The organism is Nostoc sp. C96 (assembly GCF_059384975.1).
Genome location: NZ_CM182020.1, coordinates 2,249,043 through 2,364,385, shown reverse-complemented (window position 1 = coordinate 2,364,385; position 115,343 = coordinate 2,249,043). Strand labels below are relative to the sequence as shown.

The following is a 115,343-nucleotide window of genomic DNA, read 5'->3' as shown; positions in this document are numbered from 1 at the left end:
ATTTACTTTTTACTTTTCAAAGCTTTCTGCCTTATAGTAGATGCCTAATAGCTTTATAAAATTGAGACTTAGCTAAAATAACCTCTTGCTTTGTTTGATGATGACACTCATCCAAAAAGTTCATGAATCAGAAAATCAGCAAAATCTTCCAGCAGTCGGGAGTCATTCCTTATAGAGTGCAGAACGACAACATCGAAATCTTACTGATTACAACCCGCGATTGCAATAACTGGGTAATTCCTAAAGGCGGAATTGCCAAAGGGATGAGTCCACCTGCTTCTGCTGCTAAAGAAGCGTGGGAAGAAGCAGGTATCATTGGGCAAGTAGATGTCAATCCAGTAGGTAGTTATAGATATCGCAAACGCGGCAAAATCTACCAAGTGCAGATGTATTTATTATTAGTTGAAGTGTTAACTGAAGATTATCCCGAAGCCGGACAAAGACAACGAGAATGGTTAGATGTAAATATTGCCATTCAAATGGTGAAGCAAAATTCCCTCAAAAAGATTTTGCATGAATTTCTCCAATTAAAATCAAACTCTTGCTTGCCATTTGTAAATACACAAATTTCCCTATAAAGGCCAGAGAAATCGCCAAAGTCTAGAAAATGATTTTTTAACAGTAACAGCCCTAGATTTATCTGTGAAATCAATCGAAAATCTTAAATTGATCTATAGATTATTCCCAAATCCAAAATCCGTCTTGAAAAGTTTGCTCAATGGGGGAATCTCCCGAACTTTGCTCAACGCGGGGAACCCGCGCACGCAAGTTCTCCCCGCACGCAACGCCAGTTGCTTCTCCTAATCGGAGACGCTACGCGTAGCTTGCTTCCCCATAGGGGTACAAGCCGGGGAACCCGTCCAACGCACTGGCTCAACTTTTCGCAAAATCTAAAATCCAAAATTGTCGGGCGCTTTTTTTGATACCATAAAAGTCCTGACTCGTTAAATAACGATTGACCTATGAGCAAAGGCACCCTGTTTGATAAAGTTTGGGACTTACACACCGTTGGTACACTTCCTTCAGGGCTGACACAGCTATTTATCGGCCTGCATCTAATTCATGAAGTTACCAGTCCTCAAGCCTTTGCGATGTTACGCGAACGAGGTCTCAAGGTATTGTTTCCTCAGCGCACTGTAGCTACAGTAGATCACATTGTTCCCACAGATAATCAGGCGCGTCCTTTTGCCGATAGTGTGGCAGAAGCAATGATTCAAGCCCTGGAACAAAACTGTCAAGAAAATAACTTAACTTTTTATAATATTGGTTCTGGCAATCAAGGTATAGTCCATGTCATCGCCCCAGAAATAGGATTAACCCAGCCAGGAATGACGATCGCTTGTGGTGATAGCCACACATCGAGTCATGGTGCATTCGGTGCGATCGCCTTTGGGATTGGTACCAGCCAAGTCCGCGACGTTCTCGCCTCCCAAACCCTCGCCCTCGCTAAACTCAAAGTCCGTAAAATTGAAGTTAACGGCACTCTTAACCCTGGTGTTTATGCCAAAGATGTGATTCTGCATGTTATCCGCACACTCGGCGTGAAAGGTGGTGTCGGTTACGCCTACGAATTTGCCGGGACTACCTTTGAACAGATGAACATGGAAGAACGCATGACAGTCTGTAATATGGCGATCGAAGGTGGTGCAAGATGCGGTTACGTCAATCCTGATCAAGTTACCTACGATTACCTCAAAGATAGAGACTTTGCCCCCAAAGGTGCAGATTGGGATCAAGCAGTAACTTGGTGGGAATCGATTAAGAGTGATGCTAATGCAGAATATGATGATGTAATTGTATTCAATGCAGCCGAGATTCCCCCTACTGTCACCTGGGGAATTACCCCCGGTCAAGGTATCGGTATTCATCAGTTCATCCCCAAGCCCGAAGAACTGGCGGAAGAAGACCGCTTCGTAGCTGAAGAAGCTTATCGCTACATGGATTTGTTACCTGGTCAACCCATTAAAGGTACAAAAATTGATGTCTGCTTTATTGGTAGCTGCACCAATGGTAGAATCAGCGACCTCAGAGAAGCCGCAAAAATTGCCCAAGGTCGCCGCGTTGCTGAAGGAGTCAAGGCATTTGTTGTTCCAGGTTCCGAAAGAGTCAAACAAGCCGCCGAAGCCGAAGGATTAGACAAAATTTTTGAAGCAGCGGGTTTTGAATGGCGTGAACCAGGATGTTCTATGTGTTTAGCCATGAACCCCGACAAACTCCAAGGTAGACAAATTAGTGCTTCTTCTTCTAACCGCAACTTTAAAGGAAGACAAGGTTCATCCTCTGGTCGCACATTACTGATGAGTCCGGCTATGGTAGCAACTGCGGCCATTAAAGGCGAAGTTTCTGATGTACGTGACTTGCTGTAGATATCAAACTCCGCGTTTACCTCAGCGACACTCTGCGTTTGCAAACCACATCTTTTTTATCTCGCGCAAAGGCGCAAAGGCGCAAAGAAAATTATGGTAAGTGAAGTTAAACAAGTATCTGGACAAGCTATACCTTTAGTTGGTGATGATATTGATACAGACAGGATTATTCCTGCTCGTTTTTTAAAGGCTATTACTTTCGACGGTTTGGGAGAAAATGCCTTTATCGATGACCGCACAGCTTTAAAAGGTGAACATCCCTTTGATCAACCCCAATATCAGGATGCCAGTGTGTTAATTGTTAACCGTAACTTTGGCTGCGGTTCATCACGAGAACACGCACCGCAAGCGATCGCAAAATGGGGTATTAAAGCTTTAATTGGTGAAAGCTTTGCGGAAATCTTCTTGGGTAACTGCGTGGCTATTGGTGTACCTTGTGTCACGGCTGAGGCAGCGACTGTAAAAAAACTCCAAGAACTAGTAACAGCTAATCCCCAAGCAACAGTAACGGTAAATTTAGAAACTTTACAAGTGCAACTGGGTGACTTTACAGCACCAGTTTTCATGGGTGAAGGTTCCAGAAATATGTTTGTTTCTGGTAGTTGGGATGCTTGTGGTCAGTTAGTCGCTAATGCAGAGAAAATTCGCGCTACGGCTGGTAAACTGCCTTATGTCGCTTGGGGTTAATTTTTGGGTTGTGATAGCGATCGCCCATAATTTATTTTTCCTGACATCAGCGGTAGCGCTTAAACAAGACTAAGGCAACGTTAACGTGGATCGATGGCAGGTTTGCTGTCAACTAAACGTTTATGTTTACTTTTAATATATAGCGGTAGTCAGATATGTTAGGACAGTTTGAAAGCTTGAATGCAAGGTATAGTAAGACTTTTTCTCCTGCCTTCTGCCTCCTGCCTCCTGCCTTCTGCTATACAAAATGGATTCAGTTAGGGCTAAGTAATTGCTACAGACGGTGGTAGTTTTAAAACGCTGGTAACTACGTTAATTAAATTCTCAGGGTCAATCGGTTTAGTTAAGTAATGTTGAAATCCGGCTGCGAGAATTTTTAAGCGGTCTTCTTCGCGGGAAAATGCAGTTAGAGCGATCGCCGGAATGCTACCACCATTTTCGGGTGCTAAAGCGCGGATTGTTTGGATTAAATTATAACTATCTTGGCCTGATATACTGATGTCGCTAACCAGAATATCAGGTTTTGTTTGTTCGATGATTGCCAATGCTGTATCAACTGATGCCACAGCTATAGCATTTGCACCATACTCTTCAAACATAAATGCTAAAAAATTTCGGCTATCGGTTTCATCATCTACAACCAATACTTTCAATCCAGCTAAGGGTGTAGTAGCGGCTGTACAAGAAGGAGAATTTTCGGCTTTACCATCAAGACTGTTGCTTGGCATTAATGGGAGTCTCAAGGTAAAAGTTGCGCCCTGACCTTTACCTGGGCTGTCTGCGAGAATTATCCCGTTGTGCAGTTCTACCAAATGTCGGACAATTGCTAGTCCCAAGCCTAATCCATTGTGCGATCGCGTGGTGGTACTGTCTGCCTGGCGAAATCTTTCAAATACTTTGGGTAAAAAATTTGGTTCGATACCAATACCTGTATCAATTACTTGAATTTGAGCATAAGCAGAGGTAAAAAATCGTATGGGAGACAAGCCAGAAGAAATGACAATTTCCTCTGAAGGGAATTCTCCACCAGGCTCTTTATCTCTGTGCTGTATCAATTCTAGATGGACTGTAACATTACCATCTTTAGGTGTAAACTTAATTGCATTAGTTAAAAGATTCCAGACTACTTGCTGCAACCGTACTGGATCACCGCAAACTGAACCAATAGAAGAATCGAGAATTGTGTTGATTTGAATATGTTTAGCTTCTGCTAAGGGGCGCACTGCTTCTAGGGCTGCTTCCATCACAGCACTTAAGTTCACCGCACATAAATTCAGTTTTAGCTGACCGCGAATGATCCTTGATACATCTAAAATATCTTCAATTAATTGCACTTGAGATGTAGCATTGCGTTCAATTGCTTCTAAAGCCTTAGCTGTCGCTTTGTCATCCAGTTTTTTAGAACGCAGAATTTTTGACCAGCCTAACATCGAAGTCAAAGGCGTGCGGAGTTCATGAGACAGCACCGCCAGAAACTCATCCTTCATCCGATTTGCGGCTTCTGCTTCTTGTCTGGCTGTTTGTTCTCGAATGATTTGAGCGCGAACTTCTTCAGCTTGCTTGCGTTCGGTGATGTCTTCGAGAGTTCCGACATAACCAAGTAATTTCCCTTGAGCCGAAACCATACGTGATGAACGCACCTGTACCCAGCGGTGTCCACCACTAGCTGTGAGAAATTGAAAATCTTCCGAATAGTTTTGGCTACCTATATCAAGATATTTATTCCAACTAGCGATCGCGCGTTCTTGGTCATCTGGATGGACAAATTCTAGCCATTGTTTTTCTAAACTTTCTACTGTATTTAAACCACAAATTGCCTGATAGTGAGGATTACTATATCTACATTTGCCCTCTGTATCCATTTCAAAAATCCCTACAGGAGAACAAGTGCTAAGGGAGCGAAATCGCTCTTCACTTTGCCGTAGTTCTGCATTAACAGCTGCTAGTTGAGTTGCTTGTTCTTTAATGGCTTGAGTTTTTTTAAATAGCTCAACAAAGACTGTAACTTTCGATATTAATATATTCGTATCTATGGGTTTAAGCAAATAATCAACAGCGCCCAGAGCATAGCCTTTAAATAGCATTTGATCACTAGTGCTAAAGGCTGTCAGAAAAATAATTGGAGTTTGCAGCGATCGCTCTCGACTACGAATCAGGTTGGCAGTTTCAAAGCCATCCATTCCCGGCATTTGCACATCCAGCAAAATTACCGCAAAATCTTGATGCAGCAGACACCGCAAAGCTTCGGCTCCAGAAGTGGCTTTTACTAACTTTTCTCCCAGTCTTTCTAAAATTGCTTCTAATGCCAACAAATTTTCTAGTTTGTCATCTACCAAAAGGATGTTGACTTGCGGTTCAGGCTGCATGATTTTATCGCACGTAGTTCTTTTCTGTTCTAGGTTTCAATCTCTTTAAAGGGGATTGCTTGAATTATTATGACACGACAAAGTTTCTGTCATTTGTCATTTGTCAATGGTCAATAGTCAAAAGCCTGAAGCATGAAATTTCGGCGTTGCTGAATGAAGGGATGAATCGATTTATGTAGGTACAGTTTGATACTTCAAATAATGAAGTAATAATTTAACCGAGTATCTCAGCATTTCTTCTGTCTTGGAATAGCATAAAGTTTTTCGGTGAAGGCGTGCTAAATAATGTCTAAGCCTAGTGTTTTCATTTTCAACTCGTGTCATATATGTTTTACTGACAATTTGGTCTCCATCTGGAATAAAGCTTGGGTAAACTTTCCAGCCATCTGTCACATAAAAATAGCTTTTCCATTGTTTAGCAATTTTCCACAATGGCTCAAAAGTTTCGGCACTATGGTCTCCCAAAACCCAGGCTAAAATACCTTGAGTAAAGTGATTTACTGCTGTCCATAACCAAATTTTGTTTTTTTTGAACCAACAAATGTCTCTAATTCATCAAGTTCTCCAACTTCTGGAATTACATCTTCTTTCGGTACGTCCGGAAGTTTCTCTCCCAATTGTTTGACCCAATAAATAATAGTAGTATGATGTACTCCTTTGACTCGTTCAATCCCACGAAAACCCATACCGTTAAGGTACATTTTTAAGCATTCTTGTTTCAATTCCTCAGAATATCCTTTTGGTGGCTCGTACAAATCAATAAATTGGCGAGCGCATGATACGCAAATGTGATTTTGTTTACTTCTTCGCTTTCCGTTCTTACGAATTTTCGTAGATCCGCAGTATGGACATTGCACAGTAGATACCCTCAAGTCATCCCTCTATTATGCAACGCCGAAATTTCATACTTCAGACTTGACACTTTATACTTCAGACTTCACACTTCCCCTTATCTTTGTAAACTGCGGGGATCTAGAGCATCTCTTAAGCCATCACCTAGTAAATTAAATGCTAATACTGTCAAAATAATTAGTACGGCTGGCGGCCAGATTAACCAAGGTTGTAATACCAAAATTGAAGCATTGCTGGCGAGGGTAAGCATATTACCCCAAGAAGGATCTGGCTGTTGAATTCCTAACCCAATCAAACTTAAAACTGCTTCAGCACTAATAAAACTAGGAACTGATAAGGTTGCAGAAATAATTACATAAGTAGCAGTTTGCGGCAGAACGTGACGAACAATAATGTAAAGTGGATTTCCACCCATTGCGCGTGCAGCTTGAACAAATTCCCGTTCTTTAATAGAAAGTACTTGTCCTCGAATTACCCTAGCTAAACCAGCCCAACTAATAACAGAAGTAATAATAACAATTAATAAAAAGCGCTGGGTACTACTTAAGCCAGGTGGTAAAACTGCACCTAATGTCACCAACAGATAAATACTGGGGAAAGTCATCAGAACTTCTGCAAAACGCATAATGACACTATCGAGCCAACCACCAAAATAGCCCGAAATCCCACCCAGCAGTAGACCAAGAGGGAAAGTAAAAACTACGCCGATAATCCCAATAAACAAACTAATGCGGCCGCCATGTAGCAATCGACTAAATTGGTCGCGTCCTTGATCATCAGTGCCAAAAATGTTTAATCTTACGCCATTATCTGCACCAAATAAATGCCAATTTAAGGGAATTCCCGGAAAAATGGTGACTTCATCCCATTTTGGTGGTAGTGGTAAACTCAGCTGTAATAGATGGTATTGCGGCCCAGATACAAATAAACGTAAAGGAGAGGGCTTAGTAAAATCTACAATTAATTGGCGATCGCCTGTATTTATATCAGTATTACCTTGAGTTGTGGGGTAAATATGCGGGCCGATAAATTTCTTAGAAGACTGGGAAACCCAATAAATTTTTGTTGGTGGTAGCAGTGAACCATTTGGCTGTGAAATATATGGGTCGTAAGGAGCAACGAAATCTGCTGCAATCACCGCTACATAGAAAATTAACAGCAAAATTGCTCCAAATCGCGCCAAAGGATTTTTCTTCAGTCTTTGCCACCAATTCATAGTTTTTAGTCAATAGTCAAGAGTCAATAGTCAATAGTCAAGGGTTAAATGTGATTAGTCAATAGTTAAAGGTCAAACTTTATTTATTTTGACTTTGGACTTTGGACTGTTGACCCTTGACTAAGCATGTAACTGTTCAATCATGTACAGATTTTCTTCTTGACTTTTTTCGTGTTCCACAACAAATACATTCGAGTAGAGATTCGCCATCACTTGTTTGCCTTGTTGGGTGAGCGATAAGTAGCGCAGACTATCCTTAATATAAGGATGCACACCATTCCAGTAAAATTTGGCGTAATTTTTGCGTAAATCGGCTGGGGTTTCATAGCCTAAGACTTTATTCATCCCAGTTTCTTCAAATTCGTAGAACAACGAGGTAATTTTCTTCAGGTAACGGGGGTCACTCAATTGTCCAATTAAATCAGCAGCCCGTACTAAGCCAGCAAAGTTAACAGTATCTTGATGATCTTCTGCTTTAGGTACGGGAAAGCGAGTCCATTCAATATTACTTTTAATAACTTCACCATCTATGAGCTTGTGACCACCGAAACGCTCATCAATGAACAGCTTGGCTCGATCAACATGATAAGGTGTCAGACTGGCATCAGAAGCACCAGGATGCAGGGAAATCATTCTGCCATTTTTACCTGTAGCATATAAGCCTGATGCTTCTTGGTCTTGGCGGCAAACTCCTTTGACATAACCAATATCATGACAGACCAAGGAGATAATAAAGTGCAACCAATCTTCACTAGAAACACCACCTTCGCGGATGTGTTTGCCACGGAGAATTTCTTGCCCTACTAAGGTAACTAAAATAGAGTGTTCGACATTATGGTACAAGGCATCGCTATTGGCAATATTTTCCAACGCCATACTTCCAGCCCAGGCTATGATGTCTTGATAATCATTTTTTAGGCAGCCGTATGTGCGACTGTAGCCTTCTCGAATTTGCTTGACAAAAGCATCAATTAAAATTTCAGTGGCGTTGAACATATTTGGTTGCTCAGTTCAGATAAAAATATCTCTTGTTTGTTATTAAGAATGCCAACATCAAGGCTTAAGTAAGTGTTTGCAGGTATTTTGATCCTTTTTAACTTAAATAAGGGTGTGAATGCTACTTGCCTTGAAATCTTGATCACATGATAGGCTATGGTTTCTTAGTTCACTGCCAACAGATGCAATTTGGCGTATCCTACGTTCATTAGTTTTCCATATTTATACTCACAATGAAGTGATCTGCATACAAAGGATGTGTGACACTAACAAGAGTTATTGAGTGAGATAAATATCCTGTCATATTGATGAACAATATTTACGTATAATCACTTATTTTTATTTTTATTTTTAATAAAAAACATGACTTGTGTCATGGTTATCATATTGGGGATTATTACAGTCAAATTTTGAGATGTAAGTCAGATTTAATATATGGTAATTAGTCTCAAACTTTCTTAAAAATAACCAGTAGTTGTGTGTTTCCAGAGTGGAGGTGCGTCTCGTGAGTGACGAAAGTATGCCAGAACTAAGGCGAGAAGAAAATCTAGCGGATGAACAACAGGCAAAGCCGCAAACCCGCCCGTGGCTAACACCGATGTTTGTAGGTATTGGCTTAGGCATAGCGAGCGCCCTAGGCGGTCTGGGGGTGTTAACTCAATTGCCACCACGTCAACAAAAAGCTGTGGCAGATAAAGTCCCGCCTCAAGCTAATCCAGTAATGACGGTGACTGTCGCCCCAGTAGAAGCTACGCGTGTGTCTCGCACATTCAATACGACAGGCACAATCGCCGCCCGCGATTTAATTCCAGTGCTACCCCAAGCCAATGGTTTGCAAGTCAAAATCATTCCTGAAGATATTAAAGAAGGTACTTATGTCAAAAAAGGTCAAGTTCTGGCAATTTTAGATGATTCTATGCTGCAAGCTCAAATGAGTGGAGCCAGAGCCGAGATAGAATCTAAACAAGCTGATGTTGGTTCTAGACAGGCAAGTATGGTCTCTCAGGAAGCCACTGTAGAATCTTATCAGGCAATAGTGCGGCAAAAAAAAGCCGATTTAGCACAAGCCAAGGCTAAGTTAGAAGAAGCTCAAAAGAATTATCTGCGTTATCGCAAATTGGCAATTGCTGGGGCAATTAGTCTGCAAGAACTCGATACTCGCGCCTACACAGTTAAAACAGCCGTCGAAGTTGTACGTGTTGCCGAAGAAAACATTCGTGGCGCTCAAGCTAATGTTCTCAGCGCCCAAGCTAATACAGGTAGTGCAGAAGCAAATATTTACAAAGCTAAGGCTGATGTGCGTAGCAGCGTAGCTAAGGCCATACAATTACAAACACAGTTAAAACAAACTGTAGTTCGCGCTCCAATTTCGGGAATTGTGGCGGAGAAATTAGCCAGAATTGGTGATGTGACAGGTATACCGCCACAAACCCAAGTTGGCACTGTGATTGGGGGAACACAAAAACTATTTTCGATTATTCGGGATGGCAGATTAGAACTTCAGGCAGATGTTCCAGAAATTCAATTACCACAAGTAGAAATAGGCGCGGCTGTGGAAATTTCCTCAGATATTGATAGTCGCGTGCAGTTGCAAGGCAGAGTAAGAGAAATACAACCGCTAGTGAACGATAAACGGCGAGAAGCAACTGTCAAAATTGACTTACCATTAACCAATTTACTCAGACCAGGGATGTTTGCCCGCGCGGCGATTACGACAAATACAGCGATCGCAATGGTAATACCACGAAAAGCAGTGCAACCCCAAGCTGATGGTAGTGCAATGATATTCACCCTCTCCGGCGATGATCTAGTTCGTAGTCAGAAAATTGAGGTCGGCGAACCAATTAACAGCGAACTCGTAGAAATTAAAAATGGTTTGCAATTAGGCGATCGCGTCATCATTGATGGTGCAGGTTATCTCAAAGATGGCGATCGGGTGAGAGTTAGTCAATAGTTATTTGTCCAGGAGGCAGAAGGCAAGAGGCAGGAGGATGAAATTTCATAGTTCATACTTCATAGTTCACACTTCATAGTTCATACTTCACACTTTATACTTCAGATGTCTTTTAATATCTCGGCTTGGTCAATTAAAAAACCAGTTCCCACTATAGTTTTATTTTTAATTTTGACAGTTGTTGGTTGGTTATCTTTCATATCTTTGGGAATTGACACCAACCCCAACATTGATGTGCCAGCGGTTTCTGTGACTGTTACCCAACCGGGTGCAGGGCCAGCAGAACTGGAATCGCAAGTGACGAAAAAAATTGAAGATGCTGTCGCTGGGTTGGGCAACATCGATAATATGATTTCTACGGTGAGTGATGGCAAATCTGCAACCACGATAAATTTTATTTTAGGCACAAATAGCGATCGCGCCACCAATGATGTCAGAAATGCGATCGCTCAAATCCGCCAAAATCTTCCCCAAGATGTTAACGACCCGATTGTCCAACGCTTAGAATTCGCTGGTGGGCCAATTATTTTTTATGCCGTCAAATCAGATCAACGTTCTGTCGAAGAACTCAGCAACATTGTCGACCAAACTATTAGCCGCGCTTTATTAGCGGTTAAAGGTGTGGCACAAGTTAAACGTATCGGTGGCGTTGACCGCGAAATCCGCATTAACCTCGACCCTGGACGCTTACAATCTTTAGGCATCACCGCTACCCAGGTCAACGACCAAATTCGGGCTTTAAATATCAATTTACCCGGTGGACGCGCCGAAGTTGGCGGTAGTGAACAAACAATTCGTACCCTTGGTAGTGCAGCTAGTGTGAATTTGCTGCAAACTTATGAAATTCTCCTGCCTAATGGGGGTTCCGTACCTTTATCTAGTTTGGGGAGTGTAGAAGATAAATATGCAGATGTGCGACAAACTGCCCGTTTAGATAATCAACCTGTGGTAGCTTTTCAAGTATTGCGAAGTACTGGCAGTGTGGTTGTGAGTGTAGAACAAGGGGTGAAAGCCGCAATTGCCGAACTACAAAAAACTTTGCCCCCAGATGTCAAGGTAGATTTAATTTTTACCAGAGCCGATATTATTCGCCAGTCTTATCAAAGCACCATTGATGAGTTGATTCAAGCCTCGGTGTTGGCAGTAATTGTGATTTTAATCTTTTTGCGAGACTGGCGAGCTACTTTAATTACTGCCGTTGCCCTACCTTTATCGATGATTCCGACTTTTGCAGTGCAGCAAGCGTTGGGATATACCCTCAATAATATGACTTTGTTGGCTTTGGCTTTGGCTGTAGGCAATTTAGTCGATGATGCCGTGGTGGAAATTGAAAATATGGAACGGCATATAGCGATGGGGAAATCGCCTTGGGAAGCAGCTTTTGACTCTTCTGACGAAGTGGGATTAGCTGTGATGGCAAGTTCGGCAACGATTATTGCAGTGTTTCTGCCTGTGGCGTTTATGGGTGGTGTTCCTGGGCAGTTTTTCCAACCCTTTGGTCTGACTGTTGCCGTGTCGACAATTTTTTCCACAATGGTAGCGCGGATGATTACGCCGATGATGGGGGCGTATCTATTAAAAGAGAAGGCGCATTCCCAACCTAGTGCCACCCACGCCAAAAACAGATTAAGTCAAATCTTTTATCGTCAAACCACAAATCAAGCAACAAAAAATCAGTTTCAGCCTTATAAATCTTTATTACAAACGGCATTACGCCATAGATTAACTACAATTGCGATCGCTATTGCATTTTTCATCGCTAGTCTGATGTTGGTTCCCTTGATTCCCAAGGGTTTTGTCGATGATAGTGATGTAGGGATTTCTAACGTGACGATTGAAGTTCCCCCTGGTTCTACTTTGGCTGATGTGAATAAAGTAGTTACCCAAACAACGGACATTATTAAACAAAATCCAATTGTAGAAAAGGTTTTAGCCACAGAAGAAATCAATTCAGCTACCTTGTCAATTCAGCTAAAACCCAAGGAAGAACGCCATATTTCGCAAAAACAGTTTGAAGAACAAATCCGCCCATTATTTCAAGAAATACCAGGGGCGAGAATTAGCTTTCAAAGTCAAGGGCCGGGAGATAGTCGCAAAGGTTTATCGATTGTATTGCGGAGTGAAAATCCCCAAGCGTTAAATCAAGCTGCGGATGACTTAGAAAAACAAATGCGTAACTTACCTGGATTAGTGGAAGTCTCTTCTACTGCCAGTTTAGTTAAACCAGAAATTTTAGTTATACCTAATCCTCAACGCGCCGCCGATTTGGGCGTAACAGTACAAGCGATCGCCAGAACTGCTTCTTTAGCTACTATTGGTGATAATGATGCTAACTTGGCTAAGTTTAACTTGAGCGATCGGCAAATCCCTATCCGTGTGCAAATCGACCCCACAGCCCGCGCAGACATCAATACGATTAAAAATCTCCAAATCCCTAGCCAAAACGGTAGTTTAATTCCTCTCGTCGCTGTGGCAGATATCCGCTTTGGTAGTGGCCCCGCCACCATCAACCGCTACGACCGCGCCCGCCAAGTGGCGGTAGAAGCCAACTTACAAGGTATTTCTTTAGGAGAAGCCGTCAAAGCAGTTAGTCAATTACCGGCGATGCAAAACCTCCCACCAGGAGTTGTGCAGCAACCTTCTGGTAGTGCCAAAATTATGCAGGAAATTTTTGGTCGTTTCGGCGGTGCATTAGCCCTCGCTGTGATGTGCATCTATGCAATTCTGGTGCTGCTATATAACAACTTTCTACATCCTTTATCAATTATGGCAGCCTTGCCGTTTTGCTTAGGTGGTGCATTAGTCGCCTTGATGGTTGCCCAAAAACCTTTGGGAATTTACGCCTTGATTGGTATCGTTTTACTTTTAGGAATTGTTACCAAAAACTCGATTCTGTTAGTAGATTACACAATCATCAATATGCAGGAAGGCAAGAAGCAACGCCAAGCCTTGATAGAAGCTGGAGTTTCGCGCTTGCGTCCCATTATGATGACTTCCTTAGCCACAATTGCTGGGACGCTTCCGTTAGCGTTGGGTATTGGTGCAGGTTCAGAAGTGCGCCAACCAATGGGAATTGCTATTATGGGCGGTTTTACAACTTCTACGTTGCTGACGTTGGTAGTAGTGCCAGTAATATTTAGCTATATTGACAACTTCCAGACTTGGTTTTTAAACACACTGCGTTACGGTTTTGGCAAAAAACCACCTGTGGAAGAAAGAGAAGTTAGGGGTGTGCGATCGCCAAACAACACATCTGTCTCGGAAATCCAAAACTAATCAATATGGTATAATATCTGTTAGCTCTAACTTAGCTAACAGTAACTATTTGCGGGTGTAATTCAGTGGTAGAATGTCACCTTCCCAAGGTGAACGTCGTGGGTTCGAGTCCCATCGCCCGCTTTGTCAAATAACTAATTATTTGTGGTCATTAATTAACAAGTTTTGGCTACTTCATAATCGTTTACGAACAGCCTCATAGGTATGAAATTTACTATCTTTCCATTTGCTGTGGTTAAAATTATTCACCAGTTTCTTCGTTCTATCTGGCGAGTTCCTCTTTTGATCGTGATCTTAAGCGTCAGCCTCATCTTTTTATCGAGTTGTCAAGCAAAAGAATCACAAAATAACCAAGTTACGCACATAACACTATGGCAGGGAATCAATCCACCAGTAAATCGAGATGTATTTCAAAAGTTAGTAGATAAATTTAATCAGACTCATGTTGATGTCCAAGTAGAATCTATTTATGCTGGTCAACTGGATCAACAATTACCAAAAATTCTTACAGCAGTTGTTGCTCAAGTACCTCCAGATATTCTCTCCTTTTATCCGCAAGTTACTGGTCAGTTTGTTGAACTTGGAGCAATTGTGCCTTTAGAAGAATGGCTAGATAAATTGCCTCTAAAGTCAGAAATTAGCCCTAACCTTTTAGAAGAATTAACATTAGATGGTCATTTGTGGTCAATACCACTCTACACAAGTAATATAGGTATTTTTTTCCGTCCCACCCTATTTCAAGCTGCGGGTATTACCAACACACCTAAAACTTGGCAAGAATTGCGAGAAGTTGCCAAAAAATTAACTGTAGACCGCAATGGTGACAACCAACCAGAACAATATGGTATGTTGCTGCCTATGGGTAAGGGAGAATGGACTGTGTTTAGTTGGTTTCCCTTTTTATTTAGTGGTGGCGGTGAAGTTATCAATAATGGGTTGCCTAATTTAAATAATCCTGGAGCAATTCATGCTCTACAGTTTTGGCAAGACTTATTAAAAGATGGTTCAGCGATTCTTTCTCCTCCAGAACGAGGTTATGAAGAAGATGCTTTTCTTCAGGGACGTGTAGCTATGCAAATTACTGGGCCTTGGACTTATATCACCAAATCTAAGACAGATTATCAAGTCTTTCCCATACCTAGTGATGTTGATCAAGCAACTGTCACAGGTACAGGTAATTTTTATTTGATGAAGACTACACCAGAGAAAAAGAAAGCTGCATTGCAATTTTTAGAATATGTTTTAAGTGAAGAATTTCAAACAGAATGGGCAATTGGTACAGGTTTTTTGCCAGTTAATCTTAAAACTGCTCAAAGCAAAGCTTATCAACAATATATTAACCAAAGACCTTGGATGAAAGTTTTTTTAGAGCAAATGGTTGTGGCACGCGCTCGACCTACTTTAGCTGGATATAATCGTCTATCGGAAAGTCTTGGTCGAGCAATTGAGGCTTCATTGATGGGTGAATCTCCCCAAGCAGCACTCAAAAAAGCTCAAGAACGTTTAGATTTAATTTGGGGAAAATAAAATAATGGGGGACACGCGCTGGAATTACATAATATGTTGAAATATAATTTTCATCAAATCCCCTTGGGTAAAAGGTTTGGTTAAATAGCCGGAAGCTCTGACTATTTTAGCTTTTGCTCTATCGATGAGGCTAACTTTTTCAGTCACCATAATGATGGGTGTATTTTTAAAATATGCGTGCTTGCGTAACAAACTGCATAACTCATAACCATCTAAATCAGGCATATCTACGTTTAATAAAATAATGTCTGGTTTAGTGCGGAGAATTTCCATTAAAGCTTTTAAAGAATCTGTAACTCCCAGTACAGAAAATATTTGCTCATCTAAAGAATTTTTAATTACATTTAATAAAGCAGGGCTATTATCAATACAAAATATAGTGTAGATTTTTTTCTCTGTTGATGGAGAAGAATTAGTTTGATAATTATGATGGCCAGGGTTAGCAGGCTGTGATGGATAGCGGTTAATTTTAGGTAATTGTGGTTCCGGTTTGGGTTGAGCTTTTGGCTTGGTGTGCAAAAATGACGAATGCAACTCTTGGTAATTTACCCCAGCCGAGCTACTTTCTGTATATGGCGAACTATCTTGATAAACTCCATCTCTTCCTCGCTTTTGACATCGTTCGACTAATAAACGGAGATTGAGATGGCAGAATTTAGGCATATCATCCAAAAAGCTTTCGGGGATGAATTCATAACTCCCCTCTTCTAAGTTCAAGAATGAGTCTAGAACTTCTAAGGCTAATTGTTCTATCAGTAAGGCTGCTTCTGTTGGACTAATATATTTTTGATTAACTAACCAGCAAATTGCTAAATAATCTGGGTTGGGAATGGTTTGACTACCAGCGCCTGTTTCAAATATGGCTCTAAGTTGAGCGTCAATACCACAAGGTAAAGTCGAAATTTGCTCACTCAAACGCTGCAAATTCCGGTAAAGTGGCTCGAACATTTTTTCGGAGTAGCACGCATAAATTAACTTACCTTCGTCTATATATATTGACCAAGCACCTGATGTGCTAAACACTTGTAAACAACCAGTCACAGATTTACTGGTGATTTTTTTCAACAGAGATAACGGCTGGATTTTTTGAAAGAATCTATATCTACTAATAGGGAGGGTTTTCATCGGAATAGTTTTAAATATAAGTACATATTGGCAAGTCAAATTGGTGAATTCCTTAGTCGGCATTCACAGTAAAATATTTTAGAGATGCTATTCCGCTAAATATAGCGGCCACATTTTAGTTAGTACAGAGATTCTTTACCCCTAACTCTAAAGTAGTCAATCTCTGATAAGATATTGCCACCCTAACTACACCTAACTAAGAAATACCAAACTAAGCTATTGCTCAATAGCAAAATAACTGAATTGGTTGTCTGTAAACAGTATCCAAACGTCAATTTTGCTTTCTTCGCTGGCAATAATTTGGCTAGTTTAACAGTACAGCATATTTTGCATTTAGAAGTATTGGCTCCAACCCATCAGTAGCAAAATTGTCATTGCTTTACGTATAAATTAACTGAAAAGATAGCTTTTTAATGGGAAATGACTTAATTTAGGTATATACTTACTCAGTCAAAGTTTTACACCCAACAGTATGAACCAATACTCCGTAGTAAAAAGCACCTCAGTGAAAAGTTGAAAATTTACTCTAGACAACACTTGCAGCAGATAATTGTGGCATCAGCACTAAAAACAAATTTTGCTTTTATATGTCGATCAATATTGACTCAGCACTAGATCTGAGTTCCATAAACCAAAGCTTGTGGAAAAACTCAAAAAGTGTAGTTAATACAAGCACAGTATCTAAATTTAGCTTAATGCTTGATGGTAGTTTAATCTAATTTTCTACTCCCAGATTAAAATATATTAGCTTTATGATAAACAAACTATGAAGATATGAATGTAATTCTTATTTAAAGATTTCAACTGTCTAAAATTAAGCAGAGTATCCGGAGAGATAAAAGAAGTACAGTAATTAATCATGTTACGCAGGCTGGAGATAATTTAAAACATTTTAAATGTGGCAATCTATCTGAGTGAAGAAATATGCAAAGTAAAATCTCCCAATTTAACAGCACAAAGTTATAAATTTTGACTATTGAACTATTAAGTTAAAATTAACTATGCCACTTGTGTAAATTGGACTTACGCTTATGGTGACTCAGCTACCTTCTTCTACCAAACATGACATCATCTACCCGGAAACTGTATGAAGTATGAAGTGTGAAATATGTAGACGCGTAGCGGCTTGCCGCAGGCTAGTCTGAGGTTTGAGCTTACCAAGTCATCATCCTTCAGTATCCCTACTCTCTACACCCTTATTCTCGATGCAGACAGAATTTAATTTACAAGTTTCAGAAAATAGTGAACGTTTAGACCGTTATCTTGCGGAAGAGTTACCAGATATTTCTCGTTCTCGCATTCAGCAGTTCATCGAACAGGGTAATGTGCAAGTTAACGATAAAGTCTGCACATCTAAGAAGGTGAATGTGAAAGCAGGCGATCGCATCACACTACAAATACCAGAAGCGCAACCCCTAGAGCTACAAGCAGAACAGATTCCCCTAGATATTCTTTACGAAGATGACCAGTTACTGATCCTTAACAAACCTGCGGGTTTAGTTGTCCATCCCGCACCGGGACATCCTGATGGCACACTAGTAAATGCTTTGTTGGCGCACTGTCCTAACCTTCCTGGTATTGGCGGAGTTCAGCGTCCGGGAATTGTGCATCGATTAGATAAAGATACAACAGGTGCGATCGCTATTGTCAAAACTGACATTGCTTATCAACATTTGCAAGCGCAACTCCAAGCAAAAACCGCACGACGAGAATATTTAGGCGTAGTTTATGGTGCGCCTAAAACGGAAAGTGGTAAGATAGATTTCCCCATTGGTCGCCATCCCCAAGACCGTAAGAAAATGGCCGTTGTACCTGTAGAAGAAGGTGGCCGCGCAGCAGTTACGCACTGGCAAGTATTAGAGCGCTTGGGTAACTACACATTAATTCACTTTCAATTAGAAACAGGACGCACTCATCAAATTCGGGTTCATAGCGCCAAAATCGGACATCCCATTGTTGGTGATCCTGTTTATGGTTCTGGTCGTTCTGTAGGCGTAAATCTTCCCGGACAAGCATTACATGCTTGGCGACTAAAATTGCAGCACCCCATTTCTGAAGATTGGATTGAGGTGACAGCAACACTTCCGGCGACTTTGACAACTTTATTAGAAGTTCTCCGCCGCAGAGCCGCAATCTCTTCTTAAAAAAGAATATAAAGAATTGTCCGACTTTCTTTCAATTAGCTTTACAAAAGCTTACACAGAAGTTTTTTACCAAAATGGCAGTAAGTGGTGAGAATACGGCATGAAACCCTTGTAAACCAAAAGTTATAAGGAAATTAAGAATATATGTGGGATGAAAAATCTAAATTATTTTTATTAGCTAAATAAAAATAAAACATTGTGACATAAGTAACAAAATTTCTCTAACAAATTTTAAACAAACTACTCACACTACACAGAAGTCAAAAAGCAAAAGTTAAAAGTTAAAAAGCTTTAATGTTCAACTTTTAGTTTGTATTCAACAGTAGCTTGATTCCTGCTGTGTTATATACTTCCGCACGCCATACTGTCAGAGAGTCTTGATATATAAGTTGTATTTGTTACTCAGATCAAAAAAAATGAGAGACTATATGAAGTAAGATGTCTAAAAATGTTTAATTGTAAAGCAAATATTTCGTCAGTATTAGCAAAAGCTTTGTAGGGCAACACTTTAGCTAAAAAGCTGTATGGAGTAACACTATTTTACAAAACTTAAGAATAAACGAACTCAACCAATATATAAAATACGAACAAGGTTTTAAAAGCAATTAAAAACCCAGCAAAATTAGCTGTTTTTTAAAATATTTGATTGCCGCCAAATATTGTTATTTCAAATCACTAAGTTGAAATAGCTATTGTGTGATGCAATAAATTTTTTTCAATTGATTAATTGCTATAAAACGCATTGATAATCTGCAATGAATGACCTTTAGGAGGAATAGAAAATGCTTGACGCTTTTTCCAAAGTAGTTGAACAAGCCGATAGAAAAGGTTCATATCTAAGCGGTGATGAAATCAACGCATTATCAGCAATGGTTGCTGATAGTAATAAGCGGTTAGATATAGTGAACAGACTTAATGGTAACGCTTCATCAATTGTGGCTAATGCCTATCGTGCTTTAGTTGCTGAACGTCCCCAAATTTTTAATGCTGGTGGTGCTTGTTTCCATAATCGCAATCAAGCTGCTTGTATCCGTGACTTAGGATTTGTTCTACGTTATGTCACCTATTCTGTATTAGCAGGTGACGCTAGTGTCATGGACGATCGCTGCTTGAATGGTTTGCGTGAAACCTATCAAGCTCTGGGTACTCCTGGTGATGCTGTAGCTTCAGGAATTCAGAAAATGAAAGATGCTGCTATTGCAATTGCTAATGATCCCAATGGTATTACCAGAGGTGATTGTAATCAACTGATTGCTGAAGTAGCCAACTATTTTGATCGCGCTGCAAGTGCTGTTGTTTAATAAATTTGTTGGTTCAAACTTTCTCAAACTGGTTGTTAATCATTAGTCAAAAATCGAGGAGATTAGGAGAATTATGAAAACGCCTTTAACTGAAGCGATCGCAGCTGCTGATCTGCGTGGTTCTTATCTCAGCAATACTGAAATGCAAGCAGTATTTGGTCGTTTCAACCGCGCTCGTGCTGGTTTAGAAGCTGCTAAAGCATTTACAAATAATGGCAAAAAATGGTCAGAAGCAGCAGCAAATCATGTTTATCAAAAATTCCCCTACACCACTCAAATGAGTGGCCCTCAATATGCTTCTACACCCGAAGGGAAATCTAAGTGTGTACGCGATATTGACCACTATCTCCGCACCATCAGCTATTGCTGTGTTGTTGGCGGTACTGGCCCTTTAGATGAATATGTAGTTGCTGGCTTAAGCGAACTCAACAGCGCTCTGGGTTTATCTCCTAGTTGGTATATAGCTGCTCTCGAATTCGTCCGCGATAATCATGGTTTAAATGGTGATGTCGCCGGTGAAGCAAACATTTATCTCAACTATGCAATTAACGCCTTAAGCTAATACAAAACTTCTGGGTCTTTGGAAATAGATAATTGCCCAATAAGTAGAAAAAATTTCTACTTTCATGCGGTAATTTTCTACTACCAAAGACCCAATTTTATGGCAAACAGAGATTTAAAAAGGAGTGATTGTCAAAATGAGTGCTTCAGTTGCAGAACGGCTAGGCATTAGAGACGAAATCGGTATTAAAGTAGAGCTACGCCAAAATTGGAGTGAAGACGAATTACAAAAAGTATTTCGGGCTGCTTATCAACAAATTTTTGGTCGTCAAGGATTATATGCCAGCCAAAAATTTACTAGTGCCGAAGCTTTATTGCGTAATGGCAAAATTAGTGTAAAACAATTTGTCGAGACTTTAGCAAAATCTGAATTTTACAAAGAATGCTTTTTTTATCAAAACTCCCAAGTGCGGTTTATTGAATTAAACTATAAGCACTTATTGGGACGTGCGCCCTATGATCAATCAGAGATTGCTTACCATGTAGATTTATATGCTGGTCGTGGATACGATGCAGATATTGAATCTTACATTTATAGCTCAGAATATGACAATGCTTTTGGGAATTCTGTTGTTCCTTATCATCGAGGATTTCAATCAATTCCTGGAATGAAAACCGTAGGTTTTAATCGGATCTTAGAACTTTATCGCGGTTGTGGTAATAGTGATAATGCTCAGATGGGGCGAAGAAATTCTCGCTTGCGGACTAAAGTTTCATTGAATTTGGCTAATGGAATTTTGCCACCAACTTCCGCAGGTACGGGTTTTGTTTCAGAAGCACCAACTTTAATTAGTTCGGCTGCCAAAGGAGATAGCCGGATGTTTGTTGTTGAAGCGATCGCTGGTAAAGTCGGTTCTCAAGCCGCAGTCCGCCGCAGCCGTCAGACTTACACCGTACCTTATGAACGTCTCTCAGCTATATATCAAGAAATTCACAAGCGTGGCGGTAAAATAGTCAGCATTTCGCAAGTGTAAAAAGTGCTGAATAATTTCAGCGGGTAATCTTTGAAACTGGGTGTGGGGGTGTAGGGGTGTAGGGTGTAAAAAATCTCTCTATACTCTTACACCCTTAATCCCTTACACCTTTATTTCATCATGACCACTAACACAGCCGAACCAATTCTTTCGCCAGAAACAGCGATCGCCGCATTATCTAGTGATGATAATCAAATTCGCTATTATGCCGCTTGGTGGTTGGGTAAACATCAAATACAAGCAGGCTGTATGGCGTTATGTGATGCTTTATTTGATGAACGCTATCGTATTCCAGGGGGGGGTTATCCGTTACGCCGTCAAGCTGCACGCGCTTTAGGACAATTGAAAAATCCCCAAGCTGTAACAGCGTTAGTAACAGCGTTAGAGTGTGACGAAGATTTGCGTTTCACGGAAGCGGCGATCGCTGCTTTAGCTGCTATTGGTGACAAAAGAGCCATAAATCCTTTGCTCAATCTTTTGCAAAGCACTCAAGAACAACCCTATGAGGCTTTAATTGAAGCATTAGCAACGCTCCAAGTTTGGTCAGCACAGCCGCAAATTGAAGCATTTTTGAAACATCCTTCTGAACGAGTGCAATGTGCTGCGGCTCGATATATGTATCTGTTGACTCAACAACCTCAATACATCGAACGTATTGTTAAAAACCTCAACCATGACAATATGTATTTACGTTGGGCTGCGGTTTTTGACTTAGGTGCAGTTGGACATCAACAAGCTATACAAGCAATCTTGACGGCGCAGGTTCCTAATAGTTTGAAGCTGTTGAACTTAAAGCGCATTTTAGAAACACTTTTGGAAAGTCATAATTATGAAGAAAAAACAGCTTTGTTAATTTTTCAAGCGATAGATGATTTACTAATTCAACTTTAAAATTTAAAAATCAATTTTTAAGATTGGTATTTACAAGTCAAAAATAAAAAGTTAAAAGGCAAAATACTTTTATAGCTTTTTTTCCTTTTGCCTTTTACTTTTTTACTTCTATCACCAGTCCTTTTTGTCATGCAGTTTTTTATGAATGAGCAATTAATTTCACAAATAAATCATACCGGAACACCAGAAACTGTGATTTCAGCAATTACAGCAATCACAGTTAGTGACACACCAGAGTTAGAGACTATCAATGCCTTAATTGCCGTTTTGAGTCATCATCATCCAACTGTGAGGGCTGTTGCTGTAGAGGCGTTAGTCAAGCTAGGAAGTTCGACAGTAAAACCGTTAATTACTGCTTACAAAGCTTCTTGTGATCAAGGTTTGCAAGCTCATATTATTCAGGCTTTAGCTCAAATTGGTTCTCCAGACGCATTGGATGTATTAGCGGAAGTTTTAGGTACAACTGTCGCTAATCATTGCCAAGGGAATGTGCGCCGGATTGCTGCACGAGGATTAGGAAACATTGCGATTAATTCTCACGATGTAGAAGTAGTTCTTAAGGTGCAAGACAAACTAACTTGGGCTTTGCTTACCCCTGAAGATTGGGGATTGCGTTATGCGGCTGCGGTGTCTTTACAAGCTATAGCCACCCCCGAAGCTCAGGCGGCTTTACAAAATGCGATCGCGGGAGAAGCCGATCAGGTAGTGCGATCGCGCATCGCCCTAGCTTTGTCGCCATTGATTAATTAACTCTTAACCTTGGACTTTCAACCAATCACTCACAAAAATGTTGCGAAATATTTATTTTATGTTTCTTTACAATAACCATCCGGATGCGAAAAGTGGTGTAGAACGGCAATATGTTGCTTGGTAAGGGTTGTAAGAAAATTAAGAAAATATTAAACCCGCCATATTTACGGAAAAATTTGGCAACCATGAAGTTATGTAACGAAAAATTTTCACTTTTCTCAGTTACAGCCCTTGTATGTAAAGGATTTGAGGGGGTTCTTATGACTGCAACTTATTTATTCATAATTTGTAACAAATAAAGGATCTATAGCGTTGTATAAACATAAGCTGGAGGGGTAAATAACAGACAGAACATAAACAAGGCAGTCAATTCGTAAAGTTTGCTCGTTTCTCATAAAACCGAACCTGATTCTCATAATTTTTTTCATGAAGCAACAGGCAAATTTGAGGGGCAGCAAAAATACAAAGGGATACTTGGTCTGTTATGTTCCATCCCGACCAAAATTGATAAAACATTACCAGTTTTAATCGAGACATCTCTCAACTAAGGAATTAGGAGATTAGAGTCCATGACATTAGATGTATTCACCAAGGTAACTTCTCAAGCTGATGCTAGAGGCGAGTTCTTAAGCAACGAACAATTAGATGCTCTATCTAACGTTGTTAAAGAAGGCAGCAAGCGCTTAGATGTTGTTAACCGCATTACAAGCAACGCTTCTGCTATCGTTACCAACGCTGCTCGTGCTTTGTTTGAAGAGCAACCCCAATTGATCGCTCCTGGTGGTAACGCTTACACCAACCGTCGTATGGCTGCTTGCTTGCGCGACATGGAAATCATTTTGCGCTATGTAACCTACGCTATTTTAGCTGGTGATGCAAGTGTCCTGGATGATCGCTGCTTAAACGGCTTGCGTGAAACCTACAACGCTCTAGGTACACCTGGTTCTTCTGTAGCTGTTGGCGTTCAGAAGATGAAAGATGCAGCTGTTGCGATCGCTAACGATCCCAACGGTATCACCAAAGGTGATTGCAGTGCATTGATCTCCGAAGTAGCAAGCTACTTTGATCGTGCTGCTGCTGCTGTTGGTTAATAGCAGTCAAAAGTCTCATACGCAAGTATCAGGCAACCAGGTAAAAAGACTAAAAAATACCAAGGAGATTTGAAAAGATGGTTAAAACACCAATTACCGAAGCTATCGCAGCTGCTGACACCCAAGGACGTTTCTTAGGCAACACCGAATTGCAAGCTGTTAACGGTCGTTATGTACGTGCTGCTGCCAGCTTAGAAGCTGCTCGTGGTTTGACCTCCAACGCTCAACGCTTGATCGATGGAGCAACCCAAGCTGTTTACCAAAAATTCCCCTACACCACCCAAACACCCGGCCCTAACTTTGCTGCTGACAGCCGTGGTAAATCTAAGTGCGCTCGTGACGTTGGTCACTACCTACGGATCATTACCTATAGCTTAGTTGCTGGTGGTACTGGCCCATTGGATGAGTACTTAATTGCTGGTTTGGCTGAAATCAACAGCTCCTTTGATTTGTCTCCTAGCTGGTACGTAGAAGCTCTGAAGCACATCAAAGCTAATCATGGTTTGTCTGGTCAAGCTGCTAACGAAGCTAACACCTACATCGACTACGCTATCAACGCTCTCAGCTAGATAGTTTTCTGCCCGGGGAGGGATGCAAGTGCTGGATGGAATCACCTAGCAGTTGGATCTAGCCCCGGGCATAGTTTTTATGTGGGCATAAATAAAAGGCTTTATTTCAGCAAGCAGTCGGCTCGAAGCAGTCGAACATCAATAGGGGGATAGAAAATGGCAATTACAACAGCAGCATCTAGGCTAGGGACAGAGCCATACAGCGAAGCACGTAGAGTTGAACTGCGCCCCAACGCCAGCAAAGAAGAAGTCGAAGCCGTGATTCGTGCCGTGTATCGGCAAGTTTTGGGTAATGATTACATCATGGCATCAGAACGCCTCGTAAGCGCAGAATCACTCCTGCGGGATGGAAACCTGACAGTGCGGGAGTTTGTGCGTAGCGTTGCCAAATCAGAACTCTACAAAACCAAGTTTTTCTATAACAGCTTCCAAACTCGTTTGATCGAACTCAACTACAAACATTTGTTGGGTCGCGCTCCTTACGATGAGTCAGAAGTTGTTTATCACCTCGACTTGTACCAAAACAAAGGTTACGACGCTGAAGTTGACTCTTACATTGATTCGGTAGAGTATCAAAACAACTTTGGCGACAGCATCGTACCTTACTATCGTGGTTTTGAAACTCAACCTGGGCAAAAAACAGTAGGTTTTAACCGGATATTCCGTTTATACCGAGGCTATGCCAATAGCGATCGCGCCCAAGTAGAAGGGAAAAAATCACGCCTAGCGCGGGAATTAGCCAGCAATCTAGCTTCCTCAATAGTTGGCCCATCCGGCATTAATAACAACTGGAGTTTCCGTGCCACCGCAGATCTAGCTCCCAAGCGGAACTTAGGCAACGCTGTCGGACAAGCAGATCGTGTTTACCGCATTGAAGTTACAGGACTTCGCAATCCCGGCTACCCAAGCGTGAGAAGAAGCAGCACAGCTTTTATCGTACCTTACGAACGGCTTTCTGAAAAAATTCAGCAAATTCATAAGCAAGGTGGCAAAATAGCCAGTGTTACACCAGCTTAGATTGTTTGCTGCAATAGAGAGTTTACAACCAAACAGGAGATATAGAAGTAATGTTCGGTCAAACCACACTGGGTGCTAGTAGCGTTTCTTCATCTGCTAGCCGGGTATTTCGTTACGAAGTTGTAGGCTTGCGGCAAAACTCCGAAACTGACAGAAATAAATACAATATCCGCAATAGCGGTAGTGTATTTATTACAGTGCCATACAGCCGGATGAATGAAGAATACCAAAGAATTACCCGTTTGGGTGGCAAAATCATCAAGATTGAGCCATTAACTGCTGAAGAGGAATAATCCCCTGGTAATGATAGAACCCAGTGGGGAAGAATTTCCCGCCCAGAACACGCCACAGCTCACACCAGAGTTAGCGATCGCTAACCTGCAATCACCAGATTTAAGTCTCCGCTATTATGCAGCTTGGTGGCTGGGCAAGTTCCGGGTTAACAGAGCCGATGCTGTGGATGCCTTGATTGCCGCATTAAACGATGAAGCTGATAGGACAGAACTGGGAGGTTATCCACTACGCCGCAATGCAGCTAGAGCATTAGGTAAGTTAAGCGATGCTAGAGCAGTAAAGAGCTTAATTGAATGCCTAGAATGTGCTGACTTCTATGTGCGTGAAGCCGCCGCCCAATCCTTAGCAATGCTGCGCGATCGCACTTCTGCATCAGCACTGATCAAAATGTTAGATGGTGGTGTTGCCGAGGCCGTGCAAGTAGAGGGACTACCCCACCTAACCCAGCCCTACGAAGCAGTTATCGAAGCCTTGGGAGCCATTCGCGCTACTGAGGCAATTCCACTCATTCAGCCTTTCCTAGAGCATCCAGTACCACGAGTACAATGCGCCGCCGCCAGAGCCATGTACCAACTCACACAAAACCCCATCTACGGAGACAGGTTAGTGCAGATGTTGGCATCTGGCGATCTGAAGTTACGTCGCGTTGTCTTAGGGGATTTGGGTGCAATTGGGTATTTGGCAGCAGCGGAAGCGATCGCTCACGCTCAGGTCGAAAATAGCTTCAAACTTATTGCCCTCAAAGGATTGCTAGAGCATCAACTGACAGACGAGTTAGAGGAACTTGCTGTCTCCGATGACGCAATTCGGGTAATGAATTTGATGGATGCACTTTTATAGTCAAGAGTCAATAGTTCATAGTCAAAAGTAATGACTGTTGACTCTTGACCATTGACCATTGATCATTGACCAATGACTGATGAACTAATTCGTGCCGTCGCCGAAGCCGTCACACCAGCAAAAATGGTGACAGCAGTGCAGAACTTGGCAGCAACAAAAGATATAGCTGCAATTCCTACCCTAATTGCTGTGTTTGGTTATAACAACCCAGTTGCCGCAGGGGTAGCTGCAACTGCCCTCACAGAAATGGGAGAAATCGCAGTACCACAGCTAATATCTCAAATTGATGACTATAACTATGGCGCGCGGGCTTATTCGATTCGCACTTTAGCGGCGATCGCTGACCCTCGTGCTTTAGATTTATTAATCAGTGCTGCTGCTACAGACTTTGCCCCTAGTGTCCGCCGTGCTGCTGCCAAAGGTTTAGGAAACTTGCACTGGTCTATGCTAGATTTTACCGCCAGCCATACAGCGCCCAAAAGAGCCTTAGAAACACTTATATTTATTTCTCAAGACTCTGAATGGTCAATTCGGTATGCTGCTGTTGTTGGTTTACAAGCCTTGGCAAAAAATAGCGATTTACAACAGCCTATTTTTGCCAGACTCAACCAAATGCTGACAACAGATACCGAAAAAGCAGTCCGCGCTCGCGTACAACTAGCCTATCGTTAATAAGCTTGTTTGTCTACCATAAAACAAGGTAAAAGTAAATATGTCAATACCATTACTGGAATATTCACCTAGTTCTCAAAACCAGCGGGTAGAAGGTTACGAAGTACCTAACGAAGACACTCCAATTAGTTATCGCTTATCTGCTGCCACTGACGATAAAGATATTGATGCCATCATTTGGGCAGCATATCGGCAAATTTTCAGCGAACAACTAATTCTCAAAAGCAATCGCCAATCCTTCTTAGAGTCACAACTGCGGAATCGGGCGATTAACGTCCGAGACTTTATTCGTGGCTTGGGTAAATCAGAAGTTTACCGTACCCAAGTAGCAGACATCAACTCCAACTACCGTCTAGTAGACATTACCTTGAAGCGGTTTTTGGGACGGGCTGCATATAATAAAGATGAGGAAATTGCCTGGTCAATTGTCATTGCCACCAAGGGCTTACATGGGTTTATTGACGAATTGCTAGACAGCGACGAATATCAACAAAATTTTGGTGACGACATCGTACCTTACCAACGCCGTCGCTTCAAAGACAGACCCTTCAACTTAGTTAACCCACGCTACAACAATTACTGGCGCGATCGCCAGACCCTCAACTTCCTTGGTGGTCGTTCCTTCTACAGTGCGCGTACCACAGGTTATGCAAGCAAAGAAGAAATTCGGCGCGTCATTCCTAGCAACTTCATGGCAATGGCTGGGAACATAATTACTAACGAACGTAATTATCAACGTGTAACCGCTTCCGTTGTCTCCCAAATCAGAGACATGAAGATTCCCGACAACAGCCGTGAAACTGGTACACCCCAACCAACTGTTAAACCCACAGCCGTTGCCCTACCTTACCGTTATCTTCCTGGCACTAAGACAACCTAAAAGGCAAAAGGTAAAAGTCAAAAGTTAAAAGTCAAAAGGTAGAAAGAGAAATATTAAATTTCAGACTACCCTGCGGGAAAGCCAAACGCAAATAGACTTCACACTTCAGACTTCAGACTTTTTTCATGACCAATGACAAAACCCTAAAACTATGGCAATACCTTTACTCGAATACAAACCCAGTTCTCAAAACCAGCGTGTTTCTGGTTACGAAGTTCCTAACGAAAATACTCCTAGACCCTATCGCATAGAAAACTGCGCTGAGAATAGTGATGTTCAAGAATTAATTTGGGCAGCCTATCGGCAAGTATTTAGCGAACACGAAATCCTGAAGTTCTTTCGCCAAGGCAACTTAGAATCTCAGGTAAAGAATCGCGCCATTACTGTGCGCGACTTTATTAGAGGGTTGGCTAAGTCTGAAGCTTTTCGGACTTTAGTCATTGAGACCAACTCTAACTACCGTTTAGTAGAAATTGCTCTCAAACGGTTTTTAGGTCGTGCGCCTTATAATAAAGATGAAGAGATTGCTTGGTCAATCAAAATAGCAACTGCTGGTTGGGATGGTTTTGTTGACGCTTTAATCGACTCGGAAGAGTATCTCACCAACTTTGGCGAAAATATAGTTCCTTACCAACGCCGCCGCTATAAAGATAGACCTTTCAACCTAGTTACCCCTCGCTACGGTAACTACTGGCGCGACAAGCTAGAAGATGCTCGCTATATAGAAGGCGACATCAAAAACTTCTTGGCTTTGGCTAATTCTATCAATATTAGAACCGTTACCTATACATCGGTTAACCTAGCCAACATCAAAATTCCCGACACCAGCAGAGAAACCGTACCCCAAGGTATTCCGGTGTCCATCAATTCCAGCGCTAATTTCCCCGTGCGGTAAGGGCTTTTTTTCAGTGGTTTGATAAAGGTATAAGAAGGACACAAGGTTTGTAAAAGCCAAGTGACAACCTTCTAAATATTTTTCCGTCTAGTTACTAAATTATTAATTAAAGGTAACTAATACCAATTGGAAAAATCATGGACTTCAGACATAGAAAGCAGTTTCTTAATCTAAAATCTAAAATCCAAAATGGTACAGACGGACTGGGTATAAGATGCCAACCTTATTCTCAAGGCGGTCTTTAGTATGGCATTACCTTTACTCGAATACAAACCCACAACTCAAAATCAAAGAGTTAGTAGCTTTGGTACGGCAGATATTAACGAAGATACACCGTATATCTATCGTATTGAAACAGCCAACTCTCCTAGTGAAGTTGAAAGACTAATTTGGGCAGCTTATCGCCAAGTCTTCAACGAGCAGGAAATTCTCAAATTTAACCGCCAAATAGCCCTAGAAACCCAACTTAAAAATCGGTCAATCACGGTTAAAGACTTTATCCGAGGTTTGACCAAATCAGAGCGATTTTATCAGCTGGTTGTCACACCCAATAATAACTATCGGCTGGTAGAAATGTGTCTGAAACGTTTGTTAGGTCGCGCTCCTTACAATCGGGAAGAAGAAATAGCCTGGTCTATTCACATCGCCACTCGCGGTTGGAATGGATTTGTTGATGCTCTGATTGACAGTGAAGAATACACTCAAGCTTTTGGTGACTACACTGTACCCTATCAGCGCAAACGCATGACCGTAGAACGACCATTCAGCTTTACTCCCCGCTATGGTGCTGACTATCGAGAACGTGCAGGTATTGTTAACACCGAGCGTGATTATTCTTGGTCTTATATATCTGGCAAGAAACTTGATGGGACTGCACTATTGGCCGTATTACTGGTAATGTCCGCAGGAATAACTCTCTTGCTGGTACTAAATTGGTTAGGAATTAATACTGGCTTCTAACCTAATGCGGGACAATAGATAAAGCATGAGTGAGGATTTGAGTTATCAAACCTCCTCATTTATCACCAGCTAAATCTCTGTGTAATCTTTTAATAAGAGGAAAAAAGCAGCATGGCTCTGCCATTACTTGAATACAAACCCAGCAGTCAAAACCACCGTGTTAAAAGCTTTGGTGTTGCTGACCAAAATGAAAATACACCTTATATCTATCGTATAGAAGATGTCAGTTCTTACACTGATATCCAAAGCATCATTTGGGCAGCTTATCGCCAAGTTTTCAGCGAACATGAAATTCTCAAGTTCAACCGCCAAGTAACTTTAGAATCTCAACTCAAAACTGGCGCAATCTCTGTGCGTGACTTTATCCGTGGTTTAGCCAAGTCTGAGGCTTTCTATCGTTTGGTTGTTTCTGTCAACAATAACTATCGTTTAGTTGACATTGCTCTTAAACGCTTATTGGGTCGTTCTTCTTATAACAAAGAAGAAGAAATCGCTTGGTCAATTGTGATTGGTACCAAAGGTTTTAGTGGCTTTGTTGATGCGTTATTAGACAGCGAAGAATACACCCAAAGTTTTGGCGAAAACACCGTACCTTACCAACGCAAACGCTTGGTAGATCGTCCACACAACTTGGTTACACCCCGCTACGGCGAAGATTTCCAAGAAAAAGCAGGTACAGTTCAAACCGACTGGCGCTTTACTTTGGAGAAATTCTACAGCCGCAAGTCTCAAGAAAAACGGCTTGCAGAAGGCGACCCACGCAAATTTGCAGATTTGGCAGCCGCTATCAATCCAAGTGGTAACTATGGGCAAAGACTCTCGTCTTTTGATATCGATTACCTAGCCGCAGTGCCTTACCGTGGTGGTAACAGACGCTAAGATTGAAAATCTAGTTGTCTAAAATTTTATACTGGGTCTAGTTTTTGCGTTGATGTAATAACCAACAGCTGATGTGTAGTTGGATGTTGCATTGAGTGGAAGCTAGACCCAGTAGTTTTTGTGGTTATTTTGAATGCTAAAAATTTCGGATAGTGAGTAGCGCAATGCAATAGAAAATTCTACTGCTCATACTACAGTAGGAGGCAGAAGGAAAAGTCTTACTATTCCTGGCATTCAAGCTTTCAAGTTGTCCTAACATATCTGACTACCGCTATATAAGCTGTTAAGCATTTAATTTGCACATTGAGGCCGCAGGGGAGCAGGGAGCAGGGAGCAGGGGAGAGGGTTTGCAGCTTTTATTACCATGAACATGGTGCAACTTAAATGACGATTAGCTTATTTTCATGATTCATAATTATATTTACATTCAAAAATAATTAGACCTGTGGTATGAGCGATCGCACTCTTCTATTTGAGTGTAATCCGTTATTGATTAGCTGCTCGTGTATGATTTACATCTGTCAAAAGCGGCAAAACTCATTTATGTCTCCAGTAGGGTTAAATCAAAACGCTTGATTTATAGGATTTTGAGAGTGAGCGACAGCTAACTATCCTGAGTAATTTTCATTACTGAGTTGAATTCAAGCGATCAGAGATATTTTATGACTTACGCAACCGACGAAAGCACCAGACAAGCTGTAGAACAATTTCGCCAGTTTGATGTTGATACGCAATTAGCTTTATTGTGGTTTGGCTATCTCGATATCAAAGATGAATTGCTTCCGTCAGGAAACGACAATGCTGAAGTAAATACAGCTAATGCTGTTTATGATCAAATCCTAGCTTTGCCAAAAGAACAGCAATTGCAAGCGCAACGTGATATCGCCGGCTGTGCAAACAGTGATATTAGTCGTGCTTACACTGCTTTACATTCTAGTGGCAAACTGGAATTGTGGTTACGCCTAGCACAGGGTATGGAAAGTGATCAGATTATTACTGTACCTTCTGACTATGAATTACCACAAGAAACAAATGATTTTGTCGAAGGCGTGGAAAACTTGGATTTGGAACAGCGCATTGATTTTATGCGGAGTGTTGTCTTAGAAATGGGTGCGAAGCAATAAGCTGCTACCTTAGCAATGCACCCAGAAGAATAGTCAAGTTTTCCTGAGCGATCGCCAAAGCTATTGCGGCAAATCCTGTTATAGTAATTGCGATCGCCAAAAAATATCTGAGCGAACCGCTGTAACTTGGGAAAAAGCAGAACCTACGCCTCGACTAAGTTTTCCCAGTATTGGTGCTTTCAAAAACTACACGCTGGTTTAAGGCTTGAATTGGACGAGCATTATCAGGAAATAGCTGAGTAAATTTAGCTATCTGTTCCCTAGATACCTCAATGGGAGTTTCCATGATGTACCATTTCACGTTTTCTGAGCAAGGTGGAGTGGTGAGAGAACCAGAATAGGTGAGAAATCTGCGTTCTGCTGGTAAAAGTACAGAAGCGTTGATGATGCTATCTTTGAGTCGGTTTTCTTCTCCTGGTGTTTGGGGTATGGCATCCCAAATTGTTTGCAGATTGGGGTTAAAATCTCCAGCTTTTAAGAATACACCAACTACGGCTAAATCGCCTGCTTGACTGCGGTGAACAAAATGCAGTTCCATATCATATTCTTCGCCGTTAATGTGGTGTTCGCTGGGGTGGTGAAAATGGAACTGAAGCAGATGATAAATTTGGCGATCGCTCTCAATAAAACTTCCTGGTTGATAGTTAACTTGAATCGTTTTGCCATTATTAATTAAATTTAAAGGCGTTGGCTGATATTTAACTACCAATAAATCTTGATTATTTTTATCTAAACTTTTGACACTACTGACTTGTAAATCAATTGGTGTTTGTCTTTTACCTGTATAACAAAGTTCAAAATCTGGCGAAAGTTTACTCCAATATTCTGGCCCTTGTTTGCCGATATATCCCCAATTTGTTGTAGCTGCGGCTGGGGAAGTTACACAATTAGAAACAGATGTTCCTAACGCAGTCATACCTAATAATTTTAGTAGTCGCCTTCTGTTGAAAATCTTACTCATACTAATTTTGGATTTGTGATTAACAGCGTTGATTAGAAGGTTAATTTATAAAGTACAAAAAACTATCAAAACATCTCATGCAGCAGACTATTTATCGGTGCGTTAGGCTAACGCCATAACACACCCTAATGAACTTTGATTAATTTTTGGGTTATGGCAACCAAAAATTAGGCAAGATAGACTTACTTATTTGGCGGACTGTTTCGTTGAGCGATCGCCCAATTTTGATATGCACTTCATCTTCTTGTACAGGTAAAATCTCAGCAGGTTGACCTTCACCTAAATAAGACATGACAAAATTTGCTGCTTCTAAGCCTGTGACATAAGCTTTTTCTTGCGACCATGAACCGTGACGGTTAATAATCCAATCACCACTCATAAACACATTGGCAAAACTTGTCCTAGCTGGCAACATCGAACTATAGCTACCTGGCGCAAAGTGCGTTACCGCATTTGGCAAGCGAATTACACTACTATCAATTACTTTCGCCTGTTTAAATGCTGGTATACAAGTTGCTAAATAATTCTGCACAATTGGAATAATTTCTTCATCACTTAAATTTAAAAATTGATTAGCATGATAAAAATCAGCCTCAATTACTGTTCCTGGTTCATCTTGATATTCATCATGCAAAGCATTTAAATCAAAAAATGTCCATCCAGTAGTTGTATCAAAGCCAAAACAAGCATTAGAAGGACGCGGAATCTCAATTTTGCGGTCAAACCACAACCGCGTTGCCAAAACATCAATTGCACCTAAATTACCTAAATTCTGAAATTCTTTCCGGCTTTGTAAACTGGGACTGGAGGAAACGATTTTCTTCATTCCAGTGATACCGACAGCAAAAACTACAGCATCAGCATCAAATACTTGCTCACCGCAAACCACACCAGTAGCGCGATTATTATCATCAACAATTACATCAGTTACACGATGCTTTGGTAATACTTTGCCACCAGCTTTGGCAATTTTTTCTACCCAAGGACGGAAGATTTTTTCGCCTACAGTTCCCCGACACCAAACCACATCAAAATTAGGTTGATGCGCCAAAATAAAATAATAAAGCATTCCTAATGTGGCAGCGGCAGAACATTGTTCACCAGGGGCAAATAAGCCAACCAACAACATTGGCTCAAACGCATCACGATAAAGTCTGGCAGATACACCAAAATCTTTAAATAATTCCCGCGCCGTCACAGAATCATAACGCCGCCAAGCTGCATCAGAATTGCCAAAATCAACTACCGCATATAGTAAAGGTAAGGCGCTGAGACGGTCAATTAATGGCAGGCGTTGAAAGTGAGTATAGAGAAATGTGCCTAAAGGTGCAGGTAGTTGGGGTAATTCTTGAAAAATTGGTGATTCTACTTCTAAACCTGCGGGTGAATATTGAGCAGAACGAGTCCAGGTGGTGAAGGGGTTAATGTCTAATTCGTTGATTAGGGCGAAAATATTTCTGTAAGGATACCAAAAGCCATGAATACCGGCTTCTACAGATTTACCGCCTGGGGTTTTCCAACCTGCAACAAGTCCACCAGGATAGGGGCCTGCTTCCAAAAGTGTTACATCATACCCTTGCTTGGCTAAATGGTAAGTTGCGCCTAAACCAGCCCAACCTGCACCAACGACTACCACACGTTTTTGTTGTGACGCTTCTACCATCTTGCTCTCCGATTGTTTTCACCCATCAATTAATGTATCCGAACTTGCGTTCAGCCGTAGAGAGAAATTTTCTAATTTCTTTGGAGTCAGTTGGGGTTGAGTTACCAATGGCGGAAATTTATCGCGGTGTTGTATTTGAATGTAGTTAAAAAATTTGCTGTTTTTTTTATCGCATAAATTTGTGTCGTCACGACAGGGTTTTGTGTCGTCACGACAAGGTTTCGTTTCATAACGACAGAGTTTCGTGTTGTGACGACAAGGTTTCGTTTCATAACGACAGGGTTTCGTGTTGTGACGACAAGGTTTCGTGTCGTCACGACAAGGTTTCGTGTTGTGACGACAGAGTTTAGTGTCGTCACGACAAGGTTTTATGTCATACATACTTTTACTACAACAACCAAGCAAACAAATCTTTAACCGTAAGCTGAAGTTCACTCACAAAAGATGGTACAGGGATGAGTGCGTCTGGTTCTTCAAACACTGTGGTTTCTTGCTTAGGTTGATAAACAAATACTGTTTGCTCATCTGGGTCAATTAACCAACCTATTTGAGTTCCATGCTTTAAGCAATGAAGAATATTTTTCGTGACTTTTGTTTGATTTTGCTCAGGTGACAAAATTTCAATTGTCCAGTCTGGCGCAATAGTAAAAGTATTGGCTATTTCTCCGTTTTCATCACGAGGAATTCGACCCCAAGTAAAAACCACAATATCGGGTACAGTTGAACGACCACCAAATGTACACCGCAACTCAGGAAATGCGCGAGCGATACGTTTCGGCTTGACTATATTATTAATAGCAGGGACAAATTCTCCTTGAATTGCGCTATGTTTTCCTTGTGGCATTGGTTTTTGGATAATTTGACCATCAATGTATTCTAAGCTTGGTTTAGTTTCTGGTAGTTTGAGGAATTCCTCTAAAGTTATGGGTTGAGTAGGAGTTTTTACCATTGGGATTTTCTCACAATCATCAAATGGGGATGAATAATGTTTTCGATCTCACCCCCAACCCCTCTCCTACGAGGAGAGGGGAGTAAAACCCTGCTTTTTCTTTACTCGTGGTTCGCCTTTTAGTAGAGGGAGGGAATGAGGGAGAAGTCTATCGAATTTACCGTAATACATTTGATAGAATTCTAAGCCGCGCAACAAATAGGGGCAGGTGTTAAACCTACCCCTTTGTTCTCTGAGATTCTGCGTCCTACGGCAGTTGCTACGGGCTTTAAAGCATCAACCAAATTCACCATGTCTTCTAAAGATAGTGCTTGACGGGCATCGGAAACGGATTTTTCTGGTTCTGGGTGACATTCAATAATCAATCCATCTGCACCACAAGCTACAGCTGCTTTGGCTAGGGGCGCGACTAGTTCTCGTTTACCGACAGCGTGAGAAGGATCTACAATTACGGGTAAATGAGTAATTTGCTTGAGGGCTACGACTGCGCCTAAATCTAAGACGTTGCGGGTGTAATCATCGAAACTGCGAATACCGCGTTCGCACAGCACTACATTGGGATTACCGTGACTGAGAATGTATTCAGCGGCCATAACGAATTCTTCAATGGTGGCGGCTAAACCACGTTTGAGCAGAATTGGTTTATCAACTTGTCCCAAGGCTTTGAGTAAGTCGAAGTTTTGCATATTACGACTGCCAACTTGCAGCATATCAGCATGGGCAGCGACAACTTCAATTTGAGAAATTGCCATAACTTCTGTGACTACAGGAATATTGTAGAGCGATCGCACTCTTGCTAAAACTTCTAATCCGGCTTCTGCCATTCCCTGGAAAGCATAAGGCGAAGTGCGGGGTTTGTAAACACCACCGCGTAACGCTTGCAATGGTGCAGCTGCTAATTTTTGGGCAACTGTTTTCATTTGTTCTAAGCTTTCGACTGTACAAGGGCCGCCAATAATAACTAATTCTTCACCACCGAAGGCAACTGTCTCTGAGAGTTTAACAATTGTTTGGTGATCAGCATGAGATTGGGCGGCAAGTTTGGCGTTAATCATGGTTGAATTCTCCGAAAGTATGAAGTATGAAGTCTAAAGCTTGAAATGAGGAAAGTCTTTAGCGTGAATTAGACAAGTTTGTTTTGACTTCTCCCTCAACCCATCTCCGATGCGGAGACGGGAGCAAATACCTTAATTTTTTGTTGCTCCTCCCTTGCCTTGTAGGAGAGGGAGGCTGGGAGGGAGAGGTTCATCTAACACAGGATATTTAATAAAAAAGCCCGGAAACTGAGAGTTCCGGGCGCGTTCTGACAAATTGGCATGACGCTATTTACCCGGAGTTTGGTCTGGGCCAAAAGTAAAAGCTATAAAACAAGTTGTGGAAATTAGTCGTCATGCTCAATACTTTAAACATAGGTGATAGATGACAGATAACAGGTGACAGTGTAAGAGGATTTAGTACTTTTGACTTTTGACTTTTGACTTCCCCTCCTGGGGCGCTCCTAAAAAACAAAAAAACCGCAGAGTGGTCTTCTGCGGTTCATCGGGCGGTTTCCAATCGGAAACTTGACTCACTCCCGGTGAACCGCCTTACGCCAAAAATAAAAGTAGTAATTGTGGCTGAACATATATACTGCGCTGAGATACAAAATTAAATATGTAGCTTCCTTGAGCTTCACAATAACAAAAGCGATCGCTTGCGTCAAGCACCACACAACATCAAAAAAACGATAGACTCATTACAACTCTGGGAATGGAGATTTGTGGCAGGTTGGTAACTGAAAAATAAGCTCAAGGGCATGAAAATAAAGAGAATCAGTTCTCCTCAGCCCTGACAAGCTTGGTTATGCAACTTTTCACGAACACATATACTTTTGCGGAAAACTCAGTTTTATGATGCCCAGTTCCAAAATCTTCAGCAAATCTTTTGATGCTCATGAAGTTTACCCTTGCCCAGTTTGTCGAGTTGGGAAGATTTCACAGATGCCATTAATGGAGACTATGGCTTGTGATTTCTGCCAAGAGATTTTTACTGTCAATTTAGAGCAGCAGCAAATCAAAATGCCTTCGCGGCAACCGCCTTTAGTTTGGCGGTGGAATGGCTTTAGTTGGACAGAAGCCCAGTTAGAAGGTGTGGAATTAGGTTGGGGTTATGGAATAGCAGCGATGGCTTTTGTCTTTCTGCCTACAACTTTAATTGGCATCGTCGCTTTTTACTTCCCCCCATCTGTGGATTCTCCCCTCAGTTGGATACCATACATCTGGACTATCTTAACTTTTTTGTCACATTTATCCATCGTTTTGTGGATTATTGTTGAGGTTTATCAAATTCCTGTTGCAGCATATTTCCGAGCTATAAATCGATGGCGAAATGGAGAAATAGGAAGATGACGGGGATACAGATAAAAAGGGACAATAACCATTGACTATTGACAACTGATTATTGACTATTAACAACATCCTATGAATGAGTTGGAGCGATATTATCGAGTCTTAGAATTAGAGCCTGGAGCAACACTTGACGAAGTAAACCAGGCTTATAAAGATTTAGTCTTTGTCTGGCATCCCGATCGCCTTCCCAAAGATAATATCCGCTTGCAACAAAAAGCTCAAGAAAAACTCAAAGCAATTAATGAAGCGCGGGATAAATTGCGCTCTGTTAACGGCAATTCTACCAATGGGAAGCATCATACCGCCGCAAACTCCCATACACATACACATTCATACTCACATTCACCTGCATACACTCAGTCACCCCAACCAAAAAGATCACCGCAACCTACACCGCAACCACCAAAACCAGGTTCAGATTTGAGTGGTAAAGATTTCAGTCGGGCAAATTTAAGTAACAAAGATTTATCTGGGAGAAACATGAGTTATGCCAATTTAAGTGGTGCTGACCTCAGTGATAGTTTTATGCACAAAGTTATACTCCGAGGTGCAAATTTGTCAGAAGCAAATTTATTTAGGGCTAACCTACTTTTAGCTGACCTAAGAGAAGCAAATTTACGTAACACTAACTTAATTGGCGCAGATCTCAGTGGCGCTGATTTGCGGGGAGCCGACTTAACCGGCGCACGTATTCGTTCGGGCGATCGCTTGCTAGTTAAACTGATTGGTGCTAACTTAGCAGGTGCAATTATGCCAGATGGTAACACTCATAGTTAATAATTCACCAATAAGTGCGATCGCTATCTGTCTTAACTAAGTCTGACAAATGGCGAACCAAAATCAAAATATTATTGATTTTGGCGAAGTTAGCGCAAACTTTCAGCGTTTTTTCCTGTTTTATGTTCCGTCCCGACATAAAGAATGTCTCTGCATCCAATCGGATTTATAGATAAAACTTAAGTATTTTAACGAATTTCAAATTGAGATTTATCACAGAAAATGTAGCAATTAATATTTTTGTTGCATCTCCTGCATTTGTCCGGCTGACATTAGCTTAAGAAAGTATGGCTGACACTAGATATTTAAGTTAGGCTAAAGCCATTTGTGTGGGGATAACAAATATATATGCGATCTGCCAAGACTAAAAATGTTTCTGTGAAAGATAATCAGACTAATAATTTCTCTACAAAAGAGTCTGTAACTCAATCGTTATTAAATCATCAAAGTTGGATTATTGGGCTAGTTAATAATCTTAGTATCAGTAAAAAAATTGCTTGGGGATATACTTTAGCTCTCAGCGTTGCTGTTGTGGGAACAGTAGCGGGATTTATCCTCGGAGATTACTATCAGCGACAAGCCATAATTCAAAAACAAGAAAAATGGCAAGAAAGTCAGCTAATTCGTAATCTTCATGCTGTTTTATTAGAATTACAAGCGCATCAAGGAAAAATCTTAGTTTTTACAGATTTATCACATTGGCAAGAAGAACGCACTCATCTAATACAACATTCTACTGAACTCCAAGAACTTTGGTCAGAACTGAAAACTTATGCCAATCGGTATCCTAATAAAAAGATATCTGATTTTTTGCAAACTTATGAAAGTAGTTCTATAGTTTATAGCCAGCAAATAATAGCAGTATTAAATCAAGGTGATACATCTAATTTAAAACCTGAAAATATAGCCATAACAAAAAAACAACTCTTAACTTTAACTCAGAGCAATATATATATTAAATTACATGAAAGTACAGATGCTTTAGATAAATTACTTGAAGCTTCCGAGGGGAGTTTTCAACGCAAAGAAATAGCTGTACTCGCTACCGAGAAAGTGCGAGACAGAATTATTATCATCAGTATGCTGTTATCTGTGGCGATCGCTATTGTACTAGCTCACTACACCAGTCGGGCGATCGCTCGTCCACTCAAAGCGGTTCACGATATCGCATTAAAAGTTACCCAAGAATCTAACTTTAGTTTGCAAGCACCAGTTACCACAGCCGATGAAGTGGGGATGTTAGCCGACTCTCTCAATCAACTCATTCAACGAGTTAATACTCTTTTAGCAGAGCAGAAAGGCGAAGCATCTCGACAGTTAATTCAAAATGAAAAAATGTCTAGTCTCGGACAGATGTTGGCGGGAGTAGCACACGAAATCAATAACCCAGTCAACTTTATGTATGGGAATCTTCAGCATACTAACGCTTATTTTCAGAATTTATTAATGCTACTTGAAGCTTACCAAGCTAAAATTCAAGATGATGAACTAGATGCGTTAGCTGAAGAAATTGACTTAGACTTTATCAAACAAGACTTGCCCAAATTATTACAATCTATGCAAGTTGGTGCTAAACGCGCCAAAGAAATTGTTTTAAGTTTGAAAAACTTTTCTCGTTTAGATGAAACTGAATTTCATGCAGTAGATATCCACGCTTGTATTGAAAGTACATTATTAATTCTGAATAATCGTTTAAAAAAAAGAATCGCTGTAGTTAAAAAATATGGAGAATTACCGAATATTGAAGGCTATGGTGGTGCATTATATCAAGTATTTATGAATATTTTATCGAATGCCATTGATGCTTTAGAAGAGTCGGAGAATGAAGAAGCATCTCAAGAAATTATTATAACTACCCAATGTCTCGATGAAGAGTGGATACAAATAAAAATTGCTGATAATGGTTCCGGGATTTCTCCAGAATATCAACAAAAGATATTTGAAACTTTTTTTACTACTAAACCTATTGGAGTAGGTACAGGTTTAGGTTTATCAATTAGCTATCAAATTGTCGTAGAAAAACATTTCGGTCAGCTAACTTGTGAATCGGAAGTTGGCGAAGGAACCACATTTGCGATCGCATTACCTATCAAGCGCCCAAATGCTAATGATAATTCAGCGAAATATAGCACATAGACAATATTGAATAATAAATATCCACTATTTAAAATAATAGATATTTTGTGACTCTAGAAGACGTACTATTATTTATGTCACAATTAATAAAAATACATCCCATAAGAGTCAAGTAAGAGAAAAATTATCAATGAATATTGCCATCATTGGTTGTGGTTATGTTGGTTATGCAGTAGCTAAATATTGGCAGCAAAAGATGACTTTTGTTGTTACCGCTACCACAACTACCCCTGAACGTATCCAAGAACTGCAAACGGTAGCGCAAAAAGTCGTAATCGCTAAAGGAAACGACGCTCAAACACTGCAATCAGTTTTGCAAAATCAAGATGTAGTGTTGCTGAGTGTGGGTGCAAAAGGCGCAAATGTATATGAAGAAACTTATTTAGAAACTGCCAAAACGTTAGTTGGGCTTTTGCCGCAACTACCTAAAATCAAGCAAATTATCTATACAGGTAGTTATTCTGTTTACGGCGATCGCAATGGTGCTACAGTCGATGAAGAGACACCAGTAGAGCCAATTCATACTTCAGGAATAGTTCTTAGAGAGACAGAAAAAGTTTTACTCTCAGCCGCCAGTGAGAAATTGCGAGTTTGCATCTTGCGCTTGGGCGGGATATATGGAACTAATCGAGAACTGATGAAAATATTTAGTCGCGCATCTGGTACAATTCGTCCTGGTAATGGCGAAGATGTCACGAATTGGATTCATCTTGATGATATTGTCGGTGCGATCGAGTTTGTCCGTCAACAACATTTACAAGGTATTTATAATTTGGTGGATGATGCACATTTAAGCAGCCGAGAATTGCTTGATACTTTATTTACCAAACACAACTTACCCAACGTGCAATGGGATAGTTCCCTCAAAAGTAACCGCCCATATAATGCCATAGTATCCAATCAAAAAATCAAAGATGCGGGATATAAATTGATTCATCCCCAAATGATTTTTTGAATTTATGGTGTGTGACAGGTGACAAACCACTATAGTACTGAGTACTGAATCAGTAAAAGATTACTCAACACTTTCCCACTTGGTAAATGCCATATCTTTTAACTCAGCACTCAGCACTTTCAACTCAGCACTCCTTACAAAGGACGGTAGACGCGATAGTTAATTTCCGGGAAGATATTATCCATTAACTCGACTTTTTCTAACCAACCGCTGTCAACTTTACCGATTTTGATATCTTCATAGAGTTTATTAAACCGCATCAGGTGCGATCGCGTGCGGCGCACAGCATAAGGAACCATTGTCCCTGTCCGCATAATAAATGCCCAGTCCGAAGACTGCGCTAATAAAACTTCCCGTGCTGCTTGGTTCAACGCGCGCCATTCCAACTCATCCGCAGGTTCCAGCTTAGAAATTTCAATCATGCGTTCTGCGGCTTTGTGCAAATGCTGATAAACCCAAGCATTTGTTTCATTTAACCAATATTCGTGAAAACCTTTGTAACCCCAACTCGATTGGGAAGGACGACACACTTGTTGCGACGGTTCTGCTCTGAGATAATCTGCCAAGTGAGTCATTTGATATGTACCTTGGTCATACCATGACTTACGGAATAAGTAGTCAATGAACCAAGGGCCTTCATACCACCAATGTCCGAATAACTCTGCATCGTAGGGCGAAACAATAATCGGCGGACGCTGCATAATTCCGTAAAGATGTTCAGCTTGCCGTTCGCGGTTATACATAAAGTTAGCAGCGTGTTCGGCGGCTTTTTCCCTTGCCCAATAAGGATCATACAGTGCTTTATCTGATAATCCTAAACCGCGCCCGGTAATTTTATGGTACTTAATCCCCGTATTTTTTCGCTGACCATTGGGCATGATATAGGGTTTGATGTAGTCATATTCTGCCTCCCAGCCCAAATCTTTATAAAATTCTCGATATTCGGCTGCACCAGGATAGCCCACCTCTGAAGACCATACCTGCTGTGAAGATTCATGGTCTCTACCAAAAGCTGCAACCCCTGTTTCCGTAAAAATCGGCGCATAGCTGCCAAAGCGGGGACGAGGACGAGCATAGAGAATACCATGCCCATCTGTGAGAAAGTAACGTAGCCCAGCATCAGCCAGCATCCTCTCCAGACCTTCATAGTAGGCACATTCTGGCAACCAAATACCTTTAGGTGGACGACCAAAGGTTTGTTCGTAGTGTTCGCAAGCTACTTGAATTTGCGCCCACACGGCTTGAGGATACATTTTCATTAATGGCAAATAGCCGTGGGTAGCGCCACAAGTAATAATTTCTAAATTATTACTGTCTTGGAATTGTTTAAAAGCAGTTACCAAATCACCGTTGTAGCGCTCCCACATCTCCCGCGCTTCGTTAAACTCAGTGGCGTAGTGTTCAGCCAAATAACGAACATGGCCGTTTTGGGCATTATGCTCAATTTCTAGTTCTGTAAGTTCCTCTAATTTGGCTAAGTGAGCATCATAGCGTTCTTGCAACAGGGGGTCGCGCAGCATTGACACCAAAGGCGGTGTCATACTCATCGTAATTTTAAAGTCAATACCGTCTCGCTTTAAGCCTTCAAAAACTTTTAGTAAAGGAATATATGTTTCGGTAATGGCTTCATAAAGCCATTCTTCCTCCAGCACATAGTCACTTTCTGGGTGACGAACGAAGGGCAGGTGTGCGTGAAGTACAAGCGCGACGTAGCCAATAGCCATAGTAATTTTGGGGTGATACTTGTAAATTTAAGGTCGAGGTGTCTAGCAGAAATTAACAATATTTTAAGACCTTCTGGGTATCGTCGTAGCCTGATTGTATGGAGAAAGTTGGATTAGGAGATGCAGTGGATATTTCGACTGCACTCAATAACCAAGGGGGTAGGGGTGTGGAGTTGGGGAAATTCTCTGTCAAAAGGGAATTTTCAACTAATCTATTAGACTTCAGATAACAGTATTGAGGTTACTGTTATGTAATTAAATTTTTGCCAATTTTTAGTTTTTACAAAAAGAAAAATCTTACTTTTTAATTCTCATCAAATAGTATGTAATTCAAGTAAACTCACTGGAATAAACTCCCTGAAGATAGAGGTATTTTCGCTATTTATACATAAATGAACACCCCTAAAACCATCGTCTTGTGAGCCATGTACTGCTGAGAAAATACAATATTTATTGTCACTTTTTAGCTATTACTAACATAAAAAAATAATTGCTATACTGAAAAAACACTAAAGACAAAGAGAAATTTCTCAGCAAATTTATAGACAGTTGCTGAGAGTTAGTTATGGGTGATGACACCCATTGACTGAGTTAACGAGTTGACAAAAATTAAATTATGAAGTACGTCAGCAGCTTTTTAAGCACGCTGTTCATTGGTGTAGGCATCTGTTCCTTACCTCAATTTGCAGCGAATGCAGTTACTTTAGGTAGTGGTGCGATCGCTTTTGCTCAACCACCAACTCTCATCAGTGCTAGTACGCCACACAATGAAACAAGTGTGTCTGATACGACATACTACTTTACCGTGAAAGTCCCAACCGCCGCCGGAGAATCGTTGCAACAGTTGACTTTTACTCAAGTCACAGGTACAGAAGAGATTGAATTTAACCCAAATGATACCGTTGCTTTTGTGGGTACACGCGATCGCCGTGGCGAAAAGTTAGCAGTCAAATCTGTAGTTACCAACGACCAACAAAACTTCACAGTCACTTTTGCTAATCCTGTACCACCAGACCAAACAGTAACAATTGGTTTGCGGACTTATCGCAATCCTTTTAATGATGGTGTCTATTTATTTGGTGTAAAAGCCTTTCCCTCTGGACAGCAAACAATTGGTCAATTTCTAGGTGTAGGTCGTCTGCAGTTTTATAAAGACACTTACTCGGAAGGTTAAAAAATGGGGATATGTGTAGAGACGCAAAATGTTGCGTCTCTACTTTTTACGCGTTAATCCAATTTATTAAATAAATCAGCCAAAATTACATTAGAAAATAAAAACCCTTCGGGGTCAGTTAATTGCAACCTTCCCGCTGCAACTTTTACCCAACCTTTTGCAAAATAAGGTTGCAAACATTGAAAAATTTCCGCTATTTTTCCTTTGCCAAACTCTGCTTCTAATCTAGAAACACTTACACCCTCAGCCAAACGCAAACCCAACATTAAAGTTTCTAACAATACCTCGGCGGGTGGTGTGACTTCACAATCAATTATGCCGCCAGCTTGCACCCATTGATAATATTCTTGAGTTTTGCGCGGACGAGTGTAGCGCTTTCCTTGTATGTAACTTGCTGCACCCATCCCAAAACCATAATAAGGGCGGTTTTCCCAATAAACTCGATTATGCTGACACTGATGTCCAGGTCGCGCATAATTAGAAATTTCATAATGCTGATAACCTGCACCAGTCAATACTTGCTGACCCATCTGGTACATTTTGACTGTAGTTTCATCTGTAGGTAGAGGATTATCACCTGATTTGTAATAGCGACCAAAAGCCGTTCCTGGCTCAATGGTTAAATCGTAGATAGATATGTGCGTCGGGTTAATAGCTACTGCTTTGACTAAAGAGTCAGACCATTGATCTAAAGACTGATGTGGCAGCCCAGAAATCAAATCTATACTAAATTCGGGAATCTCGACTTTGTGAATTAATTCAATAGCTGCAAAGATATCTTTAACTGAGTGCGATCGCCCAGCAACTTTTAACAATTCTTCTTGAAAGGCTTGGACACCCAAACTTACCCGATTTACACCCAAATTGCGATAGCCTGTAATGTGCGCCAAATCGAATGTTCCCGGATCTACCTCCATCGAAATTTCTACTTTCGACGCAATCCCAAAACGTTGCTCTAACGATTCTAATATCTTTGCCAACTGCTCAGTTGAGAGCAGCGAAGGAGTACCACCACCAAAAAAAATTGTCTGCAAAGCTTGTCCAAAGTTAGGTGTAATGGCAATTTCTTGGCATAAAACTTCTACATATTGGGAGATTGTACCCGATGTTTCACCCCGCAAGCTATCGCCCACAACAGACACCGGGAAATCACAATAAAAGCACCGCCGTCTGCAAAAAGGTATATGTATATAAGCAGAACTGACAATGCCAGAAATATCAAATGCTGATTTCATTTTGAAACATAATTACTTAACTTAACAAAGAATTACAAATTGCCAAAATAATTAGTTTGTTTATGGTTTTTTATCGTTTTACAACAAAACCATGCAAAATATTAAAATAAAGGTCTTTAGTTATAATATTTGCAGATATTCCCTGCTTCACACCTTAGTCTAAGTCAATATTCATTATTGTGTCTTAGCGATGAAATCAAAAGCATTTGACTTTATCGGGTAAAACAATCGCAGGAAAACAACACAACCATGCTTGATGCCATTATTATTCTCTCATTCATTCTGGCAGCAGCAGGCATAGGTTTCTACAGCACCGATCTGCTACCTGATGGCACCCTAGATCGAGTGACCAACCTAGAAGCTTTACGCCTTACTGTTGCCGTCTTTGCCGCTATTATTGGCGGTGCAGTTGGACTGAGTTTCCAGACGACTTATCGCCGCCTAGAAGCACAAGTCCGCGAAATGCCACTGGAAGTCATCTTAACGCGTGCCATTGGATTAGTCATTGGCTTATTACTGGCAAACTTAATGCTGGCTCCGCTATTTTTGCTACCCATACCACCCGACTTTAGTTTTATTAAACCCTTGGTAGCCGTTGTTGGTAGTATTATTTTAGCCGTTACAGGCATGAATTTGGCAGACACTCACGGGCGAGGATTATTGCGATTAATTAATCCTAACCCTGTGGAAACAATGGTAGCAGAAGGTACATTAAAACCTGCCAATACCAAAGTTTTAGATACTAGCTGTATTATTGATGGTCGGATTGAAGCACTACTAGAAACGGGGTTTTTAGAAGGGCAAATCATCGTGCCACAATTTGTATTGCAGGAATTGCAGCAAGTAGCTGATGCTAGTAAAGACCAAAAGCGGGTGCGGGGAAGACGCGGTTTAGAGATTCTCAACCGCATTAAAGAAGATTATCCAGAACGCATCTTAATTAACCCCATTGACTACGATGATATTGCAACAGTCGATGCAAAATTAGTCCGCTTTGCCCAAGAAATCAACGCGATATTGCTAACCAACGACTACAACTTGTCGAAAGTAGCCAGCGTGCAGAAAGTACCCGTGTTGAACGTCAACGATTTAGTCAACGCCGTCCGTCCTACTTATTTACCCGGTGACAACCTCGACCTGAAAATTCTCAAAGAAGGGAAAGAACCAAGTCAAGGTATTGGTTATTTAGATGACGGGACAATGGTTGTTGTAGAAGAAGGTAGTAGTTATGTAGGGGGTGAACTGCGGGTAGTAGTCACTAGCGCCTTACAAACCTCCGCCGGACGCATGATTTTTGCCAAACCCCAAGCTTCAGCCATAGCGTGAGGGAAATGTCTGGTTCAATCACAATTAAATCATGCACAAGTAGTGCGATCGGTGTAGAAAATCTGCACCGATTATTTTTTTATTAGTAATTTCGCTCATGATTTTTTGTGAAAGGTGTATCCATAAAACGCATATTGATTATATTTAAATTTTGTATTATTCGTGTATGGTAAAACTCTACTATCGTGGGATGGTGGCGCAAAATGGCAAACCCAAAATAGGTCGAAGTGCCAGATTATTAGGAATTAGACCAGGTATTGATATAAACATTGAGCAAATGCCTATAGGTTATCTTGATGAGCAAGGCTATTTGTTAGCAGAGTCAGAACGTGAGGTTCAAGGAGAGCTTGTTACTGTCGCCATCAAAGATACAAAGGGAATGTCTGTTTCTTTATCTATTGAAGCTTTACCAGCATTTCGTAAACCTCAACAATTTGGTGGAACTGGAAAAGATTCACTGTGGCACATTGATGATATTCATATCACTGGAGATTTACAAGCTATTCAAGATAGTCCAACCCACGTTAGCATTTTACCAAGAGTTACAATGTCTTTAGAAAGGTACGAATTAGCATTAGCAAATACCAAAAACTATTGGCAGAGAGTTGATTAAAATAATGAGAATAGGAAGCTAAAAACATGGCATGGATATTTAGTTTATCAGCAGAATGTGGTTCTGATGAAAGCACTGCTCATAAATTGGCTCAACATTTTATGGGGCAAATATTGATACTCTCAAATGGTAGTTCATGTCTATGTCAAGTAGACACCTTTCAAGATATAGAAAGCAATTGGTGGTGTCGTGTTTACCCAAATAATATTAGTGGAGTAGGAATCAATAGCCCAGAAAGTGCTTATTTAATGACAGATTTGGGTATTTTACTATATCAAAAACTACGCACTGCTCCTGCATTTCGTTATGCCTTAGTAGGTGTAGAAGTTGATGAATTTAGAACATATAGTGAATTAATTGAAGACTTACCTAATTTATCTATTCCAGGATTAGTTTTATCTCAAATAATTGAACATGAAGTAGAAACATTACCTGTTTTTCGACAATTTAGCTCTGGTTATATTTGGCAACCTTATCAGGGAGAAATTTATAATCCTCTGATGGTATCGCCAGAGTTAAAAACCAAGCTCGATGAGCTTTTGGTTATAAGTTGAATTTAAGCTTTGATTGATCAAATAAAGAGTATAATTTGAATTATATTTAGTTTCGCTCACGATTTGTTTGTCTAACAAATATAATTGCGAAAAGATTAATAATTGGTAGAATCAATAAGGTGAAGATTAAAGTAAAGATAAGAAGAGTGCGATCGCGCGGTTTATCTGGATGAATAATTTCCTGTTTTAACATTCCATTAATATATCTTCGCTCTATTTTAGTCATCACACATTTATATTGATACTCAACTTCAAACTTTTCATCTTTTACATAATCATTCAACCAATATTCATCACAACGATAACTATAAAAACCCGCAACCTCATAACTTGAAGTTTTATGTTCAACAATTTTGCCTAGAAAATAACGAGTTGATTCTTTTATATTACCTTCATTGCCTAGAATTCGAGTTTCTAAAATTCGATTATCTGGGTGATACTTAGTTATTACCTGAGAACCATCAGGAACATTAATCACCTCAAATCTAGCTTCGCCGATATTACTGTTCTACTAAGTATTTACAAGCGTTATCGTAACTCAATTTGTCTCCTGATATTACTTACTCATACCCCCAAATTTTAATTGTATTGTCAGTACTACCGCTTATTATATTTTTACCGTCAATACTAAAAGCTACTGAATTAACAGTTCCTGAATGACCTGAAAGGGTATTTATTAACTCTTTTGTACTTAAATGCCAAAGCTTAATAGTATTATCTTGGCTACCGCTAACTAAAAGCTGCCCATCAGGGCTAAAAGTAACACTAGAAACAGGGTTATTATGTCCTGAAAATGTGTGAATTAATTCTCCGCTATGCAAATCCCATAATTTAATAGTCTTGTCATTACTTACACTCGCCAAAATCTTACTATTTGGACTAATTGCAACTGCGTTTACCCAGTTAGAATGTTCTTCAAAACTATAAATTGCTAATTCAGTTTTAATATCCCAAATTGTAATAGTATGACCACGACTAGCACTGATTAATTGTCGTCCATCAGTATCAAAAATAAGAGATGTAATAGCACCTCCATTATTATTTAATTGACAAATTAATTCTTCTGTATCTATATTCCATATCTTGATATTCCCATCTCCACTTCCAGTTGCAATACATTGTCCATCAGGACTAAACGCAATTGAATAAATAAAGCTTGAATATCCAGTAAAAGTTGTACCTGTTTTTGCAAACCATAACTTAACTTTATTGTCATCACCACCACTAGCTAATATTTGACCATCCGGGCTAAAGGCTATTGCTCTAACATAATCTGAATGTCCAGTAAATGTACCGATTACCTCTCCTTGATACAAATTCCAAATTTGGATGGTATGGTCACAACTACTACTTGCAAATGTTTTACCATTAGGACTGATAGCAACACATAAAACAGATTTTGAATGTTTACTAAGAGTATTGATACATCGCCAATTCCGTTTTTTTATATTTTCAAACTCTGCTATTAAATGCAAATCATTATTATATATTGATCGATAATGTTGACATATTGAACTTAGCTGTGAATGAAGTTTTCTTGTCCAGTCTGTAGGAATATCAGCCTCTATATTAAATAATTGCGGTTCATAATTTGGATCAATATTCAAATAATACCAATCTGCCAAAAATGCCGCTAATAACTTATGTAAGGTAACAATAGTTTTTCTGATGGCGCGAAAACTTTGACTTTCATCATTTCCAGCTTCTTCTAATTCCCTTTTTACTTCTTCCCAGTTCCAAGGTTCAAAAGATAAAGATACAGATTCTTGCAGTCCCCAAAACCGAATATTAAAATAAACTTCGTGGTCTGTAATATCAGTATAGATAATTGCAGTTGGTACAGCAGATAAAATTGTTTCTAGTTGTTTAACTTCAGCATCAAAAACAGAACGTTCAAAATATTTACCATAAAATTCTACAGGGCATAAATCGCCCTGAAGCGGATAATACTTCTCTAAAAATATCTTTAGTTGATTGCGAATCTCTTTATTGAGGCTGTCACGGAATGATACGGGAAAATCTTCGCTAATATCTGGAGGTGGAACTAACATCAATAAGCGAGGTTTCTGTTGTTCCTCAATAAAAATTCTCTGTACTTCATCACGACTTAAAATACCCGGCCACTTTTGTTGATCAAAAATTGCTTGAATCTCTTGTTTTTTGATTTCAATGTCTTTAGCTGTCTTTTCTCGAATTAAATCTAAATATAAAGCACTTAATTTACGTCTATCTTCTAATTCCTCCTGATTTAATTGCAAAGCCCTTTCTTCTCTTTCCACCTGAACTGCGGCAATTTGTATATCTGTTTTTAAGCGTAAATCTTGAATTTGCAGTAATTCTTTCTCTCTAGCTTCTCGGCGATTATAATAGTCTATTTCTGCCTGACGCACTCGCGTATCTTTTCTAGCATTTTCAATTTTTGTTGGTAAATTATGTTGATTATCTTTGCCGAATTGTTTATCAAGAAAAGCAGAAATAATTTTGTCACCAGTTTGCAGAACGAAACCAACAACAGCAGCAATAATATCAAATCGCATAGATTGTTTAAGTATAATTTAACTAAATTTGGTCAATTCTAACACCTTGAAAAAGTATGTCAAACGCATAAATACGTATTTTATAGATGACTCTGCACCTGTGATGTAAAATAAAAAAACAGCCCCCCTACAAAGGAAGCGGCTGTTTTTATTTAGCCCGTCTAATTAAATTTATTAATATCTAAAACTCAAAACTATTCAACTAAATAACTTAAGAAATTAACCAATCTTCCAACTGTAAATCTTTAACTCTGGTTAAATCAGAATCGTGAGAAACTAAAATTAAATTATGAACTATAGCGGTAGCAGCTATCAAAATATCTGCATCCTGAATGATTGTACCTCTGCCTTTTAAATCAGCATGAATTTCTGCGGCTTTTTGAAAAATTCTAATATTATCTAAAAATAAAATTGGATAATCTTGGCAAAATTGTTGAAATAAAGCTAGTTTTTTAGTGGCATTGCTGCTTAACAATCCTCGTTGAATTTCATAATATTTTATACCACTAATACCAAGAAATTCACCTTGCCTCCTTATTTCGGTAATTTTAAATCCTATTTGAATGTTTTGTTTTAGTGATGCTGAAACAATATTAGTATCTAATAAATAACCCATCTAACCTCGCTTTACAGCTTCATCAAAAAGTTGCATTTGCTCTGGAGTAAAATCATTGAGCATTCCTGAAACTAAATGTAAGGATAAAATACTTTTAACTCGTTTTGTTAATTGTTCTTCAGAAATATTATTGATATCTGGAACAGAGCTTGGGTCAAAAGTACGACTAATTAATTCAATCATTTCCTGTTTATTTAAGTTTTCTTGATAAATAGGATTATTATCAATTAATGTTATGACAATTTCAGGTAACTTTTGAAAATTAGATTGATAATTAATCAGAGTCATCTTTAAAGTTCCTCAAAATAAAACAATTTAAATTCTATGTTAGCAGTTAAAATTTTTTGGAAAATATAGAAATTGACAAAAAAACAGCTACATCCACAAGGAAGTAGCTGTTTTTTAATTTACTTGACTACATAGTATTAGTAATCGAAGTCACCGCCGCCCATACCAGCGCCAGCAGCAGGAGCAGCATCCTTGGGTTCTGGTTTGTCAACAACGATACATTCGGTTGTCAACACCATACCCGCGATAGAAGCAGCATTTTGCAGTGCAGAACGAGTTACTTTCGCGGGGTCAACGATACCAGCAGCCAACATATCAACGAATTCGTTGGTAGCAGCGTTGAAACCAACGTTGAATTCTTGCTCTTTAACGCGTTCAGCAATGACAGCGCCATTTTGACCTGCGTTTTCAGCAATTCTCTTCAGAGGTGCTGGTAATGCACGAGAGACAATTAAAGCACCAGTCAACTCTTCATCTTTGAGATTAGCTTTAGCCCACTCTTCCAATTGAGGAGCGAGGTGAGCCAGAGTGGTACCACCACCAGGAACGATACCTTCTTCTACCGCAGCTTTAGTAGCGTTGATAGCGTCTTCGAGGCGCAGTTTCTTGTCTTTCATTTCGGTTTCGGTGGCTGCACCAACTTTCACTACAGCTACACCGCCAGCCAATTTAGCCAGACGCTCTTGCAGTTTTTCTTTGTCGTAGGAAGATTCAGTTTCGTCCATTTGACGACGAATTTGTTCGATGCGAGCTTTAACGCCAGCTTCGTTACCTTCAGCAACAATTGTGGTGTTGTCTTTGGTGATGGTGATGCGGCGAGCTTTACCTAAACCATCAAGCTTGGTGTTTTCTAGCTTTAGACCAGCATCTTCAGTGACGAGTTGACCACCAGTGAGGATAGCAATATCTTCTAGCATAGCTTTGCGGCGATCGCCAAATCCAGGCGCTTTCACAGCAGCTACATTCAGCACACCACGCAAGCGGTTAACAACCAAGGTTGCTAAAGCTTCTTTTTCAATATCTTCAGCAATAATGACTAAGGGTTTGCCTTGACGGGCAACTTGCTCAAGAACGGGTACTAAATCTTGTACTAAAGCGATTTTCTTATCGGTCAGCAGTAGATAAGGATCATCGAATACTGCTTCCATCCGTTCAGGATCGGTGGCGAAGTAAGGAGAGATGTAGCCTTTGTCAAAGCGCATCCCTTCGGTGATTTCCAATTCGGTGGTCATGGATTTCCCTTCTTCTAGGGAAATTACGCCTTCTTTACCCACCTTGTCCATTGCTTGAGCAATCATCTGACCGACTTCATCGTCGTTACCGGCAGAGATAGAACCAACTTGAGCAATAGCTTTGGAATCTTCTACAGGACGAGCGTGTTCGGCAATTTTTTCTACCAAAAAGATGGTGGCTTTATCAATACCGCGCTTCAACAGGATGGCGTTAGCGCCAGCGGCTACGTTCCGTAAGCCTTCTTTCACAATTGCATGAGCCAATACGGTAGCAGTTGTGGTACCGTCACCCGCAGCGTCATTGGTTTTAGAAGCAGCTTGACGAATCAAAGAAACGCCAGTGTTTTCAACGTGGTCTTCTAATTCAATTTCTTTAGCGATGGTCACACCGTCATTCACGATTTGGGGTGCGCCGAATTTCTTCTCTAGAACTACGTTGCGACCTTTGGGGCCGAGGGTTACAGCTACAGCCTCAGCTAAAATGTCCATGCCTCGCTCTAGAGCGCGACGTGCGTTTTCGTTGTAAATAATGCGCTTTGCCATAGTTGTTAATCTTCCTGTGTCATTTGATGTGTGTCACTTGTCATTTGTCATTTGTCATTTGTCTAGGGACGATTGACTGTTGACCATTGACTTTTTGACTAACTAACTACTGCTAGAATGTCTTTTTCAGAAAGCAGTACGTATTCATCGGTGCCGAGTTTCACGTCTGTGCCAGCGTACTTGGAGTACAGCACTTTATCGCCAACTTTGACTTCCAACTCTTGACGACTACCGTCATCGTTACGCTTGCCAGGGCCAAGAGCAACAACTTCCCCTACTTGGGGCTTTTCTTTGGCGGTGTCAGGCAAATATAGACCACCAGCGGTCTTTTCTTCCGATGCGCTTACTTTTACGAAAACGCGATCGCCCAAAGGTTTAACTGTAGATACGCTTAAAGATACAGCTGCCATAAAATTTTTTCTCCAGAGTTAGCACTCTCAACTCCTGAGTGCTAATTTACCGAAGTAAAGCCTGCAATGGCAACATTTTCTGATGTACGGGTTCCCGAACTGTTGGAAGAAGGCAGGGGAGCAAGGGAGCGGAGGGGATAAAAATTTCTCTTTGCTTCACTGCACACTACTCCCCATCTCCTCTGCACCTCTGCACCCCTGCCCCTCTGCTCATTTCCCCACTCCCCACCTTCAGTAATCGGAAGTTCACTTAAGTATAAGTACCTAATTAAGTTTAATTTTCTGATTTTCATCAGTAAGTTACGAATATTTTTATATGGTCAACTTTATTTGCAAAGCTTGGAAATTGTTATAGAACAGTAAACAGGGATCTGAATCATGAGTAACAATACCAAGATTCAAAAAACCATCACATCGACACAGCCATTAAACATGTAGACAACAAGAAAACCTTAAGTAATTGTGTAAAAATTTTAGGAATTGCCAAAAATCAGCGACATATTTTTATGTATGCTGACCACATTGTTGCTAACTACGGTTAACAGCAAGTTAGTGGGTAGTTCTGGGAAGGCCTCCATTAGCTACTTCAAGAACTAAAACTTGATTAAAAGCTATGAAAGTTTACCCTTCTGTATCTTGACAATTCAAGACAATTGCTTGCCACTTTGTTGTTCTAGACAGATAATGGTTGTCTGCTCGGATGGTGGTGTCTGGTATCGCCAAGCAAATTTGCAAGTTATTGAGAGGATCATCCAAACATACTTGATCGGCATCATGGTGGTAGAAGAATTTGCATTTTTAACCCATCTTTGCCGGAAATTCCCCTACTTGCTTGTTAACATCTGATAAGGCTTCACATCCGCAGGATATAGTAAAGCAGTACGCTGATGAAAGTGCGAGTTGTTATAAAGCTAGGGTCATCTGAAGCCAATACTTACTAGTGAATGGCAGACGATTATTATTTAATCAGTGTTTTTTCACCCACCACTTTCAAAGCGATATATAATAGCGCATTATAATTACTACTGCTCTACGTATCCTTACCGGACTTTTGCCGATGAGCTAGTGGTCTTAAATAAGGTGAGAACCGCTTTTGAGACTTCGAGGAAGCAAAGGCAAGTTAAGTGGGAAAAAAGACAACATCTCGATAAATCCACCATATTAAGGATAACCATTCAAGACCTTGATGGACCGAAGCGCGACAAGTGCCACTGCTATGAAAGAGCCCAGCATGAAAGATCACAAACGCCTTCTACTAATTGATGACGACCCTAACCTCATCTTGCTGGTGAAGGATTACTTGGAATTTAGAGGATATGAAGTCGTCACTGCGGAAAATGGACGTGAAGCTCTGGAAATTCTAGAGCATGACGTTCCAGATATGATCATCTGTGACGTAATGATGCCGGAAATGGACGGTTACACTTTTGTAGAACAAGTCCGGCAAAATGAACGCACTAGTTGGATTCCCGTTCTGTTTTTGTCAGCCAAAGGACAAAGTGCAGACCGAGTGAAAGGTTTAAATAAAGGTGCTGATGTCTATATGGTCAAGCCCTTTGAACCAGAAGAACTCGTTGCACAAGTAGAATCTTCGCTGAAACAAACTATCCGTTGGAAGGAACACCAAGCCAAAGGCGGAGAAAACGGTTCCCGTATTCAGGTTCCCTTTGATGTGCAGTTAACTCCCACCGAACTGAAAGTAGTCCAGTTTGTAGCTAGGGGTTTAGCGAACAGAGAAATTGCTGAAGAATTAAATGTTAGTCAGCGTACCGTTGAAAGCCATGTGTCCAATATGTTGGGCAAAACCAATCTCCACAACCGCACTGAATTAGCGCGGTGGGCGATTGAAAATCAAATGGCTTAAAAGGCTTTCAGCATTCAGCCGTCAGCTTTTGACTGTTTCACTGGCCGCTGATAGCTGAAAGCTTGCTTACATCTAACGAGAACAATATCTCCTGAGAGTAAATTGAGGTAGATAGAATGCTTCCCGTTGGCAAAACTGCTTTGAGCCAGTGAGATAAGAAAGCAGCTAAATTCTGATCAAATGCGCCAATCTCAGCAGCAGCGCACCCCATTGAAAAATCCAGTCATCCCAGGACAAGTGACTTCAGCAATTATTACTGCCTAATAGTTATTGAATGCACGGGACAAATGACATGATTGCATCTACCCTCCTTGGGGTATCTCATGATTTTATCCTGTGCTGTGGAAGATAGTTCTTTGTGACGCGCATTAGTGCTAAGACATAACAAGAGCGCGAAAATGGTGAATCCTGCAAGTAATTCACTGCATCACTCTACCCAAATATTAAAAGCGATCGCCCTAACATCACCAGTGCGATCGCTTTTAGTTTTAATCAACTTCTCCAGGTGGGAGGGGACAGAAACTTTTTTAAGCAGCAGATTCCAACAACTGAATATTCGAGAAAATAAATTCTTGAATATTTAGATGTCCGTTGGTTTCGGTGCGAATTTCCCGGCGGTTGAGAATGAAGTATTTGCCTACTTTTTCATATTCATCGGTGAATTCGCTTCTACCACCCTTTTGTTCGCCAGTCTTGGGATCGTGGTAAACAGAATCATAGGTATGAGACAAGTAACCTTCGCCAGTTTGGTGGCTGCTGAAGGTGTTGATAGTCACGAAAATGCCATGAATTTGACGGTGAACCAGACAAACTTCGTTATTGCGGACTTTATATTTATCGCCAGAACCTTTACCACCAACTAAAATTTCCACTGCATCAGTTAAGTCGGTGTCACCATAGCTAAAGGTATTTTCGCTGTGGGTATCTTCAAAGCTGCGACGGATGCGGTGAATAGCAATTTCCCAAGCTTGACCGTGGATGGCTTTTTTTACGGCTTCGTCTTCAACTCCCAGAACTTCCGCCTTGAGATCAGCATTGATGATTACTTTACCTGTAGTAACTTTATCGTCATACTTATAGGTAACATCTGCGGTATAACCTGGGAAATTGTTATCCCATGTGTAACGGTTTTCATAAGCAGCCCGGAAAAGTTCCTGAGCAGAGAGTTTGGTAACTGTCATGTGCTTCTCCTAGCGTATCCAGTGATAATAGCGTTTTATTGTTGCTGGTATTAGCATAGAAGTAATTGTTGAGTAGAGCATAGTCCCCAATGGGGTACACTTTGGGTACACTTATGGCTAATTCTCTTCATGCTGTATTTGGTGCGATCGCTACTGTCCGTAATGAGCAAGAGCTACATCTAGCCCTGAAGGATAACATTAGCGAGCATTTTGGCGTACAGCATTGGGGTATCTATCTTTTAGATGACCAAGTAGCAACAGAAATTAATATTCCCGCTATTCCCTCTGTATGTTTAGAGGGTAATCCTGTTGGACGCTATGTAGTTGAGCGTCACGCTCCCGCCCATGAGCAATTATTATTATCACCAGGAGACTGGAAACATTTTTGTTCTCGTTCTGACCACGAACATGTGATGACTGGGCCAATTGTTTGCGATGGTCAGTTGATTGGTACATTACACTTAGCACGCGATCGCGGCCAGCCTGCTTTTGATGGCAACGATTTAGCTGACTTGAGTGCTGTATGCTTGCATTTGTCAGCCAAAATTGCAACTTTAAGGGCAAAACCCACAACTTCACCGTTAGTTAGCCGCTTGACACCACGGGAGTTAGAAATTGCGGAATTGGTGGCGCAAGGTTTAACTAACGCAGAAATTGGTGAAAAACTTTGGATTACGCAAAACTCTGTGAAACAGGCTTTAAAGCGGATGTTTCGCAAGCTAGAAGTATCAGCACGAGCCGAGATGGTGGCGAAATTACAAGATGTTTTGGTTTCGTAGAGTCATGATGTGCGATCGCAGTTAGTAGGCATAATCTTATTTTCTTGTTTATAGTCAGTAATTTTGCAAAGAATTAATATAATTACTGACTAAAATTATTTTTTTGGATACAGGCGCAACCTTTGGCAACAATGTTTGAAAATTCACGTCATATTTTATAAGTTTTGACTCTAGATTTTCTCTTCTTAGGAGGTGGTGATTACATAGAATTAGAAAACACAGTCTAGTATTCAGTATAAATTTTATAAAAGGCTACAAATAAATTAAGTAGCAAAAAATAGCATTAAAGAAAGAAATAGTAGTTGACAATTAGTAACACGTAAAAATCAGGCAATAAACATACAATCTGCTGTATAACTACCGAATTATTCATAGATTTGCAGTTATGTACCAATAGATAGATGAATAGTAATTAATATTTTTGTAAAAATTCTGACTAAAGAAATCCAAATACTTATTCAGTAAACATTTTTGAGGAGAAAAATAATTTATGAAATTTAAAACCGTATGTGCAAGCATAGCGGTCACTACTTCTATAGCTACAGGTATGGTATTTGTTCCTCAATCTCATACACTAGCTCAAAACAAACCAACTCAAACCGAACAGATAAATTCAAGACGGTCAGGAACTTTGGAAATGCAATGGATTTTAGGGTTTATACCCTGGCCAACATGGGCTAGAAGTTCAAATAGTTCCCGTAGCCAAAATTCAGGTAATAGCAATACCTATGCAAATAACCCAAGCAATCCCAAGTTAACAAATATAGGTAAACCAAATAACTCAAAACCAATAGATACAAAGCAAGGTTATAACCAAAAACAAGTCCCTGTTCCTGTTTTAATACCAGGATTAGCTGCTTTAGGTATAGGCTTGGTACGCAAAAATCGTCAAGCTTCAAAGCAAATCGAGATGAAATAAATTACTTATTCCTTCTCAAAGATAAACAGTGAGAAAAAGATGACTTTCTCACTTAAGCAAATTTATATTCTGCCTAAACTTTCAAGGAAGAGTCTATTCATAAAGTAAAAATAACATTTTTGTAGGGTGTGTTAGGCGCATACTTTCGATCTGATTTGTCATAAAAAATATAAATCCTACGACTAACGCACTACTACAGATTACTGTGCATTAGGCTAAAACCGGATTTTACTTTGCCTAATTAATAGTTAATCAAGAGGAGGCTTTAATTCCTTTGAATATCTATAAAAAATATGCTTATAAAATCAAGAAAATATTATTAACCTATTTAGTAAAAAAACATAGTCTAATAGTTTTGTGTGGTTTATTTGTAGGTTTATATTATTACTTATTTTTTTGGTTAAAGACACTAATAAATTTCCTGATTGGTGGTAGTACATTTCCATTATTGACAGTTACTGCGGCTTATTTAGCATTACAGGAGTTATGGGAACAGAAACCTCAAATTGCTAAGTTAAATCCGGTAGCAATAGAGCGAAGAATAGGCCATAGTTTGATTTTATTTGGATTTGGCATTTTCCCTTTTACTCTGAATAAAGGCTGGTCTCAAGCATTAATTTGGTTAGGAATTTTAGCAGGTATTGCCCTTAGCTCTTGGGGAATACAATTCTTTAAAAGCTATCAACGGTCAATTTTTTTGATGGTTACAAGTATATATCCGGGGATTTACTCTATAGCATCATATATATGGCAAGCCTTGACTCCAGAAAGAACAATGGATCACATTCAAGCTTGGAGTGTTAATTTAGCACTTCATGCCATAGGTTATCCCAGTATTTTAGATGGAACATTAGTAAAATTACCCACGGGTGGCGTAGATATAGGATGGGGTTGTAACGGATTTGATTTGATGGTCTTGATGCTGATGACTAGTCTGTTAATAGGTATGACTTACAGACTAAAAGTCTTTCAAACATTAACAATCAGCTTTTTGGGATGTGTTGTAGCTTTCAGTTTCAACACTGCTCGGATTGCATTACTGGCAATTGTAGTTGCTTATTGGGATGCAAGATCATTTGAGTTTTGGCATCATGGTTGGGGAGGACAAATCTTTTCCGCAGCCATGTTTATAGTATTCTATTACCTGCTTATTCAAATGCGGTTACTGGATTTTGCTCACAAACCTAAGCTGCGATGATCAGGCAACAGATTCAATATTAATGATGCGATGTATAACGACAAGCCGCTGTGTGTCTATGCACACAATAAACATCAAAACCACAGGTAAAATTAACCATAACCTGTGGTTTTGAATTGGAGCTAGACGCGAGCTATAGTGACAATCTCTAACTGATCTTGATATTTACCCTGTCTTGCTTCGTAACTAATTGCACAGGGTTCTCCTTCTAAAAAGAGTAACTGCACTACACCCTCATTGGCATATATACGACAGTCTGCACTAGAAGAATTGGAAAATTCTAGAGTTAAATGCCCGCGCCACGCCGCTTCCGCAGGAGTTAAGTTTGCAATTATGCCACAACGTGCATACGTACTTTTACCTATACAAACTACTGTAATATTATCGGGAACCTCTAGCCTTTCTAAAGCAACACCTAATCCATAAGAATGAGCAGGCAAAATAAAGTAACTGCCATTCACATCTGTATGTAGTGGTGTTGACTCTAAATTGTGAGGATTAAAGTTTTTGGGGTCAACCACAGTTCCTGGTATGTGGCGAAAAATCCGAAACTCAGCGGGGGAGAGGCGGATATCGTAGCCATAGGAAGAAAGACCGTAGCTGATAACGGGTTGAGCATCTACGGATGTCTCTTTCTGTACTTTTCGGATTAAGCTTGGCTCAAAAGGTGAAATCATGCCTTTTTGAGCCATTTCCGTAATCCACTTATCGTTCTTAATCACAAGTTCACAGGTAATTCCAACCGAACTACTAGAATATCGTGAACAGTGTCCTTTAGGGTCGGTGGCTGCGGCGAATTTCAGTAATTTGATCGGCGACATCTAACAGGGATTTGGGCATTTCTGGCCCTGTGAGAATGATATCGATGTGGGGAGGACGTTTTGCTAAGAAAGCTAACACATCGGCTTCGGGAATTAAACCAAAGTTAATGGCTAAACTTAACTCATCTAAAACGACTAGGGCATATTTACCTGCGTAGACGACATTTTGAGTATGTTGCCATAACTGTTGTAAAGCTTGATTTTCGGCTTCGTCTAGTTGTGGTGTATCGATACAGCGGGGTAAATCACAGCGTATCCAGTCGAGATTTTGTCCTAACTGAATTGGTTTATCTTGTCCTTGACCAATACCGCCTTTGAGAAACTGTACCACTAATACTGATGTGCCTTGACCAGCAATTCTCAAGGCTTGAGCCATCACAGTGGTAAAAAAGTTACGGTGAGCGCTAGTAAAAACTTGTACTAGTCCTTCTACTGGGTTTGGTGAGGAAAGTGACGAATTGCTGCTGGGAAATTCTAACTGGGCAACCATAAGGAAAATTTAGAAAATTACAAAAAAATAAATAAGTTCTGCTGAGAGTTGTTCAAATCTATTTATATGATTAACCTGATTTTGACAAGCGTGTTCTGGAAGAAGGGGGAATAGGGAAATAAAGGGTGTAGGGAAAAGAAGGCCAAAGGGACAAGGTTAGAACGAAAAAATCATCCAAAATCCAAAATTGGGATGAGATATTGACATTTTCATTTTTTGGATGAAACTAGTCGCAACACGATCGCAAAATTTAGGAGCAATAAATGAAAATAGCCGAGTGTGATCTAGACTATTGGTTTGGGCAAAACAAAGTAGAATGTTATGAATTTTACCAGATGAGGAGTGAAATTAAGTGAGATTAGTGATTCTGGGAGGTTCAGGATCAGGTAAAAGCACTCAAGCGCAAAGGCTGGGTAGACACTTCGATATACCTCAGATTTCTACGGGTGAAATTTTACGAGAAGCGATCGCTAACTATAGCGAACTCGGTCGCCATGCACAACCCTATGTAGCTAGAGGTGAGCTAGTCCCCGATGAAATGATGATTGAATTAATGCGGCTGCGACTGAAAAAACTTGATGTTGTTGGTGGTTGGATTTTAGAAGGTTATCCCCGCACGGCGTTTCAATCGGAAGAACTAGATTTTTTATTGGAGACTTTAGAACAGAAGTTAGATTGGGCAATTTATTTACAAGTACCGCAAGCCATCATGGTCAGCCGTTCTCTAGGCCGTTCTCTACCAGATGACCAACCAGAAATTGTTCAACGTCGAGTGGAAATATTTTACGATCGCACTATCCCCATCCTAGAATATTACGACCGTCGCCGCCGCCTGTTAACAATCAACGGTGATCAACTACCTGATATGGTAGAGCAAACTATCCTCACTCTGCTGACGAGTGCTGAATCAAAAGGCTAAAAAACAAAATTTCACACTTCATACTTCACGCAGTATTCTAGATGAAAATTGTGAGGCAAATCTAATGGCATGGCAGCGTCCCGATGGCAGACAACCTTACGAGCTTCGTCCTGTGAGCTTTCAGTCTGGTTTTACTCGTTTTGCGCCTGGTTCGGTGCTGGCTAGATGCGGTGATACTCAAGTACTTTGTAATGTTACTGTGACCGAGGGAGTGCCAAGATTTTTAGCTGGAAGTGGTAAAGGATGGTTAACGGCTGAGTACCGGATGTTACCCGCAGCTACCCAGCAGCGCCAAGAACGAGAATTATTGAAATTATCTGGTAGGACTCAAGAAATTCAACGTTTAATCGGACGCAGCTTAAGGGCAACAATAAATTTTGAGGCGTTAGGAGAACGGACTATTACTGTGGATGCTGATGTGTTGCAAGCAGATGCAGGAACGAGAACCACCGCCATTACAGGTGGTTTTGTCGCCTTAGCACAGGCAATTTCGCAATTATTACAGCGTGGGGCGTTAGAGCGATCGCCTTTATCTGGACAAGTGGCGGCAATTTCTGTAGGTTTATTACAAGGTGAGCCATATTTAGATTTAAACTACCCAGAAGACGTAGCAGCTACAGTAGATTTCAACGTCGTGATGGATCATCATTTGGGAATTATTGAAGTTCAAGGAACAGCAGAAGAAGGTAGTTTTAGCCGTACTCAATTGAATCAACTGCTAGATTTTGCCGAAAAAGGCATTCAAGAATTACTAATTGCTCAACGCGAAGCTATTCCTGGCTGGGAAAATCTTTTTGAAGTCTGAAGTGTGAGAGGTTATTTATAAAGTAAATATTAAGTAGGGTGTGTTACGGCTATACAAAGATTTTGGAACTTAAAAGAGTGAAAATTAGCCGTAACGTACCATCTTTCTCTAGATACTTCGGTCTTTTTACTCAAACTTTGAGGTTAAAAGGCTGAAAGGTGAGCCTTTGAGGTTGAAGGTTGAGGTTCTGAGGCTGAAAGGTGAGCCTTTGAGGTTGAACGTTGAGGTTCTGAGGGTAAAAGTTGAGCCTTTGAGGTTGAATATTGAGCCTTTGAGGTTGAATGTTGAGCCTTTGAGGTTGAAGGTTGAGGTTCTGAGGCTGAAAGATGAGCCTTTGAGGTTGAACGTTGAGGTTCTGAGGCTGAAAGATGAGCCTTTGAGGTTGAACGTTGAGGTTCTGAGGCTGAAAAGTGAACCTTTGAGGTTAAAGTGTCAAGAAATTTTGTGGAGTTTTCTCACGCAGAGGCAAGGCAGCGCGTTGGGCGGGTTTCCCGACTTGTAGCGACTGCCGCGCAGAGGCGCGGAGAGTAAGGAGAGAGTTTTTGGTTTTTTAACAAAAGCTTGGCAAAAGGTTCTTAGGGCGACAATGATTGATGTCATAACTGAACCAAAATGCTTGTGAGTTAATTGTGAAAAAGTTATTCAGTGCGATTAATGCTGCGGGTGTGTGTCTTGCACCTTGGATAATGGTGGCGGGAATAACACCAGGATTACTGTTAAGTATTCCAGTCAAAGGGATAGCGCAACAGCAAACCCCCACATATTCCGCAGAGCAACAAGCAGCATTAAAGGATGCTGAAGAACTAAATCAACAAGTTATTAAGTTATACCAGGAAGGAAAATACAGTACTGCTATCCCCTTAGCTAAACGTGTATTAGCTATTAGAGAAAAAGTGCTTGGTCAAGAAAATCTAATTGTTGCCACTAATTTAAATAATTTGGCTGCACTATATCAAGCACAAGGAGAATATCAACAAGCAGAACCTCTGTATCTCCGTTCACTAGCTATCAAAGAAAAATTATTGGGTAAATCACATCGTGAGATTGCTACTAGCTTAGATAATTTAGCTTTACTGTATAGAAAACAGGGCAAATATGAACAAGCAGAACCGTTGCATCTGCGTGCTTTGTCTATCTATGAAAAGCTGTATGGTAAAGAACATCCTGATGTTGCTATTAGCTTAAATAATTTAGCTGGATTGTATCGTCTACAAGGCAGATTTAAACAAGCAGAATCATTATATCTCCGCTCACTGGCTATCTATGAAAAGTTGCTGGGTAAATCACATCCTGATTTTGCAACTATCTTAGATAATTTGGGATTATTTTATGATTCCCAGGGAAAATATGAACAAGGAGAATCACTGCATCTACGTGCTTTAGGCATTTATGAAAAGGTTTATGGTAAATCACATCCCGATATTGCAATTACTTTAAATAATTTGGCTGCACTGTATAATGCCCAAGGAAAATTTACCAAAGCAGAACCTTTGTATCTCCGTGCTTTAGCTATTAGTGAAAACATATTAGGTAAATCACATCCTGATGTTGCTAATAAATTAGATAATTTGGCTGCACTATATAGTTCACAAGGGAAATATGAACAAGCGGAAATTCTGCATCTCCGCGCTTTAGCCATTTTTGAAAAAGTATTAGGAAAACAACATCCTGATGTGGCCATTAACTTGACTAATTTAGCTTCTCTATATCAAGCCAAGGGAGATATTGTTCATGCTGTTGATTTTCAGCGTCGTGGGTTAGACATTCAAGCAAAAAATCTTGATTTAATTTTTGCTGTCGGCTCGGAAAAAAATAAGCAGGACTACATTAAGACTTTTTCAGGGACAACTGACGCTACCGTTTCTCTAGCTCTGCAAGAAGCACGGAATAATCCAGCAGCCGCATCTTTAGCTCTAACTACTGTACTTCGTCGCAAAGGGCTAGTGTTAGATGCTGTAGCTGACAGTATCCAAATATTACGGAGCAAATTAGATAAAAATCCCGAAACTCAAAACTTATTCACTCAATGGTTGCAAATACAACAGCAATTATCAGCTTTAGTTTTTTCTCGGTCAGCACAACAAACTGCTAACCCGACAGAGGAGATAGGAAAATTGGAAGTAGAAAAAGAAAAACTGGAAGCAAAAATTAGTATTCAAAGTGCCGAATTTCGTCAGCAAATTCAACCAGTCGATTTATTAGCTGTTCAAGCAAAAATTCCTCAAGATGCAGCTTTGGTAGAGATTGTGCAGTATAAACCATTCAACGTCAAAGCCACAACGGAAGCTGAAAAATTTGGTAAACCCCGTTATGCGGTGGCGGTATTGCGTTCTCAAGGTCAACCAACATGGGTTGATTTAGGTGAAGCCGCAGAAATTGATAAATTAGCGATAGATTTCCGCACAGCGTTAGCCATTGGTAGAACATTTAACAAACTGGCTCGCACTTTAAATGAAAAATTAATCGCACCCATTCGTCCTTTGTTGGGTAATGCGCGGCATATTTTAATTTCTCCTGATGGACAATTAACATTAATTCCCTTTGAAGCTCTCAAAGATGAGCAAGACCAATTTTTAATTCAGCGTTATTCATTTTCTTACCTGACAACTGGGCGAGATTTATTACGTTTCCAGTCAAATTTTAGTAATGCTACGGCTCCAGTTGTCCTGGCAGATATTGACTACGACTATCAAAATCAAACTGTAACCTCTAATAAAAAACCTGGTGTACAAAGCTTGCCAAATCAACGCTCTAGTAATTTGGCAACTTTAGAATTTTTGCCCTTAGCTGCTACTAAATATGAAGCGATCGCCATTAAAAAAGTTTTGCCAAATGCCAAATTGTTGTTAGGCAAAAATGCCACAGAAACGGCAGTTAAACAATTACATAGTCCTGTGATTCTCCACTTGGCAACTCATGGTTTTTTCATCGCGGATATTGCCCAAGATATCAACACATCATTAGATTTGCCAGAAAAACCAAATCCACAAAAGATTTTAGAAGTAGAAAACCCCTTGTTGCGTTCTGGTTTAGCCTTAGCTGGTGCAAACAAACGTAATCAGGTGACAACCACAGATGATGGCATTTTGACAGCGCTGGAAGTTGCTGGTTTAGATTTGCGTTCTAATCAATTAGTGGTGCTGTCAGCTTGTGAAACTGGTAGAGGAGATGTCAAAGTTGGCGATGGTGTGTATGGTTTGCGTCGAGCTTTGGTAATTGCTGGTTCGCAAACTCAAGTGTTAAGTCTGTGGCTGGTGGATGATGCTGCAACAAAAGATTTGATGATGAAGTATTACCAGAATTTGCAAGCAGGTAAAGGAAGACATGAAGCTTTGCGTGCAGCACAGTTAGATTTACTCAAAACTGAAGAATATCAGCATCCTAGATTTTGGGCGGCGTTTGTTCCTTCTGGTAATTGGAATGCTTTAAGGGAAAAGTAGAAAAATGCTGTTTTGTGAGATCATCATTAAGACCGCAGGGGAGCCAGCGCGTTGGGCGGGTTTCCCGACTTGAAGCGACTGGCGCGGTAGGGAGCAGGGGGAATGGAAAAAGAACCAATTAAAAGTCATGAAGACTTGGAAGTATATAAAATGGCATTTGATGCAGCCATGAAAATTTTTGAATTATCAAAGAAGTTTCCTGTTGAAGAACGTTATTCTTTAACCGATCAGATTCGTAGATCATCCCGTTCTGTATGTGCGAATTTAGCCGAAGCTTGGAGAAAACGTCGTTATGAAGCAGCTTTTGTCGCTAAGTTAAATGACAGCGAAGCTGAAGCAGCAGAAACTCAAACTTGGCTTAAATTTGCAGTGCAATGTGGTTATTTAGAAGTTGAAACAGGTAGAGAATTATATGGAACTTATAACAAAGTTCTAGGCATTTTAGTAACCATAATCAACAATCCATCTCCCTGGCTCATAAAACGCTAATCATAAATTATTCTCCCTGCCCCCTGCCCCCTGCTCCCTGCCCCCTGCCCCCTGCCCCTTTTCCCAGTTAGTACCACTGACTACGGACAAAATAACCTGACAGATGATAACCATGAATTAGGTTAAACTTTGCCCACCTAACTGATGATGTTAAAAGTTTCAAAAGTTAAAAGGAGGGATGATCAGAAGTTCGGTATCGTATTGCTGGAAGCCGGCTATGTAATCATAAAGCCATGAATAAACAGGTAGAAATTCTATCAGATCAGTCTGCGCTGGTAGCGCGATCGCTGGAATTAATCTTATCGAAGTTGGAAACTGCCATTGCACAACGGGGGCAATTTACGATTGCCTTATCTGGTGGGAGTACACCTAAGCCTTTATATGAAGCGATCGCTGCTCAAGATTTGCCTTGGGATAAAATTCACGTTTTTTGGGGAGATGAGCGCTACGTTCCCCCAGATCACCCCGATAGCAATGAATTAATGGCGCGGCGTGCATGGCTAGATCGGGTTGATATTCCCGCCGCCAATATTCACGCTATGCCAACTTTAGACGCTGATCCAGCCTTATCTGCTGCCAAGCATGAGCAGGATTTACAAGAGTTTTTTCATTCTGCTCCCGGTGAGTTTCCCTCATTAGATGTAATTCTGCTGGGTATGGGTGATGATGCCCATACTGCATCTTTGTTTCCCCACACCGAAGCACTAAAAGTGAGCGATCGCTTGATTACTGTGGGTAACAAAGACGGGAATCCCCGCATCACCTTTACTTACCCCTTGATCAACGCCGCCCGCAGCGTGATTTTTGTAGTTGCTGGCGCTAATAAACGACCTGCTTTAGCTAAAGTCTTTGCACCAGAAGCCGATGACTTTAGCTACCCATCTCGCTTAATTCGTCCGCAAGGGGAACTTTGGTGGTTACTAGATGCAGCCGCTGGGGCGGAATTGCCAAATTAAAGTCAAAAGGTAAAAGTAAAAAGGTAAAAGACTCTATTCTTTTTACTTTTGCCTTTCTACTTTTAATTTCCTCAAGAGTAGTTGTTAAAATCGAAAGCTAGAATCGCCCTCTTGCAAAACTGCCGATTGGTAGAAGCAGAAGCATCTACGGAGTTTTTTCTGCTTGCCAGTGCTATTTAACGCTGATCTTCAACAAAGGCTAAAATCAATGATCGTCTGCCCGAATTGCAATCATCCCAATCCCAACGGCGCTGTCCAGTGTGAAGCTTGCTATACGCCTTTACCAGCGACTAGTAACTGTCCCAACTGCGGAGCAACGGTACAGGCTGATGCTGCTTTCTGCGGTCAATGTGGCTTTAATCTGCACTCCGCTGCTGCACCGGCTCCTGTTGCTGCTACAGTTGCTCCCGAAATTCCTGTACAAGCACCACCATTAGTTACTCCAGATCCATTATTAGATCTATTACAACCAGATGCTTTGGGAATTAACCAGCCTGTAGCTGTACCACCAACAGCTGTAGCAGCCGAAAGCACACCCCCACCTCCACTACCTACTATCGCTCCTGAACCTGTAGCTGTTGAGGCCGCCATTCCTAGCCCACTGCCTGAACCGGAACCTGCACCCGCACCAGAACCAGAGCCAGAAACTGCTCCCGCACCAGCGGCTCCCGCAGGCGTTTCGAGAACTCAATTACAACAAGTCACCGCGCGAGTGGTGCATATTCAAAGCGATCGCGAAATTGAATTACCCCAAAGTCTCTCGGTAATTCACATTGGCAAGCCAAATGACCGTATTCCTCCTGATATCGATGTTTCAGGATTTAGTAATTCGGAAATTGTCTCTCGGATACACGCAGATATTCGCGTTGAGGGAGATGCTTACTATGTAGAAGATGTCGGTAGTTCCAATGGCACTTATATTAACAACTTGCCATTATTACCAGGGAACAGACACCGCCTCCGCCCAGGCGATCGCATCAGCCTCGGTAAAGGTGATTTGGTAACATTTATCTTTCAACTAACTTAAAAAAAGGAAACAGGGGACAGGGAAAGAATGATTCTGCCTCCTGCTTCCTGCCTCCTTAGATTAGGATGGATGAAAATACACTCCACCCATTGGGGTAATTACATTCAGGAAAGTGCGTCATGCAGGAACCAAGAAAATATTTTGAAACCTTGCTCTCGGCAGAAGCCCCACCAGAAGTAGAACGTATGGGACTAAATTGGTTAGTCGCAGCAGCGATCGCCACAGCTGTATTATGGCAACTTCCCGGCGGCGATTATATTTTATACCCGTTCACTATCCTGGCAACTTGGTTTCACGAAATGGGACACGGTTTGATGGCGCTGGTATTAGGCGGACAGTTTCAAAAGTTAGAAATTTTTAGCAATGGTTCCGGTGTAGCTACTTACCGCATCGCCACTTCACTTGGCCCTATTGGCCCCGGTTTAGTCGCCGCCGCCGGGCCAATGGGGCCGCCAATTGCTGGTGCCGCGTTGATTTTAGCTTCCCGCAGTTTTAAAGCAGCATCTTTGAGTTTAAAAATTTTAGGCGGTTTTTTGCTGCTTTCTACATTAATTTGGGTGCGTTCTTGGTTTGGCTTGTTGGCAGTTCCTTTATTAGGTTTAATCATCGTTGGTATGGCTTTAAAAGCACCCCGTTGGATGCAGGGTTTTGCTATTCAATTTTTGGGTGTACAAGCTTGCGTAAGTACATACCACCAACTCAATTATTTATTTAGTTATAGTGCTGGTTCTTTAGGGCTATCAGATACAGCCCAGATGCAAAGATATTTACTTTTGCCTTATTGGTTGTGGGGTGGATTGATGGCGATCGCTTCTTTGATAATCTTGATTCAAAGTCTCCGCGTTGCCTATCGTTCAACGTAATGGGCAAGAAAGAAACATCATAAAAAGGATGGTTATATATTCTCAGGGTGAGTATTGTCGTAGTATATGCTAAGATACAGCCGCAATTACGTTTAATACCCCTACTCCTGTGTGTAATATCATTTCCAGTAAACTATAACTATTGCAGTATTTTTTGAAAAATTCAGCATAATTTAGTCATATTTGCAGCTTAGACCGTTTTATTGAACATCATAAAACTTGCTGGAACTAAAATGCTGAACTATATATTTTGTGAATAAATTGGAATTACTACATTCTTCTCTAAAAAAGCCAAGAATATCAGGGCTAGGCGATAATTAATACAGTTTTAATACATGGTATTACAGAATTGGAGACGCAAGCGTGGTGTTTCACTTACTACTAGGGGTTTGCAAAAACTTCAGGATGCAAAACGTAAGTCAGAAGCAAAGGAAAATTTTGGCAATAGCTACACACTTGAAGACATTAGCTCACTTTCTGGGTTACATCCCAGTACAATCTCAAAAGTAATAAATCGAGAAGGAGGAGTCGATAAAAAGACTCTAGAAAAACTTTTTTTAGTTTTTAATTTACAAATAAACGAAAGTGATTATTTAAGTGCAAATAATCGTCTAGATTGGGGAGATGTTACTTTTTTACCAGTTTTTTATGGACGTAAAGAAGAACTGCTCACACTAGAACAATGGATTCTGAATGAGCGTTGCCAATTCGTGGCATTGTTAGGCATGGGCGGTATTGGTAAAACTGCTCTTTCTGTAAAGCTGGCGCAACAGATTCAAGAAGACTTTGAGTATGTAATTTGGCGATCACTCCGCGAAGCTCCACCAGTGAAAGCTATAATCACTCAACTACTGCAATTTCTCTCTGACGAGCAAGAAACAGAAGCTAACTTACCAGAAAGTTTAAGCGATCGCATATCACGGTTGATTGATTATCTCCGCAATCACCGCTGTCTGTTGATTCTGGATAATGCAGAATCCATTTTACGTTATGGCAGTCGAGCCGGAAAATATCGAGAAGGATATGAAGGTTATGGTGATTTGTTCAGGCGTTTAGGAGAAGCCACTCACCAAAGTTGTTTAATATTAACTAGCCGGGAAAAACCTCAAGAAGTCGCATTATTGGAAGGAGAAGCATCACCCGTTCGCTCCTTACAATTAAGTGGCTTGAAGGTAGTGGAAGGCCAAGAAATTTTAAAAGTCAAAGGGTTATCAGCCGCCGAAGATGAATGGAAAGCCATGATTGAATCCTATGGCGGTAATCCATTGGCTTTAAAAATAGTGGCAACAACTATTGAAGATGTGTTTGCTGGGAATGTAACTGAGTTTTTACAACAAAATACAGTTGTTTTCGGTGATATTCGTGATATTTTAGACCAGCAGTTTGAGCGCTTATCAGATTTAGAAAAAGAAATCATGTACTGGTTAGCAATTAATTGTGAACCAGTGACGCTATCAGACTTGCGAGAGGATATTTTATCGCCAGTGCCACCACAGAAATCTCTAGAAGCTTTAGAATCTTTAGTCAGGCGATCGCTAGTAGAAAAAAGCACAGCAACTTTCACCATACAACCTGTAGTTATGGAATATGTGACTCAGGTATTAATAGAGCGAGCCTACGAAGAAATTATTACTGAGAATATTCAGCTTTTGAGATGCCATGCTCTGATGAAGGCAAATGCTAAAGATTACATCAGAGAAACTCAAATTCGCCTTATTCTCAACCCCGTGATTGATGGTTTGCTGACTGTATTAAGAAGCAAAAAAGGTATTGAAAACCAATTAACTAAACTTTTAGTCAAGCTCAGAGCAGAATCACCCCAAGAACCTGGTTATACAGGTGGAAATATTCTCAATTTGTTGTGTCAATTACAAATAGATTTAACAGGCTATGATTTCTCGCAATTGACAGTTTGGCAAGCAGACTTGCGGAATATCAAACTGCACAATGTTAATTTTCAAAACGCTGATTTAACCAAATCTGTCTTTGCTGAAACTTTTGGGGGCGTTTTGTCAATAGTCTTTAGCCCCAATGGCAAACTTTTGGCAATGGGCGATACTAATGGCGAGATTCGTTTATATCAAGTTGCAGATGGGAAGCAAGTTCTTGCCTTTCAAGGTCACACTAACTGGGTGCCATCACTTGCCTTTAGTCCTGATGGTAGTATTTTGGCAAGCAGTAGTAGCGACCACACTGTGAAGTTATGGAATGCAAATACTGGTCAATGCCTTCAAACTTTACAAGAACACAAACACGAAGTGTGGACAGTTGCCTTTAGCCCAGATGCTAACAAACTAGTAAGTGGTAGTAATGACCGCACAATGAAATTATGGAGTGTTAGCACTGGGGAATGCCTCAAAACTTTCTACGGACATACAAGTTGGATAGTCTGTGCAGTTTTCACTCTGGATGGTCAAATCCTAGTGAGTGGCAGTGATGACGACATGATTAGATTGTGGGATATTAACACTGGTGAATGTCTCAAAATTTTACGGGGACATAGTGATGGCATACGTTCACTGACTATCAGTCCTGATGGACAGACAATAGCTAGTAGCAGTGATGACCAGACAGTGAAGTTATGGGACATTAACACTGGTGAATGTATTAAAACTCTACAAGGGCATCTTGCTGCCGTTTGGTCAGTTGCTATTAATCCTCAAGGCACTCTCATCGCTAGTGGTAGCTTAGACCACACAGTGAAATTATGGGATTTTCATACTGGTCAATGCCTGAGAACCCTTCAAGGACATTCAACTTTAGTATTTTCTGTGGTTTTTAGTCCCCAAGGAGACCTTTTGGCCAGCGGGAGTGACGACCAAATGATGAAGTTATGGGATGTTAGTACTGGTCAATGTCTTAAAACTCTCAGCGGCTATACCAGTCAATTTCTGTCAGTTGCTTACAGTCCCGATGGTCAAATGTTGGCGAGTGGTAGTGATGATCAAATAGTCAGGCTGTGGAATGAAAATACTGGTCAAGTTTTGCAAACTCTCCAAGGACATTTTGCGACTGTTCGATCAGTTGCCTTTTGTCCTAGTGGTCAGATTTTAGCTAGTGGTAGTGATGATCAAACAGTGCGGTTGTGGGATGTCAATACTGGTCAACCCTTGCAAACTGTATTGAGACACCCTGCTGTAGTCTGGTCGGTTGCCTTTAGTTTGGATGGTCAGATGTTGGCAAGTGGTAGCAACGACCAAAAAGTGCGGCTGTGGGATGTCAATACTGGTCAAGTCTTGCAAACTCTTCAAGGACATAGTGCTGCTGTCCAGTCAGTTGTCTTCAGCCCTCAAGGAATGCTGATGGCCAGTGGTGCTTGGGATCAAACAGTCAAGATATGGGATGTCAACACTGGTGAGTGCAAACGAACTTTAGAGGGACATACAAATTGGGTATGGTCAATCGCTTTTAGTCCCAATGGTGAACTATTGGCAAGTGCGAGTTATGATGGCACAGTTCGGTTATGGAATGTTAGTACAGGTGTTTGTCTCCAAACTTTCATGGTTTGTGAAAATGGTCTTGTCAAAGTAGTTATCTTTAGTCGAGATGGTCAGGTTTTAGCTACTAGCAGTCCCGATTACACAGTTAAGTTATGGGATGTTGAATCAGGTGAATGTCAAAGAACACTATATGGACATTCAGCTTGGATATGGTCGCTCGCCTTTAGCCCAGATAATCAAACTTTAGCCAGCAGTGGTGCTGATGAGACAATACGACTTTGGGATATCAACACGAGCAATTGTTTAAAAATTTTGAAAGCTCAGAAATTTTATCACGGGATGAATATTAGAGGAGTCACAGGTTTAACAGCTGCAACTACTGCTACTCTCAAAAGATTAGGAGCAATTGCTTAGATAAAACAATCTTGTCCAGCATTCACAGCTAATTTTATTTCATCCACTTTTATAGGTGAACATGGTAATTTCCACCTGCAAAGAATATCAAAATAGACGAAAACTACCAATCAGCCATAGGAATGTCACTTGGCAATCCATGAGCGAATTCCTCGAACATGATTCTTTCTAACTCAAAGTCTGGGTCTTCTAATATCTCTAAACTATTTTGACTGAGATTACTAGCAGAATTATTTAAAGTCGAAGACTGCTGCTTAATAACAGAATCATCAGAAGTGGTCGTAACTATTGATGTTGCGGCTTTCATGATCTTCTCTTTGATAATTGCACTGGATTTTATATTGTTAAAGCTTTTTTACACCACTTAAGCTGGACTATTGGCGAGTAAGTTATGCCAGTATTAGTGGTTTTAATAGATTTTCAATCTCTTCATCTGAGATATAAGCTTCTTGGGGAGGACTAAAACGCAATAATGCAGCTTGGTAACAGGCTTGTGCCACGCGATCGCGCTCTTGGGGTGTCAATCCGGCAATCATCGTCACAGTTTCCTGAACGTGATTTACCTCAGTAGGACTAATAGCGCTGTGTATGCGTAGGCAACGGGTGGCGTTAATACCTGGCGGTAGCAATGCTTCTACCTTGTGAATATAAGCTTCTCCTATACATGTACCTAAACGTTCTGCTGTATAAGAATAGCCTACGCAATCAATTGGGTCTGAGTCTTGTACACATCGAGTAAAACAATCCACTAAAGTCTTAGCAGCCGGAGGGAAAAGCACTTCTACCACGGATTCGGCTCTGTAACCCATTGAGCGAATATCCCACAGAGCGAGTATGTCGTGACCAGCTTCTTCTTGCGCTTTTTGTGCAGCCCACTGTGCCAAGGTCTGACGATTTGCCAAAGCAAAGCGCGATCGCGCTTCTTCCATTAGTTGTGGAGTAGAATGGCACAAATGGTAAAAACCAGCCAGTCGCCATACCCAACGCGTAGGGGTTAAAGTTGGTGGTCGGCGATCTGACTTGACTGCGTGCCAAGCGGATACTATTGCCTGATCTAAAAGCTTTCGGGTTTTAGCGAAAGTATGAGGATGAATCATTTTTTGAGTTGAGCAATCACCATGAACCCCTGATTGAGGTTGATTTACGCAACTACTCTTATCCGTCTTCATCCCTACTATATCAGGGTTAATACTTACTGATTTTGTATCAATTAAGAATTCATTAGGCATGATTCGCGTTGTACACTCCCATATCTTTGTAGGATCTTGACTGTACTTCTGCTATTGAGAAAGATAGCAGATAACTTGACGATAAAATAATTTCAATGCCTGATGAGACCCATCTGCTTTTAAAATGTTGTTCCACTCAAAAATTATGCGTGGATGTCCAAAGGGTTATTTTTACGTTGCTTAAGTCAATTTCTTCATCAAAAAGATCAGTAAAAAGCTTAACTTTGAGCTTAAAATCTTGATTTTCACTGGTAAAGATGTTTCCGCATTGGCAATATGTAGGAAACTCCATACAAATAAAAAATTATGGATAAAACAGCTGCCCTTGGATTTCCTGGTTTGACAAACTCCAGTAAAAAAGAAGTATTCAAGCAAATTACTGTGGACTTGACTCCCGATGAAGCTCAAAACTTAGAAAAATATTGTGAGCAAACTGGCCAAGCAGTCACAAATGTAATTGAAGAACTCATTCGGGGGTTATCTGTGACTTAAATTTTCCAGACAACTCCGAAAATTTAAGGTCGAGGAAATCCTCAATGCAATGGGGAGCAAACACAAACCAAGTGTTGCTACTACTCAGACCTCGTAGTAGCTAATCCTCGAATCAGTTCCCTAATCACATCTGTTGCTGGCCTTCCTGTCTGATCACAATACTTTTCCAAATTTTTGGCTTCGTTTAATGCCAGGTTGATGGTTATTCGCTTGACCGCCCATTTTTTATTCATGCTATAAATCTGGTTGTATTGGCTAAAACTACAGAAATTTTTATTTATTCAGACCGATATCTGTCTATAAAATTGGTGCTTGTACGCAATTGTGCAAAGAAGGGTTGATTTACCCAAAAATAGCTAAAAAAGTAAAACTTTACTTGAATGAGCTATCCTCAGAAACAATGAAGAGTTTGATTAGCCTCGGTATGAGTTGAAGCATATTGCCTCTTCATAACTTTTTAAACATTGTTTTCAAGGTTCCGAGTTTTCTGTTGTCCCTGGTATTTAGTTCAAGTGCTAAATTTCTCATTGAGAATATTACCACTCAAGTCAACCATCAGCCAAATATGAGGTCAAAGCCAGATATTTTTTAAATTAGCATAATGATGTAAATCACTATGGTGGCAAGTTTGATTTAGATTGATAAAACCAGCCATAAAATAAATAAATAAGCACAAAACCAAGGATTAATTGAGAAAAAGCCCTTTTCATTGAATCTGTTCTAGCTGAAACTATCTGTGGCGGCTGTTTTCTTTTAGTCGTGAATTTATGTATGAAAAAGGTTAGTTAATTTTATTTTATAGTTAGGTAGTTTTATATTAAAATAAATGATTAAAAATATCCCCAGTATGAATACTGGGGATATTTTTAATCATTCATGAATGCAAATAAAACAAGCGTTGCGTAAAGATTAAACTTCCATATAGACCAACAAAGTTAAATTTGGTGCATTAAACTCTGAGAAATTGCAAAAAAAGCTAAGACAACAAGAAGAAAAAACTTGAGAATGTTTGAATGATGTATGAATTATGAGTAAAGCTTAATTTTGGCTTTTTAAAACTCCTATTTCTTGTTGTATTGGCAAAACATCCAAAATATCAGTTTGGGAACAATATTTCAGGTCTTCATAGCATTCCAGGCGTAATAATCGTTTGCCGTGACTAGCATGATGAAATAATCCCAATAAATTATCTTGCCACTGAGTGTAAAGTGCGATCGCACCAATCAATTCATCATTACCCGCTAGTTCATCGGGTGACACCTGAGATTTTTCGCCGATACTATGAGCGATCGCACCAGCACAAACTGTGTCTTCTAAGGCAAAACTCCCTTCCCAACCAGAACCAACAATCCAGACTGTTTCTGGCTGTTTTGCTAAAAGATATTTTACTATTGCACCTCGGTTGATCAAGGCTGCTGCTAGTACAGCCGGAGAGTTTTGTATGCGTTGTAAAGCACGAGTACCATTAGTAGTACTAATAAACAGGCGACGACCATGCACTAGCTCTGGTGTACAGTCTAGGGGAGAGTTACCGAGTTCAAAGCCAGTAACTTTGGCTCCGCCACGTTCTCCGGCTCTTAAACGTTTTTCTGCTGGCCATTGTTCGCTAACTTCTATGAGATTGTCTAAATCGCTGAAGACTTGTACTGCTTCGCCTCCAGCCGCTAAGACTGTGGCGATTGTGCTAGTGGCTCGCAAGACATCGACTGCGATCGCGCAGTCTGGAATTTCATCTTTAGGAGTTAATTCCGGAGTGTGGTATACGAATAACTTCACGCGCTGGATACACCTGCTCTAAATATTATTGTCGAGATACATTCTAATTTGTGTTAATAGCCATAATGACAATTTAAGCAATAGGAATTTCTAGAGGTTATGGCAAGATGTTGGTCAATGAGGGCAAATAGCCTTAACTTTAACTGTTACTTAACTGTTGTTTAAGGTGGCGAATAGCAGCACTGGTGTTACGTTGATAAGCAATTTGCACACACTGAGCGATGGCGCTGTGCAAATCAAATTCTGGAAAATAGCGACTCTGGGTTTGCAGTTGGTAATTGGTTCCCTGCAATTGGTAAATCAATAACTGCTGTTTTTTGAATAACCAGATTTCAGGAACGCTATATGGAAGATAATCTTGAGCATCAGAATAACTAGTGACATCAATTTCAATTACCAAGTCAGGCGGTGGATCTTGTCTCCAGTCAATTCGCTTTTTACCTGAAACAGCTTGCCAATTATCAATGTAAAAACAATAGTCAGGCTCAATACCGCTTTCTTCCGGTAGAGTCATCGTCACAGGGGTAAACGCATCATATTCCTTGCCATCGTGATCTAACAAAGCCTTCACAATATCTGCTACTAAATTGGCATCTCGTCCATGTACAGGCAAAGGTGACATCAGTAATACTTCTCCATCACGATATTTAATGCGGGGAATTGAGCCATCTCCCCGTTGTTCACAGAGGCGCTGATACTCTTGCCAAGTAGCAGGTAGGCGCACCACAGAACCAGCAGGTAATTGAACTTTGTCATCAGAGACTAAGGCAAACATAATTGCAGATCCTTTGAGTGGTAGTGAAGGACTAATGATTATGAAGATTTGCGATGGTATTTGTAGAGGTGCGATCGCTTGATTGATTTAATGGAATCAGAGATGTAAAGAGCAAGCGATTATAATAACTCTACCTTGGTTTCTCAAGAGGGGAATTTTGCGTTAAATCTGCCACTCTCAACTCTAGGATCTAAAATCGACATGGCACCTTTACCCGATTACCGCCCAAAACAACTGTCTGTAGGCCCTTTAGAGGCAGAAATTTTAAATATTGTCTGGGAACTTGGTTCCGCAACAGTTAAAGATGTACACGATCGCATTTTGGCTGATCCTAACCGAGAATTAGCTTATACTTCTGTCACCACGGTGCTGCGTCGCCTCACAGAAAAAGGTTGGCTGGCTTGCGATAAACAAGGAAGAGCCTTTTATTGGCGACCATTGCTAAGTAAGCAACAAGCTCAAGTCATTAAAGCTCATGATCAATTACAACGATTTTTAGCAGTGGGTAATCCCGATGTGATCGCTGCTTTTGCCGATAGTCTGGATGAAACTGCGAGTCAGCAAATAGAAGCGATCGCCAAGCGCATTCAAGCTGCACGTCAAGCCAGGGAGGAACAACAATGCACCTAATCATGATTTTGACTGCTGTGACAGTCTCTTGGATATTGAGATGCTCTTGGGTGAATACTCCAGGTAATTGGAATGTGCGGTGGCGGAAAGCTCTATTTATCTTTCTGTTTCCGCCTTTGTTGCTATTCATGACAGCAATCTCTGTGCTGTTTATGGGGCCTCAAGGTAAAATGGGTGGAGCCTATACAGGCTGGTTGAGCTATGACTTAGCATTTATCACCCTAGGTTATTTTGCCTTTTTGGGCATTAAACTCACTTTACAAGGTTGGCAGTCTGTAGAATCTGCCCGCAATTCTCCCTTAGTCAATCTTGATGGTAAATTAGTCAGATTACTGAATACACCAGCATTGTTCGCTGGTCAAATTGGTTTTTGGCAACCAGAACTAGTAGTTAGTCAAGGATTGCTACAAACTCTTTCACCTGCTCATGTAGAAAGTGTCTTAGCACATGAGCAAGGACATCATTATTACCGGGATACATTTTGGTTTTTCTGGCTGGGTTGGGTGCGTTCTTGTACTGCTTACTTACCTCATACTGATGAATTATGGCAAGAATTACTGGTGTTGAGAGAACTCCGTGCAGATAGTTACGCTGTATCTCAAGTAGATCCGTTACTGTTAGCAGAATCACTCGTGTTGGTTGTGAGTCAAACTTCTGTCTTACCAGAATCTGAGGTTTGTTGTGCAGCTTTGGATAGTAGTGTAGGCGATCGCCTCGAACAAAGAATCGATGCTTTACTCGCGCCACCAGAACCTGCGCTCAATATGAACTGGCAATCTTCTTCAGGATTCCTCCTAGCATTTTTACCATTATTAACTGTGTTATTTCATACCTAAGTACGAGATTTCTGCACTTATAGCCAAGATGTCTGCAATAGTTCCCCTGAAGATTTTTGCTGAAAGTGTAGGTGCAGATAAAAATAATTTTTTTATAGATAAGTTTTGTGGAGACCTTGATATATCAAGGTCTCCATTACTTTATGCCTACTGTAAGACCAATTATTTCCAACTTGGGGAGGATGTAAGTGATACTCTAGTTTTATAGTGTCTTAAGTAGTGTTGCGTAAAAAAGGAACATATACTCATGCTTATATTAATGCAAGCAGCAGATTCAGTCGCTACAGGCGGAGGTAATTTTCCCTTTGCTTTTACATTGGTGTATGTAGTTGGCTTTATTGCTGCTGTCACCATTGGTTCTATTGCTTGGTACAATTCCAAACGCCCAGTTGGTTGGGAAAGTAAAGATCGTCCCGACTTTGTACCTAAAGTAGACAAAGAAGAAACTCCGGGTGTAGGTGAACCAAAAGCATAATAAGTCAATAGTCAACAGTCAACGGTCAATGGTGAGTTAGTGCTGTTGTCGGGTTTCCCGACTTATCCGCGTAGCTTTAACGACGCAGGAGCGTCACCGGAAGGGTCAAAGTTTTAGAATTGGAAATCGAGACTTTTGACCTTTGACTATGGACTCTTGACTATAGACTTACAGTGTTAATTTTGAACTTCGACCCAACGCCGATAAAGCTTTTGAATTTGTTTAAGCAACGCATTATGAACTGGTTGTTGGGCTGATTCTTGTTCGGCTAAACCCTGAAGTTGTGTTAAAAGTCTGGCTTCTTCGGTGGCGACTTCTCCATCGCTATAAATTAAGCCACTAATAGCTTCAATGAGACTTTCGCAATCTTCTAGGCTAGGGCGATCGCCTAAATATTCTTTCACCCAGGCATAACATTCCTTTGGTTGCACGGGTACTAATTCGTACAGCCAAGGCTTGATTTCTGGATCGGTAGCCAAACCTTTTGCTTGTGCAATTTCGCGGAGATACTGTCGTTCCTCTGGCTGAATTATCCCATCAATCCAAGCGGCTCCAATCAAGATTTTAACTAAGTTCTTTACATTAGAATCAGTAACCATTGCTGCCTCCTGTGGTAGATTGGGGCTTCAATCAAATCGTACAATCCCTGGTAGTGATCACCCGGAATCATTAGTTTTTCTTAAGCGCACCATAAAAAAGCCGTCCATATCCCAACGGTGAGGCCAAACTTTCAGCCAGCCTTGAGGTGTGGAATAAACAGAGTAGGGTGAACCAACTGCGGGAGGCTCAATTTGCCATTCAGGATTCTCCGCCAAAAATCCCGAAATTACCGCTTCATTTTCTGCTAGATGCAGTGTACAGGTGGCATAAACAAGTACACCACCATTTTTGACAAAATTTGATGTATGTGACAGTAATTGCTTTTGCAGCAGTGAAAGTTCTTGAATAGATTCTGGTGTTTGTCGCCAACGTGCATCAGCATGACGATGTAAGGTTCCTAAACCAGAACATGGTGCATCTAACAACACGCGATCGCCAATATTGTAAAATTGCGGCAAGTTGCGACTGTCGCTAGTGCAAATTTCAATTGAGTGCAAATTTAGCCGTCGCGCATTTTCTTGGAGTTTTCGCAATCGTGAAGGAGTGCGATCGCACGCCCAAATTTTACCTTGATCCTGCATCAATTCTGCAATGTGAGTTGTTTTTCCCCCAGGCGCTGCACAGGTATCAATCACCACATTTCCCGGTTGAGGATTGAGTAAATGACTCACCAGTTGGGCGCTTGCGTCTTGGACAACCCACCAACCTTCAGCAAATCCAGGTAGATTTTGTATTCCTCCGGTACTGCTAGTTAACCGTAAGGCTTGGGGTAAATGGGGAATTCTGTTAGCTAAAATTCCCGCCGATGCTAAGGCTGTTTCTACTTGTTCTAGATTAGTGCGTAAGGGATTAATGCGGAGGTCAATTGTTGGTGTTTGGTTCATCCATTCACAGAGTTTTTCGGTTTCTGCAACACCAATTTGGTCTAACCAAACCTGAATTAACCAGTTGGGGAAACTATGCAAAATTCCCAAGCGTTCAACGGGGTTATCTGGTAACTGCAAAGGTTCAGGCGATTTTTCCTTCAGGCGGAGGTACTGGCGTAACAAACCATTCACAAAACCTGTGAGTCCTGAAAAACCATTTTCCTTAGCGAGTTCCACAGTCGTATTCACCGCCGCTGAAGGGGGAATGCGTTCTTGGTAGCGCAGTTGGTAAAAACCGAGATGCAGGATGGTACGCAGTTCTGGTGGTTGTTGGTGAGATTTTTTCGTGGCGAGTTGGTCAATTAAAGCATCAAGAGTGCGTAGTCTGCGGACACTGCCATAAACTAATTCTGTCGCTAGACGGCGATCGCTATCTGGCAATTTAAATTTTCGCAACACTCTATCTAGGGCGACATCAGCATAAGCCCCTTTGTGAACATCTCGTAAGGCGATAAAAGCTATTTGGCGGGGGTTAGTCATAAGTTTTCATCTACCCCCCTTGACTTGGCAGGGCTGTATTATTCTATCAGCATGGTACACACAAGTAGAATGACCACCCTTAATCCTGGATTTCTCATAAGTGAGAAATCTGTGTACATTTCTGCCCAGATTTTGATACCAACAGATTGGGGTGATTAGTTCTAGAGAAAAATATGAAAGTTTCATTTGAAAAAACGTACCCAAATATTGATCGTTGGGTAAATGAACATGAAGGTTGGATTGAAATTGGTTATGACGTAGATAGTCCTCTCAATTCCTTTATCCGCGCACTCGATTGCGGTGGAATGCTGTGGGAGGGAAAAGAAAGTTATGACAGTGTGGATGCAGCACTGCAAGATTTAAATGCGGGGCTAGATGCGGTATTAAAAGATATTTATGGCGGGTAAGTATGGACTATGATACTCAATCCCTAATTGCTATCAAAGAAGAACTGGAGCGAATTGGCTCACGCCTCAGCAAGATTTTTCCGCAAACGCATCCGGAATTTGACAACCTGTTTGAAGACTTGGGGGCGGCTGGGTATTATCTTCGGGAAGCTGGTTATTGTCTGGAATCAGCATTGAAAACCGTGCAAGGTGATAGTGTAGTCTCTTCGGATAATCCAGAGTTTGAAGAAACTCAACCTGAATAAACCAATGAGTTCCGCAAACATCGCCTTAGAGCAAAAACCCAGTCGGGATGACTGGGCTTTTGTTGGGGTAATTTTCCCCTAGTTATTTATAGAAGTTATTTATTAAGTTGCTTTACTAATAAGGACTACACCGCCTAAATTACGAATTCCAGAAATACAGTAGACATGCAACGTTTAACTGCCCTGCTTTCTTTGCGGCTTCGGGCGTATAGTTAAGTTATGCTGCAAATTAAGAATAAAATCATCATCCCCGATAACGAACTCGAAATTAGCGCGATTCGTTCTCAAGGAGCAGGGGGTCAAAACGTCAACAAGGTTGCTACAGCTATACATTTACGCTTTGACATTGAAACTTCATCACTACCCGCTTTCTATAAACAGCAACTTCTCAAACTCAACGACCGACGCATAACCCAGGATGGGGTTGTTGTCATCAAAGCTCAAGAGTACCGCAGCCAAGAACAAAATCGGGAAGAAGCTTTGCAACGACTCAAGCAACTTATACTCAGCGCAGTCGTACTGCCCGAAATCCGCAAACCCACCAAACCAACTCGTAGTTCTCAAAAAAAACGTCTTGACAGTAAAACTAAGCGTAGTCAAATTAAGTCAATGAGAAGGCAGGTAATTGATTAAAATCTGATGCTGCCAGAGAAAAGTGCTGAGGGCGATCGCTCCTTTTTCCTCTAAGAGGATGAAGAGAGCGTAACATCATACTAAGAGCTTTGCTATATATAAGCCTTACAAAAAAGGTGGGCATTGCCCACCATAAGTTAGTTTAATTATGTGCGTAAAGCACAATTAAGAATGGAAATGTTGCCAAAGCTTGAGCAGTGTTAGCAGCAAGGAAAAGATTGCTGCGATCGCAGTTGCAATTGGCTGCCAAAATCTGCATTTCTTACGAAACCACCAAAGCAGTGAACCTCTACGTTTTTTGGACGATTGAGGAAATTTATGTTTCTCTATTGACATTGCTTTATCATGAAAGTGAGTTTAATTGATGGCCTGGAAAATTCCGGGCTTTTTTCTGTGAATAGGAACCGCAAACACAAAAGCCCCAGACTCAAGACAGCTTGGGGCATCCACATTGAATGCGGTCTTATTGGTATTGCTGATACTCACGGAACTTTGCACTTTTTATACCTCCTTGGTTTGAATCTAGGAGGCTGCCTTGAAGAGAGCGTTTGCAACAATTCCGGTAGCTAAAAGCTTAATTTTATGCTGCTTTGTTTAACCGGGCATTCGTGCATACAACTCTAAATCACAAATTGCAACAGCAAAATGTGACAAACAATGGACATCCGTATATAAAATACAGTTATCCTTGCTTCTTCAAGGCAATCCCTGAAGTTAAGTTGAATGAACGAACACCTAAGCAGCTACGTACTTTTTCCTTTTTCCACCCCTCCCCTAACGTCGGATACGATACGGATACCGGGATGATACTCTTATCTGTACTCTTAATTACTCTTTAATACACCAAATCAAAAATGCTGCGAGTGTCGCTCGAACGAAACGGTACACCAGGATGGGGGACAAAAGTAACTAGAATCAAAGATAGCAGATTTTCAGGGCTTGTAGCAATTAGCAAGAATAAATTTTTCTGCAACATCTTGCACTTGGGGACTTTCCAATACCTGGCACTGATTCCAAGGTAAGCTTAATTGCCCAGGTGATGACTTCTTTTTATGCGCAGATAAGTGTTTTACATTCTTCATCATCCTGCCCAGCAACTTGCTACCCCAATGACTTTGCTTTAAAGAAAGTGTAGAGCGCGATTGATGGCAGTTTCTAAATCCTAGCTACATCACGGCTGTAGATAATAACCTGATTTAAGCGTCAAAAATCACAAATCACAAGCTTGCGAAGCATTTTCGCCATCAAATTCTGCAAAACTGTATAATTCTAAATAATTAGGATTACGCATCAGTTCTTTAGCTAACAAATAACCAGTAATTGTCCAGGTTTGATACCTTCTAGCAGCCCTACCAATTAACATTCCCTTTGCACCATCATAATATTCTGGCCATTGGTCTTCATAAATACGGCTTTGCGCTAATTCAATTGCAGTTCTGGCAATATCTATTCTGCCTGTTTTTTGTGCCGCTGCTGTTAAAAACCATAATAAAACCGGCCAATTTCCAGCATTATGATGAGACCAAGGAATATTTTTGGGATCACAGCCAGTAAAAATTCTGTATTCTTCTTTTTCTAAGGCTGGGAAACAAATTTTCATCGGCATTGTGCCAATTAAATCATCCCATTGTGCTTCAATGAGATTCATAATAGCTTGCGATTGCTGTTCACTAGCCAGAGAAGACATAATTGCCATCAAGTTTCCCAAAGAAAAGAAACGCGTATCTAATTGGGAAGGGCCGACATTACCTGCTAAATAACCACCATGTTTAGGTAGCCAAACTGCTAAATCAGCATAAGGAATTGAGTCAGGATAGATATTGAATAAATTAGTTGCAGTTTGCCCATATTCTTCACCTTTATATCGATAAATTAAATTTAAACGCTGAATATCTATCCAATAATGATGACGAATGTGATTTTGCAACAGAGGTAAACGTTTATCAATCCCAATCACAATCTCTTCATCCCCAGCACAAATTAATAACTGACGCGCTGCACGTAAGGCTGCATAAAATAAAACTTGAATTTCTAAAGGATAACCATAAATACCCAGGCGACGGTGAATCATACAAGCACCATCTGGTACTAATAGTGTTGGCGACATATCAAACCGAGTTGCTAAACAGAGTTCCATAATTAAGGCAATTCCTTGCTGAAACTCTGGTTGTAAGGCAAACTTTAAATCTTTTGTCGCTTTCACATAAGCGTGTAAAATAATAATCCACCAAAGACAAGAATCAACTGGTGTAACTCTGGCGATCGCATGTTCACCAAAATCCGCTTCTAAATATTCTTTGTTATCATTTGATACAACTTTGAAGCTGGCTGGAATTAACCCGCGACTGGGTGTATAAGCATCTAATAGTTGTGCTTTCGGCTGTAATTTTAATGTTTCTACCAAAAAATTACGGACAATATCATATCTACCTTTAATCAGAAATAAGAAGGCGGAAGAAGCAAAATCACGGATAAAGCAATGGTCGTAATTCAATGCAGATTGAGATTTATCGTTAGCAGCTATAGTACCTACAGGATGACCTTGGTAGTAAATAATTGTTTCTTCTAATAATTGCCATGCTTGCTTTTCAATATGATCAGCTATTACTAATTCTTCTTTTGGCATTACAAAAACCTCCAGTTTTTCTGGAACTTAGTAGTAAACAATACAATTTAACTAGAAAAAAGTTTTATCTAATGTTTTAATACTTGCGGATGATGAGTAGATTGCTAAATTTGCTGTCTAGCAATATTTCACTAAGTATTTATGATTAAAAGCTCAACCCACTGCTTTTACCTTTTCTTATATGATATCTACTTTAAGCTGTGACTGTTAAAAAATAGAAAATAAAAAAGCCCCTAATTATCTATCAAGGGCTTTTCAACTATTGTTAATTATGAACAATTATCTTACTTAATTAGTAGTATAATCGCCTTTACCTCATAACAAGTATCAAGAGCTATAAGGGTCTACACTGCCAATTTCCAACTCACAGGCTCTAGAAACTAACTCTGGTGGTAGTTTATCAAAGCTAACTAGTGGTAAATGAGAATCATCTTTGATTAATTCTTTAGCTAATAAGAAACCAGCAATTGTCCAGGTTTGATACTTCCTAGCTTGTTTACCAATTAATCTGCCTTTCTTACCATCGTAATATTCAGGCCATTCATCTTCACCAATCCGTGCCTCGGCAATTTCAATTGCCTTTCTGGCCAAATTTACTTTACCAGTTTTAATAGCTGCTGCTGTCAACATCCACATCAAAACAGGCCAGCTACCAGCATTATGATAAGACCAAGGTATATTTTTGGGGTCACATCCGGTAACAATTCTGTACTCTTCATGTTCTAAAGCCGGGAAACAGATTTTCATCGGCATATCTCCCACTAAATCGTCCCATCTGTCATCAATGAGAGTCATAATTGCTTGTGACTGTTCTTCAGTGGCTAAATCAGAAATAATCGCCATTAAATTACCCAAGGCAAAAAAGCGAGTATCCAGCTGTGATGGCCCAACATTGCCTGCTAAATAACCGCCTTTACGGGGTAGCCATTTATCTAATTCATAATAGGGAATAGAATCTACATAAATGTTAAATAGATTAACCGCTGCTTTGCCATATTCTTCACTTTTGAAGCGATAAATGGCATTTAAGCGATTAATATCTATCCAATAATGCTGTCGGATATGGGCGCATAAAAGTGGTAAACGATTATCAATCGCCATCACAATATCTTGATTGCCTTTACAAATTAGTAATTCCCGCGCTGCCCGTAGTGCTGTGTAAAATAAAACTTGGATTTCTAGAGGATGACCATATATACCCATACGACGGTCAATCATACAAGCACCATCGGGAACTAACAGTGTTGGATACATATCAAAACGATTTGCCAAACAAATTTCCATAATCAACCGAATGCCATTTTGAAATTCTGGTTGATAGGCTACGGAAAAATCTTTTGTAGCTACGACATAAGCACGTAACAAAATAATCCACCACAGACAAGAATCTACAGGCGTGACTCTGGCGATCGCATGTTCACCAAAATCTGCTTCTAAATATTCTTGGCCATTTTCTACTACAACTTTGAAGCTGGCTGGAATTAAACCTCTGCCTGGTTTATAGGCATCTAATTGTCTATCTTTTGGTTGTAACTTTAAAGTTTCTTCCAAAAAATTGCGAACAATATCTGTTCTACCTTTAGCGAGAAAAATTAAGGCTGAGGAGACAAAATCTCGAATAAAACACTGGTCATAATTGAGTGCTTCTACAGAATTATCATAAGCGGCAACTGTGCCAATCGGTCGCCCCTGATAGTAGAGAATCGATTTTTCTAGCGCTTCCCATGCTGCTTTTTCTGTAATTTCATCTGTTAATAAATTCTCTATTTGCATTGCCTAAAAAACTCCATGCAGGGTGTATGTTCGTGGTAAATGCGCCTTATTGTCTAATTTTCTGCCATCCTCATCATAACAAAGAGAATTTATATAAAAGCAGAAATAGTATCTTCTTAAAGCAAGTATTTCTGATTTTAATTAACAGTTTTAAAGCAATCTCACCGTTAATTATGCTTTCGATAAATTGTATTTATAAATTTTCCACATCACCAATAAATTACTACTGAAAATAGTTAGAAAAAATATATTTGTAGATTAATTAATGTTCTGTTTGCTGCCTAGAACCAGTTATATCAATCAAAATATATCTTGTAACCTATTTAAGCTAAAAGGTTTTTCAGTAGAATTACGTATGAAAATTTTATTTTTGTCACTACAATTTTATTTTTCCCCTATAAACTAATAATTTATAACCTTTCGTAAGAACATGCAAGATAAATTGCGATAAAAATTGAGAAGTCAATATATCAAAAGAGATATAATACAAATTCTCTAAAATGAGGCAACACATTTAAACCCCGAAAACCATGCCATATCTAACTTTCTTAATTACGAATTACGAATTGGTATAAACACCTGGCTATAGTTAGATTTATCTCCTAAATAAGGATAATAAATTGAGATAAATTGAGTATTTTTCCTTAAAATTCCTATTATTAGTTAAATATACTGCGAAAATAATCCTGTTATTCCCAGATAAGAGATTTTGAGTAACTTTTAAGTTGAGATGAGAAATAATTGTTACTCAAAATCAATAATGAAAACCAAGTTTTTCGAGGTTTAACTTTACAGCCAATATTTATAGGCAGCATAAGCCATAGTTACAACTCCCGTTAAAATTGCTGACTCATCGACTTCAAATTCGGGATGGTGTAATGGATGATTGATCATTCTATCTTTGTAACCTACACCCAAGCGAAACATTGAACCAGGAGCATGGTCTAAATAAACTGAAAAATCTTCTGCACCAAGAGAAGGTTCAGGTAAAACTTGCACGCGATCGCTACTCCATGCTTCTTCTGCGGCTGATTGCAACAACTGTGTTAAAGAATAATCATTTTGGACGCTGGGGACACCTTGACGGTAATTAACTTGATACTTTGCGCCGTAAGCGTGACAGACATTTGCCACAATATTTTCAATCCAATGGGGGAGACAGGCGCGAGTTTCGGGATGAAGCGATCGCACGGTTCCCCACAACTGCACTTGATCAGCAATCACATTTGGCGCTCTACCGCCCTGAATTTTCCCGATACTCAACACTACTGGACGCAAAGGATTTTGAGTCCGGCTGATGGCTTGTTGCAAAGCACTAATAACTTGAGAAGCAATCCAAATCGCGTCGATTGCTTCATGGGGACGCGCGCCGTGTCCAGACTCACCAATAATCGTAATTTCTAAATCATCAGCCGCCGCTGTCAACGCCCCATAACGTATCCCAATTGAACCTGCGGGGATGGAAGGAAAAACATGAACTCCTAAAATAGCAGAAACATTCTCCATTGCCTGATCTTGCACCATCCAGTGCGCTCCTTGGGCAATTTCCTCGGCTGCTTGAAATAAAAATCTTACCTTACCGCCCAACTCATCAGCAATTTGGGACAATACCATTGCCGTACCTAAGCCAACAGTAGTGTGGACATCATGACCACAAGCGTGCATTACGCCATCTGTACGCGAAGCATATTCTAAATCTGTACGTTCTTGGATGGGTAAAGCATCCATATCCGTCCGAATAGCTAATAAACGATGATCATTATTCGTACCCTGCACTTCCCCAATCACACCAGTTTTCCCTACACCTTCTTGCACATGCAGACCACTAGAAGACAAAACTCCAGCCACAAAAGCAGCGGTTTGGTACTCTTGACCACTGAGTTCTGGGTGAGAGTGAAGATGACGGCGAATTTCAACTAACCGGGGCGCTAGTTTTGTGGCAATGTCTTTAATATGGGATAGCATCAATCAATTTCAATTACGAGCTTTGTTCCCATGATAAAGAAGTGTTTATGAAGAAAATGTTCTGGATTAGTGATTGGTGTTTCTCGCCATTAAACCAGATTGCGAAAATTATTTGTGTAGGAAGGGGAACAGGGAACACAAAAAACAGGTTTTAATAGAGATTTTGCATAACTCTTCCAGTAGAGAAAGTCTTACGGTGACTTATTTTTCCCAACTCCCTATTCCCAACTCCCTACTTCTGACTCTCTACTTCCTCTGATTGTGTATAACAAGTTGTACCGCGTGTATTTTCGGCTTTAAATTTGTTACATTGTTTGGGAATTATACGTTCTGATGACCACCAGTAGGGTTTATCAGAAGTCACATTCCCAACAGGTAAGGTAGTCAGTCGGAAGTTAGCTCCACGAAAATTAGTTACGTATAACTTAGCACCTAATAAATTTGCCGCCGTCAAATTAGCTCCGATAAAACCTGTAAAAGACAAATCAGAATTTTCTAAGGAAGCTGATGTTAAATTTGTACCTGTGAAAGATGCAGCTGCAAGATTGGCAGATTTTAGCACTGCACCTTCGAGATTTGCGCCAGTCAAATCTGCATTTGAGAGATTCGCTTGAGATAAATTTGCTCCCTTTAAGTTCGCTCCGCGCAAGTTTGCACCAGCCAAATTAGATTGAGTTAGGTCAATACCACTTAAATCACACCGAGGACAAGCCCCAGATGTTTTTAACTGTTCTAGGTCTTGCTGATTCAGCCCAAAGGCTTTTTCGGTTAACCCTGTATAAACTAGTAGAGCAACAAGGCTGGCTATCTGGAGTTTCATAATTTTTACGGATATTTCTATGGGTGATAAGTTAAGTGTCGAGCTACTGTCATACTTAACATATACACATATACCGCTGACTCAGCAAATCCTAGCAATGAAGTGGTGATGAAGAAGCTATAAAAATAGTATAAATTCTGATTTTGGGACTACACAAAACCAAATTTAGGTTTTAAAATCGAATCGTAAGGAACTATACAGAACTCACTATAGACTATCACATATACGATCCCCCTAGCTAGATAAACAAAGTAGCCGGGGGGATCTTGTTTTAGGCATTTATACCGTCAGGGCTTACGCAGGAACGTTAGTGTTTGCTGTAAGGGTGAACCCCTTTACCTCTGCACCCCTGCGAACACAATTACTTAGCGCCATCCTAAAAAGCGCAGTCCCGGAACAATTAAGTAATGACTGACTCCCAGCCAAAAGCTCATGAAAATGGCAACTAAAGCAAACAAAGCCAAGGGTAGACCCAACTCTGACCAAAGGGCTTGGGGCGAAAAGTGAAAGACTGCCGAGGGGAAGCCTAAGATGAATAAGCCGGAAAAAATCAGCGCTGTGCCAACTGCGGCGACTAAAGCATAAACTATGTGATGGCTGCGAAACCCAAAGCTGAGGGATAACAAAAATATCGATACAGCAATCATGGCTATCAAACCATCACTGCTTTGTTTTGGGGAGATGAGTTGCCAAAATAACCAACCAAATCCATAGCTGATCATACCCATGATTGAGGCGACTAAAAACCGTCGCCGTTGACTAAAACATCCAGATAATGTCAGACCCCAGGCGGTTCCCAAGCCAGCGCTGATAAATACTAAAATGTCTGCACCAAAGTTAGTTTGAGAATTGGGAATTAATCCTGGTAGCTGACCCAAGATTAATTCCACAATGCGATCGCCTAAAATTGTCCGGTAAGCTATAAAAAAACCGATAATTGTGCCAAAGCAAGCGCCTAAGCTAGATAACAACATTGCCCAAACAATCGCCAAACAAGCTTGAATAATGTTGAACAAAGCTTTGGCTATGAACAAGATTGTTTTACCAATAGCTTGCAGAAAATCAGCAAAAGCTCGCTCAATAGCTTGAATAAGCAGTGTGAAGTAATTGGTGGGAGTTGCGTTTTGGGGTTGGGAAAATAACCCTGGCTTGGCAGGTTTGTTAATTTTTGCTAATCGCTTGAGAATGATGGCTGCATTTGTTGGACGCGATCGCACATCTTCCTTTACCATCTCATCAAGTAAATCGGCAAATTGTGCATTTACATTCACCCGGTTCCGCCAGCGCAATTCCCCTGTTTGCATATCTTCCAACTCTGGCGGATATTTACCTGTGAGTAATTCAATCATTGTCCGGCCAAGAGCGTAAAAATCAGCCCCTGGCCCCACATTCCCCCCAGTCACTTGTTCTGGTGGACTGTAACCAGAAGAAAATAACCGTGTTGAACTCGACTCTCGGCGCTGCATTGCGGCGTTAATTTGTTTGACACCACCAAAATCAATTAATACAAGTTGTTCCCACCCAGTTCTGGCTTGAGTTGGCGGTGCGGTTGAGGCTGGTATCCGCAACATCAAGTTAGACGGTTTAATATCACGGTGAATAATTTGGCATTTGTGCAATTCTTGTAAAATTTTGACAGCTTGGGTGAACCAGTTGAGAACTAAATTCTCTGGACATCCTTGAGGATAGTTATTCAGTATTTCATCCAGAGTCGGCCCGTTAATTTTTTCCATCACCAAACAAGCTAATTGGCGTGGTTTCGGACTAGTCAAATTGATCTGAAACAAACCATCAGCTTCCACTCTAGGAACACCAGGATGCTGCAAACCAATTAAAACTGCGGCTTCTTGTGTAAATAATTCCTGCGCTTTTGGTGAATCTTCCACCAAAACCTTTAGCACTTTTTCTGTTTGAGTTTTTTCATCCCAAACTGTATAAATTTGGGCAAAACCACCCGAACCCAGTGGTTCTAGTGGGACATAGCGGTCTAGCAGCTGTAGCAATGCGCCACAGCTGTTACAAAATTTGTTTCCCCAAGGTTGGGGGTAAGGACGTTGACAATCAGGATTTATGCAGTGAACCGCCCTTTGGGGGATATGGGACACAACCGCTACAATACAAACGCTGAGTTGATTTTAACCTATGTTAAGGAGGCAGGAGTTGAAAGGCAGCAGGCAGGAGGGAAATCCCATAAATAAATTTAGGCGATTTAACAAGGTCAACAATTCATACTTCACACTTCATACTTTCTAACTGTATCCATCCCAAGCAGTGGGGAATGTGTAATCAGAAAATAGAGGAAAATTTTGATTGTCGCTGCGGGTTTCTTCATCTAACACATTGACAACTTTGTTATAAATGTCTTCGGCTTGTTGGGGAGAATCACCAATGCTGGTTAATCCCAACTTGCCAAATTGAGAAAGACATCCCATTAAATGAAAGACTGTACCTGTTTCCGTACCACTATCAAAATGCAGCCTGTGATGAGCAATAATGTCCATTAAATCGTTTGGTAACAATCCTCGATAGCGGTCTTTTTGTAAATTATCAGTGGCAACATAGTATTTAGGACGACCTTGTTGACTATAAAATAGTCCGGTAGAGAGGTCATAACGTCCATTTGTTAATAATTTTAAGGTCATGAAAGGATGGGTAGTACCACCTTTGCGTAAGTTAATTTCAATCGCTTGAATATCCCAATTGTTATTACCTTGATCAACAGCGATAAAATCAACACCAAATCTTTCTAATGCGCCTTTTTCTGCTAATTGTCTGCCCACTTTTAAGCCCAATTGTTGTAGTGGTAAGCGATAGCTTTCATCGGCGGGAAAGCGACATCCCAGATAAATTTGACCGTCTGGCCCGCCAAGAATTTGGTCGTGGGTTGAGAGGATTTCGACTTCACCGGTCGGTGTGATACGTCCTTGGACACTGGGAGATAGTTTAATTTCTCCTTCGACAAATGCTTCGACAATTGCGCCTAATTCAGTTATTCGTCCCGAAAAATTTGCCCAAGTTTCTTGTTGAGCTTGAAAGCGCAAAGTCGAAAAGCGATCGCTAATTGCGGCTATTCTTTGCTCACTAGTAGCTTGCCCTGGTGCTAAATTCATAATTGGTCTTAAATCTAGCAGGGCGTTACCTTCCCCAGAAATTCCTTCGTTGAGTTTTACCACCATCCGTTTTAATGTCGGTTGGCGTTCCCACAAATCACAGGCGGCGGCTGCTAAATCAGGAGAATTCCAGACTCTTACACTACCATCTGGATGAGGCACTTTACTTTCAGCAAAAATTTGCCGACTACCACTTTTTGTTCCCCAAATTTGTAAATCTGGTGCGGCTGCATATAACGGCACATTTAATTTTAAAGATAATTCTGCTTCTAAATGTGTGGAGTTGTAGCAGATCATAAATGATTTTTCTAGCCTTAAAGCTTGCCCAATTCGATCTAGCAAGCGAGGACGGTCTAAAATTTTTTGGCTGAGTGGTTGTAAAGAAGAATCATAAGTAGAAAGCAATAACAAACGATTGCGTGCATGGGAAAATGGAATCCCTGGTAATAATTGGAGGTAGTAGTCAATAATACTAGGATGCAGTGGCATAGAGGTGATATAAATCAGCCTTGTCCGCGGATTTCGCAACCGCATTAGGGAGAATAATAATCTCTCTTCATAATGTTCACAACCTGCAATTTTGCGGAGTTCGCACTGATCAATACTGAGTGAAGGAATCACCACTATATCTGCTTCACTATTATCGAATAGCTCAATAGTTTTCCAGCGATCGCGCAAAGTTGACTGCAAGCGGCGAAATTGATCAACCTGATCCAACTCCGAAACATCTAAAGTTACCATAATTCTTACCCTATCGTGATCCCCAACACTACCGTCTTTCTTCGGTATACCGCACAGTCAGCTACATCCAACTGACCCTTAATACTTCTTGACTGCAAAGATTAATTCTCTACTTCTGTCATAGTAAAGATTGGTGCCATTTATTGCACACATCCAAAAGTAAGAACAATACAAAAATATGTATAATTAATCGGGTCAGATTACTGATTTATACTTGAGCGATCGCACCCAAAGAAGCAATATTTATATCTGTGCAATATGCCTGATAATCTTAGCAACAAATGATTACACAGATAACTTTATGTATAGAGATGTTGCAGACAAGACTGTGATCCAAGTTACTTGCTAATTCCCTTCTAAAATAAAACAACGGTGTCTGCAAAATTTATTATTAATTTGTTCGTGTCGGGGGTGGGTAATGAGCCGTCCAATAATTCTTGGGATTGTAGGTGATAGTGCTGCTGGTAAAACAACATTAACCAAAGGGATTGCTCAGGTACTTGGGCCAGAAAATGTCACTCTCATTTGTACAGATGACTACCACCGTTATGATCGCCAGCAACGTTCAGAAATTGGCATTACAGCCTTACATCCTGACTGCAACCATCTAGATATTATGCAGCAGCACCTGTCCCTACTCCGCACAGGACAGCCAATTCTCAAACCTGTTTACAGCCACAAAACGGGGACTTTTGAGCCGCCACTGTACATTAAGCCCAATAAATTTGTCATTATTGAAGGTCTACTTGGCTATTCTACCCGTGCCGCCCGTGACTGTTACGATGTCAAAGTTTATCTAGCACCCCCCGAACCATTACGTGCCAAGTGGAAAGTTAAACGAGACACCCTCAAACGCGGCTACACTCCAGAACAGGTATTGACAGAATTAGACAAGCGTGAACCAGACTCAGAACAATTTATTCGTCCCCAACGACAATGGTCAGATATCGTAGTCAGTTTTTATCCACCTAGTGGTGAAGTTGAGGAAGCTAATGGCCACCTCAATGTGCGTCTAGTCCTGCGTCCTACTATTCCTCATCCCGATTTCACCCCAATTATCAATTTAAGCAATAGCATTTCTGGGTCAGCAATTCGCTTGGGACTAGACCGAGACATGAATAAACCCGTCGATGTCTTGGAAGTTGATGGTCACGCCACCTTAGAACAGGTGAATAAACTAGAACATATTATTTGTTCTGATATGCCCCATTTACGCAGTGTCTGCGATCGCGAAAGTAACCCAGAATTAGGCAAAATTGCAGGGACAACTGGAGAAACTTTACAAAGTTACCCCTTGGCTCTTACCCAACTAATTATTACTTACCACATGCTGAAGGCGACGCAAATACATCAATAGAAAAAATCGGTGTTGCATAAATGCGGGATGAATTAAGATGTTTAACAAAAAGAAAATATTGATTTTTTGCGCCTTTGCGCGGCAGTCGCTACAAGTCGGGAAACCCGCTGACACTTGCTACAACGGAGGGAACCTCCGCAACGCAGTGTCTCCCCAACGCGCTGCCTTGCCTTTGCGCGAAACAAAAAACATTCCACTAATCAGCAACGCCTGCTTAAGTTCTAAAAATATAAGTAGCCCACGCAGAAATCATAGTCTGATTTTTCTCTTAATAAAATAAATTAGGACTAGATATAGAAGTTTGGGGTGTAAGGGTTTGGTGGACTTACACCCCACATCCTTGATACCCACCCGACGAGAAGTTGCTGTCGCATCTACGCACCCAATCTTAACAACTAACCTTGAGGCTTACCTTTAACCCTACACTCTATAGGGCAAGCGCAAAAAAACCATATTTGTAAGTCTACTACCTGGCTATTTCTAATCCCCGTTAAGATTGATATTTATTTTTTTCTGGAATTCTACTTGCGAGTGAAGTATCTATTAGTAAGTTAGTGCATGAATTGTAGGTGTAAGACCAAGTATTTTACTGGTTGTAGTACCTACTATTGTATCTGACATACTTATTACTGAGTAATTAAATGCACAGTAAAAATAATATTGGGGCAGAACTACCACCATAGATAAAACTCTAAATTAATTTCAAAGCGCAAGCATCTGAGGCAGGTAAAGTATGAATAGTCACTCATTTTTAACTTCTGGCGACCAGCAAAATAACTGCTACAAATATGTTGTAAATAATACATTAGGTTTTTCTCAACAAGAGACTAATGGTAGCAGTCAATCTGTTGTCCAAGAAAGTTATTTACGCTCTTGTGCTTTGAAATCAGCTAAACAAGGAGATTATAATCAAGCGATCGCTCTGCTAAATGAATTAATTCGTCGTTATCCCCACAATGCTGCTGATTACAACAATCGTGGGTTAATTTATTTTCAAAGCGGTGAAAAGCAAAAGGCTTTTTGCGATTACAACACAGCCCTAAATTTAAATCCTAATTTAGCTAGTGCCTATAATAATCGAGCCAATTACTACGCAGCTTGTGGAGAATTAGCCGCTGCATTAGCAGATTATGACCAAGCAATTGATTTGAATCCTCGTTATGTGCGAGCCTGGATCAATCGAGGTATCACCTTCCGCGACTTGGGACAATATGAAGAAGCAATTGAAAATTTGGAAGTTGCACTGCTTTTTGGTCAATTAGAAGCGCATATTTGGGCAGAACGCGGTAGGACTTATCATCTTTGGGGTGACTGGAATTGTGCGATCGCCGATTATCGCCGTGCTATGGCAAAACTACCCACACTCAATAATAGTGTTGATGTTTCAGGTTATCGTTTACGCTTACAAATCGAAACTTGGTTAAATGATTTGCTATCTGAAAAATAAAAAGTAGGAATTAGGGAAATAAACCATTTTCATCTTTGATTTTGGTTTTTTCCTACATTAGCTGTCTGAAAATTAAGGATTAGAGACTTACGAATTAAGAATTAGTATGACGACCCTGTATTGCTAATGGCTAATAGATGATTGTTAAATTAATTATCAAAAATTAGCTATTAGCATTCTATATATTTTCGATGTGTATACATCTATATACTTAAATATTCATAGAAAGAATTGCAATCACTCCAATTCCGCAAGTCCAGCAACATTTTGCTTAGGGTAAAGAATTTGTGACATCAATTTCTTTACCATCTTGATTCATCAATACAATCGGACGCTGATTAGGTGCAAATCTGTATCCTTGCTGTTCTGTAATCGCTTTAGTTTGGCGGGGATCAAAATTGCGGACAAATTCTGCCTGTAAAGTACTAACACGTCCTTCCATAATTTTGACTTCAGTGCGAACTTCTCGCAACCTTCCTTGCTGCGACCAATGATAAGGCAGAAGCTGTGTCAGAGCCGATGCTGCTGCTCCCAAAATTGCCAAATTAACTCCGATCTTGACTGTAGTTTCGAGCGCCATTATTTGATGAGAACGCTGGCGAAGATGCCGCTTTGGTCGAGGTATAGTTCGAGGCTGTTGTATAGGTTGTAACGGCTGTCTAGATGGTTGGAAGGCGTTCATAATACTAAAAATAACCTTACTTGGAACAACGTGATCAACAGTCTACTGTGGCTAATTAAAGCTGAAGTTAGCTGTCATATTACTTCATTTTTCTGAGATTGCTACACGTATGTTTTTGGTTAAAAAACAACTTGACATACGTAAGTAATTGATAGTTAGCAGTTTGCTTACCCAGCGATCATTCTGAAAAACTGCACCTTTGTATCCCAGGATTATTAATCCTTTGTGATTTTATGTCAATTACCAACCAACATGTTAATGGTTATTACCCCATATCGGTGATGATGCTGCATTCTTTAACTATCGCCAGCCTCATCTTTGTGATTTCCGTTTCTCTCACGTTTGAGACTTTCTTCTAAGGCTTGAATTTGTTCACGGCGGGCTTCCAATTCTAGAGAACGACGAGCCAAGTCTTGATTTTGCAAAGTTAGAGATTGTCTCCACTGTTCAGCGCGTTCTGCTTCTTGTTGTAACAGTTCTGGGGTAATGCCAGTTGTGAGGTAGGATTGAACTAAGTTCATTACCCAATTACTAGCTTCTTCTAACTTGGCAATTTCACCTGTGGCAGAAAGTTCAACTAAAACCAGTAATCCTTCACTTATGGTTTTGCCTTTTCCCAACAGGATAAAAGCTTCTTCTGGAATCATTGCCCAAAGTTGATCAGTTTCTTGACGTGCTAACAAGCGCAACTGGTACTGGTCTAAAAATTCGTTTTTATGTACCTGAGCTAGATATAGCATGATCGTCTTTTTGCTCCAGCTTACAATTAAAAATTAAAAAATAAGTACAAAAGTTTATATTAAACAACAAAATTAATAGAACTTATGCAAATCTTGTCGTTTTTCATTTACTTCTGTCCAGAGTTAATGGCCAATAGTCCAACAACCTCTATTTTTGACTTTTGACTTTTGACTCTTGTACCAGAAGATTAGGTGTGCCAGTTGCGTAAGTCCTATTTAAAACACTGATTTTGTGTTGAAAATCATCACTGTAACGGGTAATAGCAGAGTTAATTGCAATTACCTATTACAGTGATGCTAGACCTTACAGACAATACCTACAGCAACGTCTGAAGGCGTAAGCGCAAAATTTCTGCTTGTTTTTCAGCCTCAGCTAAGGCATCTTTGGCTCCTTGTACTACGTCAGTTGGGGCTTTATCGACAAACTTAGGATTGCTTAACCTACCTCTGAGGGACTGGGCTTCGGCTTCGACCTTGCTGATGCTTTTCTCTAATTTGGCACGTAGGGCTTCAATGTCAACTACACCAGTCAGGGGAATAACGACTTGAACTGTACCAATTACCCCAGCAATGGTTTGTTCTGAGGCTGCAACTGCTTCTAAAACTGCTGGCGACTGTTCTGGGAGTTTAGCTTTGGCAAACAATATACTGCGGGCAATAAACCAAATACTATAACCTAAACCCACAATTTCAAAGAAAGTACCAGCAAGGGGAATTTGATTAACGGTATGCGCCACAGCTAAACCTATTCGCAGGAATACCAGCCCGGCTATTACTAAGCCAATGGTCTTCCAATTCCACTGCGATTTTGACGGCGCTACAGTTTGGCTTTTTTGTTCTTCCGCAAACGTTAAAGCTTCTACCTTAGCCAAATCTTTGATATAAGCTTGTCCAGCAGTTAAAATTTGCTGTTCCTTGGGGCTGTCGGTTTGCAAATTCACCTTCACTTTCGCCCCTGGCTTGACATCCGCCTCTGCCCGTAAATTGCGAATTGTGCGGATAGTGCCAATTAGCAAATCAAATTGTTCTTCCAACGTGGGATCAATTAAGTTGGCATCAGCTTGGGGATAAGCTTGTAAAGCTAAAGTTTGCAGAGATTCTGCGGGTTGTTGAGTAAGGGTTTGCCAAATTTCCTCGGTGATGTGGGGCATAAAGGGATGTAGTAATTTTAAAATCCCTTCCAGCACGTAGGCGAGGGTTTGTTGGGCGGCGCGTCGGGATGCGGGATCAGCACCTGGTTGTAACCGGGATTTGACTAATTCAATATACCAGTCGCAAAAATCGCCCCAAATAAATTCGTAAATTCCCTTGGCTGCTTCCCCTAAACCGTAGTTATCAATGCTATGGGTAGTTTGGTTAATAACTTGATGATAGCGAGAAACAATCCAGCGATCGCTCAATTCGGTCGCAACTGGTTGTCCTAGTTGTTGCGGTGTCTGTCCATCCAAATTCATCATCACGAACCGCGCCGCATTCCACAACTTATTGGCAAAGTTGCGGGAAGCTTCCACCGATGATGATTCATCAGTTTTACGGTTATATTCCAAGCGAATATCTTGACCTGCACCTGCGACTTCCTTAACTAAGGTGTAGCGTAAGGCATCAGTGCCGTATTTATCAATCAAAATCAACGGGTCGATGCCATTATTCGCCGTCTTCGACATCTTCTTATTGTTTTCATCCCGTACCAAACCGTGGATGTAAACTGTCTGGAACGGCATTTTCCCAGTAAAATGACCCGCCATCATCGTCATTCTGGCAACCCAGAAAAAGATAATGTCGAAGCCTGTAACTAAGGTAGTCGTGGGGTAGTACTTAGCTAAATCAGGGGTTTGTTCCGGCCAGCCCAAAGTAGAAAACGGCCACAGTCCCGAAGAAAACCAAGTATCTAATACATCCGGGTCTTGCTTTAGCTGGACATTTTCACCAAATTGGGCTTTGGCTTTCTCCCAAGCCTCATCAGCAGATTTCGCTACGACAAACGGCGTAGTATCAGTAATTTGTCCGCCTGTTTCACTCACAGCGTACCAAGCCGGAATTTGGTGTCCCCACCACAATTGTCGAGAGATACACCAATCTCGCAGACTTACCAACCAATCACGGTAAACCTTTGTCCAGCGTTGGGGAACAAACTCAGGGGAATTTTGTTGGTCGAGGAATTCTAAAGCGTTCTCCGCCATTGGGCGAATTTTGACAAACCACTGAGTAGAGAGGAGAGGTTCAATGGGAACTTTACCGCGATCGCTATAAGGAACGGTATGCTTATAATCTTCTACCTTCACCAAAACCCCATCCGCTTCTAAACGAGACACGACATTTTTTCTCGCCACAAAGCGGTCTTGTCCTTGAAACTCCCCAGCATTAGCGTTGAGAGTGCCATCCTTATTCAGAATATTAATAAACGGCAGATTATGACGCTTACCCATTTCAAAATCATTGGGATCATGGGCTGGCGTTACCTTCACGCAACCTGTGCCGAAAGTTGGGTCAACCAACTCATCACCGATAATCGGAATTTCTCGCTGCATAATTGGCAGCGTCAAAGTTTTACCAATTAGGTGCTTGTATCTGTCATCATTAGGATTCACTGCCACTCCAGTATCACCAAGCATGGTTTCTGGTCGAGTTGTCGCCACCTCCACATAACCAGACCCATCCGTCAGCGGATAGCGGAAATGCCAGAGATTACCATTAACCTCTTGTTGTTCCACCTCCACATCCGACACCGCCGACTGAGTAGCCGGACACCAGTTCACCAAATATTCGCCACGATAAATTAACCCTTCGTTATAAAGACTTACAAAAGCTTCCACCACAGCTTTAGATAAGCCCTCATCCATAGTGAACCGTTCCCGTGACCAGTCCACCGAGACACCCAAGCGGCGTAACTGATTAACAATTGTTCCCCCAGACTCCGCCTTCCACTGCCAAGCGCGTTCAAGAAATTCGTCACGCCCTAACTCAGCGCGAGTTTTACCCTCTTTTTTGAGTTGTCTTTCTAGCATCGTATGCACAGCGATACTAGCGTGGTCAGTTCCAGGTAACCACAAAGTATTGCGTCCCTGCATCCGGTGATAGCGCACGAGAACATCAATTAGCGCACTTTCAAAAGCGTGACCCATGTGCAAACTGCCAGTGACATTCGGCGGCGGAATCACGACACAATAAGGTTCACCGCCGTGATTAGGGTCAGCTTTGTAAACTTGGTTTTCTTCCCAGAATTTTTGCCACTTAGCTTCAGTGGAAAAGGGTTCGTAGAGACTGGGGAGATTCGAGATAGTTGCGGTCATGCTGGGAAAATTAACTGTGGAAGAACTTTAATAAATTTTGCCACAGGGTTGGAGAGGCTTTGATGGAAATGAACCGCAAAGGACGCAAAGAGCGCAAAGGAAGAAGATAAGATGAAGCAACCAAGTAATCAAGTAGAGAATTTAGCTTACGAGGTAATCGGGGCAGCGATAGAAGTTCATAAGGTTTTAGGTGCTGGGTTTTTGGAGGAAGTGTATCACAAGGCTTTGAGAGAAGAATTTATAATGCGTGGGATTCCTCACAAGTTTGAACACCCAGTAAAAATACGCTATAAAGGTCGTCCAGTAGGTGAAGGGAAATTAGATTTTTTGGTTGGAGACTCCTTAATTATTGAATTGAAAGCTGTACAAAACTTAACGCCCTTTCATGAAGCTCAAGTCCTCTCCTACCTTAAAATGACTAACTACCCTTTAGCATTACTTATCAACTTTAACGTTCCTCTTCTTAGAGACGGCATCAAACGCATTATTCTCTCTTCTTAAATCTTCCTTTGTGTCCTTCGCGACGGCAGTCGCTTCAAGTCGGCAAAGCCGCCCAACGCGCTGCCTCTCCTTTGCGGTTCGTTTAAAAAAATCATCCTATGTCACGTTCACCTTCCCCCTGGCTTTACATCCCCACCTTATATTTCGCCTCCGGTGTACCTTACATCATCATCAACACCGTCTCCGTGATCTTTTACAAAAAACTTGGCGTAGACAACACACAAATTGCCGTGTGGACAAGTCTGCTTTATCTGCCCTGGGTCATAAAAATGTTCTGGGGGCCAATTGTTGATACTTATTCCACCAAAAGAACTTGGATACTCTATACCCAACTAGCAATGTTCTGTTGCTTGGGTTTCATAGCCTTTTGTTTACAATTGCCTAATTTCTTTTTTATCTCCCTTGGTGCATTAACAGTGGGAGCATTTATTTCAGCAACTTATGATATTGCCACAGATGGCTTTTATCTACTAGCTCTAAGTCCTGAACAGCAAGCCTTTTTTGTTGGCATTCGCTCGCTATTTTATCGACTTGCGGTTATTTTTGGTTCGGGACTGTTAGTAGTTTTAGCTGGTCAGCTTGAAGGATATCTTAACAATATTCCCTTAAGCTGGACTTTAGCTATTGGTTTTTCTGCTGTAGTTTTAGCAGTACTTTCTATTTTTCATCGTTTCAGTTTACCGTTACCAAATGCAGATAAACCAAGACAACTACAAAATACAGATAAGATACCGTTTTGGACAATTATTAGTTCTTATTTTGCCCAAGAAAAAATTGCAGTCATCTTAGCATTTATTTTACTTTATAGATTTGGTGAAGCAATGCTTGTTAAGTTTGCTTCCTTATTTTTGTTAGATAAACCAGAAGCAGGCGGATTAGGATTATCGACATCAGATGTTGGGTTAGTATACGGCACATTCGGCGTAATATCACTGATCGCAGGTGGAATTTTGGGAGGATTAGTAATTGCCAAGTATGGTTTAAGAAGATGTCTGTTTCCTATGGCTTTAGCCTTGAACTTACCAGATTTATTTTATGTTTATATGGCGTATAATCAACCTTCGTTGAACTTAGTTTATCCGCTAGTTTCATTAGAACAATTTGGTTATGGTTTTGGGTTTACAGCATTTAGTGTTTACTTAATGTATATTTCTCAAGGTGAATATAAAACATCACATTTTGCTATATCTACTGGGATTATGGCTTTAGGAATGATGCTACCCGGAATAGTCAGCGGATATTTGCAACCGCTATTAGGATATACATTGTTTTTTAGCTTGGTTTGTTTGCTAACTCTCCCTGGAATGATTGTTTTATTTTTCATTCCTTTAAAAGAAGAAGCGCAGAAAAAATCTCCTGCACATTAGTCTCATGAGTTATGTTTTAGGAATAGATGGCGGTGGTAGCAAAACCGTATGTATCTTGATGGATGATAATCGTCAAGTACTAGGTCGTGGTGACGCAGGCGCATCTAATTATCAAAGCATAGGCATTGAAGCAGCGCTAAAATCAATTCAATCTGCTATTGATGCAGCTGCTAATGAAGCATTAAAGTTCACCAATACCATCAAAATCTCAGCCATCTGTTTAGGTTTAGCTGGCGTTGGACGTTCTGGAGATATTGAAGTAGTTAAAAATATGGTGCAGGAATTACAAAATAGTCAATTCCTGCCAATTACTCGGGATTTACAGCCAGCTAATATTATCATTTGCCATGATGCTTTAATTGCTTTAGTGGGCGGAGTTAGTCATGATGTAGGAATTGTAGTAGCTGCGGGTACTGGTTCAATAATTTTTGGTCGAAATCAACAAGGAGAAACTAAAAGAGTTGGTGGTTGGGGATATATTTTAGGTGATGAAGGCAGCGCTTATAAAATTGCTGTTGCTGGTATGCAAGCAGCCTTAAAATCTTATGATGGACGTGAGATTTCAACGAGTTTAGTACAAGGTTTTAAACAGCACCTTGGTTTGCAGAGTATAAAAGAATTAATAGAAGTAATATATCGCCGCGGATGGGGAGTTAAAGAAATAGCATCTTTAGCACCAATTGTAGATTTAGCAGCAGGTTCAGGCGATAAATTAGCTAACAGTGTAATTGATGATGCTGTTAAGGAATTAGTGAAAGCTACATCTACAGTTATTAATACAATTTTTAGTCCTGACTCAGCTTTTGAAATTGTGACTACAGGTAGTGTGTGGCAAGGTAAATCTCAAATACATGAGAGATTTACAACAGCAATAGTTAATCAATTTCCGCACGCAAAGGTAATGTTTCCAAGGTATGAACCTGCTTATGGTGCTGGGTTATTAGCTTTACAGAGTTTATATAATACGAGGCTAAGAGTCTAATTAATCTATATGAATGGCAAAAGATTAAGTAATGCCCAATATTATACTTACAAAGCCAGAACTAAAAATCTTAGATGGTTACATCGCACCATTGAGTTATTGCATCAAAATCCAGAACTAGAAAGATATGAAGAATCTGGAGAATTGTTTAGCACTGAGACAATAGCAGCAGCTAAAAAATTACTTGAACTTATAGAAACAGCACAACCAAATTTAGAAGATATTAGCAATTTATATAATTTATTGAAATTTTATAAAGGTGTACGTAATTCTGATTGGGATAACCTTTGCAATTATATTGAAAATTGGCATTGGGTTGCTAATATTTGGGATAATTTTGATGGCAGACTGGAACTAAATTTATGGGATAAATCAGAATATAAGCTTTATTCTATTGCTCAACCATTAATAGCAGAAGGTAAATTTGTTCGACAATCTTCTAGTATTGACAGCTATGGTCATGTGTGCTTAAAAATCGAGCCTATGATTGCTAACTCACAGATTGAGATTGTCTGGCAAATTGATAATGATGAAATTATTCCTTTTGAGTGGATACCAGCAATTTTTGAGGGAATTATTGATGGTATCTTTGATTATTTTCATCAAACTGATTTTGCCCTTACTTCTATGAAAATTGTCATTAATAATGGTAGCTATCATCCAGTTGATTCTAAAGAGATAGATTACCGTATAGCTGCGAAAATAGCTTGGCGTAATGCTATAGCAAAAGCTGAACTTGTTATAAGTGGGGGAACCTGCCCATCGCAGTGGTTCCCCCACAAGAGTTATTGATACTTCTCATCCACAAATTTAGATGTGGTTTAGTTTATCAACTGCTGACTGTGTGTTAATTTTTAGCTTTACATTTTGCCGTGTTGCAACACTTGTTGAAGATGTTGGCGAATTTCTTGTGCGTGTTCTATATCAGACTGGCGCAGTCTTTGGAATAATTCTACGCAAGGCTGAGAGTTTGCTTGTTGTGCGTCTTGGATGTATTGGTCGTATGCTTTAACCGCTTCAGCTTTATTTTGCAGTACGGTGACAAAATCGTATTCTAGGTTGCTGATGGGTTGTTGAGATTGTCCGTTACCTGTAGTCATATATTGACCTCATGTAAGTTTCTATTTCATTTCTACTCACCTTAAAAGCGCGGTTCATCTCCCCAAAAGCGTAGAAAAAAGCACAAAGGCTGCTGACGCAGCCTTAAGCAAATGTTGAGTTTTTATGACCACAGAGTTATCACTTATTGGATAATTTACGCCAGTGGTTGATGTTCATCACATTTATGTGAATAGGGGAATTCTAGTTCGTTTTGCCTTTCTCTACCCCCTTGATAGACAATAGGACAGAATTTAGTATTAGCACTCATACAATCCATGTGTGGTGTTTTGGCGCACACGAGTAATAAACTACCTAAAATAAATAACAAGCCACAAATAGCGGCTGTTTGAATCCAGGAAATTTCTAAGGCTCCGTGAACAACAACTTCTCGGAGAACTGAGACGATTGTGACTTCAACTGCTACACCAACAGAAATACTATGCTCTTGCAAGTAAATCATTAACAGTCGAAATAACTCAACTAAAATCAAGACAAAGAGTATTTTTGCAGTTACATGTTTATAGTCTAATGTCTGTGTTATGGCAATAAATATGCTCCATATCTGGATGATCATGACTGCAAATAAGCTTAAGCACAAGACAATCACAAGTAAGTCTTGAAAAGCTTCCATGTTGCGAGCAATTGAATGTCGATCAAGCCAGCGATCGCAAAATAAAAATCGACTTTTGAAGCGCTTTTGCATTAGTATGTTCCCATTAGGTCTATTTCACACCACACCAGCTAGTCTACCCTTTTCTCTTATTGTGACCTATTGTTAAAATTCGCGCCTCAGCGTGGTTGGTAATTTAAATTTTGTACTTGTTGCAACAATTTTTCGGAATTTTGTACCCACTGAACATTCCTTTGAGCATTATATAAATCTCTGGCATATTGCAATACTTGTGCGGCTTCGACATATTTTTTTTGCTGCATAAATACTAATCCCGCACCATAATAAGCATTGGGGTAATTAGAGTTGGCTTCAGCAGATTTTCTAAAAGCTGCTAATGCTTCTTTTAATTTGTTTTGGCTAAACCAAATCGTCCCCAAATTATAGTGGGCTTCTGTATACTTTGGATTAATTTTGATGGCTTGGCGAAAAGCATTTTTTGCTTTATCTAGCTTACCTTGTTGCAGATAGCATATACCTAAATGATAATGAGGTTCCGGCGCATTCTGACTATATTCTGCGGCTTTTTTAAAGGAGGCGATCGCTCTTTCCCAATCTTGTTGCTGTTGCTGTACTAAGCCCAAGTTATAGTGAGCAAAGCCAAGTTTTGGGTCTAATTCTATCGCCCGTTGTAAATAATCGTTGGCCTGTTGCACATTATTGCCTTCTAACAAGGCTCCGCCTAAATTGGCAAAGGCGGGAGCAAACTGAGAATCGGCTTGGGTTGCTTGATAAAATGCGTCGGCGGCTGGCTTTAATTGTCCTGTTTGTCTGTATGCTAACCCTAAATTGTAGTAGGCTGGCGCTAATTTTGGGTCTAGCTGAATTGCTTTTTGAAAAGAGGCGATCGCATCTTGGATTCTTCCTGCTTGAATTGACTGTAATCCTTGATTTAACCAGTCTACAGCAGCTTGATTTGTTGATTGTGTTAGCAACCAAGCAGGTTCAGCAGTTAAAGCTGGGGAAGTTAGTAAAAAAGTACTACCGCCCAATAAGCTGAGATTTATTAACCCAATTATGGGATATTTGTAGAATAATAACGGCATTTTTTGACAAAGTTTAAGTTAGATTAAGCTAATATTTGAGTAATGGAAAAAGTTTTAACAAATATTTTAAATTTTCTATTAAAGTTTTGATTGCTTAATATTTCTTAAGCTAAATCTTACGACTAACTACAATTTTTTTCGCATCTGATTAAAGGGAGGATAATGACAAGTTAAAGCAGGGATCATTCTCTGTTGAGAGAAGATTATTTGTCCCTGAAAAATACAGGTAGTGCAGGTAAGAAGAACTTACCGCAAGGGAGGTTGTATGAGCGAAAAAGTAAACACGGGTTCGCGGAATATTGCAATTGTTGGCCCTTATTTAAGTGGAAAAACTACCTTACTTGAAAGTTTATTGTTTGTTACTGGCGCAATTTCTCGCAAAGGCAGCGTTAAGGATGGTAACACAGTTGGAGATAGTGCAGCAGAATCGCGCGATCGCCAAATGACTGTAGAAGTTAGCGCCGCCAGCACCGACTATAACGGAACTCGTTTTACCTTTATAGATTGTCCGGGAAGCGTAGAATTTGCCCAAGAAACATACAATGCTTTGATGGGAGTTGATGCGGCAATTGTAGTTTGCGAACCCATACGCGATCGCGTCCTCACCCTGGCTCCTCTATTTAAATTCTTAGACGATTGGGAAATTCCCCATCTTGTCTTTGTTAACAAAATGGATCGGGCAAATATTCATGTTCTAGAAACATTACACGCCTTAAAAGCTGTTTCTAGCCGTCCTTTGGTGGCGCACCAATACCCAATCATGCAAGGGGAACAGTTAACAGGTTTTATTGATATGGTGAGTGAACAGGCTTATCAATATCATTCTGGCGCACCAGCTGATCAAATACCTTTCCCCGAAAATCTCAAAGCAGAAGAACATACTGCACGAGCCGAAATGCTCGAAGCTTTAGCAAATTTTGATGACCACTTACTCGAAGAATTATTAGAAGATATTGAACCACCCCAAGAAGAAATTCTCAAAGATTTAAAAATGGAATTAGGGGCAGATTTGGTAGTTCCTGTCTTTTTTGGGGTTGCAGAACAAGATTATGGCGTGAGACCGTTATTAGAAGCACTGTTAAGGGAAGCACCAGAACCAGAAACAACAGCCGAACGGCGTTTAAAAAATATCACCAGCAAAGCACCTTTAGCGCAGGTATTAAAAACTTACTACACTCCCCAAGGCGGCAAACTTTCTTTGGTGCGGGTTTGGCAAGGTAAATTAACTGATGGTATTGTCCTCAACGGTGTGCGTGCAGGTGGACTTTATCGCCTGATGGGACAACAACAGCAATCTGTAAATGAAGCTGTGGCTGGAGAAATTGTCGCCTTAAGCCGGATGGAAAACATCAAAACAGGGGATACACTCTCCACAGAACAAATTAAACTAGCATTCCCCAACGCTGAAAAGTTGGAACCTGTCTATGCTTTGGCGATTACCCCCGAAAAGCGCAATGATGAAGTCAAACTTAGCAGTGCGATCGCCAAACTACTAGAAGAAGACCCGTCTCTAGCTTGGGAACAACACGGCGACACCCACGAAGTGATTCTTTGGGGTCAAGGTGAAATTCATTTGCGAGTCGCCTTAGACAGACTCCGCCGCAAATATAATTTGCCCATGACTACCCATCTACCGCAAGTACCTTATAAAGAAACAATTCGCAAACCCGTTACCTCAGTACATGGACGCTACAAACACCAAAGCGGCGGACATGGACAATTTGGCGATGTTTTTCTTGATATCAAACCCTTACCGCGCGGTGAAGGCTTCAATTTTAAAGAAACCATTGTCGGCGGCGTAGTTCCGAGACAGTATATTCCTGGGGTAGAAATAGGTGTACGGGAATTTTTGGCACATGGGCCTTTAGGCTTCCCTATTGTGGATGTGGCTGTGACTCTCACCAACGGTTCTTATCACAACGTTGATAGTTCCGAACAAGCCTTTAAACAAGCAGCGCGTTTGGCAATGCAAACAGGCATACCTCAAGCGCAACCCACCTTATTAGAACCAATTTTGCGGGTGCAAGTCACCACACCCAGCGAATTTACCGCAAAAGTGCTGCAACTGCTGAGTGGGAGACGGGGACAAATTCTCGGTTACGAAGGCAGACAAGATTGGCAAGGATGGGATAATATTTCTGCCTATTTGCCCCAAGCAGAGATGCAGAACTTTATTGTAGAGTTGCGATCGCTCACTTTAGGTGTTGGTTCTTTCCACTGGGATTATGACCATCTCCAAGAAGTACCAGAAAAACTTGCCGAACAAGTACTTGCTAATAACAGTAACGGTAATGGTAATGGGAAATAATTTGTCATTAGCCCTGAAGAATTACGAATTTAAAGATGCCTCATTATCTTTTACTTAGTCAGTAGAAATTAATAAAAATCCCTTGGTTGATTAACCAAGGGATTTTTAATTTTCAAACTGTGAAATTGTGGCAATTAGCGAGCATTTGCCAAGAGTAATTCACGCGTATCGGATTTGCGGATTTTAACTTGGCCATCATCATCCACATCGGCAATAGCTGCGTCACCATTGCTGATTTCGCCAGATAGTAGTGCTTCCGCTAAAGAATCTTCTAACAGGCGCATAATTGCTCTGCGTAAAGGTCTAGCACCATAGCTAGGGTTATAACCTTCGTTGACGACAAGTTCTTTAAACGCTTCCGTAACTTCCAAGGCGATACCTTTTTCGGTCAAGCGGTTAGCAACATCGCGGAGCATAATCTCAGCAATTTCCTTGACTTCATCCTTAGACAATTGAGTGAAGACAATAATCTCATCCAATCGGTTGAGGAATTCTGGACGGAAGTAAGTTTTAAGTTCCTCATTCACTAAGTTGCGAATGCGATGATAACTAGCCTCGGCTTGATTATCAAATTCAAAACCTAAACCACCGCCACCTTTTTCAATCACTTTAGAACCGATGTTAGAAGTGAGGATGATCAAAGTATTCTTGAAGTCTACTCGCCGACCTTTCGCATCGGTAAGTTGACCGTCATCCAAGATTTGCAACAACATGTTGAAAACATCAGGGTGTGCTTTTTCGATTTCGTCGAACAGCAACACTGTGTAGGGTTTGCGTCGCACAGCCTCAGTCAGTTGTCCGCCTTCATCGTAGCCGACGTAACCAGGAGGAGAACCAATCAGCTTAGATACGGTATGGCTTTCCATAAATTCCGACATATCCAAGCGAATCATTGCTTCTTCTGCGCCGAAGAAGTAGGATGCTAAGGCTTTAGCCAATTCCGTTTTACCAACTCCTGTGGGGCCGGAGAAGATAAAGCTGGCAATAGGACGGTTGGGATTCTTTAAGCCAACTCTGGCACGGCGGATGGCGCGAGATACAGAGGTAACGGCTTGTTCTTGCCCAATTAGCCGTTGATGCAGGGTGTCTTCCAGGTGTAACAACAACTCTGACTCAGATTCTGTGAGTTTGTTGACTGGGACACCAGTCCAAGAGGCGACAATTTGAGCAATGTCTTCTTCGCCAACGGTGGGGATAGAAATATTTTGCTCTGTATGTAACTGAGCTTCAATTTCTAATTCTTGGTCGCGGAGTTCACCTGCTTTGTCAAAGTCTTGGAGTCTAACAGCTTCATGTTTAGCTTTAGTTACACTTACCAGTTGACGCTTGAGTTCCTTGTTGGCGGAGATTTGCGAGTTCCGCAACCGGACACGAGAACCAGCTTCGTCAATTAAGTCTATGGCTTTATCTGGCAAGAAGCGATCGCTAATATAACGATCTGACAACTGGGCTGCTGCTAACACAGCCGCATCGGAAATTTCTACTTTGTGATGCTGTTCGTAAGCACCACGCAAGCCGTAAAGGATTTGAATGGTTTCTTCAACGGAAGGTTCACCCACCAATATGGGTTGGAAACGCCTTTCTAAAGCCGCATCGCGTTCGATATGCTTGCGGTATTCATCTAGGGTTGTGGCTCCAAGACACTGGAGTTCACCCCGTGCTAAAGCTGGTTTGAGGATGTTGGCTGCATCTAAGCCGCCTTCTGTACCACCAGCACCTACAAGGGTATGAATTTCATCAATTACCAGGACGATGTTACCGACTGAACGGATTTCGTCCATGATTTTTTTCAGGCGTTCTTCAAAGTCTCCACGGAAGCGGGTTCCTGCTACTACTAAGCCCATATCTAGGCTGATAACTTGTTTATTCAACAAGAGTTCAGGAACATCTTGGTTAACAATCCGTTGTGCTAAACCTTCGGCGATCGCAGTTTTACCAACTCCTGGTTCACCAATCAACACAGGATTATTTTTCGTGCGACGACCGAGAATTTGAATAGCACGCTCAATTTCTTTTTCTCGACCAACTACAGGGTCTAGTTTGCCTTCTTGTGCTAGTTTGCTAAGATTTCTGCCAAACTCTTCTAGGGTTAGTGCTTGTTGGTTACGCCGTGGACTATTACCACCCGCAGTCACATTGCCATCTTCGCCTAAACGACGCAGGACAGCAGTCCGAACTAGTCTGAGGTCAACCCCCAGATTTTGCAACACTTTAGCCGCAACACCTTCTCCCGCCTCGGTTAGACCCAAAAGCAAGTGTTCAGTGTTGATGTAGTTATGTCCTAGACCATGAGCTTCTTTAAACGATTGCTCAAAGAGGTTTTTTACTTTAGGAGTAAAAGGAATTTCTGGCGGTACAAACCCAGAACCTCTACCAATAATTTTTTCTACTTCGCGTCGTGCTTCTTTGAGGGTAACGCCCAACTCACTCAGCACTTTGGCAGCAACTCCCGTTCCTTCTCCAATTAAACCCAGGAGAATTTGTTCCGTTCCTACGAAGTTGTGTCCCAGGCGACGTGCTTCCTCCTGAGCTAACATGATGACCTTAATGGCTTCGGAAGTGAAGTGTTCAAACATAGCGGGTTCTTGCTCCCTTGCTGCTTGGACTTGGGTGATTTGAGGTTCACCCTCGTTAAAACTTTTTGTATTTTCTTAAAGACAATGTATCTTTATTTATTATTGACTGGCAGTGGTGAGAGCCGTAAGAGGTAAGGTGTGTTTGCCCTCATCTTTAATTATCCTGCGATGGAAGGAATCTCAACTCTAGACTCAGAATGAATTAAGGATTGGACTAAAGGTATAAAATATGGCAGAACAGCACGGCAGTAAAGATCAACAACATCCACTTTACAACCGCGATCGCCCCTTTATTGATATTCTACTCGCTCAAGAAGCAACAGACTATAATTTGGCAGAATTAGCGCGGTTACGCATCCGTTATCAAGGCTTTCCAGGAGCGCGAGACATCCAAAAAGACCTAGATAAAGTCTTGCAGCAGTGGGGTTTGACCGAATCTGAACTTTTTGCGAAAACTCGCCAAATCCATAACTTAGGGGGGATTTACAAAAGTCGCGGCAAAAAAGAAGAGCAAGATTGGAACTAGTCAATGGTCAATAATTTGTGAGTCAGATATTTTTTCTCTAGGCTGCGGCTGACAGGTGGAGCGATCGCCCCAATCCCAAGATGCTCAACTTCACGGTGAATTTTCTCTCGTGCTGATCAGGATTACAAAGTAAAATTTAATTTGCATGAGGGGATTGATAGCACAATTCTTCTTAAACATAGCCTGAAAGCTAATGAACAGCGTCCGGCAATTGAAGTAATCACCAATTACGGTAATTTACCGAAAATTGATTGTCTCCCCGGACAATTAAATTAAGTATTTATGAATATTATTGCCAATGCTCTAGATGCTTTAGAAGAATTTAATATTGGCAAGAGCTTCGCAGAAATTCCAGCTAATTCTAATCGCATTATCATTACAACATCAATCGTAGATAAATACGTGAAAATCTCAATTGCTGATAATGGTAAAGGAATAACTGAAAAAGTCAAACAAAAGATTTTTGACCATTTGTTTACAACTAAAGGGGTGGCAAGGAAACAGGTTTAGGGTTAGCGATCGCCAGACAAATTGTCGTAGAAAAATATGGAGGAGTGGTTGAGGTAGAGTCTACTCTAGACACAGGTACTGAGTTCATCATTCAACTACCTTTATCTGAATCGACTTCAGTCAATAGGTAATTTTGATTTTATTGCATAATTTAATACTCTTGTGAGACATGTATATCTCCTAAATTCTCATAAAAAAAGAGGCTAGGGGCATCAGATGAAATATTTAATACTTCTCAGATATCTTCTCAGGAAGAATGTAATATATGACATCCTGATAGCATAAAACTACTAATACTTAAATTTTTCCCAAAAATAACTTATAAACAACTGTTTAGTTCAATAAGTGATTACAAGTTATCTATATAGTATTAATTACATAGTTATTAAGTAAATCTATAGAGAACGTTTGAACCTATAATGGCTAAAACATAAAACTTAGATGGCAATACGAAAGATATGCCTAATAACTGTTAATCATTCACTGAGTTTTATCTCGAAAATTTGCCCATTATTCTCTAAATATCTCTTAAATTTAAGCAATTTACTGTTGATTAATATGATGGTGTCGTAACAACAATTAACATCCTCATCGAACATAAACTTACATGGAATATGCTTAATAAGGTTGACAATTTCCCATTCTTTAAAGAATCATCTTAGAGAAACCAGATAGTCTTTTAGAGGAAACCATGCACACAGTTATTCTCGTTCTGATCGAGGTGCTGATTGTTATTGGACTGTCCCGGCTCATAGGTCTGGCATTCAAATCAATTAAGCAACCTTTGGTAATTGGTGAGATTGTTGCCGGGATTATGCTTGGCCCATCTTTATTTGGATTGCTTGCTCCCCATGTAGCAGCTAGTTTATTCCCACCCGAAACGATCCCGTTTCTTAATGTGTTGTCTCAGGTGGGATTAATATTTTTCATGTTTTTAATTGGGTTAGAACTTAATCCTAAATATCTCAGCGGAAACTTACAAGCAGCGATTCTTACCTCGAATGTCAGCATAATTGTGCCGTTTTCTCTGGCGGCTATTTTGTCTTTATTGCTGTATCCTCTGGTTTCTAATGCTAGTGTCTCGTTTACTGCCTTTGCCCTATTTTTAGGTGCAGCAATGTCAATTACGGCGTTTCCCGTATTGGCAAGAATTATTACAGAGAACAATTTGCAGGGAACGCGCCTGGGAACCTTGGCATTAACTTGTGCAGCTGTAGATGATGTGACTGCATGGTGTATTTTAGCAGTAGCGATCGCTGTAGCCAGAACAGGTAATATTGCTGGTGCTGTACCCACAATTATTGAAAGCATAGTCTATATTGGCTTTATGCTGACTGTGGGGCGTTGGTTTCTCCAACGATTAGCCACCTACTATCGGCGTACTGGACGTTTAAGCCAATTACTGTTAGCTGTAATTTATATGGCAGTAGTTGGTTCTGCACTCATCACTGAACTAATTGGGATTCACCTCATTTTTGGCGCATTTTTACTGGGTGCAGCAATGCCCAAGAATGCAGATTTAGTTCGGGAATTAGCAGTTAAAACCGAAGATTTTGTCTTGATATTTCTGCTACCAATATTTTTTGCCTATAGTGGTTTGCGAACGCAGATTGGTTTACTTAATCGTCCTGAATTGTGGTTATTATGTGGGCTGGTATTGCTAGTGGCGATCGCAGGCAAGTATATTGGCACATATATTGCGGCTCGTGTCAGTGGCATTAATAAGCGAGAAGCCTCAGCCCTTGGTTGGCTAATGAATACACGGGGTTTAACCGAACTCATTGTTCTCAACATTGGTTTAGAGTTGGG

105 protein-coding genes, 1 tRNA gene and 1 pseudogene (1 of these 107 only partly in view) are annotated in these 115,343 nt (G+C 40.6%); 64 read left to right on the top strand and 43 right to left on the bottom strand.

Going from position 1 to position 115,343, the window contains the following annotated elements; genetic code table 11:
• Positions 1–122 precede the first annotated feature (122 nt).
• The 3 genes from AC504W_RS10290 to leuD all read left to right on the top strand — a co-directional run bounded on the left by AC504W_RS10290 (position 123) and on the right by leuD (position 3,053).
• Positions 123–578 carry an NUDIX hydrolase gene (locus AC504W_RS10290; RefSeq protein WP_494877645.1) on the top strand — a complete coding sequence of 152 codons (456 nt, stop codon included), beginning with the start codon at positions 123–125 and terminating at the stop codon, positions 576–578.
• A 384-nt stretch (positions 579–962) separates the two neighbouring features.
• A complete protein-coding gene (leuC, locus tag AC504W_RS10285) occupies positions 963–2,366 on the top strand; it encodes a 3-isopropylmalate dehydratase large subunit (RefSeq protein WP_494877644.1) in 1,404 nt (467 codons plus the stop codon).
• 93 nt (positions 2,367–2,459) lie between these two features.
• A complete protein-coding gene (gene leuD, locus AC504W_RS10280) occupies positions 2,460–3,053 on the top strand; it encodes a 3-isopropylmalate dehydratase small subunit (protein WP_494877643.1) in 594 nt (197 codons plus the stop codon).
• A gap of 263 nt (positions 3,054–3,316) precedes the next feature.
• Here leuD and AC504W_RS10275 read toward each other — a convergent pair whose 3' ends face one another.
• The 4 genes from AC504W_RS10275 to AC504W_RS10260 all read right to left on the bottom strand — a co-directional run bounded on the left by AC504W_RS10275 (position 3,317) and on the right by AC504W_RS10260 (position 8,483).
• Positions 3,317–5,419, bottom strand: a complete 2,103-nt coding sequence (locus tag AC504W_RS10275; protein WP_494877642.1) for a hybrid sensor histidine kinase/response regulator — start codon at positions 5,417–5,419, stop codon at positions 3,317–3,319.
• A 171-nt stretch (positions 5,420–5,590) separates the two neighbouring features.
• Positions 5,591–6,276, bottom strand: a protein-coding gene (locus AC504W_RS10270; RefSeq protein WP_494873060.1) for an IS1 family transposase whose coding sequence is annotated in 2 segments (ribosomal slippage) — positions 5,591–5,937 and positions 5,937–6,276 — 687 coding nt in all. Because the reading frame shifts where the segments join, the coding sequence is not laid out codon by codon here.
• 92 nt (positions 6,277–6,368) lie between these two features.
• Positions 6,369–7,487 (bottom strand): ABC transporter permease, encoded by a 1,119-nt coding sequence (locus AC504W_RS10265; protein WP_494877641.1) that lies wholly within the window; start codon positions 7,485–7,487, stop codon positions 6,369–6,371.
• A gap of 120 nt (positions 7,488–7,607) precedes the next feature.
• Complete coding sequence (locus AC504W_RS10260) at positions 7,608–8,483, bottom strand: Npun_R2479 family HD domain-containing metalloprotein (protein WP_096575525.1); 876 nt, start codon at positions 8,481–8,483, stop codon at positions 7,608–7,610.
• A gap of 505 nt (positions 8,484–8,988) precedes the next feature.
• Here AC504W_RS10260 and AC504W_RS10255 point away from each other — a divergent pair.
• The 4 genes from AC504W_RS10255 (at position 8,989) to AC504W_RS10240 (ending at position 15,240) form a co-directional block, all read left to right on the top strand.
• On the top strand, positions 8,989–10,437 hold the full coding sequence (locus tag AC504W_RS10255) for an efflux RND transporter periplasmic adaptor subunit (protein ID WP_494877640.1): 1,449 nt from the start codon (positions 8,989–8,991) through the stop codon (positions 10,435–10,437).
• 105 nt (positions 10,438–10,542) lie between these two features.
• Complete coding sequence (locus AC504W_RS10250; RefSeq protein ID WP_494877639.1) at positions 10,543–13,713, top strand: efflux RND transporter permease subunit; 3,171 nt, start codon at positions 10,543–10,545, stop codon at positions 13,711–13,713.
• 51 nt (positions 13,714–13,764) lie between these two features.
• A tRNA-Gly gene (locus AC504W_RS10245) sits at positions 13,765–13,836 on the top strand.
• 81 nt (positions 13,837–13,917) lie between these two features.
• Positions 13,918–15,240, top strand: coding sequence for an ABC transporter substrate-binding protein (locus AC504W_RS10240; protein ID WP_494877638.1), 1,323 nt, complete (start codon positions 13,918–13,920; stop codon positions 15,238–15,240).
• Between the two features lie 24 nt (positions 15,241–15,264).
• Here AC504W_RS10240 and AC504W_RS10235 read toward each other — a convergent pair whose 3' ends face one another.
• Positions 15,265–16,365, bottom strand: coding sequence for a response regulator (locus AC504W_RS10235; protein ID WP_103124735.1), 1,101 nt, complete (start codon positions 16,363–16,365; stop codon positions 15,265–15,267).
• Between the two features lie 1,205 nt (positions 16,366–17,570).
• On the opposite strand from AC504W_RS10235, the gene AC504W_RS10230 reads away from it, so the two are divergent.
• From AC504W_RS10230 to AC504W_RS10150, 17 genes are all read left to right on the top strand, one after another.
• A complete protein-coding gene (locus AC504W_RS10230) occupies positions 17,571–18,509 on the top strand; it encodes an RluA family pseudouridine synthase (protein ID WP_494877637.1) in 939 nt (312 codons plus the stop codon).
• Between the two features lie 782 nt (positions 18,510–19,291).
• Entirely contained in the window at positions 19,292–19,810 is a 519-nt protein-coding gene (locus AC504W_RS10225; protein ID WP_096575549.1) for a globin family protein, read from the top strand.
• A gap of 73 nt (positions 19,811–19,883) precedes the next feature.
• Positions 19,884–20,372 (top strand): phycocyanin alpha subunit, encoded by a 489-nt coding sequence (locus AC504W_RS10220; protein WP_096575551.1) that lies wholly within the window; start codon positions 19,884–19,886, stop codon positions 20,370–20,372.
• Positions 20,373–20,508: 136 nt separating this feature from the next.
• A complete protein-coding gene (locus AC504W_RS10215) occupies positions 20,509–21,345 on the top strand; it encodes a phycobilisome rod-core linker polypeptide (protein ID WP_494877636.1) in 837 nt (278 codons plus the stop codon).
• 120 nt (positions 21,346–21,465) lie between these two features.
• Complete coding sequence (locus AC504W_RS10210; RefSeq protein ID WP_494877635.1) at positions 21,466–22,236, top strand: HEAT repeat domain-containing protein; 771 nt, start codon at positions 21,466–21,468, stop codon at positions 22,234–22,236.
• A 141-nt stretch (positions 22,237–22,377) separates the two neighbouring features.
• Positions 22,378–22,986 carry a HEAT repeat domain-containing protein gene (locus tag AC504W_RS10205; RefSeq protein WP_494877634.1) on the top strand — a complete coding sequence of 203 codons (609 nt, stop codon included), beginning with the start codon at positions 22,378–22,380 and terminating at the stop codon, positions 22,984–22,986.
• Between the two features lie 569 nt (positions 22,987–23,555).
• Positions 23,556–24,077, top strand: a complete 522-nt coding sequence (gene cpcB, locus AC504W_RS10200; protein ID WP_015113944.1) for a C-phycocyanin subunit beta — start codon at positions 23,556–23,558, stop codon at positions 24,075–24,077.
• Positions 24,078–24,154: 77 nt separating this feature from the next.
• The gene (gene cpcA / locus AC504W_RS10195; RefSeq protein WP_015113943.1) at positions 24,155–24,646 is read left to right on the top strand and encodes a C-phycocyanin subunit alpha; all 492 of its coding nucleotides are present in this window, start codon (positions 24,155–24,157) and stop codon (positions 24,644–24,646) included.
• A 156-nt stretch (positions 24,647–24,802) separates the two neighbouring features.
• Complete coding sequence (locus AC504W_RS10190; RefSeq protein WP_096575559.1) at positions 24,803–25,663, top strand: phycobilisome linker polypeptide; 861 nt, start codon at positions 24,803–24,805, stop codon at positions 25,661–25,663.
• Between the two features lie 50 nt (positions 25,664–25,713).
• Positions 25,714–25,956, top strand: coding sequence for a rod-capping linker protein CpcD (gene cpcD / locus AC504W_RS10185; RefSeq protein ID WP_015113941.1), 243 nt, complete (start codon positions 25,714–25,716; stop codon positions 25,954–25,956).
• Between the two features lie 10 nt (positions 25,957–25,966).
• A complete protein-coding gene (gene cpcE / locus AC504W_RS10180; protein WP_494877633.1) occupies positions 25,967–26,797 on the top strand; it encodes a C-phycocyanin alpha-cysteine-84 phycocyanobilin lyase subunit CpcE in 831 nt (276 codons plus the stop codon).
• A gap of 72 nt (positions 26,798–26,869) precedes the next feature.
• The gene (gene cpcF, locus AC504W_RS10175) at positions 26,870–27,469 is read left to right on the top strand and encodes a C-phycocyanin alpha-cysteine-84 phycocyanobilin lyase subunit CpcF (RefSeq protein ID WP_494877632.1); all 600 of its coding nucleotides are present in this window, start codon (positions 26,870–26,872) and stop codon (positions 27,467–27,469) included.
• Positions 27,470–27,509: 40 nt separating this feature from the next.
• Positions 27,510–28,349 carry a phycobilisome rod-core linker protein CpcG1 gene (gene cpcG1 / locus AC504W_RS10170; protein WP_494877631.1) on the top strand — a complete coding sequence of 280 codons (840 nt, stop codon included), beginning with the start codon at positions 27,510–27,512 and terminating at the stop codon, positions 28,347–28,349.
• Between the two features lie 151 nt (positions 28,350–28,500).
• Positions 28,501–29,244, top strand: coding sequence for a phycobilisome rod-core linker protein CpcG2 (cpcG2, locus tag AC504W_RS10165; protein ID WP_494877630.1), 744 nt, complete (start codon positions 28,501–28,503; stop codon positions 29,242–29,244).
• Positions 29,245–29,490: 246 nt separating this feature from the next.
• A complete protein-coding gene (gene cpcG3 / locus AC504W_RS10160) occupies positions 29,491–30,204 on the top strand; it encodes a phycobilisome rod-core linker protein CpcG3 (RefSeq protein WP_494877629.1) in 714 nt (237 codons plus the stop codon).
• Between the two features lie 111 nt (positions 30,205–30,315).
• Positions 30,316–31,083 (top strand): phycobilisome rod-core linker protein CpcG4, encoded by a 768-nt coding sequence (gene cpcG4, locus AC504W_RS10155; RefSeq protein ID WP_096575571.1) that lies wholly within the window; start codon positions 30,316–30,318, stop codon positions 31,081–31,083.
• 662 nt (positions 31,084–31,745) lie between these two features.
• Positions 31,746–32,207 carry an orange carotenoid protein N-terminal domain-containing protein gene (locus tag AC504W_RS10150; RefSeq protein ID WP_494877628.1) on the top strand — a complete coding sequence of 154 codons (462 nt, stop codon included), beginning with the start codon at positions 31,746–31,748 and terminating at the stop codon, positions 32,205–32,207.
• A gap of 154 nt (positions 32,208–32,361) precedes the next feature.
• Here the strand turns inward: AC504W_RS10150 and AC504W_RS10145 are convergent, their stop codons facing one another.
• The 5 genes from AC504W_RS10145 to aroF form a co-directional block, all read right to left on the bottom strand.
• Positions 32,362–33,168, bottom strand: a complete 807-nt coding sequence (locus AC504W_RS10145) for a carbonic anhydrase (RefSeq protein ID WP_494877627.1) — start codon at positions 33,166–33,168, stop codon at positions 32,362–32,364.
• 151 nt (positions 33,169–33,319) lie between these two features.
• Positions 33,320–34,831, bottom strand: a complete 1,512-nt coding sequence (locus AC504W_RS10140; protein ID WP_494877626.1) for a hydroxysqualene dehydroxylase — start codon at positions 34,829–34,831, stop codon at positions 33,320–33,322.
• A gap of 18 nt (positions 34,832–34,849) precedes the next feature.
• A complete protein-coding gene (locus tag AC504W_RS10135; RefSeq protein WP_494877625.1) occupies positions 34,850–35,212 on the bottom strand; it encodes a hypothetical protein in 363 nt (120 codons plus the stop codon).
• A gap of 7 nt (positions 35,213–35,219) precedes the next feature.
• Positions 35,220–35,780: a Uma2 family endonuclease gene (locus AC504W_RS10130; protein WP_494877624.1), complete on the bottom strand. Its 561-nt coding sequence runs from the start codon at positions 35,778–35,780 to the stop codon at positions 35,220–35,222.
• 182 nt (positions 35,781–35,962) lie between these two features.
• Entirely contained in the window at positions 35,963–36,835 is an 873-nt protein-coding gene (gene aroF / locus AC504W_RS10125) for a 3-deoxy-7-phosphoheptulonate synthase (protein ID WP_494877623.1), read from the bottom strand.
• An 837-nt stretch (positions 36,836–37,672) separates the two neighbouring features.
• On the opposite strand from aroF, the gene AC504W_RS10120 reads away from it, so the two are divergent.
• Together AC504W_RS10120 and AC504W_RS10115 are read left to right on the top strand one after the other, a co-directional pair.
• A complete protein-coding gene (locus tag AC504W_RS10120; RefSeq protein ID WP_096575585.1) occupies positions 37,673–38,167 on the top strand; it encodes a hypothetical protein in 495 nt (164 codons plus the stop codon).
• Positions 38,168–38,239: 72 nt separating this feature from the next.
• Entirely contained in the window at positions 38,240–38,944 is a 705-nt protein-coding gene (locus AC504W_RS10115; RefSeq protein WP_494877622.1) for a pentapeptide repeat-containing protein, read from the top strand.
• A gap of 4 nt (positions 38,945–38,948) precedes the next feature.
• Here the strand turns inward: AC504W_RS10115 and AC504W_RS10110 are convergent, their stop codons facing one another.
• Positions 38,949–39,083 (bottom strand): hypothetical protein, encoded by a 135-nt coding sequence (locus AC504W_RS10110; RefSeq protein WP_494877621.1) that lies wholly within the window; start codon positions 39,081–39,083, stop codon positions 38,949–38,951.
• A 209-nt stretch (positions 39,084–39,292) separates the two neighbouring features.
• On the opposite strand from AC504W_RS10110, the gene AC504W_RS10105 reads away from it, so the two are divergent.
• Together AC504W_RS10105 and AC504W_RS10100 are read left to right on the top strand one after the other, a co-directional pair.
• Positions 39,293–41,080, top strand: a complete 1,788-nt coding sequence (locus AC504W_RS10105; protein ID WP_494877620.1) for a sensor histidine kinase — start codon at positions 39,293–39,295, stop codon at positions 41,078–41,080.
• A 130-nt stretch (positions 41,081–41,210) separates the two neighbouring features.
• Entirely contained in the window at positions 41,211–42,035 is an 825-nt protein-coding gene (locus AC504W_RS10100; protein ID WP_494877619.1) for an SDR family oxidoreductase, read from the top strand.
• A gap of 134 nt (positions 42,036–42,169) precedes the next feature.
• On the opposite strand, the gene AC504W_RS10095 is transcribed toward AC504W_RS10100, so the two are convergent.
• Positions 42,170–43,759, bottom strand: a complete 1,590-nt coding sequence (locus AC504W_RS10095; protein WP_096575593.1) for a glycoside hydrolase family 57 protein — start codon at positions 43,757–43,759, stop codon at positions 42,170–42,172.
• A 616-nt stretch (positions 43,760–44,375) separates the two neighbouring features.
• On the opposite strand from AC504W_RS10095, the gene AC504W_RS10090 reads away from it, so the two are divergent.
• Positions 44,376–44,933, top strand: a complete 558-nt coding sequence (locus tag AC504W_RS10090; protein ID WP_494877618.1) for a DUF2808 domain-containing protein — start codon at positions 44,376–44,378, stop codon at positions 44,931–44,933.
• A gap of 53 nt (positions 44,934–44,986) precedes the next feature.
• On the opposite strand, the gene hemW is transcribed toward AC504W_RS10090, so the two are convergent.
• Entirely contained in the window at positions 44,987–46,168 is a 1,182-nt protein-coding gene (hemW, locus tag AC504W_RS10085; protein ID WP_494877617.1) for a radical SAM family heme chaperone HemW, read from the bottom strand.
• Positions 46,169–46,417: 249 nt separating this feature from the next.
• On the opposite strand from hemW, the gene AC504W_RS10080 reads away from it, so the two are divergent.
• From AC504W_RS10080 to AC504W_RS10070, 3 genes are all read left to right on the top strand, one after another.
• Entirely contained in the window at positions 46,418–47,494 is a 1,077-nt protein-coding gene (locus AC504W_RS10080; protein ID WP_096575597.1) for a PIN/TRAM domain-containing protein, read from the top strand.
• 166 nt (positions 47,495–47,660) lie between these two features.
• The gene (locus AC504W_RS10075) at positions 47,661–48,107 is read left to right on the top strand and encodes a Tse2 family ADP-ribosyltransferase toxin (RefSeq protein WP_494877616.1); all 447 of its coding nucleotides are present in this window, start codon (positions 47,661–47,663) and stop codon (positions 48,105–48,107) included.
• A 26-nt stretch (positions 48,108–48,133) separates the two neighbouring features.
• The gene (locus tag AC504W_RS10070; protein WP_494877615.1) at positions 48,134–48,661 is read left to right on the top strand and encodes a hypothetical protein; all 528 of its coding nucleotides are present in this window, start codon (positions 48,134–48,136) and stop codon (positions 48,659–48,661) included.
• A 46-nt stretch (positions 48,662–48,707) separates the two neighbouring features.
• On the opposite strand, the gene AC504W_RS10065 is transcribed toward AC504W_RS10070, so the two are convergent.
• The 6 genes from AC504W_RS10065 to groES all read right to left on the bottom strand — a co-directional run bounded on the left by AC504W_RS10065 (position 48,708) and on the right by groES (position 54,287).
• A complete protein-coding gene (locus tag AC504W_RS10065; RefSeq protein WP_494877614.1) occupies positions 48,708–49,139 on the bottom strand; it encodes a hypothetical protein in 432 nt (143 codons plus the stop codon).
• A gap of 82 nt (positions 49,140–49,221) precedes the next feature.
• The gene (locus AC504W_RS10060; RefSeq protein WP_494877613.1) at positions 49,222–51,198 is read right to left on the bottom strand and encodes a WD40 repeat domain-containing protein; all 1,977 of its coding nucleotides are present in this window, start codon (positions 51,196–51,198) and stop codon (positions 49,222–49,224) included.
• A 211-nt stretch (positions 51,199–51,409) separates the two neighbouring features.
• Positions 51,410–51,814, bottom strand: a complete 405-nt coding sequence (locus AC504W_RS10055; RefSeq protein WP_494877612.1) for a type II toxin-antitoxin system VapC family toxin — start codon at positions 51,812–51,814, stop codon at positions 51,410–51,412.
• Positions 51,815–52,102 (bottom strand): hypothetical protein, encoded by a 288-nt coding sequence (locus AC504W_RS10050; RefSeq protein WP_494877611.1) that lies wholly within the window; start codon positions 52,100–52,102, stop codon positions 51,815–51,817.
• 137 nt (positions 52,103–52,239) lie between these two features.
• On the bottom strand, positions 52,240–53,877 hold the full coding sequence (groL, locus tag AC504W_RS10045; RefSeq protein WP_096575609.1) for a chaperonin GroEL: 1,638 nt from the start codon (positions 53,875–53,877) through the stop codon (positions 52,240–52,242).
• A gap of 98 nt (positions 53,878–53,975) precedes the next feature.
• On the bottom strand, positions 53,976–54,287 hold the full coding sequence (gene groES / locus AC504W_RS10040) for a co-chaperone GroES (RefSeq protein WP_096575611.1): 312 nt from the start codon (positions 54,285–54,287) through the stop codon (positions 53,976–53,978).
• Positions 54,288–54,971: 684 nt separating this feature from the next.
• On the opposite strand from groES, the gene AC504W_RS10035 reads away from it, so the two are divergent.
• On the top strand, positions 54,972–55,133 hold the full coding sequence (locus tag AC504W_RS10035) for a hypothetical protein (RefSeq protein WP_494877610.1): 162 nt from the start codon (positions 54,972–54,974) through the stop codon (positions 55,131–55,133).
• A gap of 340 nt (positions 55,134–55,473) precedes the next feature.
• On the top strand, positions 55,474–56,151 hold the full coding sequence (locus tag AC504W_RS10030; RefSeq protein ID WP_015113911.1) for a response regulator transcription factor: 678 nt from the start codon (positions 55,474–55,476) through the stop codon (positions 56,149–56,151).
• A gap of 527 nt (positions 56,152–56,678) precedes the next feature.
• Here AC504W_RS10030 and AC504W_RS10025 read toward each other — a convergent pair.
• Positions 56,679–57,332, bottom strand: coding sequence for a DUF3386 domain-containing protein (locus AC504W_RS10025; RefSeq protein ID WP_494877609.1), 654 nt, complete (start codon positions 57,330–57,332; stop codon positions 56,679–56,681).
• A gap of 113 nt (positions 57,333–57,445) precedes the next feature.
• On the opposite strand from AC504W_RS10025, the gene AC504W_RS10020 reads away from it, so the two are divergent.
• The 3 genes from AC504W_RS10020 (at position 57,446) to crtC (ending at position 60,228) form a co-directional block, all read left to right on the top strand.
• Positions 57,446–58,111: a LuxR C-terminal-related transcriptional regulator gene (locus AC504W_RS10020; protein WP_494877608.1), complete on the top strand. Its 666-nt coding sequence runs from the start codon at positions 57,446–57,448 to the stop codon at positions 58,109–58,111.
• A 490-nt stretch (positions 58,112–58,601) separates the two neighbouring features.
• Positions 58,602–59,030, top strand: a complete 429-nt coding sequence (locus tag AC504W_RS10015) for a hypothetical protein (protein ID WP_494877607.1) — start codon at positions 58,602–58,604, stop codon at positions 59,028–59,030.
• Positions 59,031–59,304: 274 nt separating this feature from the next.
• Positions 59,305–60,228 carry a cyanoexosortase C gene (gene crtC / locus AC504W_RS10010; RefSeq protein WP_494877606.1) on the top strand — a complete coding sequence of 308 codons (924 nt, stop codon included), beginning with the start codon at positions 59,305–59,307 and terminating at the stop codon, positions 60,226–60,228.
• A gap of 122 nt (positions 60,229–60,350) precedes the next feature.
• On the opposite strand, the gene dcd is transcribed toward crtC, so the two are convergent.
• A complete protein-coding gene (gene dcd / locus AC504W_RS10005; protein ID WP_222838781.1) occupies positions 60,351–60,920 on the bottom strand; it encodes a dCTP deaminase in 570 nt (189 codons plus the stop codon).
• 82 nt (positions 60,921–61,002) lie between these two features.
• Positions 61,003–61,539 carry a P-loop NTPase family protein gene (locus AC504W_RS10000; RefSeq protein WP_494877605.1) on the bottom strand — a complete coding sequence of 179 codons (537 nt, stop codon included), beginning with the start codon at positions 61,537–61,539 and terminating at the stop codon, positions 61,003–61,005.
• 352 nt (positions 61,540–61,891) lie between these two features.
• Between AC504W_RS10000 and AC504W_RS09995 the strand changes: the two genes are divergently transcribed.
• The 9 genes from AC504W_RS09995 (at position 61,892) to AC504W_RS09955 (ending at position 73,892) form a co-directional block, all read left to right on the top strand.
• Positions 61,892–62,458: an adenylate kinase family protein gene (locus AC504W_RS09995; protein ID WP_494877604.1), complete on the top strand. Its 567-nt coding sequence runs from the start codon at positions 61,892–61,894 to the stop codon at positions 62,456–62,458.
• 64 nt (positions 62,459–62,522) lie between these two features.
• Entirely contained in the window at positions 62,523–63,263 is a 741-nt protein-coding gene (gene rph / locus AC504W_RS09990) for a ribonuclease PH (protein WP_494877603.1), read from the top strand.
• A gap of 172 nt (positions 63,264–63,435) precedes the next feature.
• Positions 63,436–63,765, top strand: coding sequence for a hypothetical protein (locus AC504W_RS09985; RefSeq protein ID WP_494877602.1), 330 nt, complete (start codon positions 63,436–63,438; stop codon positions 63,763–63,765).
• A gap of 127 nt (positions 63,766–63,892) precedes the next feature.
• Positions 63,893–66,703, top strand: coding sequence for a CHAT domain-containing protein (locus AC504W_RS09980; RefSeq protein ID WP_494877601.1), 2,811 nt, complete (start codon positions 63,893–63,895; stop codon positions 66,701–66,703).
• Positions 66,704–66,805: 102 nt separating this feature from the next.
• Positions 66,806–67,192 carry a four helix bundle protein gene (locus AC504W_RS09975; RefSeq protein WP_494877600.1) on the top strand — a complete coding sequence of 129 codons (387 nt, stop codon included), beginning with the start codon at positions 66,806–66,808 and terminating at the stop codon, positions 67,190–67,192.
• A 233-nt stretch (positions 67,193–67,425) separates the two neighbouring features.
• Positions 67,426–68,148 (top strand): 6-phosphogluconolactonase, encoded by a 723-nt coding sequence (gene pgl / locus AC504W_RS09970; protein WP_494877599.1) that lies wholly within the window; start codon positions 67,426–67,428, stop codon positions 68,146–68,148.
• Positions 68,149–68,356: 208 nt separating this feature from the next.
• Complete coding sequence (locus AC504W_RS09965) at positions 68,357–69,175, top strand: double zinc ribbon and FHA domain-containing protein (protein ID WP_494877598.1); 819 nt, start codon at positions 68,357–68,359, stop codon at positions 69,173–69,175.
• A 119-nt stretch (positions 69,176–69,294) separates the two neighbouring features.
• A complete protein-coding gene (locus AC504W_RS09960; RefSeq protein WP_494877597.1) occupies positions 69,295–70,038 on the top strand; it encodes a M50 family metallopeptidase in 744 nt (247 codons plus the stop codon).
• A gap of 335 nt (positions 70,039–70,373) precedes the next feature.
• The gene (locus AC504W_RS09955) at positions 70,374–73,892 is read left to right on the top strand and encodes a WD40 domain-containing protein (RefSeq protein ID WP_494877596.1); all 3,519 of its coding nucleotides are present in this window, start codon (positions 70,374–70,376) and stop codon (positions 73,890–73,892) included.
• A 103-nt stretch (positions 73,893–73,995) separates the two neighbouring features.
• Here the strand turns inward: AC504W_RS09955 and AC504W_RS09950 are convergent, their stop codons facing one another.
• Both AC504W_RS09950 and AC504W_RS09945 read right to left on the bottom strand, forming a co-directional pair.
• Complete coding sequence (locus AC504W_RS09950) at positions 73,996–74,199, bottom strand: hypothetical protein (protein WP_494877595.1); 204 nt, start codon at positions 74,197–74,199, stop codon at positions 73,996–73,998.
• Between the two features lie 82 nt (positions 74,200–74,281).
• Positions 74,282–75,121, bottom strand: coding sequence for a hypothetical protein (locus AC504W_RS09945; RefSeq protein WP_494877594.1), 840 nt, complete (start codon positions 75,119–75,121; stop codon positions 74,282–74,284).
• 306 nt (positions 75,122–75,427) lie between these two features.
• On the opposite strand from AC504W_RS09945, the gene AC504W_RS09940 reads away from it, so the two are divergent.
• Positions 75,428–75,613, top strand: a complete 186-nt coding sequence (locus AC504W_RS09940) for a CopG family transcriptional regulator (protein ID WP_096575643.1) — start codon at positions 75,428–75,430, stop codon at positions 75,611–75,613.
• An 80-nt stretch (positions 75,614–75,693) separates the two neighbouring features.
• Here the strand turns inward: AC504W_RS09940 and AC504W_RS09935 are convergent, their stop codons facing one another.
• From AC504W_RS09935 to AC504W_RS09925, 3 genes are all read right to left on the bottom strand, one after another.
• Entirely contained in the window at positions 75,694–75,846 is a 153-nt protein-coding gene (locus tag AC504W_RS09935; RefSeq protein ID WP_062289322.1) for a ribbon-helix-helix domain-containing protein, read from the bottom strand.
• A gap of 805 nt (positions 75,847–76,651) precedes the next feature.
• Complete coding sequence (locus AC504W_RS09930) at positions 76,652–77,389, bottom strand: 2-phosphosulfolactate phosphatase family protein (RefSeq protein ID WP_096575645.1); 738 nt, start codon at positions 77,387–77,389, stop codon at positions 76,652–76,654.
• Positions 77,390–77,528: 139 nt separating this feature from the next.
• Positions 77,529–78,164: a Uma2 family endonuclease gene (locus AC504W_RS09925; RefSeq protein WP_494877593.1), complete on the bottom strand. Its 636-nt coding sequence runs from the start codon at positions 78,162–78,164 to the stop codon at positions 77,529–77,531.
• A gap of 201 nt (positions 78,165–78,365) precedes the next feature.
• Between AC504W_RS09925 and AC504W_RS09920 the strand changes: the two genes are divergently transcribed.
• The 3 genes from AC504W_RS09920 to psb35 all read left to right on the top strand — a co-directional run bounded on the left by AC504W_RS09920 (position 78,366) and on the right by psb35 (position 80,105).
• Complete coding sequence (locus AC504W_RS09920; protein ID WP_494877592.1) at positions 78,366–78,794, top strand: BlaI/MecI/CopY family transcriptional regulator; 429 nt, start codon at positions 78,366–78,368, stop codon at positions 78,792–78,794.
• Positions 78,785–79,630 (top strand): M56 family metallopeptidase, encoded by an 846-nt coding sequence (locus AC504W_RS09915; protein ID WP_494877591.1) that lies wholly within the window; start codon positions 78,785–78,787, stop codon positions 79,628–79,630. The genes AC504W_RS09920 and AC504W_RS09915 overlap by 10 nt, the downstream gene beginning before the upstream one ends.
• Before the next feature lie 247 nt (positions 79,631–79,877).
• Positions 79,878–80,105 carry a photosystem II assembly protein Psb35 gene (psb35, locus tag AC504W_RS09910; protein WP_096575653.1) on the top strand — a complete coding sequence of 76 codons (228 nt, stop codon included), beginning with the start codon at positions 79,878–79,880 and terminating at the stop codon, positions 80,103–80,105.
• A 176-nt stretch (positions 80,106–80,281) separates the two neighbouring features.
• Here the strand turns inward: psb35 and AC504W_RS09905 are convergent, their stop codons facing one another.
• Positions 80,282–80,704: a tellurite resistance TerB family protein gene (locus tag AC504W_RS09905; RefSeq protein ID WP_494877590.1), complete on the bottom strand. Its 423-nt coding sequence runs from the start codon at positions 80,702–80,704 to the stop codon at positions 80,282–80,284.
• Positions 80,705–80,761: 57 nt separating this feature from the next.
• The gene (locus AC504W_RS09900; protein WP_494877589.1) at positions 80,762–82,111 is read right to left on the bottom strand and encodes a 16S rRNA (cytosine(967)-C(5))-methyltransferase; all 1,350 of its coding nucleotides are present in this window, start codon (positions 82,109–82,111) and stop codon (positions 80,762–80,764) included.
• Between the two features lie 173 nt (positions 82,112–82,284).
• Between AC504W_RS09900 and AC504W_RS09895 the strand changes: the two genes are divergently transcribed.
• The 4 genes from AC504W_RS09895 to AC504W_RS09880 all read left to right on the top strand — a co-directional run bounded on the left by AC504W_RS09895 (position 82,285) and on the right by AC504W_RS09880 (position 83,761).
• A complete protein-coding gene (locus tag AC504W_RS09895; protein WP_494877588.1) occupies positions 82,285–82,518 on the top strand; it encodes a hypothetical protein in 234 nt (77 codons plus the stop codon).
• Between the two features lie 2 nt (positions 82,519–82,520).
• A complete protein-coding gene (locus AC504W_RS09890; RefSeq protein ID WP_494877587.1) occupies positions 82,521–82,763 on the top strand; it encodes a hypothetical protein in 243 nt (80 codons plus the stop codon).
• Between the two features lie 219 nt (positions 82,764–82,982).
• Complete coding sequence (gene arfB, locus AC504W_RS09885) at positions 82,983–83,396, top strand: alternative ribosome rescue aminoacyl-tRNA hydrolase ArfB (RefSeq protein WP_494877586.1); 414 nt, start codon at positions 82,983–82,985, stop codon at positions 83,394–83,396.
• A 197-nt stretch (positions 83,397–83,593) separates the two neighbouring features.
• Positions 83,594–83,761, top strand: coding sequence for a hypothetical protein (locus tag AC504W_RS09880; protein WP_494877585.1), 168 nt, complete (start codon positions 83,594–83,596; stop codon positions 83,759–83,761).
• Between the two features lie 470 nt (positions 83,762–84,231).
• Here the strand turns inward: AC504W_RS09880 and AC504W_RS09875 are convergent, their stop codons facing one another.
• The 7 genes from AC504W_RS09875 to AC504W_RS09845 form a co-directional block, all read right to left on the bottom strand.
• Complete coding sequence (locus AC504W_RS09875; RefSeq protein WP_494877584.1) at positions 84,232–84,372, bottom strand: hypothetical protein; 141 nt, start codon at positions 84,370–84,372, stop codon at positions 84,232–84,234.
• 234 nt (positions 84,373–84,606) lie between these two features.
• Positions 84,607–86,022 (bottom strand): glycoside hydrolase 100 family protein, encoded by a 1,416-nt coding sequence (locus tag AC504W_RS09870; RefSeq protein WP_494877583.1) that lies wholly within the window; start codon positions 86,020–86,022, stop codon positions 84,607–84,609.
• A gap of 327 nt (positions 86,023–86,349) precedes the next feature.
• The gene (locus AC504W_RS09865; RefSeq protein WP_494877582.1) at positions 86,350–87,795 is read right to left on the bottom strand and encodes a glycoside hydrolase 100 family protein; all 1,446 of its coding nucleotides are present in this window, start codon (positions 87,793–87,795) and stop codon (positions 86,350–86,352) included.
• A 789-nt stretch (positions 87,796–88,584) separates the two neighbouring features.
• Positions 88,585–89,760 (bottom strand): M20 family metallopeptidase, encoded by a 1,176-nt coding sequence (locus AC504W_RS09860; protein ID WP_494877581.1) that lies wholly within the window; start codon positions 89,758–89,760, stop codon positions 88,585–88,587.
• A gap of 232 nt (positions 89,761–89,992) precedes the next feature.
• Positions 89,993–90,580: a pentapeptide repeat-containing protein gene (locus tag AC504W_RS09855; RefSeq protein ID WP_494877580.1), complete on the bottom strand. Its 588-nt coding sequence runs from the start codon at positions 90,578–90,580 to the stop codon at positions 89,993–89,995.
• 365 nt (positions 90,581–90,945) lie between these two features.
• Positions 90,946–92,685, bottom strand: a complete 1,740-nt coding sequence (locus AC504W_RS09850) for a serine/threonine protein kinase (protein ID WP_494877579.1) — start codon at positions 92,683–92,685, stop codon at positions 90,946–90,948.
• Positions 92,686–92,829: 144 nt separating this feature from the next.
• Positions 92,830–94,431, bottom strand: a complete 1,602-nt coding sequence (locus tag AC504W_RS09845) for a peptide ligase PGM1-related protein (protein ID WP_494877578.1) — start codon at positions 94,429–94,431, stop codon at positions 92,830–92,832.
• 418 nt (positions 94,432–94,849) lie between these two features.
• Between AC504W_RS09845 and AC504W_RS09840 the strand changes: the two genes are divergently transcribed.
• Complete coding sequence (locus AC504W_RS09840; protein WP_494877577.1) at positions 94,850–95,788, top strand: phosphoribulokinase; 939 nt, start codon at positions 94,850–94,852, stop codon at positions 95,786–95,788.
• Positions 95,789–96,521: 733 nt separating this feature from the next.
• Complete coding sequence (locus AC504W_RS09835) at positions 96,522–97,235, top strand: tetratricopeptide repeat protein (protein ID WP_494877576.1); 714 nt, start codon at positions 96,522–96,524, stop codon at positions 97,233–97,235.
• A 271-nt stretch (positions 97,236–97,506) separates the two neighbouring features.
• On the opposite strand, the gene AC504W_RS09830 is transcribed toward AC504W_RS09835, so the two are convergent.
• The 3 genes from AC504W_RS09830 to AC504W_RS09820 all read right to left on the bottom strand — a co-directional run bounded on the left by AC504W_RS09830 (position 97,507) and on the right by AC504W_RS09820 (position 101,947).
• Positions 97,507–97,917 carry a slr1601 family putative cell division protein gene (locus AC504W_RS09830; RefSeq protein WP_494877575.1) on the bottom strand — a complete coding sequence of 137 codons (411 nt, stop codon included), beginning with the start codon at positions 97,915–97,917 and terminating at the stop codon, positions 97,507–97,509.
• Positions 97,918–98,213: 296 nt separating this feature from the next.
• A complete protein-coding gene (locus tag AC504W_RS09825; RefSeq protein WP_494877574.1) occupies positions 98,214–98,657 on the bottom strand; it encodes an HmpF-related protein in 444 nt (147 codons plus the stop codon).
• A 317-nt stretch (positions 98,658–98,974) separates the two neighbouring features.
• Positions 98,975–101,947: a valine--tRNA ligase gene (locus tag AC504W_RS09820; protein WP_494877573.1), complete on the bottom strand. Its 2,973-nt coding sequence runs from the start codon at positions 101,945–101,947 to the stop codon at positions 98,975–98,977.
• Between the two features lie 111 nt (positions 101,948–102,058).
• Between AC504W_RS09820 and AC504W_RS09815 the strand changes: the two genes are divergently transcribed.
• From AC504W_RS09815 to AC504W_RS09800, 4 genes are all read left to right on the top strand, one after another.
• Positions 102,059–102,448 carry a GxxExxY protein gene (locus AC504W_RS09815; protein ID WP_494877572.1) on the top strand — a complete coding sequence of 130 codons (390 nt, stop codon included), beginning with the start codon at positions 102,059–102,061 and terminating at the stop codon, positions 102,446–102,448.
• A gap of 98 nt (positions 102,449–102,546) precedes the next feature.
• Complete coding sequence (locus AC504W_RS09810; protein WP_494877571.1) at positions 102,547–103,815, top strand: MFS transporter; 1,269 nt, start codon at positions 102,547–102,549, stop codon at positions 103,813–103,815.
• Between the two features lie 4 nt (positions 103,816–103,819).
• Positions 103,820–104,797, top strand: a complete 978-nt coding sequence (locus tag AC504W_RS09805; protein ID WP_494877570.1) for an N-acetylglucosamine kinase — start codon at positions 103,820–103,822, stop codon at positions 104,795–104,797.
• Between the two features lie 9 nt (positions 104,798–104,806).
• Positions 104,807–105,589 carry a hypothetical protein gene (locus tag AC504W_RS09800; protein WP_494877569.1) on the top strand — a complete coding sequence of 261 codons (783 nt, stop codon included), beginning with the start codon at positions 104,807–104,809 and terminating at the stop codon, positions 105,587–105,589.
• 68 nt (positions 105,590–105,657) lie between these two features.
• Here the strand turns inward: AC504W_RS09800 and AC504W_RS09795 are convergent, their stop codons facing one another.
• From AC504W_RS09795 to AC504W_RS09785, 3 genes are all read right to left on the bottom strand, one after another.
• The gene (locus AC504W_RS09795) at positions 105,658–105,897 is read right to left on the bottom strand and encodes a hypothetical protein (RefSeq protein ID WP_494877568.1); all 240 of its coding nucleotides are present in this window, start codon (positions 105,895–105,897) and stop codon (positions 105,658–105,660) included.
• A gap of 155 nt (positions 105,898–106,052) precedes the next feature.
• A complete protein-coding gene (locus tag AC504W_RS09790) occupies positions 106,053–106,601 on the bottom strand; it encodes a phosphate-starvation-inducible PsiE family protein (protein WP_103124340.1) in 549 nt (182 codons plus the stop codon).
• An 86-nt stretch (positions 106,602–106,687) separates the two neighbouring features.
• Positions 106,688–107,614: a tetratricopeptide repeat protein gene (locus AC504W_RS09785; RefSeq protein WP_494877567.1), complete on the bottom strand. Its 927-nt coding sequence runs from the start codon at positions 107,612–107,614 to the stop codon at positions 106,688–106,690.
• Between the two features lie 265 nt (positions 107,615–107,879).
• On the opposite strand from AC504W_RS09785, the gene AC504W_RS09780 reads away from it, so the two are divergent.
• Entirely contained in the window at positions 107,880–109,922 is a 2,043-nt protein-coding gene (locus tag AC504W_RS09780; protein ID WP_494877566.1) for an elongation factor G, read from the top strand.
• Between the two features lie 134 nt (positions 109,923–110,056).
• Here the strand turns inward: AC504W_RS09780 and AC504W_RS09775 are convergent, their stop codons facing one another.
• Positions 110,057–112,498, bottom strand: coding sequence for an ATP-dependent Clp protease ATP-binding subunit (locus AC504W_RS09775; RefSeq protein ID WP_494877565.1), 2,442 nt, complete (start codon positions 112,496–112,498; stop codon positions 110,057–110,059).
• A 229-nt stretch (positions 112,499–112,727) separates the two neighbouring features.
• On the opposite strand from AC504W_RS09775, the gene AC504W_RS09770 reads away from it, so the two are divergent.
• From AC504W_RS09770 to AC504W_RS09760, 3 genes and pseudogenes are all read left to right on the top strand, one after another.
• On the top strand, positions 112,728–113,024 hold the full coding sequence (locus AC504W_RS09770; protein WP_494877564.1) for a DUF3288 family protein: 297 nt from the start codon (positions 112,728–112,730) through the stop codon (positions 113,022–113,024).
• A gap of 102 nt (positions 113,025–113,126) precedes the next feature.
• Positions 113,127–113,665 (top strand): annotated as a pseudogene (locus AC504W_RS09765) (sensor histidine kinase); the annotation flags it as partial.
• A gap of 560 nt (positions 113,666–114,225) precedes the next feature.
• A protein-coding gene (locus AC504W_RS09760; protein ID WP_494877563.1) for a cation:proton antiporter crosses the window boundary here: on the top strand, positions 114,226–115,343 show its 5' portion. The gene runs 1,072 nt beyond the window's last position; 1,118 of the gene's 2,190 nt are visible here — the first part of the coding sequence; the start codon lies at positions 114,226–114,228; the stop codon falls past the right edge of the window.

Bases quoted from the DNA above. Each gene is read 5' to 3' on its own strand.
- AC504W_RS10290 (WP_494877645.1), top strand. From the start codon at position 123: ATGAATCAGAAAATCAGCAAAATCTTCCAGCAGTCGGGAGTCATTCCT.
- leuC (WP_494877644.1), top strand. From the start codon at position 963: ATGAGCAAAGGCACCCTGTTTGATAAAGTTTGGGACTTACACACCGTT.
- leuD (WP_494877643.1), top strand. From the start codon at position 2,460: ATGGTAAGTGAAGTTAAACAAGTATCTGGACAAGCTATACCTTTAGTT.
- AC504W_RS10275 (WP_494877642.1), bottom strand. From the start codon at position 5,419: ATGCAGCCTGAACCGCAAGTCAACATCCTTTTGGTAGATGACAAACTA.
- AC504W_RS10265 (WP_494877641.1), bottom strand. From the start codon at position 7,487: ATGAATTGGTGGCAAAGACTGAAGAAAAATCCTTTGGCGCGATTTGGA.
- AC504W_RS10260 (WP_096575525.1), bottom strand. From the start codon at position 8,483: ATGTTCAACGCCACTGAAATTTTAATTGATGCTTTTGTCAAGCAAATT.
- AC504W_RS10250 (WP_494877639.1), top strand. From the start codon at position 10,543: ATGTCTTTTAATATCTCGGCTTGGTCAATTAAAAAACCAGTTCCCACT.
- AC504W_RS10240 (WP_494877638.1), top strand. From the start codon at position 13,918: ATGAAATTTACTATCTTTCCATTTGCTGTGGTTAAAATTATTCACCAG.
- AC504W_RS10235 (WP_103124735.1), bottom strand. From the start codon at position 16,365: ATGAAAACCCTCCCTATTAGTAGATATAGATTCTTTCAAAAAATCCAG.
- AC504W_RS10230 (WP_494877637.1), top strand. From the start codon at position 17,571: ATGCAGACAGAATTTAATTTACAAGTTTCAGAAAATAGTGAACGTTTA.
- AC504W_RS10225 (WP_096575549.1), top strand. From the start codon at position 19,292: ATGCTTGACGCTTTTTCCAAAGTAGTTGAACAAGCCGATAGAAAAGGT.
- AC504W_RS10220 (WP_096575551.1), top strand. From the start codon at position 19,884: ATGAAAACGCCTTTAACTGAAGCGATCGCAGCTGCTGATCTGCGTGGT.
- AC504W_RS10215 (WP_494877636.1), top strand. From the start codon at position 20,509: ATGAGTGCTTCAGTTGCAGAACGGCTAGGCATTAGAGACGAAATCGGT.
- AC504W_RS10210 (WP_494877635.1), top strand. From the start codon at position 21,466: ATGACCACTAACACAGCCGAACCAATTCTTTCGCCAGAAACAGCGATC.
- AC504W_RS10205 (WP_494877634.1), top strand. From the start codon at position 22,378: ATGAATGAGCAATTAATTTCACAAATAAATCATACCGGAACACCAGAA.
- cpcB (WP_015113944.1), top strand. From the start codon at position 23,556: ATGACATTAGATGTATTCACCAAGGTAACTTCTCAAGCTGATGCTAGA.
- cpcA (WP_015113943.1), top strand. From the start codon at position 24,155: ATGGTTAAAACACCAATTACCGAAGCTATCGCAGCTGCTGACACCCAA.
- AC504W_RS10190 (WP_096575559.1), top strand. From the start codon at position 24,803: ATGGCAATTACAACAGCAGCATCTAGGCTAGGGACAGAGCCATACAGC.
- cpcD (WP_015113941.1), top strand. From the start codon at position 25,714: ATGTTCGGTCAAACCACACTGGGTGCTAGTAGCGTTTCTTCATCTGCT.
- cpcE (WP_494877633.1), top strand. From the start codon at position 25,967: ATGATAGAACCCAGTGGGGAAGAATTTCCCGCCCAGAACACGCCACAG.
- cpcF (WP_494877632.1), top strand. From the start codon at position 26,870: ATGACTGATGAACTAATTCGTGCCGTCGCCGAAGCCGTCACACCAGCA.
- cpcG1 (WP_494877631.1), top strand. From the start codon at position 27,510: ATGTCAATACCATTACTGGAATATTCACCTAGTTCTCAAAACCAGCGG.
- cpcG2 (WP_494877630.1), top strand. From the start codon at position 28,501: ATGGCAATACCTTTACTCGAATACAAACCCAGTTCTCAAAACCAGCGT.
- cpcG3 (WP_494877629.1), top strand. From the start codon at position 29,491: ATGGCATTACCTTTACTCGAATACAAACCCACAACTCAAAATCAAAGA.
- cpcG4 (WP_096575571.1), top strand. From the start codon at position 30,316: ATGGCTCTGCCATTACTTGAATACAAACCCAGCAGTCAAAACCACCGT.
- AC504W_RS10150 (WP_494877628.1), top strand. From the start codon at position 31,746: ATGACTTACGCAACCGACGAAAGCACCAGACAAGCTGTAGAACAATTT.
- AC504W_RS10145 (WP_494877627.1), bottom strand. From the start codon at position 33,168: ATGAGTAAGATTTTCAACAGAAGGCGACTACTAAAATTATTAGGTATG.
- AC504W_RS10140 (WP_494877626.1), bottom strand. From the start codon at position 34,831: ATGGTAGAAGCGTCACAACAAAAACGTGTGGTAGTCGTTGGTGCAGGT.
- AC504W_RS10135 (WP_494877625.1), bottom strand. From the start codon at position 35,212: ATGTATGACATAAAACCTTGTCGTGACGACACTAAACTCTGTCGTCAC.
- AC504W_RS10130 (WP_494877624.1), bottom strand. From the start codon at position 35,780: ATGGTAAAAACTCCTACTCAACCCATAACTTTAGAGGAATTCCTCAAA.
- aroF (WP_494877623.1), bottom strand. From the start codon at position 36,835: ATGATTAACGCCAAACTTGCCGCCCAATCTCATGCTGATCACCAAACA.
- AC504W_RS10120 (WP_096575585.1), top strand. From the start codon at position 37,673: ATGCCCAGTTCCAAAATCTTCAGCAAATCTTTTGATGCTCATGAAGTT.
- AC504W_RS10115 (WP_494877622.1), top strand. From the start codon at position 38,240: ATGAATGAGTTGGAGCGATATTATCGAGTCTTAGAATTAGAGCCTGGA.
- AC504W_RS10110 (WP_494877621.1), bottom strand. From the start codon at position 39,083: ATGTCGGGACGGAACATAAAACAGGAAAAAACGCTGAAAGTTTGCGCT.
- AC504W_RS10105 (WP_494877620.1), top strand. From the start codon at position 39,293: ATGCGATCTGCCAAGACTAAAAATGTTTCTGTGAAAGATAATCAGACT.
- AC504W_RS10100 (WP_494877619.1), top strand. From the start codon at position 41,211: ATGAATATTGCCATCATTGGTTGTGGTTATGTTGGTTATGCAGTAGCT.
- AC504W_RS10095 (WP_096575593.1), bottom strand. From the start codon at position 43,759: ATGGCTATTGGCTACGTCGCGCTTGTACTTCACGCACACCTGCCCTTC.
- AC504W_RS10090 (WP_494877618.1), top strand. From the start codon at position 44,376: ATGAAGTACGTCAGCAGCTTTTTAAGCACGCTGTTCATTGGTGTAGGC.
- hemW (WP_494877617.1), bottom strand. From the start codon at position 46,168: ATGAAATCAGCATTTGATATTTCTGGCATTGTCAGTTCTGCTTATATA.
- AC504W_RS10080 (WP_096575597.1), top strand. From the start codon at position 46,418: ATGCTTGATGCCATTATTATTCTCTCATTCATTCTGGCAGCAGCAGGC.
- AC504W_RS10075 (WP_494877616.1), top strand. From the start codon at position 47,661: ATGGTAAAACTCTACTATCGTGGGATGGTGGCGCAAAATGGCAAACCC.
- AC504W_RS10070 (WP_494877615.1), top strand. From the start codon at position 48,134: ATGGCATGGATATTTAGTTTATCAGCAGAATGTGGTTCTGATGAAAGC.
- AC504W_RS10060 (WP_494877613.1), bottom strand. From the start codon at position 51,198: ATGCGATTTGATATTATTGCTGCTGTTGTTGGTTTCGTTCTGCAAACT.
- AC504W_RS10055 (WP_494877612.1), bottom strand. From the start codon at position 51,814: ATGGGTTATTTATTAGATACTAATATTGTTTCAGCATCACTAAAACAA.
- AC504W_RS10050 (WP_494877611.1), bottom strand. From the start codon at position 52,102: ATGACTCTGATTAATTATCAATCTAATTTTCAAAAGTTACCTGAAATT.
- groL (WP_096575609.1), bottom strand. From the start codon at position 53,877: ATGGCAAAGCGCATTATTTACAACGAAAACGCACGTCGCGCTCTAGAG.
- groES (WP_096575611.1), bottom strand. From the start codon at position 54,287: ATGGCAGCTGTATCTTTAAGCGTATCTACAGTTAAACCTTTGGGCGAT.
- AC504W_RS10035 (WP_494877610.1), top strand. From the start codon at position 54,972: ATGGTTGTCTGCTCGGATGGTGGTGTCTGGTATCGCCAAGCAAATTTG.
- AC504W_RS10030 (WP_015113911.1), top strand. From the start codon at position 55,474: ATGGACCGAAGCGCGACAAGTGCCACTGCTATGAAAGAGCCCAGCATG.
- AC504W_RS10025 (WP_494877609.1), bottom strand. From the start codon at position 57,332: ATGACAGTTACCAAACTCTCTGCTCAGGAACTTTTCCGGGCTGCTTAT.
- AC504W_RS10020 (WP_494877608.1), top strand. From the start codon at position 57,446: ATGGCTAATTCTCTTCATGCTGTATTTGGTGCGATCGCTACTGTCCGT.
- AC504W_RS10015 (WP_494877607.1), top strand. From the start codon at position 58,602: ATGAAATTTAAAACCGTATGTGCAAGCATAGCGGTCACTACTTCTATA.
- dcd (WP_222838781.1), bottom strand. From the start codon at position 60,920: ATGGCTCAAAAAGGCATGATTTCACCTTTTGAGCCAAGCTTAATCCGA.
- AC504W_RS10000 (WP_494877605.1), bottom strand. From the start codon at position 61,539: ATGGTTGCCCAGTTAGAATTTCCCAGCAGCAATTCGTCACTTTCCTCA.
- rph (WP_494877603.1), top strand. From the start codon at position 62,523: ATGGCATGGCAGCGTCCCGATGGCAGACAACCTTACGAGCTTCGTCCT.
- AC504W_RS09975 (WP_494877600.1), top strand. From the start codon at position 66,806: ATGGAAAAAGAACCAATTAAAAGTCATGAAGACTTGGAAGTATATAAA.
- pgl (WP_494877599.1), top strand. From the start codon at position 67,426: ATGAATAAACAGGTAGAAATTCTATCAGATCAGTCTGCGCTGGTAGCG.
- AC504W_RS09965 (WP_494877598.1), top strand. From the start codon at position 68,357: ATGATCGTCTGCCCGAATTGCAATCATCCCAATCCCAACGGCGCTGTC.
- AC504W_RS09960 (WP_494877597.1), top strand. From the start codon at position 69,295: ATGCAGGAACCAAGAAAATATTTTGAAACCTTGCTCTCGGCAGAAGCC.
- AC504W_RS09955 (WP_494877596.1), top strand. From the start codon at position 70,374: ATGGTATTACAGAATTGGAGACGCAAGCGTGGTGTTTCACTTACTACT.
- AC504W_RS09950 (WP_494877595.1), bottom strand. From the start codon at position 74,199: ATGAAAGCCGCAACATCAATAGTTACGACCACTTCTGATGATTCTGTT.
- AC504W_RS09945 (WP_494877594.1), bottom strand. From the start codon at position 75,121: ATGCCTAATGAATTCTTAATTGATACAAAATCAGTAAGTATTAACCCT.
- AC504W_RS09940 (WP_096575643.1), top strand. From the start codon at position 75,428: ATGGATAAAACAGCTGCCCTTGGATTTCCTGGTTTGACAAACTCCAGT.
- AC504W_RS09935 (WP_062289322.1), bottom strand. From the start codon at position 75,846: ATGAATAAAAAATGGGCGGTCAAGCGAATAACCATCAACCTGGCATTA.
- AC504W_RS09925 (WP_494877593.1), bottom strand. From the start codon at position 78,164: ATGTTTGCCTTAGTCTCTGATGACAAAGTTCAATTACCTGCTGGTTCT.
- AC504W_RS09920 (WP_494877592.1), top strand. From the start codon at position 78,366: ATGGCACCTTTACCCGATTACCGCCCAAAACAACTGTCTGTAGGCCCT.
- AC504W_RS09915 (WP_494877591.1), top strand. From the start codon at position 78,785: ATGCACCTAATCATGATTTTGACTGCTGTGACAGTCTCTTGGATATTG.
- psb35 (WP_096575653.1), top strand. From the start codon at position 79,878: ATGCTTATATTAATGCAAGCAGCAGATTCAGTCGCTACAGGCGGAGGT.
- AC504W_RS09905 (WP_494877590.1), bottom strand. From the start codon at position 80,704: ATGGTTACTGATTCTAATGTAAAGAACTTAGTTAAAATCTTGATTGGA.
- AC504W_RS09900 (WP_494877589.1), bottom strand. From the start codon at position 82,111: ATGACTAACCCCCGCCAAATAGCTTTTATCGCCTTACGAGATGTTCAC.
- AC504W_RS09895 (WP_494877588.1), top strand. From the start codon at position 82,285: ATGAAAGTTTCATTTGAAAAAACGTACCCAAATATTGATCGTTGGGTA.
- AC504W_RS09890 (WP_494877587.1), top strand. From the start codon at position 82,521: ATGGACTATGATACTCAATCCCTAATTGCTATCAAAGAAGAACTGGAG.
- arfB (WP_494877586.1), top strand. From the start codon at position 82,983: ATGCTGCAAATTAAGAATAAAATCATCATCCCCGATAACGAACTCGAA.
- AC504W_RS09875 (WP_494877584.1), bottom strand. From the start codon at position 84,372: ATGTTGCAGAAAAATTTATTCTTGCTAATTGCTACAAGCCCTGAAAAT.
- AC504W_RS09870 (WP_494877583.1), bottom strand. From the start codon at position 86,022: ATGCCAAAAGAAGAATTAGTAATAGCTGATCATATTGAAAAGCAAGCA.
- AC504W_RS09865 (WP_494877582.1), bottom strand. From the start codon at position 87,795: ATGCAAATAGAGAATTTATTAACAGATGAAATTACAGAAAAAGCAGCA.
- AC504W_RS09860 (WP_494877581.1), bottom strand. From the start codon at position 89,760: ATGCTATCCCATATTAAAGACATTGCCACAAAACTAGCGCCCCGGTTA.
- AC504W_RS09855 (WP_494877580.1), bottom strand. From the start codon at position 90,580: ATGAAACTCCAGATAGCCAGCCTTGTTGCTCTACTAGTTTATACAGGG.
- AC504W_RS09845 (WP_494877578.1), bottom strand. From the start codon at position 94,431: ATGGTAACTTTAGATGTTTCGGAGTTGGATCAGGTTGATCAATTTCGC.
- AC504W_RS09840 (WP_494877577.1), top strand. From the start codon at position 94,850: ATGAGCCGTCCAATAATTCTTGGGATTGTAGGTGATAGTGCTGCTGGT.
- AC504W_RS09835 (WP_494877576.1), top strand. From the start codon at position 96,522: ATGAATAGTCACTCATTTTTAACTTCTGGCGACCAGCAAAATAACTGC.
- AC504W_RS09830 (WP_494877575.1), bottom strand. From the start codon at position 97,917: ATGAACGCCTTCCAACCATCTAGACAGCCGTTACAACCTATACAACAG.
- AC504W_RS09825 (WP_494877574.1), bottom strand. From the start codon at position 98,657: ATGCTATATCTAGCTCAGGTACATAAAAACGAATTTTTAGACCAGTAC.
- AC504W_RS09820 (WP_494877573.1), bottom strand. From the start codon at position 101,947: ATGACCGCAACTATCTCGAATCTCCCCAGTCTCTACGAACCCTTTTCC.
- AC504W_RS09815 (WP_494877572.1), top strand. From the start codon at position 102,059: ATGAAGCAACCAAGTAATCAAGTAGAGAATTTAGCTTACGAGGTAATC.
- AC504W_RS09810 (WP_494877571.1), top strand. From the start codon at position 102,547: ATGTCACGTTCACCTTCCCCCTGGCTTTACATCCCCACCTTATATTTC.
- AC504W_RS09805 (WP_494877570.1), top strand. From the start codon at position 103,820: ATGAGTTATGTTTTAGGAATAGATGGCGGTGGTAGCAAAACCGTATGT.
- AC504W_RS09800 (WP_494877569.1), top strand. From the start codon at position 104,807: ATGAATGGCAAAAGATTAAGTAATGCCCAATATTATACTTACAAAGCC.
- AC504W_RS09795 (WP_494877568.1), bottom strand. From the start codon at position 105,897: ATGACTACAGGTAACGGACAATCTCAACAACCCATCAGCAACCTAGAA.
- AC504W_RS09790 (WP_103124340.1), bottom strand. From the start codon at position 106,601: ATGCAAAAGCGCTTCAAAAGTCGATTTTTATTTTGCGATCGCTGGCTT.
- AC504W_RS09785 (WP_494877567.1), bottom strand. From the start codon at position 107,614: ATGCCGTTATTATTCTACAAATATCCCATAATTGGGTTAATAAATCTC.
- AC504W_RS09780 (WP_494877566.1), top strand. From the start codon at position 107,880: ATGAGCGAAAAAGTAAACACGGGTTCGCGGAATATTGCAATTGTTGGC.
- AC504W_RS09775 (WP_494877565.1), bottom strand. From the start codon at position 112,498: ATGTTTGAACACTTCACTTCCGAAGCCATTAAGGTCATCATGTTAGCT.
- AC504W_RS09770 (WP_494877564.1), top strand. From the start codon at position 112,728: ATGGCAGAACAGCACGGCAGTAAAGATCAACAACATCCACTTTACAAC.